This is a genomic window from Pseudorhizobium xiangyangii (assembly GCF_020531965.1).
Classification (GTDB): Bacteria; Pseudomonadota; Alphaproteobacteria; order Rhizobiales; family Rhizobiaceae; genus Neorhizobium; species Neorhizobium xiangyangii.
The window spans coordinates 1-115,343 of record NZ_JAJAWH010000007.1; the positions used below are offsets into that span (position 1 = coordinate 1).

The 115,343-nt window shown below is 59.8% G+C and carries 102 protein-coding genes and 1 pseudogene (1 of these 103 running past the window's edge); 33 read left to right on the plus strand and 70 right to left on the minus strand.

Features of this window, described 5'->3' with window-relative positions:
* Nucleotides 1-56: 56 nt before the first annotated feature.
* From LH464_RS07490 to LH464_RS24800, 6 genes and pseudogenes are all read right to left on the minus strand, one after another.
* Nucleotides 57-1,058: an ABC transporter ATP-binding protein gene (locus LH464_RS07490; RefSeq protein WP_226785757.1), complete on the minus strand. Its 1,002-nt coding sequence runs from the start codon at nt 1,056-1,058 to the stop codon at nt 57-59.
* A gap of 29 nt (nt 1,059-1,087) precedes the next feature.
* Nucleotides 1,088-1,906 (minus strand): carbohydrate ABC transporter permease, encoded by an 819-nt coding sequence (locus LH464_RS07495; RefSeq protein ID WP_226785758.1) that lies wholly within the window; start codon nt 1,904-1,906, stop codon nt 1,088-1,090.
* Nucleotides 1,903-2,748, minus strand: a complete 846-nt coding sequence (locus LH464_RS07500; RefSeq protein ID WP_226785759.1) for a carbohydrate ABC transporter permease — start codon at nt 2,746-2,748, stop codon at nt 1,903-1,905. The genes LH464_RS07495 and LH464_RS07500 overlap by 4 nt, the downstream gene beginning before the upstream one ends.
* 90 nt (nt 2,749-2,838) lie before the next feature.
* Nucleotides 2,839-4,170, minus strand: a complete 1,332-nt coding sequence (locus tag LH464_RS07505; RefSeq protein WP_226785760.1) for an ABC transporter substrate-binding protein — start codon at nt 4,168-4,170, stop codon at nt 2,839-2,841.
* 15 nt (nt 4,171-4,185) lie between these two features.
* A complete protein-coding gene (locus LH464_RS24795) occupies nt 4,186-5,034 on the minus strand; it encodes an ROK family protein (protein WP_390624945.1) in 849 nt (282 codons plus the stop codon).
* Nucleotides 5,035-5,076: 42 nt separating this feature from the next.
* A pseudogene (locus LH464_RS24800) lies at nt 5,077-5,706 on the minus strand (N-acetylmannosamine-6-phosphate 2-epimerase); the annotation flags it as partial.
* 192 nt (nt 5,707-5,898) lie between these two features.
* Between LH464_RS24800 and LH464_RS07515 the strand changes: the two are divergent.
* Nucleotides 5,899-6,693, plus strand: a complete 795-nt coding sequence (locus LH464_RS07515; RefSeq protein WP_226785761.1) for a GntR family transcriptional regulator — start codon at nt 5,899-5,901, stop codon at nt 6,691-6,693.
* Nucleotides 6,694-6,953: 260 nt separating this feature from the next.
* Nucleotides 6,954-8,237 carry a cystathionine gamma-synthase family protein gene (locus LH464_RS07520; RefSeq protein ID WP_226785762.1) on the plus strand — a complete coding sequence of 428 codons (1,284 nt, stop codon included), beginning with the start codon at nt 6,954-6,956 and terminating at the stop codon, nt 8,235-8,237.
* 12 nt (nt 8,238-8,249) lie between these two features.
* On the opposite strand, the gene LH464_RS07525 is transcribed toward LH464_RS07520, so the two are convergent.
* From LH464_RS07525 to LH464_RS07540, 4 genes are all read right to left on the minus strand, one after another.
* Entirely contained in the window at nt 8,250-8,615 is a 366-nt protein-coding gene (locus LH464_RS07525) for a hypothetical protein (RefSeq protein ID WP_226785941.1), read from the minus strand.
* 274 nt (nt 8,616-8,889) lie between these two features.
* A complete protein-coding gene (locus tag LH464_RS07530) occupies nt 8,890-9,456 on the minus strand; it encodes a DUF2076 domain-containing protein (protein WP_226785763.1) in 567 nt (188 codons plus the stop codon).
* Between the two features lie 463 nt (nt 9,457-9,919).
* On the minus strand, nt 9,920-11,131 hold the full coding sequence (locus LH464_RS07535) for an FAD-dependent oxidoreductase (RefSeq protein ID WP_226785764.1): 1,212 nt from the start codon (nt 11,129-11,131) through the stop codon (nt 9,920-9,922).
* Between the two features lie 8 nt (nt 11,132-11,139).
* A complete protein-coding gene (locus LH464_RS07540; RefSeq protein WP_226785765.1) occupies nt 11,140-11,499 on the minus strand; it encodes an MliC family protein in 360 nt (119 codons plus the stop codon).
* 133 nt (nt 11,500-11,632) lie between these two features.
* Here LH464_RS07540 and dxr point away from each other — a divergent pair, with 133 nt between their 5' ends.
* Nucleotides 11,633-12,817 (plus strand): 1-deoxy-D-xylulose-5-phosphate reductoisomerase, encoded by a 1,185-nt coding sequence (gene dxr, locus LH464_RS07545; RefSeq protein ID WP_226785766.1) that lies wholly within the window; start codon nt 11,633-11,635, stop codon nt 12,815-12,817.
* A gap of 38 nt (nt 12,818-12,855) precedes the next feature.
* On the opposite strand, the gene hemA is transcribed toward dxr, so the two are convergent.
* The 4 genes from hemA to LH464_RS07565 form a co-directional block, all read right to left on the minus strand.
* Entirely contained in the window at nt 12,856-14,070 is a 1,215-nt protein-coding gene (gene hemA / locus LH464_RS07550) for a 5-aminolevulinate synthase (RefSeq protein ID WP_226785767.1), read from the minus strand.
* A 196-nt stretch (nt 14,071-14,266) separates the two neighbouring features.
* On the minus strand, nt 14,267-15,064 hold the full coding sequence (locus LH464_RS07555) for an FAD binding domain-containing protein (RefSeq protein ID WP_226785768.1): 798 nt from the start codon (nt 15,062-15,064) through the stop codon (nt 14,267-14,269).
* Nucleotides 15,065-15,076: 12 nt separating this feature from the next.
* A complete protein-coding gene (locus LH464_RS07560) occupies nt 15,077-17,425 on the minus strand; it encodes a xanthine dehydrogenase family protein molybdopterin-binding subunit (RefSeq protein WP_226785769.1) in 2,349 nt (782 codons plus the stop codon).
* 101 nt (nt 17,426-17,526) lie between these two features.
* Nucleotides 17,527-18,015 carry a (2Fe-2S)-binding protein gene (locus LH464_RS07565; RefSeq protein ID WP_226785770.1) on the minus strand — a complete coding sequence of 163 codons (489 nt, stop codon included), beginning with the start codon at nt 18,013-18,015 and terminating at the stop codon, nt 17,527-17,529.
* A gap of 280 nt (nt 18,016-18,295) precedes the next feature.
* Here LH464_RS07565 and LH464_RS07570 point away from each other — a divergent pair, with 280 nt between their 5' ends.
* The 5 genes from LH464_RS07570 to LH464_RS07590 all read left to right on the plus strand — a co-directional run bounded on the left by LH464_RS07570 (nt 18,296) and on the right by LH464_RS07590 (nt 27,773).
* The gene (locus LH464_RS07570; protein ID WP_226785771.1) at nt 18,296-18,556 is read left to right on the plus strand and encodes a YMGG-like glycine zipper-containing protein; all 261 of its coding nucleotides are present in this window, start codon (nt 18,296-18,298) and stop codon (nt 18,554-18,556) included.
* Between the two features lie 169 nt (nt 18,557-18,725).
* Complete coding sequence (locus tag LH464_RS07575; protein WP_226785772.1) at nt 18,726-20,645, plus strand: autotransporter assembly complex protein TamA; 1,920 nt, start codon at nt 18,726-18,728, stop codon at nt 20,643-20,645.
* Between the two features lie 38 nt (nt 20,646-20,683).
* A complete protein-coding gene (locus LH464_RS07580; protein ID WP_226785773.1) occupies nt 20,684-25,180 on the plus strand; it encodes a translocation/assembly module TamB domain-containing protein in 4,497 nt (1,498 codons plus the stop codon).
* A 332-nt stretch (nt 25,181-25,512) separates the two neighbouring features.
* Entirely contained in the window at nt 25,513-27,294 is a 1,782-nt protein-coding gene (locus LH464_RS07585) for a methyl-accepting chemotaxis protein (RefSeq protein WP_226785774.1), read from the plus strand.
* A complete protein-coding gene (locus tag LH464_RS07590; RefSeq protein ID WP_226785775.1) occupies nt 27,294-27,773 on the plus strand; it encodes a chemotaxis protein CheW in 480 nt (159 codons plus the stop codon). The genes LH464_RS07585 and LH464_RS07590 overlap by 1 nt, the downstream gene beginning before the upstream one ends.
* A gap of 105 nt (nt 27,774-27,878) precedes the next feature.
* Here LH464_RS07590 and LH464_RS07595 read toward each other — a convergent pair whose 3' ends face one another.
* From LH464_RS07595 to LH464_RS07665, 15 genes are all read right to left on the minus strand, one after another.
* Nucleotides 27,879-29,534, minus strand: coding sequence for an OFA family MFS transporter (locus tag LH464_RS07595; protein WP_226785776.1), 1,656 nt, complete (start codon nt 29,532-29,534; stop codon nt 27,879-27,881).
* A gap of 69 nt (nt 29,535-29,603) precedes the next feature.
* Nucleotides 29,604-29,948, minus strand: a complete 345-nt coding sequence (locus LH464_RS07600) for a formate dehydrogenase subunit delta (protein WP_226785777.1) — start codon at nt 29,946-29,948, stop codon at nt 29,604-29,606.
* Complete coding sequence (gene fdhD, locus LH464_RS07605; RefSeq protein WP_390624941.1) at nt 29,938-30,765, minus strand: formate dehydrogenase accessory sulfurtransferase FdhD; 828 nt, start codon at nt 30,763-30,765, stop codon at nt 29,938-29,940. The genes LH464_RS07600 and fdhD overlap by 11 nt, the downstream gene beginning before the upstream one ends.
* Nucleotides 30,766-30,774: 9 nt before the next feature.
* Nucleotides 30,775-33,654, minus strand: coding sequence for a formate dehydrogenase subunit alpha (fdhF, locus tag LH464_RS07610; protein WP_226785778.1), 2,880 nt, complete (start codon nt 33,652-33,654; stop codon nt 30,775-30,777).
* Nucleotides 33,655-33,658: 4 nt separating this feature from the next.
* Nucleotides 33,659-35,215 carry a formate dehydrogenase beta subunit gene (locus tag LH464_RS07615; protein WP_226785779.1) on the minus strand — a complete coding sequence of 519 codons (1,557 nt, stop codon included), beginning with the start codon at nt 35,213-35,215 and terminating at the stop codon, nt 33,659-33,661.
* Nucleotides 35,212-35,691 carry a formate dehydrogenase subunit gamma gene (locus tag LH464_RS07620; RefSeq protein WP_226785780.1) on the minus strand — a complete coding sequence of 160 codons (480 nt, stop codon included), beginning with the start codon at nt 35,689-35,691 and terminating at the stop codon, nt 35,212-35,214. The genes LH464_RS07615 and LH464_RS07620 overlap by 4 nt, the downstream gene beginning before the upstream one ends.
* A gap of 133 nt (nt 35,692-35,824) precedes the next feature.
* A complete protein-coding gene (locus tag LH464_RS07625; RefSeq protein WP_226785781.1) occupies nt 35,825-36,718 on the minus strand; it encodes a LysR family transcriptional regulator in 894 nt (297 codons plus the stop codon).
* Between the two features lie 188 nt (nt 36,719-36,906).
* Complete coding sequence (locus tag LH464_RS07630; RefSeq protein ID WP_226785782.1) at nt 36,907-37,314, minus strand: F0F1 ATP synthase subunit epsilon; 408 nt, start codon at nt 37,312-37,314, stop codon at nt 36,907-36,909.
* A 69-nt stretch (nt 37,315-37,383) separates the two neighbouring features.
* Nucleotides 37,384-38,826, minus strand: coding sequence for a F0F1 ATP synthase subunit beta (gene atpD, locus LH464_RS07635; RefSeq protein ID WP_226785783.1), 1,443 nt, complete (start codon nt 38,824-38,826; stop codon nt 37,384-37,386).
* A 23-nt stretch (nt 38,827-38,849) separates the two neighbouring features.
* Nucleotides 38,850-39,731, minus strand: coding sequence for a F0F1 ATP synthase subunit gamma (locus LH464_RS07640; RefSeq protein WP_226785784.1), 882 nt, complete (start codon nt 39,729-39,731; stop codon nt 38,850-38,852).
* A gap of 30 nt (nt 39,732-39,761) precedes the next feature.
* On the minus strand, nt 39,762-41,291 hold the full coding sequence (atpA, locus tag LH464_RS07645) for a F0F1 ATP synthase subunit alpha (RefSeq protein ID WP_226785785.1): 1,530 nt from the start codon (nt 41,289-41,291) through the stop codon (nt 39,762-39,764).
* On the minus strand, nt 41,291-41,857 hold the full coding sequence (locus LH464_RS07650; RefSeq protein WP_226785786.1) for a F0F1 ATP synthase subunit delta: 567 nt from the start codon (nt 41,855-41,857) through the stop codon (nt 41,291-41,293). Before LH464_RS07650 ends, atpA begins: the two co-directional genes overlap by 1 nt.
* 250 nt (nt 41,858-42,107) lie before the next feature.
* Entirely contained in the window at nt 42,108-42,491 is a 384-nt protein-coding gene (locus LH464_RS07655) for an AGROH133_08824 family phage infection protein (protein WP_226785787.1), read from the minus strand.
* A 60-nt stretch (nt 42,492-42,551) separates the two neighbouring features.
* A complete protein-coding gene (locus LH464_RS07660) occupies nt 42,552-44,771 on the minus strand; it encodes a primosomal protein N' (RefSeq protein WP_226785788.1) in 2,220 nt (739 codons plus the stop codon).
* 135 nt (nt 44,772-44,906) lie between these two features.
* Complete coding sequence (locus LH464_RS07665) at nt 44,907-45,812, minus strand: GNAT family N-acetyltransferase (protein WP_226785789.1); 906 nt, start codon at nt 45,810-45,812, stop codon at nt 44,907-44,909.
* Between the two features lie 141 nt (nt 45,813-45,953).
* On the opposite strand from LH464_RS07665, the gene LH464_RS07670 reads away from it, so the two are divergent.
* The 3 genes from LH464_RS07670 to LH464_RS07680 all read left to right on the plus strand — a co-directional run bounded on the left by LH464_RS07670 (nt 45,954) and on the right by LH464_RS07680 (nt 50,163).
* Nucleotides 45,954-46,889: a tyrosine recombinase XerC gene (locus LH464_RS07670; RefSeq protein WP_226785790.1), complete on the plus strand. Its 936-nt coding sequence runs from the start codon at nt 45,954-45,956 to the stop codon at nt 46,887-46,889.
* Nucleotides 46,890-46,992: 103 nt separating this feature from the next.
* Complete coding sequence (locus LH464_RS07675; protein ID WP_390624946.1) at nt 46,993-48,045, plus strand: TraB/GumN family protein; 1,053 nt, start codon at nt 46,993-46,995, stop codon at nt 48,043-48,045.
* 120 nt (nt 48,046-48,165) lie between these two features.
* The gene (locus tag LH464_RS07680) at nt 48,166-50,163 is read left to right on the plus strand and encodes a BCCT family transporter (protein WP_226785792.1); all 1,998 of its coding nucleotides are present in this window, start codon (nt 48,166-48,168) and stop codon (nt 50,161-50,163) included.
* A 77-nt stretch (nt 50,164-50,240) separates the two neighbouring features.
* Here the strand turns inward: LH464_RS07680 and lpdA are convergent, their stop codons facing one another.
* The 13 genes from lpdA to sdhC all read right to left on the minus strand — a co-directional run bounded on the left by lpdA (nt 50,241) and on the right by sdhC (nt 65,208).
* Nucleotides 50,241-51,647: a dihydrolipoyl dehydrogenase gene (gene lpdA / locus LH464_RS07685; protein ID WP_226785793.1), complete on the minus strand. Its 1,407-nt coding sequence runs from the start codon at nt 51,645-51,647 to the stop codon at nt 50,241-50,243.
* A gap of 31 nt (nt 51,648-51,678) precedes the next feature.
* Nucleotides 51,679-52,092 (minus strand): MAPEG family protein, encoded by a 414-nt coding sequence (locus LH464_RS07690; RefSeq protein WP_226785794.1) that lies wholly within the window; start codon nt 52,090-52,092, stop codon nt 51,679-51,681.
* 15 nt (nt 52,093-52,107) lie between these two features.
* Nucleotides 52,108-53,340 carry a 2-oxoglutarate dehydrogenase complex dihydrolipoyllysine-residue succinyltransferase gene (gene odhB / locus LH464_RS07695; protein ID WP_226785795.1) on the minus strand — a complete coding sequence of 411 codons (1,233 nt, stop codon included), beginning with the start codon at nt 53,338-53,340 and terminating at the stop codon, nt 52,108-52,110.
* A 58-nt stretch (nt 53,341-53,398) separates the two neighbouring features.
* Nucleotides 53,399-56,395, minus strand: coding sequence for a 2-oxoglutarate dehydrogenase E1 component (locus LH464_RS07700; RefSeq protein WP_226785796.1), 2,997 nt, complete (start codon nt 56,393-56,395; stop codon nt 53,399-53,401).
* A 205-nt stretch (nt 56,396-56,600) separates the two neighbouring features.
* Nucleotides 56,601-57,503, minus strand: coding sequence for a succinate--CoA ligase subunit alpha (gene sucD / locus LH464_RS07705; RefSeq protein WP_226785797.1), 903 nt, complete (start codon nt 57,501-57,503; stop codon nt 56,601-56,603).
* An 18-nt stretch (nt 57,504-57,521) separates the two neighbouring features.
* The gene (gene sucC / locus LH464_RS07710; RefSeq protein ID WP_226785798.1) at nt 57,522-58,715 is read right to left on the minus strand and encodes an ADP-forming succinate--CoA ligase subunit beta; all 1,194 of its coding nucleotides are present in this window, start codon (nt 58,713-58,715) and stop codon (nt 57,522-57,524) included.
* 37 nt (nt 58,716-58,752) lie between these two features.
* Nucleotides 58,753-59,715: a malate dehydrogenase gene (gene mdh, locus LH464_RS07715; protein ID WP_226785799.1), complete on the minus strand. Its 963-nt coding sequence runs from the start codon at nt 59,713-59,715 to the stop codon at nt 58,753-58,755.
* Between the two features lie 167 nt (nt 59,716-59,882).
* A complete protein-coding gene (zapE, locus tag LH464_RS07720; protein WP_226785800.1) occupies nt 59,883-61,043 on the minus strand; it encodes a cell division protein ZapE in 1,161 nt (386 codons plus the stop codon).
* A gap of 28 nt (nt 61,044-61,071) precedes the next feature.
* Nucleotides 61,072-61,596, minus strand: a complete 525-nt coding sequence (locus tag LH464_RS07725) for a protease inhibitor Inh/omp19 family protein (protein WP_226785801.1) — start codon at nt 61,594-61,596, stop codon at nt 61,072-61,074.
* A 177-nt stretch (nt 61,597-61,773) separates the two neighbouring features.
* The gene (locus LH464_RS07730; RefSeq protein WP_226785802.1) at nt 61,774-62,553 is read right to left on the minus strand and encodes a succinate dehydrogenase iron-sulfur subunit; all 780 of its coding nucleotides are present in this window, start codon (nt 62,551-62,553) and stop codon (nt 61,774-61,776) included.
* An 18-nt stretch (nt 62,554-62,571) separates the two neighbouring features.
* Nucleotides 62,572-64,413, minus strand: a complete 1,842-nt coding sequence (gene sdhA, locus LH464_RS07735; protein WP_226785803.1) for a succinate dehydrogenase flavoprotein subunit — start codon at nt 64,411-64,413, stop codon at nt 62,572-62,574.
* Nucleotides 64,414-64,420: 7 nt separating this feature from the next.
* Entirely contained in the window at nt 64,421-64,801 is a 381-nt protein-coding gene (gene sdhD / locus LH464_RS07740; protein ID WP_226785804.1) for a succinate dehydrogenase, hydrophobic membrane anchor protein, read from the minus strand.
* A gap of 14 nt (nt 64,802-64,815) precedes the next feature.
* On the minus strand, nt 64,816-65,208 hold the full coding sequence (gene sdhC / locus LH464_RS07745) for a succinate dehydrogenase, cytochrome b556 subunit (protein ID WP_226785805.1): 393 nt from the start codon (nt 65,206-65,208) through the stop codon (nt 64,816-64,818).
* 365 nt (nt 65,209-65,573) lie between these two features.
* Between sdhC and LH464_RS07750 the strand changes: the two genes are divergently transcribed.
* Nucleotides 65,574-68,264 carry a bifunctional diguanylate cyclase/phosphodiesterase gene (locus LH464_RS07750; RefSeq protein WP_226785806.1) on the plus strand — a complete coding sequence of 897 codons (2,691 nt, stop codon included), beginning with the start codon at nt 65,574-65,576 and terminating at the stop codon, nt 68,262-68,264.
* Here the strand turns inward: LH464_RS07750 and LH464_RS07755 are convergent.
* The 3 genes from LH464_RS07755 to LH464_RS07765 form a co-directional block, all read right to left on the minus strand.
* On the minus strand, nt 68,261-68,770 hold the full coding sequence (locus LH464_RS07755) for an MgtC/SapB family protein (protein ID WP_226785807.1): 510 nt from the start codon (nt 68,768-68,770) through the stop codon (nt 68,261-68,263). The genes LH464_RS07750 and LH464_RS07755 overlap by 4 nt on opposite strands.
* Before the next feature lie 14 nt (nt 68,771-68,784).
* Complete coding sequence (locus tag LH464_RS07760) at nt 68,785-68,964, minus strand: hypothetical protein (RefSeq protein ID WP_226785808.1); 180 nt, start codon at nt 68,962-68,964, stop codon at nt 68,785-68,787.
* A 109-nt stretch (nt 68,965-69,073) separates the two neighbouring features.
* Entirely contained in the window at nt 69,074-69,316 is a 243-nt protein-coding gene (locus LH464_RS07765) for a DUF6074 family protein (RefSeq protein ID WP_226785809.1), read from the minus strand.
* A 263-nt stretch (nt 69,317-69,579) separates the two neighbouring features.
* On the opposite strand from LH464_RS07765, the gene LH464_RS07770 reads away from it, so the two are divergent.
* The 6 genes from LH464_RS07770 (at nt 69,580) to LH464_RS07795 (ending at nt 74,882) form a co-directional block, all read left to right on the plus strand.
* Nucleotides 69,580-70,350, plus strand: coding sequence for an SDR family NAD(P)-dependent oxidoreductase (locus LH464_RS07770; RefSeq protein ID WP_226785810.1), 771 nt, complete (start codon nt 69,580-69,582; stop codon nt 70,348-70,350).
* Nucleotides 70,347-71,261 carry a 2-dehydro-3-deoxygalactonokinase gene (locus LH464_RS07775; RefSeq protein ID WP_226785811.1) on the plus strand — a complete coding sequence of 305 codons (915 nt, stop codon included), beginning with the start codon at nt 70,347-70,349 and terminating at the stop codon, nt 71,259-71,261. The genes LH464_RS07770 and LH464_RS07775 overlap by 4 nt, the downstream gene beginning before the upstream one ends.
* A gap of 17 nt (nt 71,262-71,278) precedes the next feature.
* The gene (locus LH464_RS07780; protein WP_226785812.1) at nt 71,279-71,911 is read left to right on the plus strand and encodes a 2-dehydro-3-deoxy-6-phosphogalactonate aldolase; all 633 of its coding nucleotides are present in this window, start codon (nt 71,279-71,281) and stop codon (nt 71,909-71,911) included.
* Nucleotides 71,912-72,002: 91 nt separating this feature from the next.
* Nucleotides 72,003-72,716 carry a FadR/GntR family transcriptional regulator gene (locus tag LH464_RS07785; RefSeq protein ID WP_226785813.1) on the plus strand — a complete coding sequence of 238 codons (714 nt, stop codon included), beginning with the start codon at nt 72,003-72,005 and terminating at the stop codon, nt 72,714-72,716.
* A gap of 18 nt (nt 72,717-72,734) precedes the next feature.
* Nucleotides 72,735-73,937 carry a mandelate racemase/muconate lactonizing enzyme family protein gene (locus tag LH464_RS07790; RefSeq protein WP_226785814.1) on the plus strand — a complete coding sequence of 401 codons (1,203 nt, stop codon included), beginning with the start codon at nt 72,735-72,737 and terminating at the stop codon, nt 73,935-73,937.
* Nucleotides 73,938-73,961: 24 nt separating this feature from the next.
* Nucleotides 73,962-74,882, plus strand: coding sequence for a DMT family transporter (locus tag LH464_RS07795; protein WP_255648296.1), 921 nt, complete (start codon nt 73,962-73,964; stop codon nt 74,880-74,882).
* A 193-nt stretch (nt 74,883-75,075) separates the two neighbouring features.
* On the opposite strand, the gene LH464_RS07800 is transcribed toward LH464_RS07795, so the two are convergent.
* The 6 genes from LH464_RS07800 to LH464_RS07825 all read right to left on the minus strand — a co-directional run bounded on the left by LH464_RS07800 (nt 75,076) and on the right by LH464_RS07825 (nt 81,464).
* Nucleotides 75,076-76,080, minus strand: coding sequence for a TRAP transporter substrate-binding protein (locus tag LH464_RS07800; protein WP_226785815.1), 1,005 nt, complete (start codon nt 76,078-76,080; stop codon nt 75,076-75,078).
* A 42-nt stretch (nt 76,081-76,122) separates the two neighbouring features.
* Complete coding sequence (locus tag LH464_RS07805) at nt 76,123-77,400, minus strand: TRAP transporter large permease (RefSeq protein WP_226785816.1); 1,278 nt, start codon at nt 77,398-77,400, stop codon at nt 76,123-76,125.
* A gap of 1 nt (nt 77,401) precedes the next feature.
* On the minus strand, nt 77,402-77,935 hold the full coding sequence (locus LH464_RS07810) for a TRAP transporter small permease (protein ID WP_226785817.1): 534 nt from the start codon (nt 77,933-77,935) through the stop codon (nt 77,402-77,404).
* Between the two features lie 18 nt (nt 77,936-77,953).
* Complete coding sequence (locus tag LH464_RS07815) at nt 77,954-79,114, minus strand: fumarylacetoacetate hydrolase family protein (protein WP_226785818.1); 1,161 nt, start codon at nt 79,112-79,114, stop codon at nt 77,954-77,956.
* A 154-nt stretch (nt 79,115-79,268) separates the two neighbouring features.
* Entirely contained in the window at nt 79,269-79,988 is a 720-nt protein-coding gene (locus LH464_RS07820; protein WP_226785819.1) for a FadR/GntR family transcriptional regulator, read from the minus strand.
* A gap of 30 nt (nt 79,989-80,018) precedes the next feature.
* A complete protein-coding gene (locus LH464_RS07825; protein WP_226785820.1) occupies nt 80,019-81,464 on the minus strand; it encodes an FAD-binding oxidoreductase in 1,446 nt (481 codons plus the stop codon).
* 181 nt (nt 81,465-81,645) lie between these two features.
* Here LH464_RS07825 and denD point away from each other — a divergent pair, with 181 nt between their 5' ends.
* The 3 genes from denD to LH464_RS07840 are packed head-to-tail and all read left to right on the plus strand — an operon-like array spanning nt 81,646 to nt 85,312.
* Nucleotides 81,646-82,632, plus strand: a complete 987-nt coding sequence (gene denD, locus LH464_RS07830; RefSeq protein WP_226785821.1) for a D-erythronate dehydrogenase — start codon at nt 81,646-81,648, stop codon at nt 82,630-82,632.
* Nucleotides 82,629-83,522, plus strand: coding sequence for an NAD(P)-dependent oxidoreductase (locus LH464_RS07835; protein WP_226785822.1), 894 nt, complete (start codon nt 82,629-82,631; stop codon nt 83,520-83,522). Before denD ends, LH464_RS07835 begins: the two co-directional genes overlap by 4 nt.
* 2 nt (nt 83,523-83,524) lie before the next feature.
* Nucleotides 83,525-85,312, plus strand: a complete 1,788-nt coding sequence (locus LH464_RS07840; protein ID WP_226785823.1) for an IlvD/Edd family dehydratase — start codon at nt 83,525-83,527, stop codon at nt 85,310-85,312.
* Between the two features lie 27 nt (nt 85,313-85,339).
* Here LH464_RS07840 and LH464_RS07845 read toward each other — a convergent pair whose 3' ends face one another.
* The gene (locus LH464_RS07845) at nt 85,340-85,915 is read right to left on the minus strand and encodes a TetR/AcrR family transcriptional regulator (RefSeq protein WP_226785944.1); all 576 of its coding nucleotides are present in this window, start codon (nt 85,913-85,915) and stop codon (nt 85,340-85,342) included.
* 272 nt (nt 85,916-86,187) lie between these two features.
* Here LH464_RS07845 and LH464_RS07850 point away from each other — a divergent pair, with 272 nt between their 5' ends.
* Nucleotides 86,188-87,141 carry a homocysteine S-methyltransferase family protein gene (locus LH464_RS07850; protein WP_226785824.1) on the plus strand — a complete coding sequence of 318 codons (954 nt, stop codon included), beginning with the start codon at nt 86,188-86,190 and terminating at the stop codon, nt 87,139-87,141.
* Between the two features lie 39 nt (nt 87,142-87,180).
* Here the strand turns inward: LH464_RS07850 and LH464_RS07855 are convergent, their stop codons facing one another.
* Entirely contained in the window at nt 87,181-87,948 is a 768-nt protein-coding gene (locus LH464_RS07855; protein ID WP_226785825.1) for an SDR family oxidoreductase, read from the minus strand.
* A 179-nt stretch (nt 87,949-88,127) separates the two neighbouring features.
* The gene (locus LH464_RS07860) at nt 88,128-89,168 is read right to left on the minus strand and encodes a glutamine synthetase beta-grasp domain-containing protein (protein ID WP_226785826.1); all 1,041 of its coding nucleotides are present in this window, start codon (nt 89,166-89,168) and stop codon (nt 88,128-88,130) included.
* 385 nt (nt 89,169-89,553) lie between these two features.
* Between LH464_RS07860 and LH464_RS07865 the strand changes: the two genes are divergently transcribed.
* Nucleotides 89,554-89,733, plus strand: a complete 180-nt coding sequence (locus LH464_RS07865; protein ID WP_226785827.1) for a DUF2735 domain-containing protein — start codon at nt 89,554-89,556, stop codon at nt 89,731-89,733.
* Here LH464_RS07865 and LH464_RS07870 read toward each other — a convergent pair.
* From LH464_RS07870 to LH464_RS07885, 4 genes are all read right to left on the minus strand, one after another.
* Entirely contained in the window at nt 89,730-90,152 is a 423-nt protein-coding gene (locus LH464_RS07870) for a (R)-mandelonitrile lyase (RefSeq protein ID WP_226785828.1), read from the minus strand. The genes LH464_RS07865 and LH464_RS07870 overlap by 4 nt on opposite strands.
* Nucleotides 90,153-90,287: 135 nt before the next feature.
* On the minus strand, nt 90,288-90,710 hold the full coding sequence (locus LH464_RS07875; RefSeq protein WP_226785829.1) for a hypothetical protein: 423 nt from the start codon (nt 90,708-90,710) through the stop codon (nt 90,288-90,290).
* Nucleotides 90,711-90,833: 123 nt separating this feature from the next.
* Nucleotides 90,834-92,126: an L-rhamnose catabolism isomerase gene (rhaI, locus tag LH464_RS07880; RefSeq protein WP_226785830.1), complete on the minus strand. Its 1,293-nt coding sequence runs from the start codon at nt 92,124-92,126 to the stop codon at nt 90,834-90,836.
* 23 nt (nt 92,127-92,149) lie between these two features.
* The gene (locus LH464_RS07885) at nt 92,150-94,246 is read right to left on the minus strand and encodes a bifunctional rhamnulose-1-phosphate aldolase/short-chain dehydrogenase (protein WP_226785831.1); all 2,097 of its coding nucleotides are present in this window, start codon (nt 94,244-94,246) and stop codon (nt 92,150-92,152) included.
* Nucleotides 94,247-94,437: 191 nt separating this feature from the next.
* Between LH464_RS07885 and LH464_RS07890 the strand changes: the two genes are divergently transcribed.
* The 8 genes from LH464_RS07890 to LH464_RS07925 all read left to right on the plus strand — a co-directional run bounded on the left by LH464_RS07890 (nt 94,438) and on the right by LH464_RS07925 (nt 103,200).
* Nucleotides 94,438-95,250 carry a DeoR/GlpR family DNA-binding transcription regulator gene (locus LH464_RS07890; protein ID WP_226785832.1) on the plus strand — a complete coding sequence of 271 codons (813 nt, stop codon included), beginning with the start codon at nt 94,438-94,440 and terminating at the stop codon, nt 95,248-95,250.
* 56 nt (nt 95,251-95,306) lie between these two features.
* Nucleotides 95,307-96,311, plus strand: coding sequence for a rhamnose ABC transporter substrate-binding protein (gene rhaS, locus LH464_RS07895; RefSeq protein ID WP_226785833.1), 1,005 nt, complete (start codon nt 95,307-95,309; stop codon nt 96,309-96,311).
* 65 nt (nt 96,312-96,376) lie between these two features.
* A complete protein-coding gene (locus LH464_RS07900; protein ID WP_226785834.1) occupies nt 96,377-97,912 on the plus strand; it encodes a sugar ABC transporter ATP-binding protein in 1,536 nt (511 codons plus the stop codon).
* A 9-nt stretch (nt 97,913-97,921) separates the two neighbouring features.
* Nucleotides 97,922-98,911, plus strand: coding sequence for an ABC transporter permease (locus LH464_RS07905; protein WP_226785835.1), 990 nt, complete (start codon nt 97,922-97,924; stop codon nt 98,909-98,911).
* Entirely contained in the window at nt 98,908-99,921 is a 1,014-nt protein-coding gene (locus tag LH464_RS07910) for an ABC transporter permease (RefSeq protein WP_226785836.1), read from the plus strand. Before LH464_RS07905 ends, LH464_RS07910 begins: the two co-directional genes overlap by 4 nt.
* Nucleotides 99,918-100,238 (plus strand): L-rhamnose mutarotase, encoded by a 321-nt coding sequence (gene rhaM / locus LH464_RS07915; RefSeq protein WP_226785837.1) that lies wholly within the window; start codon nt 99,918-99,920, stop codon nt 100,236-100,238. Before LH464_RS07910 ends, rhaM begins: the two co-directional genes overlap by 4 nt.
* The gene (locus LH464_RS07920; protein WP_226785838.1) at nt 100,235-101,620 is read left to right on the plus strand and encodes an FGGY-family carbohydrate kinase; all 1,386 of its coding nucleotides are present in this window, start codon (nt 100,235-100,237) and stop codon (nt 101,618-101,620) included. Before rhaM ends, LH464_RS07920 begins: the two co-directional genes overlap by 4 nt.
* A gap of 65 nt (nt 101,621-101,685) precedes the next feature.
* Nucleotides 101,686-103,200 carry a S10 family peptidase gene (locus LH464_RS07925; RefSeq protein ID WP_226785839.1) on the plus strand — a complete coding sequence of 505 codons (1,515 nt, stop codon included), beginning with the start codon at nt 101,686-101,688 and terminating at the stop codon, nt 103,198-103,200.
* 38 nt (nt 103,201-103,238) lie between these two features.
* Here the strand turns inward: LH464_RS07925 and pcaF are convergent, their stop codons facing one another.
* The 3 genes from pcaF to LH464_RS07940 are packed head-to-tail and all read right to left on the minus strand — an operon-like array spanning nt 103,239 to nt 105,862.
* Nucleotides 103,239-104,444 carry a 3-oxoadipyl-CoA thiolase gene (gene pcaF / locus LH464_RS07930; protein ID WP_226785840.1) on the minus strand — a complete coding sequence of 402 codons (1,206 nt, stop codon included), beginning with the start codon at nt 104,442-104,444 and terminating at the stop codon, nt 103,239-103,241.
* A gap of 9 nt (nt 104,445-104,453) precedes the next feature.
* Nucleotides 104,454-105,158 carry a 3-oxoacid CoA-transferase subunit B gene (locus LH464_RS07935; RefSeq protein WP_226785841.1) on the minus strand — a complete coding sequence of 235 codons (705 nt, stop codon included), beginning with the start codon at nt 105,156-105,158 and terminating at the stop codon, nt 104,454-104,456.
* Nucleotides 105,155-105,862, minus strand: coding sequence for a 3-oxoacid CoA-transferase subunit A (locus tag LH464_RS07940; RefSeq protein ID WP_226785842.1), 708 nt, complete (start codon nt 105,860-105,862; stop codon nt 105,155-105,157). The genes LH464_RS07935 and LH464_RS07940 overlap by 4 nt, the downstream gene beginning before the upstream one ends.
* Nucleotides 105,863-106,013: 151 nt before the next feature.
* On the opposite strand from LH464_RS07940, the gene LH464_RS07945 reads away from it, so the two are divergent.
* Together LH464_RS07945 and LH464_RS07950 are read left to right on the plus strand one after the other, a co-directional pair.
* Entirely contained in the window at nt 106,014-106,766 is a 753-nt protein-coding gene (locus LH464_RS07945; protein WP_226785843.1) for an IclR family transcriptional regulator, read from the plus strand.
* Nucleotides 106,767-107,002: 236 nt separating this feature from the next.
* Nucleotides 107,003-107,689: a L,D-transpeptidase gene (locus LH464_RS07950; protein WP_390624942.1), complete on the plus strand. Its 687-nt coding sequence runs from the start codon at nt 107,003-107,005 to the stop codon at nt 107,687-107,689.
* A gap of 34 nt (nt 107,690-107,723) precedes the next feature.
* Here LH464_RS07950 and LH464_RS07955 read toward each other — a convergent pair whose 3' ends face one another.
* The 9 genes from LH464_RS07955 to pcaC form a co-directional block, all read right to left on the minus strand.
* The gene (locus LH464_RS07955) at nt 107,724-108,440 is read right to left on the minus strand and encodes an ABC transporter ATP-binding protein (RefSeq protein ID WP_226785844.1); all 717 of its coding nucleotides are present in this window, start codon (nt 108,438-108,440) and stop codon (nt 107,724-107,726) included.
* A complete protein-coding gene (locus LH464_RS07960; protein ID WP_226785845.1) occupies nt 108,421-109,191 on the minus strand; it encodes an ABC transporter ATP-binding protein in 771 nt (256 codons plus the stop codon). Before LH464_RS07960 ends, LH464_RS07955 begins: the two co-directional genes overlap by 20 nt.
* Nucleotides 109,188-110,192: a branched-chain amino acid ABC transporter permease gene (locus tag LH464_RS07965; protein ID WP_390624943.1), complete on the minus strand. Its 1,005-nt coding sequence runs from the start codon at nt 110,190-110,192 to the stop codon at nt 109,188-109,190. The genes LH464_RS07960 and LH464_RS07965 overlap by 4 nt, the downstream gene beginning before the upstream one ends.
* The gene (locus tag LH464_RS07970) at nt 110,192-111,055 is read right to left on the minus strand and encodes a branched-chain amino acid ABC transporter permease (RefSeq protein ID WP_226785847.1); all 864 of its coding nucleotides are present in this window, start codon (nt 111,053-111,055) and stop codon (nt 110,192-110,194) included. The genes LH464_RS07965 and LH464_RS07970 overlap by 1 nt, the downstream gene beginning before the upstream one ends.
* A 79-nt stretch (nt 111,056-111,134) precedes the next feature.
* Nucleotides 111,135-112,307, minus strand: a complete 1,173-nt coding sequence (locus LH464_RS07975; protein ID WP_226785848.1) for an ABC transporter substrate-binding protein — start codon at nt 112,305-112,307, stop codon at nt 111,135-111,137.
* Between the two features lie 485 nt (nt 112,308-112,792).
* A complete protein-coding gene (locus LH464_RS07980; RefSeq protein WP_226785849.1) occupies nt 112,793-113,848 on the minus strand; it encodes a 3-carboxy-cis,cis-muconate cycloisomerase in 1,056 nt (351 codons plus the stop codon).
* A 9-nt stretch (nt 113,849-113,857) separates the two neighbouring features.
* Complete coding sequence (pcaG, locus tag LH464_RS07985) at nt 113,858-114,475, minus strand: protocatechuate 3,4-dioxygenase subunit alpha (RefSeq protein ID WP_226785850.1); 618 nt, start codon at nt 114,473-114,475, stop codon at nt 113,858-113,860.
* Between the two features lies 1 nt (nt 114,476).
* Nucleotides 114,477-115,217, minus strand: coding sequence for a protocatechuate 3,4-dioxygenase subunit beta (pcaH, locus tag LH464_RS07990; protein WP_226785851.1), 741 nt, complete (start codon nt 115,215-115,217; stop codon nt 114,477-114,479).
* On the minus strand, nt 115,214-115,343 hold the end of the coding sequence (pcaC, locus tag LH464_RS07995) for a 4-carboxymuconolactone decarboxylase (RefSeq protein WP_226785852.1). It continues 302 nt past the right edge of the window; 130 of the gene's 432 nt are visible here — the last part of the coding sequence; the start codon falls outside the window, past its right edge; it ends in the stop codon at nt 115,214-115,216. Before pcaC ends, pcaH begins: the two co-directional genes overlap by 4 nt.

Here is a 115,343-nt window from a genome sequence, read left to right on the forward strand (position 1 = left end):
CCATCCAGACATGACATCACCACTCTAAGCTGTCTTGCCAAGGAATTGGGGGGCCTCTAGCGCAAGGCCTGACCCTTGTTATCGAACCTGTGAATCTGGCCCACCTCAGGGGAAATACCAATCTTATCGCCAACCTTCACGGTGGGAGACCCTGCCATACGCACGACAAGAGCCCCGGCTGCTTCCGAGCGCACGTGGACATGCGTCTCCGCACCGAGGTGCTCGATCAGTTCGACACAGCCCGGCCATGCGCCATCACCCTCGACGATGCGAAGATGTTCCGGCCGCACGCCTATCGTCGCCGCGCCATGGGCCGACGCAACCTCGCCTTCAATCCTGTTCATGCGTGGCGCGCCAATGAAATCGGCGACGAACAGATTGGTCGGGCGCTCGTACAGTTCCTGCGGCGTGCCAACCTGTTCGATCCGCCCCTGGTTGAGAACGACAATCCGGTCTGCCATCGTCATCGCTTCCACCTGGTCATGCGTGACGTAGATCATCGTGGCTTTGAGCTGCTGGTGCAGCTTCATGATCTCAAGACGCATGCTTCCTCGCAAAGAAGCATCGAGATTGGAAAGTGGCTCATCGAACAGAAAGGCGGTGGGATGACGTACGATTGCCCGTCCGATCGCCACGCGCTGACGCTGGCCGCCGGAGAGTTGCGACGGTCGGCGCTCAAGGAACTGCGTGAGATCCAGGATCCTCGCGGTGTCCTCTATCTTGCTGTCGATCGACGCCGGCGCCTCGCCTGCCATTTCAAGCGGGAAGGCCATATTCTGCCGCACGGTCATGTGCGGATAGAGCGCGTAGGACTGAAACACCATGGCAAGACCACGCTCGCCGCAGGGCGTCGTCGTCACGTCCTTGCCCTCGATGCCTATACGACCGCCGCTGCTTTCCTCGAGCCCGGCAATAAGCCTCAGGAGGGTGGACTTGCCGCTGCCCGAAGGACCGACGAAGACGATGAACTCGCCCTCGGCGATCTCGAGGTCGAGCGGCGGGATGACCGTGAGCGGGCCGAACTTCTTGGTGATCCCGTCGAGTTTGATGTGAGCCATTGTCACTCCGATTTGGCCTTGCGCCCGGCTCAACCCTTGACCGCACCAGCGGTCATAGATCCGGTCAGTTGTTTGTAGATGAGCATACCGAGCACGGCCGGTGGCAGTGCCCCGAGGATCATCACAGCCGAGGCAACGCCCCATTGCACGCCGCCACCGCTGGCGGAAAAGAAGAAGGATGCGCCGACGGTCACCGGCACGGCCTCGCGCGTGGTCAGCATCAGGCCGAAAAGATACTCATTCCAAGCGGTGATGAAGCCGAAGGTAAAGGCGGTGACCACGGCCGGCCGGATAAGCGGACTCACGATGCGCCGCAGGATCACGAAGGCGCCGGCACGGTCCATACGCGCCGCCTCGTCGATTTCTCCAGGCATATCTGCGATCGCGTTCACCATCATCATCAGGCTGAGCGGCAGGTTAACGATAGTGAGGATCAGACCGAGACCAAGGCGCGTATCGAGCAGGCCGACGAACTGGAACATCATGTAGAGCGGGATAGCGAAGACGACCAGCGGTACAGCGCGCAGGTTCGCAACCAGCGGAAACAGATGCCGGCGGCCCGCGCCGGTGCGCACTATCGCGTAGGCAGCCGGCACCGTCAGGAGGAGCGCCAGGACGGAGCCGATCAAGGCCGCGACGGTACTGTTCAACAGATAGGCATAGATATTGAACCGGCTCGTGTCGGTCAGAACCTTGGCATAGTTCGCGAACGTCGGGGCCTGGATCAAAAGGCCCGGGTTCATAGCGATTTCCCTGGCGCCTTTGAACGAGGTGATCAGGGTAACAATCACCGGGAAATTCATCGCAAAGGCTGCGATGGCGAAGACGATCCAGCGGAGCACGTTCATGCGGCAGCTCTCCGCTGACCCAGCCGGGAGTGCAGCAAGGCGCCACCATAAAGAAGGACGAGCGAGGCAAGGAACAACAGCGCCGAAGCAGCGACCGCCTGGCCAATCTGGCCGCCCTTGAAGAAGGACTGGTAGATATAGATGGACAGCGACATGGTCGAGCCGCCGGCTCCAGCTCCGGTGAGTGCAAAGACGTTGTCGAAGACGCGAAAGCCGTCGATGAAACGAATTCCAAGCGCGATCGCGATCGTCGCCTTCATCATAGGCAGTTCGATCCGCCAAAAGATCTTCCAAGCACTGGCTCGGTCCATCGCGGCCGCCTCGCGAATTTCCGACGGAATGGAAATATATGCGACGTGAAACAGCAGGAACGCAAAGGGTGTCCACTGCAGCACCTCAACCACCACCAGCGTCCAGAAAGCGTTGTTGGCGTCAAGGAAAGCGGGGCTCGTTCCGAACCACAATGTCAGGTAATGGGGCAACGGACCGGCAAACTCATGCAGCACAAGACGGTACATCAGGCCCACCATGGAGGCCGCCACCATCATCGGGAGCATCAGGATCGCCATGGTCCAACCGTGGCGGCTGACGATTGGCGACAGGAATATGGCGAGCGCCAGGCCCAGGCTGCATTCGATGACGGCAGTTAGCACGCCGAAACGCAATGAGAACCAGCTGGCCGCCCAGAACTCGGGATCGATGAGGACCTCACCGAAATTGCGCAAACCCACGATTTCAGGCGCGCGCATAGTTTGGAAGGTCACGTCCGACAGCGAATAGACGATGTTGACCAGGGCAGGAAAACTCAGGAAAACAAGCAAGAAGACGACGAGCGGCGTCAAGAGAAGCCGGCCTTCGCGTTCTGTGGTGTCGTAGGCTTCATGTCTTCCACCAGGCGTTGCCCGGGCGCCTGCACGCCCGGGCGTTGAGTGCTATTTCAGCAGATCGGTCATGCTGGTGGTGGCGGCAGACAGCGCCTCATCGAGGCTCTTCTGACCAGCCCAGTAGGCGGTGAACTCCTTCGCCTGGACTTCGTATATGGAAAGAGCATTGGCCGACGTGGCGCCGTTCATGACGTAGCCATAGCTGCCCGCGAACTCGCCAAGTTTGACGAGATCCGGACGTTCTGCGGCAATCTTCTCAACAACCGACGGTGAAAGCGCCGGCGAACCGCCAGCCTTTGCATAGGCCAGTACCGCATCTTCGGAGGCCAGCCACTTGAGGAAGCGTACCGCACCCTCCTTGTGCTTGGAGTTCTTGTTGAGGCCAAGGCCGAGGCCGTGGATGTGGTCCTTGCGGCCCTCCGGTCCGGCAGGCGGAGCCACCACAGCTGTGTTTTCAGCAACGCCGGGGGCTGTATCAGGGTTCATGAGTTCACCGGCGGCAGCATTCCACTGCAGTGCGGTCGCGACCTGGCCCGAGGTCCAGGCGGCATTGGTCTCCGGATACTCGTAGCTCAGGGAGTCCTTCGGTGTCGCACCCGCGTCATAGAGCTTCTTGTAGAGTTCGAGACCGGCACGGTATGCGGGCGAATCGACCGTCACCTTGCCGGACGCATCCATCCAGTCGGCGCCATAGGCGCGAGGCAGGGACTGAAACACCATCATGTTGAACAGAAGGTTCTTCATCTGCAGCACGGTGCCGTAACGGACCGGGCTGTCCGGGTTCACCGACTTGGTGAAGTAGAGCGCGGTCACGGCCCAGTCATTCCAGGTCCATTCGTCGGGCGCTTTGGGTTCGAGTGCCTCGCCCAGATACTTCTGGGAAATCTCCGCAAACTTCGTCTTGGCGCCCTCGTCGGACATGAGCGCGTCGATCAGATCCTTGCGGTAATACATGAAGTGCAGCGACAGGTCTGTCGGCACGCCGTACTGCTTGCCTTCGAACTGCATGGTCTCAAGGATTGGCTTACCGAAAACCTTTTCGGCATCCGCGCCCAAGTCGACCGGTTCCATAAATGGGGCATAGCGCCCAACGGAATAGGTGGCGATCAGGTTGATATCGAAGGCGTCCGAGCCGGCGGCCAGATCGGCCTGCAGCTTGTCATAGAAGCCGTCGCGATTGAAGAACAGAAGCTCGACCTTGTCGTCATCGGCCACGTCTGGAAGCGCGTTATAGGCTTCCACCGCGGCTCGAAGAGCGGTCTCTTCCGACCCGCCCGGCCAGCCGAGTACGGTCACTTCGGCCGAAGCAATCCCAGGGATCGCGGTGGCCGAGAGGAATGCCGCCAAACCGGCGGCCATCAGGCTGCGCATTTTCGTCATGATACTCCGTCCCTTCTAGAGGTTGATTAGGTTCTTCTTATTGGTTGCTGCCAAATCGGCCATCCCGACGATCCCTGCCTTTGGCCCCAGGGTCGCCGCCTGCAATACCGGCACAGCGGATGGACCGATGGCTGCGATCTCAGCCCGGACCCTATCCATGAATCCGGTGGCGAGGCCTACGCCACCGCCAATGACGATCCGCGCGGGATCGATCGCCAACTGAATGTCGCAGCATAGCCGCGCAAAACGCTGCACAACGCCACCGATGATTTCAAGCGCCCAGCCCTCGCCACCATCGGCCGCAAGAAAGACATCCCTCGGCTCGCAATCATGGCCGAGGCGCTTGGCTTCGGAAGCGATCCACGGCCCACAGATCCGGCTTTCGCGTGGCAACTGACCACCTTCCGGATCGTGCATCTGACCAAAATGGCCGGCGATGCCGCGCAACAACCGCCCCTCTGAGACAATGCCGCCACCGAGGCCGGTGGAGAGTGTTATGAAGACGAGATCGCTGCGGTCGGACGTCGCCTTATACTCACCCCATGCCGCGGCCTGTGCGTCGTTGACGACCACGGCCGGAACGCGGAAGAGTTCGGCAGCCCGAGCTTTCAGAGGGAATTCACCCTCGATGCCGAGGGTAGCTTTATTCATGGCCCGCCAGCGGCCGTCGCGGACCGCTCCGGTCACGGCTATGCCAACAGCCTGGTAGCGGCCGGCCCAGGTCGCTGTCGCCGCGGCAACCGCCTGCAGCCAACTTTCGGGCGATCCATTTCGGTCAGTCGCAAAGACCTTGGTATCGAGAACCTCGTCCGCCTGCACGAGCGACGCCATAATCTTGGTTCCGCCGAGGTCGACGGCGAGCACGACTGGGGCCGCTGTCGGAGCATAAACCTCGTCCAGGGCCTGTTTGAACCATGCGGTAACGTGTTCCGTTCGGGTGATGGCGGAGCCGACAACGACGCAGGTGGCGCCGGCACGCGCCGCAGCCTGGGCCTGTTCCGGAGTGCGTATGCGACCTTCGGCGATCACGTTCGAGGTCAATTCGCGAAGACCTGCGAGAAGATCGATATCGGGATCTGTCGGCTCCGGTCCTCCCGTGTAGCCGGACATGGTGGAGCCGACGAAATCGACGCCCGCGGCAAGGGCGCGACGCGCATCCTCGACACAGCTTCAGTCGGCCATGGAGAGCTTGCCGGCTTTACGAACGGCCTTTGCCAGCTCTTCCACCGTCGCCGGGCGCACCCTGTCGGTTGCATCGAATGCAATGATATCGGCGCCGGCCTGCGCCAGATCCCTGACGTCATCGAGAAAAGGCGTGATACGTACCGGGCTGTCATCGAGGTCGCGCTTGATCAGGCCAATAATCGGCGCATGAGTGGCTGCGCGAACTGCAGAGACATATCGCACCGACTCGATACGAAGCCCTGCAGCACCGGCCGACAGCGCTGCCAATGCAAAACCGACCACATAGGGGCTGTCGTCCATAGCGCCGCCCGGCACGGGCTGGCATGAAACAATAAGGCCGTTCTTGAGCATTTCAGCAAGCACGTTCACACCATACCTTTCGACCGGGCAACGCTAAGCGAAATAATACCAGATGACAACCAGTATTGGATCTTGTGCGCAAACTGGTGCGCAAGCCGCCTCAACAGAATTGAAAGTTCATGCTATTCTTTCGAAAAGCACCCCGCGAACGCCCAACCAAACTCGCACCTTCAACGAGGCCGCATGTCACTGAGCCAGAATCCGTCGCATGAGAACGAAGGCACGGCACATCAGGGTGATCCGCTTCTCGATCGCCTTGCCGCCAGCCTGAGCGAAGCGGAAGACCACTCGCCTATCTACATGCGGCTCGCCATGGCGCTCACAGACGCCATCGATGGCGGGCAACTCAGCCGCGGGCGCAGCCTGCCAAGCGAGCGACTGCTGGCGGAACGGTTGAATATCTCCCGGGTCTCCGTACGCCGTGCGATTGCCGAGCTAGAAAGCGAAGGCCGCGTCAGCCGCCGCCATGGTGCCCGGACCGTCGTACAGACACGCGTGCGCAAGGACCTCCCCAACCTCACGGGTTTCTCCGACGACATACGCGCGCGCGGCATGGAGCCAAGCTTCTCCTGGATCTTCCGCGGCGCGGTCGTCGGCTCCCCGCAGGAAACGATGGCACTTGGCCTGCCGGCGCAGACAGAGGTTATCCGCCTGGTACGGGTACGCCTAGCCGACGGCACACCCATCGCACTGGAACGAGCCGCGGTACCGAAATCCATCCTGCCGGACGCCATGCTGGTCACTGACTCTCTCTACAAGACCCTCGCGTCTCTCAATGCCATGCCGCATCACGGCTTCCAGCGCATTCGCGCCGACGTCATGTCGCCGGCGGAGGCGGAGCTCCTGCAGGCTGCACCCCTGACGCCGATGCTGGTTGCCGACCGACGCTGCTTCCTCGAGGACGGTCGCGCGGTCGAATTCACGGAGACCCGCTATAACGGCAAGGTCTACGATTTCATCTCCGACCTGCACATCTAGTTCCACAGCTCTCTCATTGAACCAGTTTAATACCACATGGCCTTTTGACTTCCAGCCTCACGGCGCCTCGTCCAATTTCACACGCAGGCCAAGCGGAGCCGGAAAGACTTACCGGTGCGAACCACCTCTCACGTGGGCGTCGTCTTTCTCCCGAAATGACGATTGAAGGAAACGTCGGGAGCGACAAATTAGGCAAGACCGCCGCATCTCCTATTGCGGCGCAAGCCTTATGATATCGATATCGTTCAAGGAGACGCCTCATGACCGCGCCGCACCCGCCGAGAACACATATCGGCAATCATGCCCTTCATCCCGAAACGCAGATGCTGAACTATGGCTACGATCCCGAGCTCTCCGAAGGAGCGGTCAAGCCTCCCGTCTTCTTGACCTCAACCTTCGTCTTCAAGTCCGCCGAAGACGGCCGGGACTTCTTCGACTATGTCTCGGGCCGCAAGGAGCCGCCGGATGGCAAGGCTGCCGGCCTCGTTTATTCGCGCTTTAATCACCCAAACAGCGAGATCGTCGAGGACCGTCTGGCCATCTACGAGCGGACGGAAAGCTGCGTGCTGTTTTCCTCAGGCATGTCAGCAATTGCAACCACATTGCTCGCCTTTGTGCGCCCCGGTGACGCCGTGCTGCATTCGCAACCGCTCTACGGCGGTACCGAGACGCTTCTAGCCAGGACGTTCCTCAATCTCGGCGTTTCGGCGGTCGGATTTGCTGATGGCGTCAGTGAGGCATCGATAAAGACTGCCGCAGCGGAAGCCATGGCGAAGGGCCGCGTCTCGGTGATCCTCATTGAGACGCCCGCCAATCCGACCAACAGCCTTGTCGACGTCGCGATGATCCGCCGGATCGCCGATGAGATCGGTGAAAAGCAGGGCCACACGCCCATTATCGCCTGCGACAACACGCTGCTCGGCCCGGTCTTCCAGCGGCCAATCGAACATGGGGCAGATATCTCGCTCTATTCGCTGACGAAATATGTCGGTGGACATTCAGACCTGATCGCCGGCGCAGCACTGGGCCGCAAGGCCGTGATGAAAGCGGTCAAGGCACTACGCGGTGCGATCGGCACGCAGCTCGATCCGCATTCATGCTGGATGCTCGGCCGGTCGCTGGAGACACTGCAGATCCGCATGGAGCGGGCGAACGAGAATGCCAGGGCCGTGGCCGATTTCCTGCGGGACCATCCGAAGGTCGAGAAGATCCACTACCTGCCTTACAACGATCCGGGATCTCCGGCCGGCCGCACCTTCGCAGCCCAGTGCAGCGGCGCCGGCTCGACCTTTTCCTTTGATATCAAGGGCGGCCAACCGGCCTCGTTCCGATTCCTGAACACGTTGAAGATCTTTAAGCTTGCCGTCAGCCTCGGCGGGACCGAGTCACTGGCATCGCATCCGGCAACCATGACGCATTCGGGTGTGCCGGCAGACGTGCGCCAGCGCATCGGCGTGCTTGAATCGACGATCCGGCTCTCCATCGGCATCGAGCATCCCGACGATCTGATCGCCGACCTCACAATGGCGCTGGACGAAGCCTAAGAGCAGGCCACGTCAGACTGCGGCAACCGTCTCCCGCTTGTCATCGAGGAGGAAGTGCACCACGACATATTTCGTCGTGTGCTGCCGGCCACTGTCCGAGGTACTATCGACGGTTCCGCCGTCGGCTGGGTGCCATTTGTGATAGTGGGGATTGTTGGCAATTAGCGTGATTGCCTTGCCGGCAAATTTGCCGTCAAGCTGATAACGCGCCTCCGCCAGCGGCCAGATGCGCTCATAATCCTCCTGCGCCATGCGAACCTTCAGAGCCCGGCGACTGGTCGCTTCCTGCGGCCCATCCTCTTCGGATACGACGGCTGGAACATCCAGCGTCACTTCCTCGGCATCGTCCAGGATGAAGTTGAACTGATCGGGCCACATCCGCTTCATGAATTTGCTCCTCCCAAGCTTTTCGTCGGTTCGTCAGCAAAATGTAACGCGTCTGGCGCGGGAAGCAACGCACAATACTGACGCACCGCACATCGACATGGAACCGCAAGTGCTGGTTTCGATGGTGCGCAGACATTGATCATCAGCGCAAATCGGAGCGCCAGTGCGTTCGTCGGGGCTTTGGGTGGAAAAAGATGTCTCCTCAAGAAAGATGAGCCGCCAGGGCTTGGGAGGGTCGAGGTTCCTGGCGGCTCGGCAGCCGGGCCTAGATGTCCTCGTCGCCGCCAAAATCGAAATCGTCTGCGGGTGCTTCAATCTCGGGTTCAACCGCAGGCTCCGCAGCCTGGGCTTCATCGCCACCCATCATACCCATGATTGCGTTGCCCAGCAGCACGCCACCCGCGACGCCCATGGCCGTCTGCGCGGCACCCGCAAGGAAACCGCCGCCGGCACGTTGTTGCATCGCGGCATTCTGACCCTGGCTCTGGCCACCCCATGGTGACTGGCGACCATTACCGGACGGCTGCTGCATCGACTGCGTCCGCTGCTGTGGAGCAGCGTTGTTGCCGAACACGGACGAGAAGAAGCCCCCGCGCTGCGGCTGTGCATGGGATGTATTTGCTTCCAGTTCCTCGATGCGGCGCTGGGCAGCTTCGAGCGCCTGTTCCTGAACGACAATGGTCTGCGCCATGAAATAGGGAGCGGCTGGCTGCTGGCTGATACGCTCCTGGATGAAGCGTTCGGACTCCGCATCGCGCGGGCCGTTTTGGCCTTCGACATGGGCAAGCTTGGAAAACAGGCCGTCGATGGCCTGCTGGTCATTGCGGTCCATAAGAAAACTCCTTGAGTATGGAAGTGCATTCCTGTTGCGCTGGCCGGCCGGGCGCAGGGCGAGCAACAGCGAAAAGGTGTCGGCGCAAAGCGCAGGCTTCAAGCGCGGCGCTCAATGCGAACCGACCCTGCGCATGCAACGGAGGCAAAACGGTGTTTTGAGGCAAACTGGCTGGACGTCATCAAGCTGATCGTCAACCTGAACCCGGTCGATGCCACCTCCGAAAAGCAAGGTGGTGAGAGAAGTCATTGGCATGCTCATGTCCGTATATACGGAACCGCCCGCAGCTTTATTCCGTCACCGTCGCTTTAATTGATAGATAAATGCCGATCTGCAGGTCGGGCACAGCGACGAAGATCGGCATGAAGCGTTTGGCCGCAATCTTCCGTAGTCATCGACACGAAGTCATTGCTCCAGATTCAATGCCGCCCTGATTGTACCGTCGTGAGATCCCACTCAGGGTTCAACGGAGACGCACGTGTTCCATCCGGAACCCGAGGCCAATCAGGCGACCGGCGAGATGGGAGAGGATGGGCCAACGGGCGATGCCGCGAATGAACGCCGGCGGACCTTTCCGCTTTTCGTCAATACCCTGGTCATTGCGGCGACTGCTTCGCATCATCAATTGCAGCTTCTGCGTTGCCTTGGTCGGAAAGGCTCTCCGCTTTTCCACCGCTGCAAGATCTGCGTCGGAGAGAGTTCCATCCCGGAGCCGAGTGGCAAGGATATTGGCCGTCGCGACCGCATCCTGGATGGCAAGATTGACACCAACGCCCCCGATGGGCGACATCGCATGGGCCGCATCCCCGATGCAGAGAACTCCCGGCCCCCACCAGCGCGTCAGCCTGTCGATGCGAACGGTCAGCAGACTGACATCCTCGAAGCTTTTGATTTCCCGGGTCCGTTCCGGCGGAAGCGGTGATATCTCGTTGACCATCTGGCGGAAGGCTTCGATCCCGGACGCGCGGATCTGGGCATAAGTACCCCGGCGCACCACATAGCCGCATTGCCAGTAGGCGCCGCGATCCAGCAGAACGAGGCCCTGCCGTGGCCCGCCATGCCCCATAGCCTCGGCCGGATCTCCCGGCTGGCGGCCAAGCTTCATCCAGAGTACTTCGCTCGGAACTCCGAAGTTCTCGACGTGAAGGCCGGCCTTTTCCCGCACAATGGAATTGCGGCCATCCGCGCCGATGACCAATTGCGACCGGATCGTCAACGGGCCTTCAGCGGTATCGACAACGAGCCCACCGACGCGCCCGGCTTCCTTGACCAGATCAGTGACTTTGGCCTGCATGACCAGCCGGAAACTCGGATAGTCGCCAGCCTTTCCCGCCAGAAAATTCAGGAAATCCCATTGCGGCATGAAGGCTATGAACCGGCTCTTCACCGGCAGGCGGGAGAAGTCGGCAATCGTGACGCTACGTCCACCGATCTCCGCGGAAAGCTTCGGGGCCTTGGTGTGCGGCAAAGCCAGAAATTCATCCAGAAGGCCAAGTTCATGCACGACCTCCAATGTCGAGGGATGGATCGTGTCACCTCGGAAGTCCCGAAGGAAATCGCCGTGCTTCTCGACCACGACAACGTCAACACCGGCGCGAGCCAGAAGCAGGCCGAGCATCAACCCGGCCGGACCAGCACCAGCGATGACACAACTCGTTTGAAGATCGTCAGGCATGGTTCCGGTCATCCGCTCGGCGTGCAGGAAACGCCGGGATCGGCCTCACCCATTCGAAGGTCATATAGAGTGGCCTCCCGACCTTTCGTCCACCAGACATATCGCCCGCCGTCATATTTCGCGCCCGAAGCGGCCATGACGTTGGCTGCGACGACAACGTCTTCACCCATGGCCAACACCGCAAGCGAGACCGATCCGGCATTTATGTATTGCGCTGAGACCCGTTGGCCGCCGCATTCATACTCGGCGCGGACAGTTTCCACCCTTGTATCGGCGGGGAGCTCGATCCTGATATCCTCTGCGCCAGCGGACAGAGCTAGCCCGAGCACACCGGCAAGGACGGCTCCCGGCAACATCATTCGCATCATGACATTCTCCCTCTCCTGTCTTCAGCTACATGCCGAGTTCTAGATTTAGGGCCCCGGACATGCGAAGGAAACCGGCTCTTGTGAGCCGTCGCTTTCGGTTATAGACCAGCGACACTTCGAAACGAGGAACCTCATGGCCGCCGAAAAACGACGTATCAGCATCCTCGGCTCCACGGGCTCCATCGGCGTCAACACTCTTGACGTCATCAACCAGCTCGGCGGCCGCGACGCGTTCGACGTTCAGGCGATCACCGGTAGCAGCAACATCTCGCTGCTCGCCGAACAGGCGCTCACCTCAGGCGCCCGCCTTGCCGTGACGGCTGACGAAAGCCGATATGGCGAGTTGAAGGAAGCACTTGCCGGCAGCACAACCGAAGTGGCAGCAGGACGCGAAGCACTGATCGAGGCCGCCTCCAGAGAAGCGGATTGGGTGATGGCCGCAATCGTAGGCATCGCAGGGCTTGCCCCGACCCTCGCGGCGGCACGACGCGGGGCCGATATCGCGCTCGCCAATAAGGAATGCCTGGTTTCGGCAGGCGAACTGTTCGTCAATGCGGTCGCAGAGGGCGGAGGTCGGCTGATTCCCGTCGACAGCGAACACAGTGCCATCTTCCAGTCGCTGGAGGACGACCAGCATCACGCGGTGGAGCGGATCGTGTTGACCGCTTCCGGCGGCCCTTTCCGCACCTGGACGCGGGACAAGATGAAGGGCGTCACAGCCGATATCGCTCGTGCCCACCCCAACTGGTCGATGGGATTGAAGATCTCGATCGGCAGCGCCTCGATGTTCAACAAAGCGTTGGAGATGATCGAGGCGAAGCATCTCTTCAACCTACGGCCGGAACAGATCGAAGTAATCGTCCATCCACAGTCCATCATCCACTCGATGGTCGGGTACACGGACGGTTCTGTCCTGGCACAGCTCGGCTGCCCGGACATGCGAACGGCGATCGGCTATGCGCTGACCTATCCGAACCGGCCAAAACTCGATGTGGAGCGGCTGGATTTCGCCAAGCTCGCCCGGCTGGACTTCGAAGCACCCGACGAGGTCCGTTTCCCTGCTTTGAGGCTTGCCCGGGCGGCGCTCCAACGGGGAGGAGCCCAGGGCGCGGTGATGAACGGCGCGGAGGAGACTGCCTTTCAAGCCTTCTGCGAGGGGCGCATCGGTTTCCTCGCGATGGCCGATGTCGTCGAAAGGGTCATGGACGACATGGTGATGTTTCCTGCCGCCACCGACATGGAGGGGGTCTTCGCCGCCGATGCCGAAGCTCGCCGTCTGGCTGCCGAAGTCATCACCAAAACGGAAATGGCCGCATAAAAGCGGCCATTCTTCTGTCAGTCAGCGTTGCCGACCAATCATGCCACGGCGCGAGCGAGCGCACAGCGCGCCCAGAGCTGGTGCAGCGAACCCACCAGATGCTCCAGATCGGCATCCGAATGCAGCGGCGTCGGTGTTATGCGCAAGCGTTCGGTCTTGCGCGGCACCGTCGGGTAGTTGATCGGCTGGACGTAAATGTCGTACGAATCAAGCATGATGTCCGAAATCCATTTGCATTTCGCCGCATCGCCAACCATCACCGGAACGATGTGGCTCGGATTGGGTATGTGCGGGATACCGCAAGCATCGAGCAGCGTGCGAAGCTTCTTGACGCGCTCCTGGTGACGGACACGCTCGAAAGGGCTCGCCTTTAGATGCCGGATCGAGGCGATTGCGCCGGCAGCAAGCGTCGGCGGCAGGGCCGTGGTGAAAATGAAGCCAGAAGCGTACGAGCGGATAAAATCACACAGGGCCGCGGAGGCAGCGATATAGCCGCCCATGACGCCGAATGCTTTGCCGAGCGTACCCTCGATGATGGTCAGCCGATCCATCAAACCTTCGCGTTCGGCGATGCCGCCACCGCGTGGGCCGTACATGCCCACCGCGTGAACCTCGTCCAAATAGGTCATCGCGCCGTATTTGTCGGCAAGATCACAGATCTCCTTGATCGGCGCAATATCGCCATCCATCGAGTAGACGGACTCGAACGCGATCAGCTTCGGTGCATTGGGATCAGCGGCGGCGAGCTTCGCTTCAAGATCGTTCAGATCGTTGTGCTTCCAGATCACCCGCTCGCACTTGGCGTAACGAATACCCTCGATCATCGATGCGTGGTTCAGCGCGTCAGAAAAGATGATGAGGCCGGGTATTTTCTGGCCAAGCGTCCCAAGGGTTGCCCAGTTGGAAATGTAGCCTGACGTAAAGACGAGAGAGGATTCTTTACCGTGAAGATCGGCAAGTTCCTGCTCGAGGCGAACATGATAGTGCGTGGTACCAGAAATATTCCGGGTGCCTCCCGCACCCGCGCCACAGTGATCGATCGCCTCTTTCATGGCATCGATCACTGCCGGATGCTGGCCCATGCCGAGATAGTCGTTGGAACACCAGACCGTAACTTCCTTGGGACCGTCCGGGGTGTGCCGCGTGGCGCGCGGAAAGCTGCCGCGATGCCGTTCGAGATCAGCAAACACACGGTATCGGCCCTCGTTATGAAGACTGTCCAGTTCGCTTTTGAAAAATGCCTCGAAATCCATGTCACACTCCAGAACCGTGGTGGTTTTGGTTTCTCGCTCGCTTTTCGTCAACCCCGTAGATTGGAATTAATCCAGACTGCGGCAATTGGACGTTCTTTCGAACGGTTCCAAGCTTGGAGTAGCCCGTTCGCGAGGCCACGAACTTGATCCACGTCAAGCAGGGAAGGAAAAGAACGCTCCCCCTTCCCTGTCTGTTTTAGCCGGCTGCAATGACTGCGCGTTTTGCCATCACCTTTACGAGGTTGGCGCGATATTCGCCGTTCGCATGCATATCCGTCAGCATGTCTCGTGCATCGACCGCTGCCCCGGCGACGGCATCCGGAGACCAGGATGCTGCCAGCGCCTCCTCCATGCCGGAGTGCCGAAACACGCCATCGGCGCCGGCGCCGGCAACTGCAACCCGAACACCGTCCGCACGCCTGGCAACGAAGACACCGGCCAAGGCATAGCGCGAAGCGGGATTGGCGAACTTTGCATAACCCGCCTTTTCCGGGGCCTCGAACGTGACGCCGGTGACCATCTCTCCCTCTTCGAGTGCTGTTTCGAACAGTCCTGCAAAAAAGTCGTCCGCGGAAAGCCAGCGGCGGTCCGTGATGATCGTCGCTCCAAGGCCAAGCATGGCGGCAGGATAATCGGCGGCGGGATCGTTATTGGCGATCGAGCCTCCAATCGTCCCCATGTGCCGGACATGCGGGTCGCCGATCTTGCCGGCGAGGTCGCAGATCGCGGGACAAATTGCACGCAGCGCAGAAGAGCCAGCAACTTCCGCGTGGGGCGTTGCGGCGCCGATGCGCACGTTTCGACCGTCCACCGAGATCCCGTGCAGATCCGCGATATGCCGCAAGTCGACGAGATCGGTAGGCGCCGCCAGCCTCTGCTTCATCGTGGCGATCAGTGTCATGCCACCGGAAAGGTAGCGTCCTTCGTCGTGCTGACCTTTCAGCTTGACGGCCTCCTCGACCGAGGAAGCGCGATGATAGCCTGTTGCATACATGTCCGTCCCTCCTCAGTGAGCTGTCTGTAATGCCTGCCACACCTTCATCGGCGTCGCGGGCATGGTGAGGCTATTGTCGCCGATCGCGTCGGTGATCGCATTCATCAGCGCCGGTGGGGAACCGATGGCGCCCGCTTCGCCGCAGCCTTTGACGCCCAGAGGATTGCCAGGGCAAGGCGTATTCTGGTGGGACAGCTTGAAGAACGGAAGATCGTCCGCCCGCGGCATTGCATAATCCATGTAACTGGCCGTCAGCAGCTGGCCAGTTTCGCGATCATACTTCACATCCTCGAGAAGCGCCTGGCCGATGCCCTGCGCCAGCCCACCGTGAACCTGTCCTTCGACGATGAGCGGATTAATGATGTTGCCAAAATCATCCGCGGCCACGAACTGGATGATTTCCGTCTTGCCTGTCTCCGGATCGATCTCCACTTCGGCAATGTAGCAGCCCGCCGGAAATGTGAAGTTGGCCGGATCGTAGAAGGCAGTCTCCTTCAGCCCCGGCTCCATGCCCGAGGGCAGGTTATGTGCCGTATAGGCGGCCAACGCCACCTGGAACCACGGCACCGTCTTGTCGGTGCCGGCAACCTTCAGCTCGCCATTCTCGATGACGATATCGCTCTCGTCGGCCTCCATGAGGTGCGCAGCGATTTTCTTTGCCTTTGCCTCGACCTTGTCGAGCGCCTTGACGACGGCCGACATACCAACGGCACCGGAACGAGAACCATAGGTTCCCATGCCCATCTGCACCTTGTCGGTATCGCCGTGGACGATGTTGACGCTGTCTATGGAGACCCCCAGCCGGTCGGCCACAACCTGCGCGAAAGTTGTCTCGTGACCCTGACCATGGCTGTGCGAACCGGTCAGTACCTCGATCGTGCCGACCGCGTTCACACGCACCTCGGCCGATTCCCACAATCCGACGCCGGCACCGAGCGAACCCACCGCCGCCGACGGCGCCAGACCGCAGGCTTCGATATAACAGCTCATGCCGATGCCGCGCTTCTTGCCGCGTGTCTCAGCCTCGGCTCTTCGTGCGGAGAAGCCTTTCCAGTCGACGGCCTCCATGGCCGCATCAAGGGATGCCTCATAGTCACCGGCATCGTAATTCATGATGACCGGCGTCTGGTGCGGGAAGCTGCGGATAAAGTTCTTTCGCCTCAGTTCTGCCGGCGACAGTCCAAGCTCTCGTGCAGCCGTTTCCATCGTGCGCTCGAGAAGATAGGTGGCCTCCGGACGCCCCGCCCCGCGATAGGCATCGACAGGAACGGTGTTCGTATAGACCGTCCTGACATTGGCATGGATGGCCGGGATCGCATATTGCCCGGAAAGCAGCGTCGCATAGAGGTAGGTCGGCACGCAGGACGAGAACAGGGACATGTAGGCGCCGAGATTGGCAATCGTGTCCACCTTCAACCCGATGATCCGATGATCCGCATCGAAGGCCATCTTCACCTTGGACACATGATCACGGCCATGCGCATCCGTGAGGAATGCTTCCGTGCGATCAGACACCCATTTGACCGGGACGCCTGTCTTCCTTGATGCCCAGAGACAGACGATCTCTTCCGGGTAGATGTAGATTTTCGAGCCGAAGCCGCCGCCGACATCCGGGGCAATGACACGCAGCTTGTTTTCCGGCGCAACATTGTAGAAGGCGCTCATCACAAGACGCGCCACATGCGGGTTCTGGCTCGTGGTGTAGCAGGTGTAGTGATCGTCGCCGGTATCGTAGATGCCAAGCGTCGCGCGCGGCTCCATCGGATTGGGTGACAGCCGGTTGTTGTGAATCTCGATCTCGGTGACATGCGCCGCCGAAGCGATCGCCTGATCGGTGGCATCGGGGTCGCCTATCTGCCAGTCAAAGATCAGATTGCCGGGCGCTTCCGGGTGAAGCTGAGGCGCCCCAGCTTCGAGTGCGACCAACGATTCAGTCACGGCTGGAAGCTCTTCATAGTCAACAACCACCGCCTCGGCGGCATCGCGTGCCTCCGCAGAACTGTCGGCGACGACAATTGCAACGGCATCGCCGACATAGCGGACCACCTCATGAGCGAGCGGCCGCCACGCTCCCATCTTCATGGGCGAGCCGTCCTTCGAATGGATCATCCAGCCGCAGATCAGGTTGCCAATGCCGTCTGCCTGGAGTTGCTTGCCATCCAGCACGTCGATGACGCCGGGCATTGCCTTGGCTGCGGAAACATCAATGCTGCGAATTCTCGCATGGGCATGCGGACTGCGGACAAAGAAGGCATGCTTCATGCCCGGTACGGACATATCGTCCGTGTATCGCCCCTTGCCGGTCAGAAAACGCTTGTCCTCCTTGCGAGTGACGCGCGCACCAATTCCTTCAACACCCATTCTCATCTCCTCCCGGGAAACAACTGGATCTTCGTTTGGAGGTGAAGGCAGCAAGCGGCGGACTCTTGGCCACCGGTCAGGTTCTGCCTGTCACCCGTGCATCACTCGGCAGCCTGACGGCCGGCCTGCATTTCGGCATTTGCGGAAAGCACTGCCTTGACGATGTTGTGGTAGCCGGTGCATCGACAGATATTGCCTTCCAGCTCATGGCGCACCGTCGCCTCGTCCAGCTTCCCGCCGTGCCGGTTGATCATGTCAACCGCGGTCATGACCATGCCGGGAGTACAGAACCCGCACTGTAGCCCATGATGCTCCTTGAATGCCGCCTGTACCGGATGAAGCTCGCGTTGCGACGACAACCCCTCGATCGTCGTGACGCTGGAACCGGATGCCTGAACGGCCAGGATGGAACAGCTCTTCACGGATTTGCCGTCCATATGGATGACGCAGGCCCCGCATTGGGTCGTATCGCAACCCACGTGCGTTCCGGTCAGTCCAAGTTTGTCACGTATGAAATGAACCAGCAGCGTGCGCTCCTCGCACTCGCCGCTCACCGTCCGGCCGTTAACCGTCAGCGTCACTTTCGCCATAGCGCTCCTCCTTGTGTCTCCTCCAGACACGAGGACATCATTTTCTTTTTTGCCGATCCAAGCAACTGATTAGTTAAGGGGGGAAATCCGCCCGGTTCCGGGCGATCAGATGGGCTGCGGCATCCTTGATTTTGTCAAGAATCTCGACCGCTTCGCGGGAGCAACATCTGGACATCCCAACAGCGCCGGCTATTGTTTCAATCGATGCGCTGTCCGGAAGCCGTGGGCGAAGGGGTCGCCGCCAGCACTTCAACATGTTGGAAATCCTGGAGAGAAACCCATGAAGAAAGCGCTTGTACTCCTGTTGACGGGCTTGACGCTCGCAAGCTGCACCCAGACGGAACAGGGCGCGACGATTGGAGCAGGGACCGGTGCCCTCATTGGCGGGCTTGCAACCGGCAACGTCCGCGGCGCAGCAGTCGGTGCAGCGATTGGCGGCGTGTCCGGCGCCTTGATCGGCTCCGTCGCCGAGCAGCCCGGCCAGTGCTATTACCGTGACCGCTACGGTCGCCGCTACATCGATGATTGCCCTCGTCGCTAATGGTTGCACCGCGCAGCCATTGTTGCCCCGGAGCCAGCTCCGGGGTTTTTTCCCTTCTCAACAGCTCCTAAAACCTCAAAAAAGATATTCTTATCCGCAGTTTGACGCTACATAGTCGGGCGAGGCTGGCCACAGGATGCTTGCATAGGCGAACGAACCGATAGTGCGAATGCGTAGATCAGGAACAGAGGCAGTCGGCATCAAGATGCCTCGACGCGCTGCGACGCTTGCAGCATCTGCCGTCATTATCGCCCTTGCCTGGGCGCCGCAGGCGCATGCACTGAAGCTCTTCGGGATCAACCTCTTCGGCAGCGAGGAGGAGACAATCGAGGTCATCAATCCTGTCCGCTATGATGCTACGCTCAACACAGGCGATGCGGGCAGTGATCTTGCCAAGCGACTGGAAAATGCCGCCTCGCTGGTCAGCGACGAAAAGCAACCCGCCTCTGGCGATCTTGGCATCGTTATCAAGGCGCGCGAAGACCGTGACCGTCTCATCGCCGTGCTCTACGAAGAGGCCCGATACGGCGGGATCGTCCAAATCAGCATTCAAGGCACCGACCTCGACAATCTCCCCCCAAATCCCACGTTCGATCACTCCCAACCGGTGCCGGTGGCTATCAACATCATACCCGGCCCCGAATTTACGCTCGGCTCCGTCCTGTTCGAGGGCGATGCCGCTGGACGCGACCCGGCTACTTACGATCTTGTCGCAGGCGGTGCGGCGGGTTCTCGCGTCATTATCAAGGCAAGCGAGCAACTCCTCATCGATGTGAAGGGTGAAGGAAAGCCCCTCGCACGGCTGACTGACCGGGAGGTGACTGCCGATCACCGGACACGCACCGTCGATGTCGTTATGGGCGTTGTCAGCGGGCCGGAGGCGGACTTCGGCGAAGTGACGGTTAAAGGATCACGGACGGTAAAGGCTGATTTCATCAGCCGTTACTCCCGGCTGGACAAGGGAGAACGATACTCCCCGGAGCAGCTGAGAAAAGCGTCCGAAAGATTGCGGGAACTTGGTGTCTTCTCGAGCATAACCATCCGCGAGGCTGAGGCTCTTGCTCCGGACGGTAGCTTGCCGCTGACGATCGAGGTGTCGGAAGGGAAGCATCGCTACTTCGGCTTCGGTGCGGAGTATTCCTCCCTCGATGGTGCTGGCGTCCAGGGCTACTGGGGACACCGCAACCTCTTCGGAGAAGCGGAATCGCTACGGATCGAAGGCAAGGTGTCCGGCATCGGCGCCACGACAGACGTAACGACCTTCGACTACTCCGCCGGCATCATCTTCACCAAGCCCGGCGCCTTCGTGCCGGAGGCGACGTTCGAATCACGCCTTGAAGCCAAGAGCGAGACGCCTGATACCTACGAGGCTCAGACCATCATCGGCTCGGCTGGATTATCCTATGAATTGAACGACACCGACACGCTGAAGGGCGGCGGCGAAATCGCCTATATTCGGGCGGACGACGCGTTCGGGGAAAACGAGTACCTGACCTTCAGCATCCCGGTTGCCTTTGAACGCGACGCTCGCGACAACAAGCTCGATCCGACAGAGGGCTATTGGGCAACCGTGAGCGCCAAGCCCAGCTATGAAGCTTTCAACGGCAGCGTTTTCTCGTCATTCGAAGGATCGCTGTCGGGCTATCTCGGCTTGGGCGCGGAAGACAACATCGTACTGGCCGGAAAAGTGGCAGCCGGCACACTGATCGGCGCCGACCAACTGGTGGATGTCCCCGTGACCCGCCGCTTCTTTCTGGGTGGTGGCGGCTCCGTGCGCGGCTATTCCTTCCGGGAGATCTCACCGTATAATGACGAAGATGAAGCACTTGGCGGCCGCTCATACGCGCTCGCTTCCTTTGAGGTGCGCGCTAAATTGACCGATAGTATTGGTATAGTACCCTTTATCGACATCGGGACGGTATCAACCGAAATCGTGCCTGATTTCTCGGATATACGCGCTGGCGCGGGCATTGGCATACGATACGCGACGCCCTTCGGCCCATTGCGCCTGGATGTCGCGTTGCCACTACGGAAGTATGACGGTGGCAGTGATTACGGTATTTATGCGGGCATTGGACAGGCATTCTAGTTGGGTTGAGCAGTCGACCGAGAGGTAAAGACGTAGGTATGACGTTGATGGTTCGCCTGTTGAAATGGGTCGCCCGGTTCGCGTTTGTCGCGATTGCGATCTTGCTCGTCATGGCTTTGGGCGTGCTCCTTTTTGTCGGCTTGACGCCTGTGGGCGGCCGCATCGCAGCCGAGCGCATTGCGAATATCGTCTCTACGCCCGACCGTGCGATCAACTTCTCACGTCCCGAAGGTCTCTTGAGTGGCGACCTTCGCATCGCCTCCCTCACCTTGTCGGATGAAAAAGGCCCGTATGCCGAAATTGGCGACATCCACGTCGACTGGTCGCCATCCGCGCTCCTTCGCGGCGTGTTCCGAGCAGAAAACATATCCGTCGGCAACGTCGATGTTCTGAGGGCTCCGGTTCCATCAGGCACACCCACGCCTTCGACCACCGGATCCAGACCAGGCTTTTCGCTTCCTGTAGGCCTTCGCGTCGCGCAGATTGACATGCCGAACATCAATCTGGCGCCATCGCTCACGGGCCGAGGCTTCTCGCTCGCCCTGAAAGGCTCGGTGGACGCTACCGGCCCGAACATCACACTCGATCTCGAAGCTCATCGCAAGGATGAGCCAAGCGCGCGCGCCGTTGCAGATGTTGTCTACGCTCCGGCGGATAACCAACTGTCGGTGAATGCATCGGTGTCCGAGCCTCAGGGCGGCCTGCTCGCCCGCCTCCTTCATCTCCCCGGCGCGCCGGCTGTGGACCTGGCGCTTGAGGGCTCAGGGGCCCTTTCCAACTGGGGCGGAAAGCTGACCGGTAGCGTCGCTGGCGCTCCAGTCATCGCGGTCGATGGCAAGCACATGATGCTTCCTGATGGCAGCCGCAGCGTTGAAATTATTGGCGGCGGTCAACTCGCTGCGCTCATGCCGCCCTCCCTGCGCCCGCTCTTCGAAGGCACGACCGACATCAATCTGGCAGCAAACGTCAACCCGGCAGGACGAATCGGCATCGACAACGGGAAGATCACGACAGGTGCCGTGAATATTGTCGCCTCGGGTGTTTGGAACCCGGCCGGAGACAATAGCCTTACAGCAAGCCTGAACGTGGCCAACGGCCCGGTCAGCATTGTCTGGCCAATCTCAGGTCACGACAGCCGTTTCACGGTCGAAACCGTCAACTTCACACTGAACGGCGCCGCCACGTCCGCGCGCTTCAATGCAACGGCTGCACTTGCCGCTGCCGAACTCGCCCAGGGCCGGTTCGGGCAGATAAGGCTCCAGGCCGAAAGCGAAGACCTCAACCTGGTGCAGAAATCTGGCAGCGTGCGCACCCGCCTGACGGTCGCAGAAACCGATTTCACCAACGAAGAACTCGATCGTGTGATCCGGGGACCGGTGACCCTCGACGCGCCGTTGCGCCTCGATCTTCCCGCCATCGGCCTCGACGCAGCCACACTCGACAGTGCGCGTATCAGCGGCACCGTCAGTGGAGCCTATAATAGCGCCACGCAGGATGTGAACGGAAACTTCCGGATCACTGCGGCGCCTGAAGCCCTGCCGCCTGCGCTCGCAGCAAAGTTCGAAAAGACGATCATGGCGGAAGGCTATCTTCAGCGAACGGGTGGCAACCACCTGAAGCTCGAAAACCTTGTGCTGAAATCCAGCGCGGTCGAGGCTCACGGAAGTGCCACGCTGGACGAGAACCGGCTGCAGGCTCGTCTGGCAGGCCGCGTTCTGGAACTCCGCCGCTGGATTGCAAACGCCGAGGGCGCCGCCGGTTTCGATGCTTCCGCGGAAGGCCCTGTCGATGCTTTGTCGATCAATGCGGTCATCAATGCAGCAGAGGCCCGCCTCGCAGGAAAGTCTCTCCAGGATCTGCGGCTGACCGTCGAAGGAACTGCCGACCGGCAATCGCCCAGCGGCAAGCTTAGTGCAACCGGAATGATCGAGGGGCAGCCCCTCAAGATCAATGCGGACCTCGTCTCTTCGGAGGGTCGCACTTCCGTACCGGCAATAGATGCCGAGGTTGGACCGAATCGACTGAATGGCGCCCTGACATTTTCACCCGATTTCATGCCCGAGGGCAGTCTGACGTTCGACTTCCCCGATGTCTCTCTGCTCGCCGCGCTGGCCGCGCAGCAGGCCAAGGGTGATCTTCGAGGGAGCGTGACATTTGCAAACGACAACGGGCGCACATCGGCCATGGTCCAAGCTTCCGGCAACGGCCTTGCGCGCGACAACGTTGCGATCGCAGAACCTCGTATCGATCTGACTATTCCTGACATCAAAGCCCTCGCTGCGGACGGAACTGTGAGGGCACGCCGCATTGGAACCGAGACTGCTGCCGTTGAGGCGCTCGCGCTCGACTTCGATTATCAGGAAAACGGTACCCGGCTTGATCTCAACGCGCAGTACGACAATGCGCCGCTTACGGCGGTCGCGACCATTCGTACGGGCGAACAGCTTGCAATTGACCTGGAGAGCTTTAGCGCAAAACCTCGTAACATTCCCGTTCAGCTGGCCGGTCCCACCACTGTCGTTGTCCAAAACGGCAACGCCAGTCTGTCCGACCTCACCCTCAGCACCGGCAATGGTCGAATCCGTGTAACGGGCACAGCAGGTCAGACGCTGGATCTGCGAGCAGAAATTCAATCCCTGCCAGCGAGCCTGATCAACACTTTTGTACCGGCACTCAATGCTGCGGGCGCAATTTCCGGGACGATCGAGGCCGAGGGGTCGCTGGCGGCTCCAGTGGTGCGCTATGATCTCGAGTGGAATGACGCACAGCTCCAACAGACCCGCCAGGCGGGCCTGGCACCGGTGCGGATACAGGTCGCGGGCAGCTATTCCGACAGGACGGTTGCGCTGGACAACACCCGCCTGTCAGGGGCAGACGGCTTAAACCTGACAGCGGCCGGACGAGTCATCCTGAACGAGAACGGCCCCCCGACGCTCGATATCAACGCGGATGCGAAATCTATTCCTGCCAGCCTTGTGAACGCATTTGTCCCGGGTCTCGGCGCCCGTGGAAAAATCACGGGAACGGTAACGGCTGCCGGAACGCCTCAGGCTCCCGCCGTGCGCTATGACCTGACGTGGTCCGATGCGGCCGTCAGCCAGACGGCCTCCGCCGGACTTTCGGCGCTGCAGGTTCGGGCAAGTGGCGAGTATCGTGACAATGCGGTCACGCTCAAGACCAGCCTCTCCGGCCAAAGCAATCTCTCCCTCTCGGGTGGAGGAACGATTTCGCTACAGGGTCCGAAGTCGCTGGATCTCAAATTCGACGGACAAATTCCATTCGCAATCCTGGCCGGGCAACTATCCAGCCAGGGCTTGATCCTCGAAGGTACAGGCACTGTTGACCTTGCCATCGGCGGCACGGCGGCAGCCCCTTCAATCACCGGGAGCGCATCCTCGTCGGCGGCACGACTGATCGACGTCCGGCGAAACCTGGCCATAGAGAACCTCGCCGCCAACGTAACGTTCAACGGCACGCAGGCCACAATCAGCAACCTTTCCGGCAATCTCTCGACCGGTGGCCGGGTTTCCGTAACCGGGACAGTCGGCATCACTCCCGGGTCCGGCTTCCCCGCCGACCTGTCGATTACTCTTGCTGAGGCAACTTATGTCGATGGCACACTATTTGCCGCAACCGCCAATGGCACCCTCACCGTCACGGGGCAACTAACAGGAGGTCCCGTACTCGGTGGCCGCCTGACGCTGACCGAAGCATCGGTCACGGTTCCGGCCAAGCTGCCCACCTCCCTTACGGAGATACAGGTCCGCCACCGAAATCCGCCACCGGATGTCGTTCGGCAGTTAGGTGCAATTACCCCTCAACAGACAAGTGGATCAGCGCGCCCGCTCGCTCTGGACCTGCAGATCAGCGCGCCGAATGGCGTTTTCATCCGCGGCCGTGGCATCGATGCTGAACTTGGCGGCGATCTCGCAATCGCCGGCACCGCAGCCGCTCCGCAGGTGTCCGGCGCCTTCGAGATGCGACGAGGGCGCATTGTGATCCTTACAAAGCGTCTTGACTTCACGTCAGGCGAAATCACCTTCGGCGGAGGTCTTGTTCCGGTTCTTGACCTGGAAGCGACGACGACATCGGCGCAGACAACCATCACAGTGAATGTTACCGGCATCGCTAACGATCCCGACATCACCTTCGCTTCCGCTCCGGCCCTACCCCAGGACGAAGTACTCGCACGCCTGATTTTCGGGCAATCCATGTCTCGGCTGTCACCGCTGCAGATTGCCCAATTGGCCGATGCGGTCGGCCAACTTGCCGGGGGTGGTTCGACTTCCCTTCTCGATACACTTCGCAGCAATCTCGGCGTGGACGATCTCGACATCAACACCGACGAATCCGGACAAACCACAGTCTCCGTCGGCCGTTATATCAATAACCGAACCTACCTGCAGGTCGAGCAAGGCGGCGCTGACGGCGCACGGGCAACAATCAACCTCGACGTGGGTCGTGGAGTGAAGCTCAAGGCGGGCGCCGGCACAGAAGGCGGATCTGCCGGCATCTTCTACGAGCGCGAGTACTGACACCCCTCCAGACGCTGCTCACCAGCACCAACTGAAGACGTGCTCTTACTTGTCTCCCAACATTTCGGGAGGTGATGTTGCATGCCGCATAGGCGGGAAGCGTTTTGCCTCGAACTACGCACCCCCCTATACAGGTAAGTATTATCTTACGGATATAGACGAAAGACGTACGCCGCAGACAAATCTTGACGGTCTATTAAGTTGCATAGGCTATTTCTCGCAACCAGGTTGACACCATCGGCGCAATGATACTTGCGCACCAACTCCATGACGGACGTTGTTGGTCAGCCCTCAGGTATTTTCAGATATTAAAATCATCGTGGAGTATTTCCATGCCTATATTTTCAATTGGCTCGGACAGTCGTGCTGTCCTCGCAGCATTCTCTCGGTCTCAGGCAGTTATAGAATTCGACACCAGCGGAAAAATTCTTACAGCCAACGAAAATTTCTGTCGCGCCGTAGGCTATAGTCTCTCCGAGATCGTTGGCAGACATCACAGCATGTTCTGTGAACCTGCTTACGCGGGCTCACAGGACTACAAGGCCTTCTGGTCTCGTCTGGGTGAAGGCAAATACGATACCAGCGCCTACAAGCGTATCGGCAAGGGCGGGCGGGAAATCTGGATCCAAGCCTCGTATAACCCGGTGATCTCGTACGGAAGGGTTTCCAAGATCGTCAAGATCGCTACGGACATCACCATAGCCAAACTCAAGGCTGCCGAAGACGAGGGCAAGCTCAATGCGATATCCCGGACCCAGGCGGTTATCGAGTTCACGCCGACCGGCGAGATTATTCATGCCAACCGGAATTTCCTTGATTGTCTCGGCTACGAACTGCCAGAGATCGTCGGCGGCCATCACCGCATGTTCTGCGAGCCGGCATTCCGTGAAAGCACCGAATACCATGAATTCTGGCAGGCGCTGGCAAGCGGCCAGCCTGCCGCGGCCGAATTCAAGCGCATCGGCAAGGGCGGCAAGGTCGTCTGGATCCAGGCCTCCTACAACCCGATCCTGGATGCAGACGGAAAGGTCTTCAAAGTCGTCAAGTTTGCGACCGACATTACCGAACGGGTCCGTGCGGTAGATGATATTGCGGCCGCTCTTACCGGCCTGTCTGAAGGTGACCTCACCTACAGCATCGAGCATGCATTCATACCGAGCCTCGAGAAGATCCGGCTCGACTTCAATGTGGCAATCGCGAAACTGCGCGATGCGATGCGAACTGTTGGAGTAAATGCCGAAGGCATCGCGGCCGGCTCCACCGAAATTCAGCAAGCCTCCGACAGCCTGGCGCGGCGCACCGAACAGCAGGCGTCCGCCGTCGAGGAAACGGCCGCCGCACTGGAACAGATCAGCCGGACCGTCGCCGACAGTGCCAAGCGGGCCGAAGAGGCCGGTTCGCTGGTCGAAAAGACACGGAAGGGGGCGGAGCGCTCGGGCGAGGTCGTACGCAATGCGGTCAGTGCCATGGGACAGATCGAGACCTCGTCCAAGGCCATCAGCAGCATCATCGGCGTGATTGACGAGATCGCGTTCCAGACGAACCTCCTGGCGCTGAATGCAGGCGTCGAAGCGGCGCGTGCCGGTGAAGCCGGAAGGGGCTTTGCGGTTGTGGCTCAGGAGGTCCGTGAACTGGCGCAGCGCTCCGCAACCGCGGCGCGGGAAATCAAGACGCTGATCACGACATCAACGGAGCAGGTCTCTCAAGGGGTCTCGCTGGTCGCCCGGACCGGCCAGTCGCTGGAGGAAATCGTCGGGCAGGTGGCCGACATCAACAACAACGTTGCCGCCATCGTGGAAGCCGCGCGCGAGCAGGCCACCGCACTGCGGGAAGTGAGTAACGCCGTCAATACCATGGACCAGAACACGCAGCAGAACGCCGCCATGGTCGAGGAAACGACCGCAGCAAGCCATGGCCTGGCGCGTGAGGCCCAGGTGCTCAGGGATCTGCTGGCTCGGTTTAGATTTGGGCAACGTTCTTCACCTAAGATGCGTGTACCGCATAACGACACGAAGCCGGTTGCCTCTCCTGCGCGCCAGCTTCAGGCCCGGGTTACCCGCGGAACGTCGAGCGCAGCCTTGCTCCAGGCCCCGGAGAGTTGGGAAGAATTTTGATGGCTACGACAACCAGTTCCGCGAACTACAGCGGCGAAACCCTCGAAATCATCGCATTTCGACTTCACGATCAGGAATTCTGCGTCAAGACCACCACGATCCGTGAAATCCGCGGATGGGCACCGTCGACGCCGATTCCGCATGCACCGTCCGACGTGATTGGCGTGATGAACCTTCGCGGTTCGGTGATTCCGATCATCGACCTCGCCCAGAAACTCGGCATGAAGAGTGCCGTGGCAACGGAGCGGAGCGCGATCGTCGTGGCGGAAGTGCACAACATGGTCATCGGCATGCTCGTCGATCAAGTCTCCGACATCCTGACCATACCGAGCAGCCAGGTGCAGCCGGTTCCGGAAGTTTCGGCCTCCTTCGACAAGTCCTTCTCCGAAGGCATCATCGCCAACGAGAACGGCATGATCTGCTTCCTTAACCTCGCCAAGATGTTCAAGGGAACGGAAGCCGACGATCTCGCCGCTTAATCGCGGCCACGACCCGCACAAGAAAGGCCGCCCGTCAGCAACGGGCGGCCTTTCTGTTTTCTGCACCTGAAGAAGACGGCAACACCGCCTTTACAGAATGAGCTCTTATCCGAAGATCGCCAGGCTGCTTTTCAGCGTCACCCAGACGCCCCAAACAAGCGGAATTCCGACGACCGCCCAGGCAGCCATTGCCTTGCCGTCCAAGCCGCCGGTGCCAATCCCGAACGAACCGGTCGGTCCAACGTTGGCGGCAGCGGTTTTCGCCTGCAGCGATGCAACCTCCTTCTCGGACATGAACCATTTTTCGGGCAACGGGCGGACGAACGCATTTGCGATGATGCCCAAGACCAGCATGCCCGCCAGAATGTACATGGTCCCGGTGTAGAGAGCCGGCCCCGCTGGTACGCCGGCCGCAATCTGGGCCTCTCGGATGTAGTTGACGACTACTGGCCCGACAATGCCCGCGGTCGCCCATGCTGTCAGCAAGCGGCCGTGGATCGCACCGACGAATTGTGTCCCGAAGATATCCGCCAGATAGGCCGGAATGGTCGCGAAACCGCCGCCATACATCGACAGGATGATGCCGAAGGCGAGAACGAACATCGCTTTGCTGCCCATGTCGGCCAAGGTTGGTGCAGCAGCGTAGAGAACGATGCCGATGACGAAAAACGCGTAGTAGGTATTCTTGCGGCCAATCTTGTCGGAAAGCGATGCCCAGAAGAAGCGCCCGCCGATATTGAACAGCGAAAGAAGCCCGGCAAAACCTGCTGCAATCGCAGCGATCTGCCCCTTCTGGCCGACATCAAGCTGCGAGAACGTAAGTTCCGGAAGCCCAATCAGCGACCCGGCGAAGATTTCCTGCAGCATTGGGGAAGCCATGCCGATCACGCCGATACCGGCAGACACGTTGAGGCAGAGCACTGCCCAGATGAGCCAGAACTGCTTCGTCTTGTGCGCGTCGCGCAGATGGACGTGCCGCGTGGTGATCATCGTGTTCTTGGAAACCGGCGGGGTCCAGCCCTCGGGACGCCAGCCGGCAGGCGGAATACGATATCCGAAAGCCCCGCCCATCATGAAAACGAAGTAGATGATCGCCATGACGACGAAGGTCTGCCAGACGCCGACCGAAACGTCGGTCTTGAAAGTATTCATCAGGATGTTGGCCAGCGGTGCGCCGATCATCGCGCCGCCCCCAAAGCCCATGATGGCCATGCCTGTCGCCATGCCGCGACGATCGGGGAACCACTTGATAAGCGTCGATACCGGCGAGATGTAGCCGAGACCGAGACCGATGCCGCCGATCACACCTGCACCGACCCACATCAGCCACAACTGGTGGGTCATGACGCCAAGGGCCGCCACCAGCATGCCGCCACACCAGCAGCAGGCCGAAACAAACCCCGCTTTGCGGGGGCCTACACGTTCAAGCCAACCGCCCCATATGGCAGCCGAGCAGCCAAGCAGCACGAAGAACAGCGTATAGATCCAGCCCAAATCGGCGACACGCCAATTACAGGAGGTGGTAAAGAGTGCCGTCAAAAGATTGATATCGGCACACGCTGCCGGTGTCTCGGATCCCAGCGCCCGTGAAAGCGGAAGCCAGAACACGCTGAAGCCATAGGCCATGCCGATGCAAAGATGGATTGCCAGTGCTGCCGGCGGTACGAGCCACCGGTTGAAGCCCGGCTTTGCAATGATGTGTTCTCTATCAAGGATGCCTGGCTCTGCCAGCCTTCCCACTATTGTACCTACGTCTGCCATTCCAATCCTCTCCTCCTGAAAATGGATTTTTAAAAATGGGTACTGCCGCTCCCTCCTGCGGAAGCGACTTCAAGTGGCGCTGTCTGGGATACTCGGTTCCGACAGCGATTCACCCGCCGCTGCACCCTTGCCACCTGGAGCCCCCTCGGCAGCATCCGCCCCCACCCCGACACCGGCACCAACCTTGGCCTCCGGCCTGCGGATCTTCGTCGATGCACTGATCACCAGCGGCAAAAGACCTTCGCCGCCCGCATCGATGTGCTCGAACAGGTGCCGGCGCATGCGCGGCTCCCAGAACTTGTTGATATGCGTCGCCACGCCTTCGACACGCACCTCCTCTGGCTGCGACAGAAAGAACGTCGCGATCTGGTTCGCCATGCGAACCAGCTTCGCGCGGGTCTGATCATGCGACATGGGCAACGGCTCCGGTTTTGATGCGGTCGGCTCTCGTGAAAATCTCGAAGTCCGGCCCACGGGCCAGCGCAACGAGCGTCATCCCGGCTTCTTCAGCCGTCCGGATGGCAAGAGCAGTAGGTGCGGAAATAGCAATAAGGATAGGCGATCCGAGAATGGCTGTTTTCTGCACCATTTCAACGGAAACCCGGCTGGTCACGACCACGGCGCCCTCGTCCCCACGGATGCCTTGCCCGATCACAGCACCAATCAGCTTGTCGAGTGCGTTGTGCCGCCCCACGTCCTCACGGACCGCCACCACACCGCGACCCGGGACAAAAAAGGCTGCGCCGTGCACCGCATGGGTTTCGCGATGAAGCGGTTGCAGGTCGTTGAGCGCAGCGACAGCGGTTGCGACGTCGTTTGCACCCAGTTCAACGGTAGCAGATGAGACCTGCGGTACCGGCCGCACTGCCTGGTCGATCGACTCGATGCCGCAGAGGCCGCAGCCGACCGGTCCTGCCATGTGACGGCGACGGCCCCGAAGCGCTTCTTCCTTGTCCTCGCCCAAGGTAATCTGGATATCGATCCCCCGGCTCTCCTCCACGACGGAGATTGCCTCGATCTCCCGCAATGAGCCGATGATCCCTTCCGTAAGGCTGAAGCCAACGGCAAAGTCTTCGAGATCCGCGGGTGTCCCCATCATCACCGCATGGGTGGAGCCGCCATAGGAGAGCGCGATCGGCATCTCCTCCGGCACGATCCTGGTATCGGAATGCACGCCAGATTTGCGATAGACAAGTTCCCGCGCAGCCGTCTTCGTCTCGAAAACCCCCACTGGACGATCCTATTCCGCTGCTTCCAACTTGCCTGCGATCCGGCGGGACCGGCGCGTCAGCTCCTCATAGTCCTGCTGCCATTCCGTCGGCCCATTGGACGGTGAGACCTGAACCGCCGTTACCTTGTACTCAGGACAATTTGTTGCCCAGTCGGAGAAGTCCGTGGTGATGACGTTCGCCTGGGTGTCGGGATGGTGGAAGGTCGTATAGACGACGCCGGGCGCCACTCGATCGGTGATCAGCGCCCTCAGCGTGGTATCGCCGGAGCGGCTGGCGAGCTTGATCCAGTCGCCCTCCTTGACGCCGCGCTGCTCGGCATCATGCGGATGGATTTCCAACAGGTCTTCCGCATGCCACACGACGTTCTCGGTACGGCGCGTCTGGGCACCGACATTATACTGGCTGAGGATGCGGCCGGTGGTGAGCAGGAGGGGGAAGCGCGGACCGGTGCGTTCGTCGGTCGCCACGTATTCGGTGCGGATGAACTTGCCCTTGCCGCGAACAAACCCGTCGATATGCATGATCGGCGAACCGTCCGGGAATTTCTCGTTGCAGGGCCACTGCACCGAACCCTTCTCCTCCAGATAGGCGTAGGAGACGCCGGCGAAGCTGGGCGTCGTCGCGGCAATCTCGTCCATGACCTGCGACGGATGAGTATAGTTCCAGTTCAGGCCCATCGCCTGCGCCAGCTTTTGCGTCACTTCCCAGTCCGCATAACCGTTCTTCGGGCTCATCACCTTGCGGACACGGTTGATGCGCCGTTCAGCATTGGTGAAGGTTCCGTCCTTCTCGAGGAAGGTCGAGCCCGGAAGGAAGACGTGGGCATAGTTTGCCGTTTCGTTCAGGAAGAGGTCGTGAACGACAACGCATTCCATGGCGGCGAGACCGGCCGAGACATGCTTGGTATCCGGATCCGACTGCAGGATGTCTTCGCCCTGGATGTAGATGCCCTTGAACGTCCCTTCGACGGCGGCATCCAGCATGTTGGGAATGCGCAGCCCCGGTTCGTTGTTGAGCGTAACGCCCCACATCTTCTCGAACGTATCGCGGGCCGCGTCGTCGGAGATATGACGATAGCCCGGCAGCTCGTGCGGGAACGATCCCATGTCGCAGGAGCCCTGCACATTGTTCTGGCCGCGCAGCGGGTTCACGCCGACGCCCGGTCGGCCGAGATTGCCTGTCGCCATTGCGAGATTGGCAATCGCCATGACGGTCGTCGATCCCTGGCTGTGTTCGGTGACGCCGAGCCCGTAATAGATCGCGCCGTTGCCTCCGGTCGCATAGAGACGGGCGGCGCCCCGAACGAGATCTGCCGGAACCGCGGTGAATTTTTCGGTCTCTTCCGGGCTATGCTGCGGCTCGGCGACAAAGGCGGCCCAGTCTTCGAATTCAGACCAGTCGCAGCGCTCGCGGATGAATTTCTCGTCGAACAGGCCTTCCGTGACGATGACGTGCGCCAATGCCGTCAGAACCGCAACGTTGGTCCCGGGCTTCAGCGGCAGGTGGTAGGACGCTTCCACATGCGGCGTGCGGACAAGATCGATGCGGCGCGGATCGATGACGATCAGCTTGGCACCCTGACGCAGCCGCTTCTTCAGACGCGAGCCGAAGACCGGGTGGCCGTCGGTGGGGTTCGCGCCGATAATGATGGCAACATCCGTATGCTCGACGGAATCGAAGTTCTGCGTCCCGGCCGAAGTACCAAAGGCCTGGCCGAGGCCGTAGCCCGTTGGCGAATGGCAGACGCGGGCGCAGGTATCGACGTTATTGTTGCCGAAGCCGGCCCGGATCAGCTTCTGGACAAGGAAGGTTTCCTCGTTGGTGCAGCGGGACGAAGTAATGCCACCGATAGACTCACGGCCATACTGATACTGGATACGGCGGAATTCCGACGCGACATGCGCGTATGCCTCCTCCCAGGTCACTTCGCGCCACGGGTCGGAGATATTCTCGCGGATCATCGGGTTGAGAATACGGTCCTTATGGCTGGCATAACCATAGGCGAAGCGACCCTTGACGCATGAGTGGCCGCGGTTCGCCTGGCCATCCTTCCACGGCACCATGCGGACGATTTCCTCACCGCGCATTTCCGCCTTGAAGGAGCAGCCGACGCCGCAATAGGCGCAGGTGGTAACGGCCGAGTGCTCCGGCTGACCGATTGCGATAATAGACTTTTCCGTGAGCGTGGCGGTCGGACAGGCCTGCACGCAAGCGCCGCAGGAAACGCATTCGGAATCAAGGAAATGCTCGTGCATCCCGGGAGAAACGCGGCTTTCGAAACCACGGCCCTCGATCGTCAGGGCGAACGTGCCTTGCACTTCCTCGCAGGCCCTTACGCAGCGTGAGCAGACGATACATTTTGACGGATCGTACGTGAAGTAGGGGTTTGTTTCGTCCTTCGGCATCCACTTGGCATTGGTCTCGCCATTGGTGCGGGCCTTGACGTGATTGTCTCCCTCATAGCCGTAGCGAACATCCCGCAGGCCAACTGCGCCGGCCATATCCTGCAACTCGCAGTCGCCGTTGGCCGCGCAGGTAAGACAGTCGAGCGGGTGATCGGAAATGTAGAGTTCCATCACGCCGCGGCGGATGTCCTTCAACCGGCCCGTCTGGGTGTGAACCACCATACCGGGCATTACCGGCGTGGTGCAGGACGCAGGCGTGCCGTTGCGGCCCTCGATCTCCACCAGACAAAGGCGGCACGAGCCGAATGCATCGACCATGTCGGTCGCGCAAAGCTTAGGCACCTTGATGCCGGCTTCCATGGAAGCGCGCATGATGGAAGTGCCTTCCGGCACCGTGATCTCGCGACCGTCGATGGTGATCGTAACCTGAGCCTCGGAGTGGGAAGCAGGTGTACCGTAGTCGATTTCATGAACGAGAGACATTGTCTTACTCCGCCGCTTCAACGAGGGGTGTGGGAGCGAAATCTTCAGGAAAGTGGTTCATCGCGCTCATGACCGGATACGGTGTGAAGCCACCGAGGGCGCATAGAGAACCAAACTTCATCGTGTTGCAGAGATCGGCAAGCAGAGCCTTGTTCTTCTCCGGCTCGATGCCCTGGGCAATCTTGTCCGCCGTTTCGACGCCGCGCGTCGAACCGATCCGACAGGGCGTGCACTTGCCACAGCTTTCGATAGCGCAGAACTCCATCGCGAAGCGCGCCTGCTTCAGCATGTCGGCGCTGTCATCGAAGACAGTGATGCCGGCATGGCCGATCAGCCCGTCCTTGGCGGCGAATGCTTCATAATCAAATGGCGTGTCGAACAATGCGCGGGGGAAATACGCGCCGAGGGGACCGCCGACCTGCACGGCCTTGACCGGTCGGCCCGTTGCCGTGCCACCGCCGATATTGTCGACGATCTCGCCGAGTGACAAACCGAACGCAGCCTCGTAAAGGCCTCCGTATTTCACGTTGCCGGCAATCTGGATCGGGATCGTTCCGCGGGACCGGCCCATGCCGAAATCACGGTAGAAGGCGGCGCCCCGGTCCATGATGACCGGTACCGAAGCAAGCGACATGACGTTGTTGACGACCGTCGGGCACCCGAGGAAGCCCTTCAGTGCCGGCAGCGGCGGCTTGGCACGCACGATGCCGCGCTTGCCCTCAAGCGAATTGAGGAGCGAGGTTTCCTCGCCACACACATAGGCGCCCGCGCCGGCACGCACCTCGATATCGAAGGCGTGCGCGGAACCCAGCACCGACGGCCCGACTATGCCCGCATCCCGAGCAATCTCGATAGCCCTTGTCATCGTGGCTATGGCGTGGGGATATTCCGAGCGCGTGTAGATGTAACCTTTCGTCGCTCCCGTCGCGAGGCCGGCAATAGCCATGCCTTCGATCAGCACAAAGGGGTCACCTTCCATGATCATCCGGTCGGCGAATGTGGCACTGTCACCTTCGTCGGCATTGCAGACGATGTACTTCTGCGGTCCGGCCGCATCCATCACCGTCTTCCACTTGATGCCCGTCGGAAAGCCCGCGCCGCCGCGGCCACGCAGGCCGCTGTCCGTCACTTCCTTGACGATATCGGCAGGCGCCATGGCGACCGCCTTCTCAAGCCCCTTCAGGCCTTGATAGCGGCGATAGTCCTCGAGAGAAAGCGGATCGGTTACGCCGCAACGGGCGAAGGTCAGCCGGGTCTGCTGACGAAGGAAGGGAATTTCCTTCGTCAGCCCAAGACAGAGGGGATGTCCATCGCCGGTCATGAAACCAGCATCGAACAGGCTCTTCACATCCGAGACCTTGACCGGCCCATAGGCCATGCGTCCGCGCTCTGTCCGCACTTCAACCAATGGCTCCAGCCAGAACATGCCGCGAGAACCATTGCGCACAACCTTGGCATCCAGCCCACGAGATTCGATCTCCTGGGCAATCGCCTTTGCCACCTTCTCGGCTCCAAGCGCGAGGGCCGCAGCATCGCGCGGCACGAATATAGTCACCGTCATCGGCGTACCTCCGCCACGATTTCGGAAAGACAGTGTTCGTCAACCCGGCCGTAAACCTCGTCGTCCAGCATGGCGGCTGGAGCGCAGGCACAGAGCCCGAGACAGTAGACGGGCTCAAGCGTGACCGAACCGTCCGGCGCGGTTTGGTGGAAGTCGATGCCAAGAAGCTGCTGTGCGCGATCAGCGATACGGTCGCCGCCCATCGCCTGGCAGGCTTCGGCACGACAGAGCTTCAGCACATGCCGGCCCGCAGGCGCATCCCGGAAGTCGTGGTAAAAGGTAACGACTCCATGCACCTCGGCGCGCGACAGATTGAGTTCCCTGGCGATCACCGGCTTCACCTCTTCCGGGATGAAGCCGAACTCATTCTGTATGGCATGCAGGATCGGAAGCATTGGACCTTCCAAATGCTTCAACTCCTGGATGATCGATAGCGATCGCTCGGCGTAAACGCCGCTCGTCACATGCACATTCATTCCTTGACCTCCCACAAGAGAATGCCGTGGCATGCTCTCTGTAACGCACCCCTGCGTCTAGTGTGTACACAGTGTCGCTCTCGGCTCGGAGAGGGTCAATATCGATGTTTTGTCACTCGATAGGTAAAAGCTATCAAAGCGCCGCTTGAGCAGCCAGGCTTCGTGCTTGGTGCAGCAATGCGGAAACCAGTGGCGTAAATGGCTCGCGATGCGTCGCGACCAAGCCGACGATATGGCTGGCTTCCGGTTCCACGATCGGGATCATCTTGATTTGTTTGGCAAATCCGAACGACCGGGCCACATTACGCGGCATGATGCTGGCCCACTGCCCTGTCCCTACATGGGAGAGAAGCACAACCATCGAGTTCGACTCAAGTGTCGGATGCACGGTAACATTCGCATTTGCGAGATGCTGATTGATGATTCTGCGGTTCTGCATGTCCGATGTTAATAGACAAAGCCGAAGGCCATCGAGCTCCTTCCAGGTAATCTGCTCGCGTTCCGCGTAAGGCGTGCCCTCCGCCGTGACCAGCGTATATCGCTCCGCATATAGCGGTACGCTCGTCACTCGCCCCAGCGGTTCGTTGTCCAGATACGTAATTCCGGCATCAATTTCGAAATTATCCAGCTGGCTCAGCACCTGGAGCGAGTTTCGCGAGACGACGGAGAACGTCACCTCCGGATGCTTTGCCTGAAATGGTTCCGTCAGTCGGTGAATCATTGCGAGCGCGGTCGGGATAGCCGCGAGGCGAATATGCCCGGAAAGACCCGTCTTCGCTGCACGCATCTCCTCCCGCATGGTACGGGCGTCTCCGACAATCCGCCTCGCCCACTCGAGGACACGCTGACCCTCCGGGGTCAGGCCCTGAAAGCGCGAACCACGTACAACCAGGATAACGCCAAGCTGATCTTCAAGCTGGCGAATGGCCGCCGACAGTGAAGGTTGCGATATTCCGCAATCTTCTGCCGCCCGCCCGAAATGGCCTTCGCGCGCCAACGCTATGAAGAACTCAAGCTTGTCGATCACAGATGTTCCCTCCATCCCCGCAACTACCGCACTTCGCAGGAAGCATGCTCAGACCGCAAGGATACTGGCAATCGGTCCACCAGGATACGGTACAACCTCCATCACTCCCGCGACGAACTGAGGCACCCCGCCGAAAACAAAAAAGCGGCTCATGGAGCCGCTTAAGAAATGCAAAGCTGTTTGGTGGTTCAGGCCGCGACAAGCACGCCGTTCAGGTGCGTGAGTTCCGCAAGGAACTGCTCCAGCTTGGTCTTATGTTCATCGCTCTGGGCATTGTTGATCTCAAGCTGGGCCGCTTCGATACGCTGCTGAAGCGTGTCGCGCGTCAACTCATTGGCCGGAACGGCGGATTCTGCGAGCAACGTGCAGCCGGTCGGCAGGATATCCGCAAAGCCACCGAATACGACGTACTTGGTGACCTGGCCGGAGGCAAGCTTCACCGAAACGACACCGGGCTTGATCGTGGTCATGGTCGGGGCGTGGTTCGCCATAACCGTCATCTCACCCATCGTAGCCGGGATCACGACTTCAGTTACCTTTTCGGACACGAGAAGACGCGCCGGAGAAACGAGCTCGAAATTGAAGGCGTCAGCCATGGCGGTTCACTTCTTAACGTGTTGCATGCAAGGGCGCGCGGCGTCGGCTGCGCGCCCTCATTTGAATGCTTAGGCAGCGCCGGCCAGCTTCTTGGCCTTTTCGATCGCTTCTTCGATCGAGCCGACCATGTAGAAGGCAGCTTCCGGCAGGTGATCGTACTCGCCGTTGACGAGGCCCTTGAAGCCCTTGATCGTATCTTCGAGCGCGACGAGCTTGCCCGGCGAACCGGTGAAGACTTCGGCGACGAAGAACGGCTGCGACAAGAAGCGCTCGATCTTGCGGGCGCGCGCGACAGCGATACGGTCTTCTTCGGAAAGTTCGTCCATGCCGAGAATGGCGATGATGTCCTGGAGCGACTTGTAGCGCTGCAGGGTCGTCTGCACCTTACGAGCCACTTCATAGTGCTCTTCACCGACAACCATCGGGTCGAGCATGCGCGAGGTGGAGTCAAGCGGGTCAACGGCCGGGTAGATACCCTTTTCGGCGATCGAACGCGACAGAACAGTCGTTGCGTCCAAGTGGGCGAACGAGGTTGCCGGTGCCGGGTCGGTCAAGTCGTCGGCGGGAACGTAAATGGCCTGAACCGAGGTGATCGAGCCCTTGGTCGTGGTGGTGATGCGTTCCTGCATCTGACCCATGTCCGTTGCCAATGTAGGCTGATAGCCCACAGCCGACGGAATACGGCCGAGCAGAGCTGACACTTCGGAACCTGCCTGTGTGAAGCGGAAGATGTTGTCGACGAAGAACAGAACGTCCTGGCCCTTGTCGCGGAAGTCTTCAGCGATCGTCAGACCGGTGAGAGCAACGCGAGCACGGGCGCCCGGAGGCTCGTTCATCTGGCCGTAAACGAGAGCAGCCTTGGAGCCTTCGCCACCGCCGTGCTTGTTAACGCCCGACTCGATCATCTCGTGGTAAAGGTCGTTGCCTTCGCGGGTACGTTCACCCACGCCTGCGAACACGGAGTAACCGCCGTGCGCCTTTGCGACGTTGTTGATGAGTTCCATGATCAGAACGGTCTTGCCGACGCCTGCGCCGCCGAAGAGACCGATCTTACCACCACGAGCATACGGCGCGAGAAGGTCGACGACCTTGATGCCCGTAACAAGGATCTGGGCTTCGGTCGACTGATCGACGTAAGGCGGAGCATCCTGGTGAATGCCGCGCCGGGTAGCGGTCTTGAGCGGGCCTGCTTCGTCGACCGGCTCGCCGATGACGTTCATGATGCGGCCAAGCGTTTCCGGACCAACCGGAACGGAGATCGGAGCGCCCGTATCGGAAACCTTCTGGCCGCGGACGAGACCTTCGGTCGAATCCATGGCGATGGTGCGAACGGAGTTTTCACCCAGGTGCTGAGCAACTTCGAGAACGAGGCGGCTGCCGTTGTTCTCGGTCTCGAGCGCGTTGAGGATCGACGGCAGTTCGCCGTCGAATGCAACGTCGACAACGGCGCCAATCACCTGCGTTACTTTACCGACGGAGGTGCCGGCGTCCAGGGTAGCTGCGATAGCCATAATTATTACCCTCTTTCCTTACTTCAGAGCGCTTCCGCGCCCGAAATGATTTCAATGAGTTCCTTGGTGATCTGCGCCTGACGCTGACGGTTGTAGGACAGCGTCAGCTTATTGATCATATCACCGGCATTGCGCGTCGCGTTGTCCATTGCGGACATCTGAGCGCCATAGAAGGATGCGTTGTTCTCGAGGAGAGCGCGGAATATCTGCATCGCAACGTTGCGCGGCAGCAGTTCCTCGAGGATTTCCTCTTCACTCGGCTCGTATTCGTAGAGGGCGGCTGAATCGGCAGCTGCCTTTTCGCTGGCCTCGAACTTCGCCGGGATGATCTGCTGGGCGGTTGCCACCTGCGAGATTACCGACTGGAAACGTGCATAGAACAACGTCGCGACGTCGAACTCGCCCTTGTTGAAAAGATCGAGAACCCTGCGAGCCACATCATCCGCGTTGGCAAAGCTCAACTGCTTCACTTCGCGGAAGGTGACGTAGTCGACGATGTTCTCCCGGAACGCCCGCCGCAGGATGTCATTTCCCTTGCGGCCGACGGTCAGAATCTTCACCGTCTTGCCTTCAGACAGCAACTTCAGGGCGTGATCGCGTGCCAATCGGATGATGGACGAATTGAAGCCACCGGCCAATCCGCGTTCACCCGTGGCAACCACCAGAAGATGCACCTGCTCGCGGCCAGTACCTGCAAGCAGCAGAGGCGCTTCGGCACTACCGGCCGAAGCGGCGCTAAGACTGGCAAGCACCTTGTTCATGCGTTCCGCGTAGGGGCGAGCGGCCTCGGCCGCTTCCTGGGCACGGCGCAGCTTCGCCGCGGCGACCATCTTCATCGCCTTGGTGATCTTCTGCGTCGCCTTGACGGAGGCGATCCGGCTTTTCAGATCCTTAAGTGAAGGCATCCGTTATCGGTCCTCGATCTTGATCCGTTTTCAGGCGAAAGACTTGGCGAACGTATCGAGTGCAGCCTTCAGCTTGCCCTTGGTGTCGTCGCTGATGGCCTTTTCGACGCGAATGGTGTCGAGAACGGCCTTGCCTTCGGAGCGCATGTAGCTCAACAGGCCCTGCTCGAACTTACCGACATCGCTGACGGAAATCTTGTCGAGGTAGCCGTTGACGCCCGCGAAGATCACCGCGACCTGCTCTTCCGTCTTGAGCGGAGAGAACTGCGGCTGCTTGAGGAGTTCCGTCAGGCGTGCACCACGGTTCAGAAGGCGCTGCGTGGAAGCATCGAGGTCCGAACCGAACTGGGCGAAGGCGGCCATTTCGCGATACTGGGCGAGTTCACCCTTGATCGAGCCGGCAACCTGCTTCATCGCCTTGACCTGCGCGGCAGAGCCGACGCGGGAAACCGACAGACCGACGTTAACGGCCGGGCGGATACCCTGGTAGAACAGATCCGTTTCAAGGAAGATCTGACCGTCGGTGATCGAGATCACGTTCGTCGGAATGAACGCCGAAACGTCGTTACCCTGAGTTTCGATGACGGGCAGAGCCGTCAGCGAACCGGCACCGCGCTCGTCGGAGAGCTTTGCAGCGCGCTCGAGGAGACGCGAGTGGAGATAGAAAACGTCGCCCGGATAGGCTTCGCGGCCCGGCGGGCGGCGCAGCAGAAGCGACATCTGGCGATAGGCAACAGCCTGCTTGGAAAGGTCGTCGTAACCGATCAGGGCGTGCTGGCCGTTGTCACGGAAGTACTCGCCCATAGCAGCGCCAGCAAATGGTGCCAGATACTGCATTGGAGCAGGATCAGATGCAGTCGCAGCAACAATGATCGAATACTGAAGAGCGCCACGCTCTTCTAGAACCTTAACGAACTGAGCAACAGTCGAGCGCTTCTGACCGATAGCAACATAAACGCAGAACAGCTTGTCGCCGTCTGGACCGTTATCGTGAATTGCCTTCTGGTTCAGGATCGTATCGAGAATGATCGCAGTCTTACCAGTCTGACGGTCACCGATAACCAATTCGCGCTGGCCACGGCCAACCGGGATCAGGGCGTCGATAGCCTTGAGGCCGGTCGACATCGGCTCATGAACCGACTTGCGCGGGATAATGCCCGGAGCCTTTACGTCAACGCGCGAACGGCGCGTTGCGTTGATCGGGCCCTTGCCGTCAATCGGATTACCGAGCGCGTCAACAACGCGGCCGAGAAGCTCCGGACCAACAGGAACGTCAACGATAGCGCCCGTCCGCTTGACGGTGTCGCCTTCCTTGATCGCACGGTCGGAACCGAAGATAACCACGCCGACATTGTCGGCTTCAAGGTTGAGCGCCATACCGCGGACGCCGCCCGGAAACTCGACCATCTCACCGGCCTGGACATTGTCCAAGCCGTAGACGCGAGCAATACCGTCGCCAACGGAGAGAACCTGGCCGACCTCGGAGACCTCAGCCTCCTGACCGAAGTTCTTGATTTGATCTTTCAGAATTGCGGAAATTTCCGCGGCGCGGATATCCATCAGCCAACCTCTTTCAGTGCAAGCTTAAGGGTGGAAAGTTTGGTGCGAAGGGAAGTGTCAATCTGGCGCGACCCGATCTTGACTATCAGACCGCCAAGGAGCGTGGGATCAACGGTGACGTTGACATCCACATTCTTGCCAGTGACGCCCTTCAGCGCCGACTTGAGTTCTTTTTCCTGAGCCGCCGTCAGCGCATGCGCAGACGTGACCTCGGCAGTTACTTCGCCACGATGCTCTGCAGCGATCTGGCGGAAAGCACGGATCATGCCCGGAAGGGCAAAGAGGCGGCGATTTGACGCAACGACTTTCAGGAAGTTACCGACGACGCCGGCGATACCTGCCTTGGCGGCAACCGCGGAGATGGCACGCTGCTGTTCTTCCGCAGAGAAAACCGGGCTCGCGACGAGGCGCTTAAGATCGTCGCTCTCATCCAGCAGCGCCTGAAACCGATCTAGATCCGCGCTGACCGCATCGATCGACCCAGCTTCGCGGGCAAGCTCGAAAAGCGAGGATGCATAGCGTTCTGCTACACCGGAAATCATCTGGGACGTGTCAGCCACGGGCACAGTTTCCCTGAATTGTCATCAAGCGCCAGACCTCCTCGCGGGAGATTTATAAGCCCTTGAGATTATTTGCTATTTATTTGAAAACAGCCAGCTTTTATGCTGACCTCTTCAGACTTTCGCGGTTCGTCTAGCATAGGATGTATGGACTCGCAACACGGGAGGCCCGCTAAAACGCCCCTGCCCCAAGGGCTTGAACCGATTTTATCGAGTCAAGGCGTCGAATCCTTCTCCGTCGCGGCCAGACATCTCGTCAAAAATAACCGAACACATAGCCAAGCGGCATGGCGGAGAGCATCAGTTGCAACAGCAGTATGAAGACGTTGCGAGCTGTCCGGCCACGATCAAGAAACAGGGACAGGACACGCCCCAAGGCAGCAAATGCCAATGCGCTGCCCAGCATCAGGTAGGTAAAGTCCTGTGCCAATGCCACGGACGCCAATCCGAGGCCGAGATATAGCCCGCCAGTGGAGCGCGTGGCACCGAAGCCCTCCGCTCCGACGTCGCCGATGCTGAAGCCACCCCATCTGAGGAGTGTGGCCGGAAACAACAGGGTCAGAAGACCGATGAGAGCGATTGCCGTCGCAGCGGCGAAGGCCAGTTGCTCGGGAAGTTCGCTCGGGAAATAGAGCTCCAATATTCTCTCCTGCGACATTCATAAAGCCGAGGTTCGGCAATACCAGTCGGCCGATGATTCTTAAAGGAAGCTTTGAGGATCGATGTCGATCTGCACCTGCACAGAGCCACGGATCTTTGGGCCGTTGGCCATCATTGCCTGCATAAAGGCTTGCATGTCAGAGTTTCGACGGCCGTGCACCAACAACCGGAACCGGTGGCGCCCTCGTACCAGTGCCAGGGGAGCTTCGGCCGGTCCCAGGACGGATATGCCAGAGACATGCGGCGAAGCCGCCCGAAGACCGCGCGCGTGTATTTCCGCATCGGCCCGGGAATCGGCGGAGACGATGATAGAGGCCAACCGGCCGAACGGCGGCAGCACCGCCTTCTCACGTTCGGTTATCTCTCGCTCATAGAACGCACCCGGATCGCCAGACACGATGGCCTGCATGACCGGATGCTGAGGCTGATACGTCTGCAGCAGGCCATGACTTTTCAGCCCGGTACGGCCTGCGCGACCGGTAACCTGGCTGAGAAGCTGGAAGGTCCGCTCCGCTGCACGCGGATCTCCGTTGGCAAGCCCGAGGTCCGCATCGACAATTCCCACAAGGGTCATCAGGGGGAAGTTATGGCCCTTGGCTACCAGCTGCGTACCGATGACGATATCCGCTTCACCCTTGGTGATCGCCTCAAGCTCCAGGCGGAGCCGCTTTACCCCGCCGAGCATATCGGAAGACATCACGATCGTGCGTGCGTCCGGAAAATGCTTTTCTACTTCTTCGGCAATGCGCTCAACGCCGGGGCCACAGGCCACCAGGTGATCCAGTGTCCCGCATTCCGGGCAGGCTTCCGGCGTCGGCTCCGAATAGCCGCACTGATGGCACTGGATTTGATTGCGGAAGCGGTGCTCGACCAGCCAGCTCGAACATTGAGGGCATTGGAAGCGATGACCGCAGACCCGGCACAACGTGAGGGGTGCATACCCCCTTCGGTTGAGGAACAACAGTGCCTGCTCGCCACGTTCGACCGTCTTGCCGATCGCCCGCACCAGTATGGGAGACAGGAAGCCACCCCGCTCGGGCGGATGCCGACGCAAGTCGATCAGATGAAGGTCCGGCAAGGCGGCGTCACCGAAACGCGTCGGCAGATGCACGAGATGATAGCGTGCAGCCTGCGCGTTAACCTGGCTCTCCACGGATGGTGTCGCCGACACCAGGACAATGGGAAAATCACCGATCCGCGCGCGCACGACGGCCATGTCGCGAGCGTTGTAAAAGACGCGATCTTCCTGCTTGTAGGCAGGATCATGCTCCTCGTCGACGATGATGAGGCCAAGATTTTCGAACGGCAGGAAAAGAGCCGACCGGGCACCGGCCACCACCTGAACATCACCGGTGACAATCCCCCGCCAAACCTTTTCGCGCATCCGCGGGGCGAGGTCGGAATGCCACTCTCCTGGTCTTGCGCCGAACCGATCATGGAAGCGATCAAGAAAACTCGCAGTAAGGGCAATTTCCGGCAAGAGGATCAGAACCTGCTTGCCGCGCCGAAGCGTCTCGGCAATCGCTTCGAAGTAGACTTCCGTCTTCCCGGAGCCCGTGACGCCGTCTATCAGCGAGGCCGAATAGCCTCCCTTTCGCACAAGTTCGAGGATTTCGGCGGCGGCCTCCTTTTGCGGGCCCTCGATGCGAGGGGGGGAATAGTCCGGGTCTGGCTTTGCCACCACCGGTGGCGGCGGGAGGAAAACAGTCTCGAACAGTCCTTGCCGTATCAACCCATCGATGACGCTGGTGGACACACCGGCCGCATGGGCAAGCCCCGCCTTTGTCCAGGGAATGTCCCCATCGACAATATCCAGAACTTTGGCCCGCGCCGGGGTGCGTCGTTCCGGCTCGCCGCCAAGATACCGCAGCCCTTCCACCATGGGTTCGGGATCGAGTGCCGCCGGCGCGCGGATTGCCATGCGCGCCACCAGACCGGGAGGCGACAGCGTATAGCCGGCGACCCATTCGATAAAGCGGCGCATCTCCTTCGACAGCGGTGGGCAATCGAACGCCGACGTGATCGGCCGCAGCTTCTTGGGATCGAGTTTCCCGTCGTTCTCGCCGTCCCAGACGACACCGATGACCTGTCGCGGACCAAGCGGCACCTGCACAACGGCACCCGGCTCGACATGCATCCCTTCCGGAACGGCATAGCTATAGGGTCCCGGCGCCGGCAAGGGGACGAGAACGGGTACAACGTGTCTTGCCGGCAGCGTTTCGAAAAGCGCGCCGAAGAGGGTGGAGGAATCTGTGCCCATGCGGCGGGACCATGCCCCGAAGCAGAACAAAAGTGAACCCTAAAGCAGCCTAATCGTCATCGATGGCGCCGGCAAGCCGCATACCGTCGATTGGAGTTTGGCTGCACGCCCGGAACCTGTCCCATATCGACGAGCTTAGAACCGCGACATGAACCTTGCATCGCCGTCGGCAGCAAGTTCGAGAACCGTGTGATTTTCTAAAGCTTTGGTTACCTCGCCAACATCGCCCTCCAGCTCGTCAGGCTGGATCATCTGCCCGATGGTGAAGTCAAAGCGATTGCCCTTCTTGTTGAGGAGTTCGTAGAACACCGTCATGTCACGAAGCTCCGTCGACCACTTGGCGAGCCAGTAGAAAAGGCCCGAGTTCCGCGCCTTCATGTGGATCGGCAGGATCGGCAGATTGTATTTTCTGGCGAGCGCGACCGCAGACGTTTTCCATGGACGCTCATTGAGCTGCCCGTCACCCCAATAGGCGATCCGGCCGGACGGAAAGAGCACCATCACCTTGTCGTCTTCGACCGACTGGTTGGTAAGCACCAGCGTTTCGCGTGTCTTTAGCTTGCTCTTGAACTCATCCCGCCATTCGACGGGAATGATCATCTCCGCAAATCGCGGGTTGACACGCACTGCGTCACGGTTGGCGAATACCATCATGTCGGGGCGTCGTTCCTTGAGAAGATCGAACACCGCGACGCCATCGGCAATACCGGTCGGATGATTGCTGACGAGGATGAAGCCACCCTTCTCCGGAACCCGCTCCGCATTCGTGGCGCGTACATCGAGCTTCAAGAGGTTGCTCATGTACTCGAAACACTGAAAGCCGGATAGCGGCGCTATATCGCCTGCAAACTCGATCGCCCGATCATAACGCAACAGTGTGTAGAGAAACGGCCGCATCAGCGGCCAGAATGGATGTTTCACTATGCGCTGGCCGCGTTCGGCAATCAGCGTATCGACGATGTGGCCAGGCCTTCCTTGGGAAACCAGAGAAACTGCTTCGGCAAAATGTCCCAAGGGGGACATCGAATCGCGGCGCGCCATACAAACTCCTGCAGACAGGATAGGGGATATATCGCAGTCCGGCATGATCGAACAATGACAACGTTGCGCCCTCTTCAGTGAATCGTAACGTCACACGATGCAATCTGGGTCGATTATCTGACCAATTCAATAGGCGCCCCTTTGAGCGATCTGCTGATCATCGCCGCACCCGACCTGCTGGACAAGAGAAGAGAGTGGCTCGAAAGCCTCGAGCGCGAACGGCGGCTTTCTGCCAATACACTGGAAGCCTATGAACGTGACACGCGTCAGTTCCTCGCCTTCCTGACGGGCCACCTGGGCGGCCCAGCACGGGTAGCTGACGTGCATACGCTGCGTCCAGCCGATCTCCGCGCCTTTCTCGCCGCTCGTCGTCGACAGGGCTCCGGCGCTCGATCCCTTGGCCGCCATCTCGCGGGCCTGCGCTCCCTTCTGCGCTACCTTGAGCGCCAGGGATTGGTGAACGCCGCTGCGGCCGGAGCCATCCGCGCACCGAAACAGCCGAAGTCCCTACCCAAACCGCTGTCGGATCGACAGGCAGTGGCAGTCGTAGCCGCCGATGCACAGCTTCATGACGAACCCTGGATCGCAGCCAGGGATGCGGCAGTCCTTACGCTACTGTATGGCTGCGGCCTGCGCATCTCGGAAGCACTGGGACTACTGCCAGACGACCTTACGCGGGAAGCGCATACGCTCCGCGTTACCGGAAAAGGTGGAAAGACCCGCCTCGTACCGCTGTTGCCTGTCATCGTCGAAACAGTCGAAAGCTATAAGAAGCTGTGTCCCTACGTATTGGCGCCCGACCAGCCGATGTTCCGCGGTGCACGAGGAGGTCCGCTACAGCCGGCCATCATCCAACGAGGCATGCAAAAACTGCGCGGTGCCTTCGGTCTTCCGGAGACGGCGACGCCGCATGCCCTGCGTCATTCCTTTGCCACCCATCTCCTCGCCGGCGGCGGGGACTTGCGCACGATCCAGGAACTGCTGGGGCATGCGAGCCTGTCCACCACCCAGGTCTATACCGGCGTGGACACGGCCCGCCTGCTGGAGGTCTACGATCGAGCGCATCCACGGGCATAACATCGCCTTAACCATGCGCCTTAATCACTTGTCGAGTACGACGCGCTAAGGTCTGCGGACATTTTGGACGGATGACATGACGACGACCGCCTTCCCCCTGCTCATGCCCAGACTAGTCAAAAAACTGCCTTCGCTGTCGCTGTGGTTCCTGGCTGCAGTACACGTCCTGGTGCTGGCTTCCTTCTTTCTGGTGCTGCTGACGGTCTCGCCGGCGCGGGCTCAGGAGTGTCACGGAGAGAACCTGCTCAAGGCACTCGAACGTGACGACCCGCAGCGCTATGACGCGGTCATCAATGAAGGCATCAAGGTCGTCAACGGCAAGGGCCTGTTCTGGAAAATCGAGGGTAAAGGCTCTGCTCCGTCCTATCTTCTCGGAACAATGCATGTCAGCGATCCAAGAGTTCTCGATATGCCGGCCGGCGCAGCCGAGGCACACGCAGAAGCGCGCACGATCGTCATCGAGTCTGATGAAATCCTTGACGATAAGAAAGCAATGGCAGCCATTCTTGCCAAGCCAGAGCTCACCATGTTCACGGACGGCCGGTCCATCGAAAGTCTCCTGTCACCGGATGACCTTGCCATCCTCGAGGCAGGCCTGAAGCGGCGCGGCCTCGTGCTTTCTGCCGTTTCCCGCATGAAGCCGTGGATGCTCGCCAGCTTCGTGGCACTACCCGCCTGCGAACTTGCCCGCAAGGCACAGAACGCAGCGTTTCTGGACAAGAAGATCGCCCTTGATGCCGTCGCAGCTGGAAAGCCCGTCAAAGGGCTCGAAACGCTCGACGAACAGCTGACCGCGATGGCGGAACTGCCGCTCGAGTTTCATCTCAAGTCTTTGGTCGAGACCGTGAAGCTCGGTGATCGGATGGAAGATGTCGTGGAAACCATGACGGAGCTTTATCTGCAAGGCGAAACCGGATTGACCATACCCGCACTGAAGGCGGTTACCCCATCCGGGGCAGGAGATGATGAGAGCGCCTATGTGGCGTTTGAAAGCACGATCATCTCCCAGCGGAACCACAAGATGGCCGAGCGAGCCAAACCTCTGCTCATCGACGGGGGGGTCTTCATGGCCGTGGGGGCGCTGCATTTGCCGGGTGAAGATGGCTTGGTGGAGCTTCTTAGAAAGCAGGGCTTTGCGGTAACTTTGGTGCGCTAAAGCTCTCGAAACTCTTCTGTATTAGCTCTTGGCGAATGGTTGTCCGGCTCCATATCCCCTGAAGGCTGCCCGCGTGAGAACCCTGGCAAAGCCCGAGGCTGACAAAAGCAGGGGCGATCCATGACTGAACCCAGCGAAACACCACCTTCCCATCGCGTCGGACTGACGGAGGGTGTCAATCGCCCAGTGTTTTTCTGGTCGGCCGGCATCACGCTGCTCTTCGTCATTACAGGCGTTCTGGCACCCGAATCCTCCGCTGCAACGTTCAGTGCCGTACAGGGTTGGATCGTCGCAGAATTCGGCTGGATTTATCTGCTTTCTGTCGCGATCTTCTTGATCCTGATGCTTTTTCTCGGCGTATCGAGCTACGGCAGCATCAAGCTGGGACCAAACCACTCGGAGCCCGACTTCAGCTACTCGGCGTGGTTCTCCATGTTGTTTGCCGCTGGCATGGGCATCGGGCTCGTCTTCTTCGGTGTCGCGGAGCCCGTGAAGCATTTTACGGCACCGCCTGTCGGAGACGCTGAGACCATCGCCGCAGCCCGCACTGCCATGGAGATCAGCTATTTCCACTGGGGGCTGCATGCGTGGGCCGTCTATGCGGTGATCGGCCTTTCGCTTGCCTACTTCTCGTTCCGCCACGGGCTTCCGCTGACGATGCGCTCGGCGCTCTATCCGATCATCGGCGACCGGATCTATGGCCCGATAGGTGATGCCGTCGACACCTTCGCCGTCATCGGTACGCTGTTCGGCGTGGCAACGTCGCTGGGCCTGGGCGTACTGCAGGTCAATGCAGGCTTGGCGCATGTTCTGGGTTGGCCAATAGACTTCTGGGTGCAACTGCCCCTGATCGTCGTCATCACGGGCATGGCAACGATTTCGGTGGCGACAGGCCTGGAGAAGGGCATCAAGTTTCTTTCCAACCTCAACATGTTCATGGCCGTCGCGCTAATGGCCTTTGTCTTCGTGATGGGACCGACAACTTTCCTGCTCCGCACCTTCGTCCAGAATTTCGGTGCCTATCTCGACCAGTTCGTTCTGCGTACCTTCTACATGTACGCCTATGCGCCGAATGATCAGCCGGGCGAATGGCTGGGCGACTGGACACTGTTTTATTGGGGCTGGTGGATTGCCTGGTCGCCCTTCGTCGGGATGTTCATCGCCCGCATTTCGCGCGGCAGGACGATCCGTCAGTTCATTTTCGGCGTTCTTCTCGTGCCTTCCGGCTTCAGCTTCGCCTGGATGACGGTGTTTGGCGATACCGCCTTGTCGCTCCATCTGACCGGCACAACAACTGCGGTCTCGGAAGCGGTCGCGCAGGACGTTACACTGGCCCTTTTCGTCTTCCTCGAACAGTTCCCGTTGGGAACCTATGTCTCCTGGTTTGCAATGGTCCTGATCGTCTTCTTCTTCGTTACCGGCGCGGATTCTTCGGCACTTGTCATCGATACGCTGACCTCCGGCGGCCGGGAGGATGGACCAGTCGCACGCCGCGTATTCTGGGCCATCACATCGGGGGTCATCGGGGCTGTTCTCCTGTCCTCGGGTGGCCTGGATGCACTACAGACGGCCTCGATCGCAGGCGCCCTGCCCTTCACCTTCGTGATGCTCTTGATGTGCTGGGGCCTTATTCAGGGCCTGCGTCGCGAAGGCCTGCGCCAGAACGCCCTGGTACAGAGCCTTCGACCCCGCCAGGCCATCAACTGGCAGCGGCAGTTGCACGGTATCATCACCTATCCGCGCAAGGCGGAAGTCACCCGGTTCCTGCAGGATCTTGCAGGTCCTGCACTGGACGATGTGGCCGAGGAGTTGCGCAGGCGCTCCCTTGAGGCGGAGGTGATCCAGGAAGATAACCGGCTGAAACTGATCGTCACCCCCGGTGGCGAGGAGGAGTTCGTCTATGGGATCAGAATGCGGTCCTACGACATGCCGAGCTACAGCTTCATCGAAAGTCAGCTGAACCGCCAGCACAACGACAAATACTACCGCGCCGAGGTTTATCTCTCGGATGGGGGACAGGACTACGACGTCATGGGTCTAACCCGCGACGAACTGATCCAGGACGTGCTGGGCCAATACGATCGTCACTTCCAGTATCTGCACGCCGTCAGGGCCTGAGGGGCATCCAGCTAAAAGAAAAGCCCGGCCTGCAGGAATGCAGGCCGGGCTTTTCTTTGGCAGATGAGTGCCATCGATCACATGTGGATGGGCTTGAAGAAGGTGCCCAGCGCCGCTTCCTTCACCGCTTCCGACATGGTCGGGTGCGCATGGCAGGTGCGGCCGAGGTCTTCCGACGAACCACCGAACTCCATCAGAACCGCGATCTCGTGGATCATCTCGCCGGCGCCAAAGCCGACGATATGGCCGCCGAGGACGCGGTCGGTTTCCTTATCGGCGAGGATCTTCACGAATCCGTCTGTCGCCAGCATCGCACGAGCGCGACCGTTTGCCGTGAACGGGAACTTACCGACCTTGTAGGCGATACCCGCCGCTTTCAGCTCCTCTTCCGTCTTGCCGACGGAAGCGACTTCCGGCTGCGTGTAGACCACGCCCGGGATGATGTCATAGTTCACATGACCGTGCTGACCGGCGAGAATTTCTGCCAGTGCAACACCTTCGTCTTCTGCCTTGTGCGCCAGCATCGGACCCTTGACCACATCGCCGATCGCATAGATGCCGGGAACATTGGTCTTGTAGTGATCGTCGATCTCGACGCGACCACGGTTGTCGAGCGCGACACCTGCCTCTTCTAACCCAAGGCCCTTCGTGTAGGGCATGCGACCCGTGGAAATCAGCACGACGTCGGCTTCAGCTGTCTGCGCTTCGCCGCCCTTGACGGGCTCGTATGTGACCTTCGCGCCGGTGGCCGTCTTCTCGACGCCGGTGACCTTGGCTTCAGTCTTGATGTCCATGCCCTGCTTGGCCATCATCCGCTGGAACTGCTTGGAAACGTCGCCATCCATCGCGCCGAGCAGCTTGTCGAGATATTCGATGACAGTGACCTTGGCGCCGAGGCGCAGCCAGACGGAGCCAAGCTCCATGCCGATGACACCGCCGCCAACGACGATCAGGTGCTGCGGCACTTTGTCGAGCGCAATCGCGCCGGTAGAAGAGACGATGACCTTTTCGTCGATCTCGACGTTGACGCCCGGAATGCCCGCAACGTCTGAGCCAGTAGCGATGACGATGTTCTTCGTCTCCAGCTCCTGCACCTTGCCGTCTTCCGCCGTCACGGAAACCTTACCGGCCGAGACAACCTTGCCGATGCCGGTGAAGCCGTCGATCTTGTTCTTCTTGAACAGGAAAGAGACGCCGTCGACGTTGGACTTCACCGTCGCATCCTTGTGCGCCATCATCTTTCCAAGGTTCAGCTTCGGAGCCGACACCTCGACACCGAGCGCATCCATGCCGTGGCCCGCGTGGTGGAACATTTCGGATGCGTGCAACAGGGCCTTGGAGGGAATGCAGCCCACATTGAGGCATGTACCGCCGTAGGTGGCGCGCTTTTCGACAACCGCGACCTTCAGGCCGAGCTGGGCTGCCTTCACCGCACAGACATACCCACCGGGGCCGCTTCCGATTACGACGAGATCATAAGCCATTACAGATTCCTTTCAGTGAGACGCCGGCCAGTCAGGCAAACAGAGCAAACATCATCAGCAGTAAGCCAAGAACGCTGATCAGCCAGACAAGCGAGCGGATGTACGGTATTCCTGCTAGATAAAGCGGGATGTAGATAATTCGGGCCACGAGCCAGACAGTGGCTCCGAGAAGCCCCAGCCCGGACGTATCCCCGGTGAAACTGAGGCCCAGCAGAAGGCCGACAAAAGCTGGATAGGTTTCCCGGAAGTTCGCTGACGCGCGAGCCGCGCGACCGGCCAAGACGCCCTTCGGCACCCTGCCCTCGTCCCTAGGCCCCGCGTTCCACGCGGAGCCGAGTTCCTTCGTCGCAAACATCCCTTGCAGGCCGATATGGAAAAGCAGCAGGAAGACGCTCAGGGCAAGCAGCGTCAAGAGATACGTTGCGTCTGCCGAAGCGAGCTCCATGCCGCTCCTCCTTGATTAGAGGTCGAGGACCAGACGCTCCGGATCTTCCAGGCTTTCCTTGACGCGGACCAGGAAGGTTACGGCCTCCTTGCCGTCGACGATCCGGTGATCATAGGACAGCGCCAGATACATCATCGGGCGGATGACAACCTGACCGCCGATGGCGACCGGACGCTCCTGGATCTTGTGCATGCCGAGGATACCGGACTGCGGAGCGTTGAGGATCGGCGACGACATCAGCGAACCATATACGCCACCATTGGTAATGGTGAACGTGCCGCCCTGCATGTCGGCCATCGACAGCGTACCGTCGCGGGCTGCCTTGGCGAGACGCCCAAGTTCCTTCTCGACTTCGGCAATCGACATCTGGTCGGCGTCGCGGATAACCGGAACGACCAGTCCCTTGTCCGTGCCGACGGCCATGCCGACGTGGCAATAGTTCTTGTAGATGATGTCAGTGCCGTCGATCTCGGCGTTGACGGCAGGCAGTTCCTTCAGGGCGTGCGTGATGGCCTTGGTGAAGAAGCCCATGAAGCCAAGCTTTACGCCGTGCTTCTTCTCGAACACGTCCTTGTACTTCGTGCGCAGGTCCATGACCGCCTTCATGTCCACCTCGTTATAGGTGGTCAGCATGGCGGCAGTGTTCTGGGCGTCCTTCAGACGACGGGCAATCGTCTGGCGAAGACGCGTCATTTTAACGCGTTCTTCGCGACCGGCGTCTTCGGTTGTCGATGGAGCGCGTGCAGCCTTCGGGGCCTCCGCGGCCGCGGCAGGGGTCGAGATCCCCTTCGCAACAGCTGCGATGACATCACCCTTCAAGACCTGGCCACGCTTGCCGGAACCTTCGACCTGATCGGCCGACAGATTGTTCTCGGAGAGCATCTTGGCAGCGGCAGGCGCTGCCGGCATGTCGGACGCAGCCGGCTTGGCCGCAGCTGCCGGTTCGGCAACCTTGGCCGGCGCAGCTTCGGCGGGCTTTGCAGCGGGAGCGGACGGGGCAGCGCCAGCAGCACCTTCCGCAATCTGGCCGAGAAGCGCATCGAGACCGACCGTCTCACCGTTCTGAGCGACGATCTCGGTCAGCACACCCGAGGCAGGGGCCGGAACTTCGACCGTGACCTTGTCGGTTTCCAATTCAACCAGCGGCTCGTCTGCCTTGACGGTGTCGCCGACTTTCTTGAACCAGGTGCCTACTGTCGCCTCGCTGACGGATTCGCCGAGGGTGGGAACGCGGATTTCGGTTGCCATGGTCTGTTTCCGTTTTCTCTACAATGCCGATGTTGGGTGTCGCTTCTACAGCTGAGGTTCAGCCGCCGAGTGCGTCTTCGAGGAATGCTTCTAGCTGGGCGAGATGCTTGGACATCAGGCCTGTAGCCGGCGATGCCGCAGCCGGACGACCCGTGTAGCGGACACGCTGATACTTCGCGTCGATGTGCGCAAGCACCCATTCCAGATACGGATCGATGAACGACCAGGAGCCCATGTTCTTCGGCTCTTCCTGGCACCACACCATTTCCGCATTGCGGAAGCGGCTGAGTTCGTTGATCAGCGCCTTTGCCGGGAACGGGTAGAGCTGCTCGATACGGAGAAGATAGACGTCGTCGACGCCCCGCTTTTCGCGCTCTTCCAGAAGGTCGTAATAGACCTTGCCGGTGCACATCACGACGCGGCGGATCTTGTTGTCCTTCTGCAGCTTGATCGGGCCATCCTTGATGACCTCCGCATCATCCCAAAGCAGTCGGTGGAAGGCCGACTCTCCGGCAAATTCTGCCAGCGTCGAGGTAGCGCGCTTGTGGCGCAGCAACGACTTCGGCGTCATCAGGATCAGCGGCTTGCGGAAGTCGCGCTTTACCTGACGGCGCAGGATGTGGAAGTAGTTAGCCGGCGTCGAGCAGTTTGCGACCTGCATGTTGTCTTCCGCGCACATCTGCAGCCAACGCTCGAGGCGCGCCGACGAATGCTCAGGACCCTGACCTTCATAGCCGTGCGGCAGAAGGCAGACCAGACCCGACATGCGCAGCCACTTGCGTTCGCCCGACGAGATGAACTGGTCGAACACGACCTGGGCACCGTTGGCGAAGTCGCCGAACTGGGCTTCCCACAGGGTCAGCGCGTTGGGGCGAGCAAGCGAATAACCGTACTCGAAGCCCAGTACCGCCTCTTCCGAAAGCATCGAATTGATGACTTCGTAGCGTGCCTGGCTCGCCGACAGGTTGGCAAGCGGGATATAGCGATCTTCCGACTCCTGATCGTACAGCACAGAGTGACGCTGCGAGAACGTGCCGCGCTCGCAATCCTGACCGGAAAGGCGGATCTTTGTACCTTCGACGGCGAGCGAACCGAAGGCCAGTGCCTCGGCCATTGCCCAGTCGATCCCCTCACCGGTGTCGATCATCTGCGCCCGGTTGTCCATGAAGCGCTTGATGGTGCGATGCGCGTTGAAGCCTTCGGGAATGGTCGACAGCTTGCGACCGATCTCCTTGAGCTGCTTCATCGGTACGGCGGTCTTGCCGCGGCGCTGCTCATCCGCGTTGTCGGCGGAGCGCAGACCGGACCAGACGCCGTCCAGCCAATCGGCCTTGTTCGGCTTGTATGCCTGCCCAGCATCGAACTCCTGTTCGAGATGAGCACGCCAGTCGGCCTTCATCTTCTCGTATTCGCCGTCGGTGATCACGCTCTCAGCGGCAAGACGATCAGCATAGAGCTGGGCCACCGTCTTGTGGGCGCGGATAACCTTGTACATCTTCGGCTGCGTGAACGCAGGCTCGTCGCCTTCGTTGTGGCCGAAGCGCCGATAGCAGAACATGTCGATGACGACCGGCTTGTGGAACTTCATCCGGTATTCGGTCGCGATCTTGGCCGCGTAAGTCACAGCTTCCGGATCGTCGCCGTTCACGTGGAAGATCGGAGCCTCGATCATCTTCGCGACGTCTGACGGATAAGGTGACGAGCGCGAGAAGGCCGGGTTGGTCGTGAAGCCGATCTGGTTGTTGATGATGACATGCATGGTACCCGCAACGCGGTGGCCACGCAGACCGGAAAGGCCGAGAATTTCAGCAACAACGCCCTGGCCTGCAAAGGCTGCATCGCCATGCAGTAGCAGCGGCAGAACCTTGGCCCGTTCCTTGAGCGGTATGACGTCGCCTTCCCAGGACTTGGCCAGCATGTCCTGCTTGGCGCGGGCCTTGCCCATCACCACCGGGTTGACGATTTCGAGGTGCGACGGGTTTGCCGTCAGCGACAGGTGAACCTTGTTGCCATCGAACTCACGGTCCGACGATGCACCGAGGTGGTACTTGACGTCACCCGAGCCTTCGACATCGTCGGGCTTGAACGAACCGCCCTTGAACTCGTGGAAGACCGCACGATGCGGCTTGCCCATTACGTTGGTGAGCACGTTCAGTCGGCCGCGGTGAGCCATGCCGAGCACGACCTCTTCAAGGCCATCCTGGCCACCACGCTTGATGATCTGCTCCAGCGCCGGGATCAGCGACTCGCCGCCATCCAGGCCGAAGCGCTTGGTGCCCTTGAACCTGACGTCGAGGAACTGCTCGTAGCCTTCCGCCTCGACCAGCTTCTGCAGGATTGCCTTCTTGCCTTCCTGAGTAAACGCGACGCCCTTGTCCGGACCTTCGATACGTTCCTGGATCCAGGCCTTCTCTTCCGGGTTGGAGATGTGCATGAACTCGACGCCGATGGTCGAACAGTAGGTGCGCTCGAGAATTTCGATCATCTCGCGGACCGACGCGTATTCAAGGCCCAGCACGTTATCGATAAAGATCTTGCGATCGTAATCCGCTTCAGTGAAGCCGTAGGCGGTCGGCGAAAGCTCGTTATAATCCTCCACCGGCCCAGCCAGGCCGAGCGGGTCGAGCTTGGCATGCAGATGGCCGCGCATCCGGTAGGCACGGATCATCATGATCGCGCGGACGGAATCGCGGGTGGCCTGCATCACGTCAGCTTCATTGACCTGCGCACCGGTCGCAACCGCCGTGGCTTCGGCTTTCGCCTTGACCTTGCTTTCGATTGCCTTTTCCACGACAGGCCAGTTGCCGTCGAGCGCGGAGATCAGTTCGCCGCCGGGCGTGAGTGGCCAGTTCTTGCGCTGCCAGGAGGCACCCTTGGCCGCCTTCTTCACATCTTCCGGATTGTCGGCCAATGCCTTGAAGAAGGACTGCCATTCCGGGCCGACCGAGTTGGGATCATCCTCATACCGAGCATAGAGCTGCTCGATGTAGGAGGCATTCGCCCCGTCGAGGAAGGAAGTGATGAGAAACTGCTCGTTAGCTTCTTGCCGTGCCATGGTCTTTTGCGGACGCCGCGCCCGCCTCCTGACGTAACTGAAGGCCGGGATTAAGCGCCGGCCGCTTCATATCTTCTCAAACTCATTGCCGCCTGAAGCGACCTGCCAGCGTCCCTTGACGCTGAACCCGGGCAGACGAAACATGTTCCGTTTCGCCTGCCCGAAGCTTTCTAGCATGCGAGCGTCAAGCAAACGCTATGTGGCGTCAGCCCTTGAGGACTTCAACCAGCGTTGTGCCGAGGCGAGCTGGTGATGGCGACACGCGAATGCCTGCCGATTCCATCGCTGCGATCTTCGATTCCGCATCGCCCTTGCCACCGGACACCACGGCGCCCGCGTGACCCATGGTGCGACCCTTTGGAGCCGTACGACCGGCGATGAAGCCTGCCATCGGCTTCTTGCGGCCCTTCTTGGCTTCATCGATCAGGAACTGGGCTGCGTCTTCTTCAGCCGAGCCGCCGATTTCGCCGATCATGATGATCGAGGTCGTGGCCTCGTCGGCGAGGAACATTTCAAGCACGTCGATGAATTCGGTGCCCTTGACCGGATCGCCGCCGATACCGACAGCGGTCGTCTGGCCAAGACCTTCGTTGGACGTCTGGAACACGGCCTCGTAGGTGAGCGTGCCGGAGCGCGAAACGATACCGACCGAACCCTTGCGGAAGATCGAGCCCGGCATGATGCCGATCTTGCACTCTTCCGGCGTCAGGATGCCCGGGCAGTTCGGGCCTAGCAGGCGCGACTTGGAGCGGTCGAGGCGGGCCTTGACGCGGACCATGTCCATGACCGGGATGCCTTCGGTGATGCAGGTGATGAACGGGATCTCGGCGTCGATCGCTTCGATGATCGCGTCGGCAGCGCCGGCCGGCGGAACGTAGATGACCGATGCGTCAGCGCCGGTGCGTTCCTTGGCTTCGGCGACGGTCGCAAAGATCGGCAGGCTTTCGCCCTTCGAGCCAGTCCAGGTTTCGCCACCCTTCTTCGGGTGGATACCGCCGACCATCTGCGTGCCGTAGTAGGCGAGCGCCTGTTCGGTGTGGAAGGTACCGGTCTTGCCGGTCAGGCCCTGAACAAGGACCTTCGTATTCTTATTGACGAGAATCGACATTGATAAAGGTCCTTCAGATTAGGCTTTGATCGCCGCGACGATCTTCTTGGCAGCATCGTCGAGATCGTCAGCAGCCGTGATCGCAAGACCCGATTCGTTGAGGATCTTCTTGCCGAGTTCGACATTGGTGCCTTCGAGGCGCACGACGAGAGGAACCTTGAGACCGACTTCCTGCACGGCAGCAACGACGCCCTCGGCAATGACATCGCATTTCATGATGCCACCGAAGATGTTGACGAGAATACCTTCGACCTTCGGGTCGGCCGTGATGATCTTGAAGGCTGCAGCGACCTTCTCCTTGCCAGCGCCACCGCCGACGTCGCAGAAGTTAGCCGGCTCCTTGCCGTACAGCTTGATGATGTCCATCGTCGCCATGGCGAGACCGGCGCCGTTGACCATGCAGCCGATGTTGCCGTCGAGCGCCACGTAGGCAAGGTCCCACTTGGAAGCTTCGATTTCCTTGGCATCTTCTTCGGTTTCGTCGCGCAGCAACTTCACATCGTCATGGCGGAAAATCGCATTGCCATCGAAGGACATCTTGGCGTCGAGAACGCGCAGGTGGCCGTCTGTCATGACGATCAGCGGATTAACCTCGAGGAGCGCCATGTCCTTTTCGACGAAAGCCTTGTAGAGCGCCGGGAACAGCGCCTTGGCGTCTTCGGCAGCAGCGCCCGAAAGCTCGAGAGCCTTGGAGATTGCAGCGACGTCCGCAACGGTCACACCGGCTTCCGGAGCGATGGCGATCGTATGGATCTTCTCAGGCGTGTCGTGAGCAACAGCCTCGATGTCCATGCCGCCTTCCGTGGAAACCACGAATGCGACCTGGCCAACGGAACGATCGACCAGAAGCGAGCAATACAGTTCGCGATCGATGTCGGCGCCGTCTTCGATGTAGAGGCGATTGACCTGCTTGCCGGCGTCGCCCGTCTGCGCCGTTACCAGCGTGTTGCCGAGCATGTCCTTGGCGTGAGCAACGACCTCTTCGATCGACTTCGCCAGACGAACACCGCCCTTGGCGTCGGGGCCGAGTTCCTTGAACTTGCCCTTGCCGCGGCCGCCAGCATGGATCTGGCTCTTGACCACGTAGAGCGGGCCAGGCAGCGACCTGGCGGCGGCTTCAGCTTCCTCAACCTTGAGGATTGCGACACCTTCGGCCACCGGAGCGCCGAAGCCCTTCAGGAGAGCCTTGGCCTGATATTCATGAATGTTCATGGGGGTTGATCCCTATTTGAATGACTTGAGCGCCGAATTACTTCAGCGAGGGCGCAATGTTGATGCAGGCTTCACAAAGGCCGGCGACAGCGCCAACCGACTTCTGGAAGGCAGCCTCTTCGTCCTTGGTGAATTCGACTTCGATGATGCGCTCGATGCCACCGGCACCGATGATCGTGGGAACGCCCACATACATGTCCTTCACGCCATACTGGCCCGACAGATAGGCAGCGGCCGGCAGAACGCGCTTCTTGTCCTTGAGGAAGGATTCGGCCATTTCGATCGCGGATGCGGCCGGAGCGTAGTAGGCAGAACCGGTCTTCAGAAGGCCAACGATCTCGGCGCCGCCGTCACGGGTGCGCTGGATGATTTCCTCGAGACGCTCCTTGGTGACCCAGCCCATCTTCACGAGGTCGGTCAACGGAACGCCGCCGACGGTCGAATAGCGGGCGAGCGGAACCATGGTATCGCCGTGGCCGCCGAGTACGAATGCAGTAACGTCCTGGACGGAAACGTTGAATTCCTCGGAGAGGAAGAGACGGAAACGAGCAGAGTCGAGAACGCCGGCCATTCCGACGACCATGTTCTTCGGCAGGCCCGAGAACTTCTGGAGAGCCCAGACCATCGCGTCAAGCGGATTGGTGATGCAGATGACGAAGGCGTTCGGGGCATACTTCTTGATGCCCGCGCCAACCTGCTCCATGACCTTGAGGTTGATGCCGAGCAGATCGTCGCGGCTCATGCCGGGCTTGCGAGCGACACCAGCCGTCACGATGCAGACGTCGGCACCTTCGATCGCAGCGTAATCGCTGGCACCGGTCAGCTTCGCATTGAACCCTTCAACCGGTGAAGATTGGGCAATATCCAAACCTTTACCCTGCGGAATGCCGTCAGCGATGTCGAACAGGACGATGTCGCCCAGTTCCTTCAGGCTGGCGAGATGTGCCAGCGTGCCACCAATCATGCCAGAACCAATAAGTGCGATCTTCTTGCGCGCCATTGAAGCTTCCTCTCAAGACCATAATCCCTGGCGGACACGGCAAGCCGCCCGTCAATGTGACCTCGCCATAGCTGGAACCGCCTAAAATAGCAATCGGTTCTTTTAGAGCTAGCATTTTCAATCGGTTAAATGGTGATATTCTTACGTAAACGTAAGATTTTAACGCTCTAGTTTTCGTGCCGCCGCTGGTGGAGGTCAGCGTAATCAGCGCTTCTCATCTCATACAGCCGGGAAATAGTGCGGTCGAATTCAAAGCCTTCCGTTCCACGCCGCTCGGTCAGCAACGCATCGGGCGCAGCGGCTGCCGAGACATACAACCGGACGGCATTGTCGTAGAGTGTGTCGACAAGGTTGATAAAACGTTTCGTCTCATTCCGCTTGTCGGGACCAAGCAGCGGGACATGCTCGACGAACATGGAATTATAGCGCTCGGCAATGGCCAGATAGTCCGCAGCCCCAAGCGGTCGCTCACAAAGATCCGCGAATTCGAACCGCGCTACGTGCCCCACTGCGGCTGGAACATGGATGGCACGACCTAACCTGAGCACTTCTGACGGCGCACTTTTCTCCCCGTCAGTAACCTGATGCCAGGTGGCCTCCATCAGAGCGTCAGCATGAGGCCCAAGCGGAGTAAGATATACGGGAAGGTTCGCCAGCTTCATCATGCGATAGTCTGTGGGAGAATCCAGCGTCACAACGTCCACGTGGCGACGCAGCATGGCTATGAATGGCAGAAAAAGACCACGATTGAGGCCGTCCCTGTAGAGATTGTCGGGCTCGACATTCGAAGTTGCCACAAGGACGCAGCCCAACGCGAAGAGTTCGGTAAACAACCGAGCAAGGATCATCGCGTCAGTTATGTCCGTCACGGAAAACTCATCGAAGCAGAGCAGTTCCGCTTCAGCAAACAGGGCTGCAGCCACCGGCGGGATCGGATCCGCCTCGCGTGTTTCACCCCGTTTCAACTTCAGTCGATGCTCGTGGACGCGAGAATGCACGTCCGCCATGAATTCGTGGAAGTGAGCGCGCCGCTTCTTGTCCGTCGCAGCCTTCTTGAAGAACATCTCCATCAGCATGGTCTTGCCGCGACCGACGCTGCCGTGAACGTAGAGACCTCTTGTCGGAGCAGGCCGGCTACCCCCTTTGGCAAAGAGCCAGCCGAGTGCGCTTTTCTTCTTGGCCGGACGAGCTTCGCGCAGATCCGCCAGCACCCGGTCGAGCTTCGCGGCCACCTCCAATTGCGCCTTGTCCGCCGTGAGCGTACCCGCGGCGGCAAGAGCCTTCAGTTCTTCTACGACGCTATGCGTGTAGTCGGGGATGGCTTCCATGGGAGAAGAGCAGCGCTCCGCTAAACCGTTATCGGCTCAGGCTGAGCGGCTGGCCAGAATTGGTCGTCCCGTCGAAGCGATTGTCAGCCGTCCTGTAGACGCGACCGATGGTGTTGCCGGAACGGTCCTTGAACTGCACCATCTTGCTCGAAACTTCCCAGGAGCCCATCGTCGTTAGTTCGCCGGCGCAGCCACGGGTGCCACCGCGCGAACCGCTGCCAAGGTTGGTAAGCGTCAGGAACATGTCACAGGAAGAACCGGCGTAGGCGACGCGCCAGTTGCCAACCATCTGCTCCTTGGTGACGTCCATTGCAGCCGCAGGAGCAGCCGAAGCGCTCGGATCAAGCGCCGCTGTCTGCTGTGACGGCGCAGTCGGAAACTGGCCGGCGCCTCCGGGCGGCGGCAACTGGTTAGACTGCACCGAAGGAACGGGCTGCGCCTGCAGCGGAGCCGGCTGGGATGGGAGATCATTGTAGGGGCTGTAGGAGGTGCGCTGGCAACCGGCCAGAGAAACAACAACCATCAAGCCGGCGGCGACATACCTGAACTGCATTATTTGACTCCGATCTTTGCCTGCACCCGGTGCTAGTGAGGAAACACGGCGGAATTATCGCGAAGAGTTGTATCAAATCAACCCAACACTGACATCCGCGGTTCCGTCAGGCATTTGTGGCCTCAAGATGGAACAACCGGCGCGAACATCAAGTGACGTACGCGCCGGAATTGTCCGCTATACGCGACGCTCGACCATCATCTTCTTGATTTCGGCGATTGCCTTCGCGGGATTAAGACCCTTCGGGCAGGTCTGCGCGCAATTCATGATCGTGTGGCAGCGATAGAGCCGGAAAGGATCCTCGAGATTGTCGAGGCGCTCACCCTTGGCTTCATCACGGCTGTCGATCAGCCAGCGGTAGGCCTGAAGAAGCACGGCCGGGCCGAGGTAGCGGTCGCCGTTCCACCAGTAGCTGGGACAGGACGTCGAGCAGCAAGCACAGAGAATGCACTCATAGAGCCCATCCAGCTTCAGCCGGTCCTCGTGGCTCTGCTTCCATTCCTTTGCCGGCGGAGGAGAGACCGTTTTCAGCCAGGGCTCGATCGAGCGGTGCTGGGCATAGAAATTGGTGAGATCCGGCACCAGATCCTTCACCACGGGCAGGTGCGGCAATGGATAGACCTTAACGGTTCCAGTGATGTCATCCATGCCCTTGGTGCAGGCAAGCGTGTTCGTCCCGTCGATGTTCATCGCGCAGGAACCGCAGATGCCCTCTCGACAGGACCGCCGTAGCGTCAGTGTCGGATCGATACTGTTCTTGATGTAAAGAAGACCATCGAGCACCATCGGCCCGCAGTCATCGATATCGATGTAGTAGGTATCGATACGCGGGTTCTGGCCGTCGTCCGGGTTCCAGCGGTAGATGCGGTACTCGCGAATGTTCTTCGCGCCTTCCGGCTTCGGCCACACCTTGCCTTCAGAGATCTGAGAGTTCTTGGGGAGAGCGAGTTCAACCATGTCCAGTTCCTCTCGGGATCAGTAGACGCGGGCCTTGGGCTCGATCTTGGCAGGATCGATACCCTCGGCGATAAGGTCCGTGTGGACGGGGCGATAGTCGAGCTTCACATCACCCGCCTCGTTGACCCAGGCGAGACTGTGCTTGCGCCAGTTCTCATCGTCGCGGCCGGCGAACGGGCCGTCCGTGTAGTCTTCACGAGCATGGCTGCCGCGGCTTTCCTTGCGCGCTTCCGCGCCGTAGACCGTGGTAATGGCGTTCGCCATCAGGTTTTCCAGTTCCAGCGTCTCGACGAGATCCGAGTTCCAGATCATCGAGCGATCCGTGAGCTTGACATCCTTCAGCTCACTCCAGATGCTCGACATCCGGCGGCAGCCGGATTCCAGCGATTCCTGAGTCCGGAAAACAGCGGCGTCGTCCTGCATGGTCCGCTGCATCTTATCCCGAAGTACCGCGGTGGGCGTGCCACCACTGGCGTTCCGCAGGCGGTCGAAGCGATCCATGATCTTGTCGCAGGCCGCCGTATTGAGAGCAGGCACCGGTTCTGCCTTATCGATCACCTGCCCTGCGCGGATCGCAGCAGCACGACCGAAGACCACAAGGTCGATCAGCGAATTGGAGCCAAGGCGGTTCGCGCCGTGTACGGACGCACAGCCGGCTTCGCCGACCGCCATCAGGCCGGGCGACAGGCGCTCCGGATTGGCGCTGTCGGCATTCAGAACCTCACCCCAGAAATTGGTCGGGATGCCGCCCATATTATAGTGGACGGTCGGCAGTACCGGGATCGGCTCGCGGGTCACGTCTACGCCGGCAAAGATCTTGGCGCTCTCGGAAATGCCCGGCAGGCGCTCATGAAGGACAGCCGGATCCAAGTGGTCGAGATGCAGGTAGATGTGGTCCTTGTTCTTGCCAACGCCACGGCCTTCGCGGATTTCGAGCGTCATGCAACGGGAAACCACATCTCGCGATGCCAGGTCCTTTGCGGACGGTGCATAGCGCTCCATGAAGCGCTCGCCCTCGGAATTGACGAGATAACCGCCTTCGCCGCGTGCACCTTCCGTGATCAGGCAACCGGAGCCGTAGATGCCGGTCGGATGGAATTGCACGAACTCCATGTCCTGGAGCGGCAGTCCGGCGCGGGCAACCATGCCGCCACCGTCACCCGTGCAGGTGTGGGCCGAGGTGGCCGAGAAATAGGCACGGCCGTAACCGCCCGTCGCCAGCACCACCATCTTCGCCGCGAAGCGGTGGATAGTGCCGTCGTCAAGGTTCCAGGCGACAACGCCGGTGCAACGGCCGTCGTCGGACATGATCAGGTCGAGCGCGAAGTACTCGATGAAGAACTCCGCGTTGTTGCGCAACGACTGGCCATAGAGCGTATGCAAGATGGCATGGCCGGTACGGTCGGCAGCGGCGCAGGTCCGCTGCACCGGCGGACCGGCACCGTAGTTCTGCATGTGGCCGCCGAATGGGCGCTGGTAGATCTTGCCTTCAGCATTACGCGAGAAGGGAACACCGTAGTGCTCAAGCTCGTAGACGGCCTTCGGCGCTTCCATGGCGAGATACTGCATGGCATCGACGTCGCCGAGCCAGTCGGAGCCCTTGACGGTGTCGTAGAGATGCCACTGCCAGCTATCCGGCGTCATGTTCTGCAGCGAGGCGGCAATACCACCCTGGGCTGCCACGGTATGCGAGCGCGTTGGGAACACCTTGGTGATGCAGGCGGTCTTGAAGCCTTGTTCGGCCATGCCAAGCGTCGCACGCAGCCCGGCCCCACCAGCCCCGACGACAATGACGTCGTAGGAGTGGTCGACATAGGTGTAGGCCTTGCCGGTCTGCGCAATGGGAGTGATCGATGCCATGGCGGGATTATCCTGCAAATGCGATTTTCAGGACGGCGATAAGACAGAGACCACCGACCAAAAGGGAGAATGAAGCATTGACGATGAGAAGCGCGAGCTTCGCCGTCTCGGAATGGATGTAGTCCTGGATGACTTCTTCCATACCCAGACGCATGTGAACGATACTGGCGATAACCGTCAGGGCGTTGATCGTGGCCACGAAGGGATTGGCGAGCGCATCAACGACTTCGGCATAAGGCCGCCCGGCATACATCACCAAAAAGCCGATATAGAAAAGCATCAAAGGCACGAGCACGACCGATGTCGTCCGCACCTTCCAGAAATGATCGGTTCCGGTCTTTGCCGAACCGAGGCCGCGAACTTTGCCGAGAGGCGTGCGCATGTCCATGATCTATCCTCTCCTCAGCGGACCAGCAGGACCACGGCCCACACCAGAACGGTGAGCGCGATCGATGCAACAAGGTTAGCCTTGGCGAGCATGGTCGAGAACTCCTTCTCAAATCCATAACCAAGGTCCCACATGATGTGGCGAAGCCCGCCGACAAGGTGGTGGATCAGCGCCCAGGTATACCCGAACAGTATGACTTGGCCGAGGAACGACCCGAAAAGGTCATTGACCTGATTGAAATAGTCCTCACCCGAGGCAGCGGCAATCAACCACGCCGCCACCAGAATAGTGCCAACGTAGAGTGCCACACCTGTAATACGGTGCATGATCGACATGGCCATGGTGGGAATAAATTTATAAACCTGCAGGTGCGGCGACAGGGGCCGGTTTTTAGTCACATTCGCCATCAGGACCTCGCGGCGTTGAAGCGTCTCCGGGCGTTGCACCCGCCAATACACCTTGCTGAACAAATGTGCATTGCATCAATCCAGCGTGGTTTACTGCCCGATATACCCAACGACAAGCGATTTCAAACGGATTTCAAATTTAAATCGATTGGCGTCTTTTACTAAAGATCTTCGGGATGTTCCCTGCCGCCAGACTGCGAACCTATTTGCCACCATTCCGCGATCACAAGCTTCCCGAGTTCGTGAGGTAGAAGCCTTGGTTGACTGATTGTTTTCAGCAAACCAGCACCGCTTGCCGGAAGGGCCAGGATCAGAATTTTAAGGTTTATGGGGAATAGATGACATGGCCCACCATGGATTAATCGATGCCCTACCTCCCAGACCCGCGCAGAGCCGATCGCACCCCTTCGCGAGGATGGAGTGCGGCGTATTTTCTTCCGGCTCTGCTGGCAATTACTGCGGTACTTGTCGCACTCGTCGTCAGTGATGGGGAACGAAGAACACAGCATCATCTGGCGCAGAGAACCAAGGCAGCGGAACAGCTTGCCGATGTTGCAGCACGGTTGGAAACCAACATTCGCGGCAACGTCAATCTGGTTCATGGTCTCGTCACGGTCGTCGCCAACGAGCCGAAGCTTACGCAGCCCCGCTTTTCGGCGATCGCGCAACGAATTTTCGCAGTACCCTCACAGCTCCGCAATGTAGCGACAGCTCCTGATTTCGTCGTGCAGATGGTGTACCCCGAGGAGGTGAACCGCGCGACTATTGGACTGGACTACATGAAGACCCCCGGACAGCGGGAGGCAGTCCTTCAGGTCGTGGAGCGACGAAAAGTCATCATCACGGGCCCTGTCAATCTCGTTCAGGGCGGACAGGGACTGGTCGCCCGCTACCCCGTCTTTTCCATCAGCTCGGGCCGTTTCTCAGGCATCGTGTCCGCCGTGATAGATCTCGAACGGCTCTATCGCGACAGCAACGTCACCACGCCATCGCAGACACTCGACATTGCGATTGCGCGGCGCCCGACGCCACATGCGGGTGACGTATTTCTCGGTTCCGAAGGCGTCTTCTGGAACGAACCGGTAACCCTCTCCATCGATCTGGGATACGACACATGGTATCTCGCAGCGACGCCGAAAGGGGGATGGCTCACCGAATCTCCAGGCCTGACACGGTTCCGGCTGCTTGGATTAGCAATCGCCTGCTGCATTGCCGCTCCACTGGCATGGGCAGGCTTCCTTATGAAGCAGCGCCATCGCAGCATCATTATGCTGCAGGAGCGCGAAGAGCGGCTCGATACATTGTCGCAACGTTTGCAGCTCGCACTTGAAGCATCGAAGATCGGCGTTTGGGAATACGATCCGGAAACAAACCGCTTTTTCTGGGACAGCCGGATGTGCGATCTCTACGGTGCAACACTCGAAAAAGGCGAATGCCAATTCGAGGACTGGCTAGGTGCGATCCATCCTGAAGACCTGCAAGATGCCGAAGCCGCATTTGGCAGAGCCCTGCAGCAGGAAGACGACTACCTTCAAGACTTCCGGATCATTCTTCCGACGGGCGACATTCGGCATATCCGTGCACATGGCGCGGTTCACAAAACGTCCACTGGCGCGATCCGTCTTGTCGGTGCGAACTGGGACGTTTCCGATGACGTCACGCTGCAAACCGAGCTTAGGTCTGCGAGAGCAGAAACTGAAGAGCAGAACCGGCAGTTGCGGACGACACGACGTATCCTTGAGCATCAATCCCTGCACGACGCGCTGACGGGATTACCCAACCGCCGCTTCCTCGACCAGTTCATGGTCACTGCGGACACGTCCGACGTCTCGCAGAAGCTAGCGTTCATCCATATCGATCTCGATCGCTTCAAACACGTCAACGACACACTCGGACACGGCGCGGGTGATGAAGTGCTCAAGACTGTAACCGCTCGACTGCGGGATATCGTCGGCCCGGAAGAGGTAATCTCACGCATTGGCGGTGATGAGTTCGTAATCGTAACCTGTGGCGCAGACCCCGCGTCGCGCGCGCAGGATGTGGCGCAGGCTGTTGTCGCCACCCTTTCCCGTCCTATCCACCTCGATGGTCAGGAATGTCGTATCGGCTGCAGCGCCGGCATAGCCCTCCAGGCCACGGCGGCGGAAACGCCGCAACAATTGCTGATCAATGCCGACATAGCGCTTTATGAAGCCAAGAAGAGAGGCCGCAACAGATTTGAGTTCTTCTCCGATGAGTTGCGCTCTGCAACCGTCGAAACGAAACGGACGGCAGACGAGTTTCTGAAGGCGTTGGAGTGCGACGAATTCGTGCCCTTCTTTCAACCGCAGTTCGACGCCCACAGCTTTGCAATCACCGGCGTGGAGGCTTTGGCGCGATGGGATCATCCACACCGCGGCATCCTCACGCCCGACAAGTTTCTCAACGTTGCCGAGGGATTGGGAAGGGTCGCCGAAATCGATGCGCTGGTCCTCGAAAAATCTCTATTCCAGATGACACGCTGGCGTATCGGTGGTGTCTCCATTCCAAAGCTGTCGGTCAATATCTCGGCGCAACGGCTTAAGGATCCCGAATTGATGGCAGTGCTTGAAACGCTGCCATTCGGTGCACACAGGATTGCATTTGAGCTTCTCGAATCGATCTCGTTCGAGGATCAGGACGAGGAATTGAAGGCCGCTATCCGGGAGTTGAAGGAACGGGGAATCGAGGTGGAGATCGATGACTTCGGGTCAGGACATGCCTCGATCGTCAGCCTTCTGCAACTCGCGCCAAAGCGCCTCAAGATCGACCGGCAGCTCGTGGCCCCAATGGATGTATCGGAATCCCAGCGACGCCTGGTTGCGTCCATCATCGAGATCGGGCGGTCCCTCGGCATCGGCATTGTCGCCGAAGGCGTTGAGACCATGGCTCATGCGGAAATCCTCCGCGACCTGGGCTGCCATACCCTTCAGGGCTATGCCTTTGCAAACCCGATGCCTGCCGGAGAGCTGATGGCATTTGCCAGCGAATGGCAGGAACGCTACCCGATGGCTGCGACAAACCTCAGGGCAGGCTAACGCGAGCGACGATCCTCCTCACTGCCTGGTTCAGCCTGTTTGCGTCCCTTGTCGATTGAACCTTCGTCTGGCTCCGGCTTTAGATTGGTCATCAGGCGCAAAGTCAGGAAGGTGACGATGGAAAGGACGATGGCAATATCAAAGGCTCCAAGCCCGACCGCGGTCCCGATTGCGCCGGTAGCCCAGAGACTGGCAGCCGTGGCGGTTCCCCTGACCGAATTTTTGCCGACCAGGATCGCGCCGCCGCCGATGAAACCCATGCCGGTTATGAGACCCTCCACAATACGGGCCGTGGCTTCGGCATTGCCAGCAATAACGGTCTCAGCCGCCTGGACAAATCCGCAGGCGGCGATTGCCACCAGGGGGAACGTCCTCAAGCCGGCGCTCCGTTCGCTCTTTTCGCGATCCCAGCCGATCGGCAAGGCAAGCACGTAGGCTGTCATCAGGGCTACAATGTGCGGAACGAAGTGAAAGTCCGCAGCGAGGGAAGACAGGTGGTCCTGCATGTGAGCAACGGCTCCTATCGCTGGTGTTTACGATCGCCCTTGTCTCCATCTCCGGGCTTCGCCACATACCTGGCCTCCCAGCAGGCGGCGAACAGGGAACGACCCACAGCGACGCTTTGCTTGAAGCGACCCTCGTCATCACGCCGCATACAGGGCTTGTCGGTTCCGGTATCGATCAGCTCTCTCTTCGGCATCGTCATCTCCAGCATCGTTTCCGCTGCGATAACGTGCGTCCCGAAGAAAAGATGCGTTCAGCACCAATTGCCGACATCAGTGGCAGGACAGCCGGAACTTTTGCCGTCGTCAGCCTGCTGATTTGTTGGCGAAGGCCAATTGCAACTCAACCTGGACAGCATCCATGAAGGTGCGGACCTGCAGGGAGACCTCCTCCTCACAAGTGCCGATGCGGCGCAGGGCAGCAACCAATGCCGACATCTCTGCCCGCCAGAACTGATTGGCTTCCTCGCCGTGCAGATCGCGCAAGATCATGGCACAGCGGCGAACATCGGCGGTGCGTCGATGTGAGGGGAACTGGACAAGGGTCATGGCAACTCGCGAACCTGAAATCGAATCGTTACTGATGCGGACAGCTTCGTCTGCCTTCCTTCACAAAACCCTAAATCGCGTAAAAGAACCGAACTTGAAGCGAATTAGGGCGCGAGATCGTGCAGGACGCGGGGCTGAACTGGCTCCACATGAAGTCGGCTGGACGGCAGAAACGGCCGACATGTCAGTCTTGTTTTTCCTCCGACGGCTGCGTAGAACCACCGCAAGTCACCTGCAGCTCTTGCGCCTAAGAAGGGATAACCATGGCCGATGTTGTTGCTCAGCATCCGGACCTCTTCGGCAAGGGCGTGCTGATTACGGGAGGCGGGACCGGCATTGGGGCTGCGTTGACGGCAGCCTTCGCAGCGCAGGGCGCCAAGGTCGCCTTCATCGACATCTGCGAACAGGAAAGTAGCGCGCTTGCCGAACGCCTGTCGCAGACGGCACGACATCCGGTAACCTTCATCCCCGCGGACCTTCGCGACGTTGATGTCGCCAAAGCGGCGGTAAATGCGGCTATAGGCACCCTTGGATCGCTATCGGTTCTTGTCAACAATGCCGCATGGGACGATCGTCACGATATAGATACCGTGACGGAGGAGTATTGGGACGACAATCAGGCGGTAAACCTCAAGCAGCTTTTCTTCGTCACGCAGACGGCGCTGCCGCATCTCCGTGCGGCAGGCAGTGCTGCTATCGTCAACTTTTCGTCGATTTCGTATCTTCTCAACATGGGCGATCTTCCTTCCTACGCCGCCGCAAAGGCCGGCATCATCGGGCTGACCAAGAGCATGGCAGGTCGCCTGGGCCCGGAAGGTATCCGGGTTAATGCCCTATTACCCGGCATGATCGTCACGGAACGCCAGAAGCGCTTGTGGCTGAGCGAAGACAGCATTAACTCCACAGTTTCTCGGCAATGCCTGAGACGCCCTCTGACGGCAGACGACGTCGTTGGACCCTGCCTTTTTCTTGCCTCGTCGGCCTCGGCCGGCATGACTGCCCAAACCATGATCATTGATGGAGGATTGCTTTGAACAGACCCGCCTATGCTGCCGTGGACTGGGGCACTAGCAGCTTTCGGCTTTGGCTGATGGATGACAAGGACACGGTTCTTGCTGAACGGCGCAGCGGGGAAGGCATGACGTCTGCAGCCAAGACAGGTTTTGCAGATGTTCTGGCTTCGCATCTGCAGGCTGTCGAGGCTCCTGCGGATATGCCGGTGATCGTTTGTGGCATGGCCGGCGCGCGGCAGGGCTGGGTCGAGGCGGGTTATGTGGATGTTCCGGCATCACTGCCTTCGGTCCTGAAGGGCGCAGTTCGCGTCGAGGGTGTTGGCCGGGATGTTCGAATCCTTCCCGGGCTTGCCCAACGGGATGCAAATGCCCCCGACGTCATGCGCGGCGAGGAAACGCAGCTCCTCGGCGCGCTCCGTTCCGGGACGGGTCAGCAGCTTGTCTGCATGCCGGGAACACATTCGAAATGGGTCCATGTCTCAGGCGAGAGTGTTACGAGCTTCGCGACGTACATGACTGGCGAACTCTTCGACGTCATCTCGAAACATTCCGTGCTTTCCCATTCACTCGCCGGGGCGGAGGCGTTCGACGCGGATCGGCCGGCATTCGTGGAGGCCCTGCAAGCCGCGTTTCGCGCGCCACAGCAGATAAGTAACCTCCTTTTCACTGTCCGTTCCGGAACCTTGCTCCACGGGCTGAACCCCACCGATGCTGCCGCGCGACTGTCGGGCACATTACTCGGGATTGAGATTGCAGGAGGCCTGTCCTCGCTGCAGGACATACCGTCCGTCATCCTTGTGGCTTCGGGTAAACTGCGCAATCTCTATGAAGGTGCATTCTCCGCCCTTTCACTCACCTACGAAGGCATCGACGCCGACGACGCGGTGCGGCAGGGACTTTCCGCTGCCGCACATAAAACCGTGCTTGCTTAAGCCTTAAGGAAATCGAAATGACCCGCATCCCCTTCCCCGACATGACCTATCCGCTGGTCGCCATTCTGCGCGGCCTGAAGCCGGAGGAGACCGAAGGGGTGGTCGGAGCCCTGATCGAGGCGGGATTCTCGGCAATCGAAATTCCTCTCAACTCGCCCGACCCTTTCCGTTCGATCGAGATCGCAGCGAAGATGGCGCCGGCGCATTGCCTCATCGGCGCAGGGACCGTTCTGACCGTTGACAACGTGGCCAGCCTCGACGCCGCTGGTGGCAAGCTGATGGTTAGCCCGAACGTGGTACCGGACGTCATCAAGGCGGCAGCGGCTCTAGGAATGGTAACAATGCCGGGTGTCTTCACGCCGACGGAAGCGCTTGCGGCAGCGGCGGCCGGCGCAACGGGGCTGAAATTCTTCCCCGCAAGCGTCCTCGGACCCTCGGGCATCAATGCCATGCTGGCAATCTTGCCGAAAGACCTGCTGATCGCCGCTGTCGGCGGCGTGTCGGAGAAGAATTTCTCCGACTATATCGCTGCGGGCATCAATGCCTTCGGCCTGGGGTCGAGCCTCTACAAGCCTGGCATGACTGCCGGTGAGGTCTCTGCGCGCGCCAAGGTGACGATTGCCGCCTACGACGCCGCGAAAGCAGGCTGACGCCTTTTACCCAATTCGGGGGACGGCACTTGTCGTCTGAATAAAGATACTCTAATGAACCTGTAATACAGGTTTGACGGAGTAATCCTACATGCTCATTCCAGCAGCCGCCCCGAAGAGCGTCGATTTCGTGAGCGCAGCAGTAACCGCGATCACGGACCTGATCCGTGATCGCGACTTGAAGCCGGGAGATCGTCTCCCGGCGGAAGCCACCCTCTCGAAAGATCTTCACGTATCGAGGACAGTGGTCCGGGAAGCTCTACGCTCCCTTGCCGCGCTGCGGCTGGTGGAATTGGGAGCCGGCAAAAGACCGACCGTCGCCGAACTTGATGACGACGCTTTTGCGCTGATGTTCCAGCACGGTGTCTGCACGGACCAGATCGATATCCAGCAGATTTATGACGCGCGCCGGACGATCGAGGCGCGCACCGCAACTCTGGCCGCATTGCGCCGGACAGAGGCTGAGGCGCGCGCCATTATCATGCACGCGAAAGCGATGGAGCAGGACTTCGATGTGCCGGCGAAGGTGATGGAGCATGACCTGGCGCTCCATCTCGCCATCGCTCGCGCGTCTCGAAATCCTGTCTTCGCGCTGATCATCGGCGCTTTCCATGGCGTCACACGCCAGACATGGCCTGTTGGCTGGAAAAGCCGCTCCAGCGATGACGAGCGACACGCCATGAATGAACTGCACCTGCAGCTTGCCGAAGCCATCGCAGCTGGCGACCCGAAGGTCGCCGCCGCACTTATGGACCGGCACTTCGACGTCAGCCTCAAGGCTCTGACCAGAGCCGGCATCATCTGATCCCAGAAAGGACTTCCCATGAAGATCACCAAGCTTGAAACCGTGCGGGTCTCGGAGCGCTCCAACCTCCTTTGGGTGCTGGTTCACACCGACGAGGGCATCACGGGCCTCGGCGAAACATTTTTCGGCGCCGAGACCGTTGAGAGCTATATCCATGAGTACGTGGCACCGCGCGTCATCGGTCGCGACCCGCTGCAGATCGACCTCCTGGCAAGCGACCTGGTCGGCTACGTCGGCTTCCGCTCTTCCGGTGCTGAAATGCGTGGCAACTCCGCCTTCGACATCGCTCTCTGGGACATCTTCGGCAAGGTTACGAACCAGCCGATCGCCCAGCTCCTCGGAGGCTTCAGCCGCCAAGAAATCCGCACATACAATACCTGCGCAGGCACCGAATACATCAAGAAGGCCACCGGCCAGACGACAGCCAATTACGGGCTTGGCGGCGGCGCTGATTATGACGACCTGAATGGCTTCCTGCACCGTGCCGACGAGCTGGCGGAATCACTTCTCGCCGACGGCATCACAGCCATGAAAATCTGGCCGTTCGACGCCGCTGCGGAAAAGACCCGCGGTCAGTATATCTCCATGCCCGATCTCAAGCAGGCGCTTGAGCCCTTCGAGAAGATCCGCAAGGCAGTGGGCGACAAGATCGACATCATGGTCGAATTCCACTCCATGTGGCAGCTTCTGCCCGCCATGCAAATCGCCAAGGCCTTGGAACCCTACAAGACCTTCTGGCACGAAGACCCGATCAAAATGGACAGCCTCTCGAGCTTGAAGCGCTATGCCGAGGTATCGCCTGCACCAATCTCCGCTTCGGAAACTCTTGCCACCCGCTGGGGCTTCCGAGACTATCTGGAAACTGAATCGGCCGGCATCGTGATGCTGGATATTTCTTGGTGCGGCGGCCTTTCCGAGGCGCGCAAGATCGCCTCGATGGCGGAGGCTTGGCATTTGCCGGTGGCGCCGCATGACTGCACCGGCCCCGTCGTCCTTTGCGCTTCGACCCACCTGTCGCTGAACGCGCCGAATGCCCTGGTGCAGGAAAGCGTACGCGCCTTCTACAACACCTGGTATCGCGATCTGGTAACGGCACTTCCCGAAGTAAAAAATGGGATGATTACGGTTCCGCCCGGTCCTGGCCTTGGCATGGAGCTCCATCCGGAGCTAGAGAGAACTTTTACCGTCAGCAGGCGATTCTCGGACGCCACTTCGATCTGACGGTCCGGATTCCTGGGAGGAAGAATGACCAAAATCGCTTCGGCTGCGGCCGCTTTGGGGGCCTCGTCTGCTTTGGGGCCCCTCATCATGCTGCTCGGCATGCTGATGTTCGCGCTCAATGACGCGATGGGAAAATGGCTGGTGTCCTCCTATGGGCTGGGCCAGGTCATTCTTCTTCGCAGCATTGCCGCGCTTGTCATCCTGTCGCCGCTCTTGTGGAAGGCAGGAATGGCACCCATCCTCGGCGCCGAACGAAAAGGCATGCAGCTCGCGCGCGTCATCTTTTCGACGGCCGAGGTTTTCTGCTTTTACTATGCCGTCATGTATCTGCCGCTTGCGGACGTCATGACCTATTGGTTGGCAGCCCCTATCTATGTCGCGGCCACCTCGCCCTTCCTGTTGGGCGAGAAGGTCGGCTGGCGCCGTTGGAGCGCCATCGCAGTCGGCTTTGTCGGCGTCATCATCACGCTGGAACCATCAGCCAAGATGTTCACGATGCCGGCCATAATCTCGATTATCGGCAGCGCTGCCTTTGCATTCATGATGATCTCCGGTCGCTTCCTGCGGGCAACTCCTGACAGCACGCTCGTGCTGTTCCAGACGGCTGCTGCCGGTCTCGCAGGACTGGTCTTTGCACCATTCGATTGGTCACCCATCCAATCCGGCGGGGATCTCATGCTGCTCGGCCTGCTTGGTGTTGTAGCGATGTCCGCGCATATGCTCGTCAATAGAGCCCTGAAGATATCGGATGCCGCGACGGTGGCGCCACTGCAGTACACGCTGCTGCTCTACGCCGTAATCTTCGGCTGGATGTTCTTTGGCGACGTGCCGCGTCTTACCATGATGATCGGTGCGGCTTTGATCGTCGCGTCCGGTCTGTTCATATTTATTCGCGAACAGACCCTGAAGAAGCGTCATGAGGACAAGCCACTCGAAGTGCCGTAAGGCACGTATCGGTCGAGCAAAAGTCTGATTGGGCCGCATCTTTGATGACGGCCCTTTTTCTTGAGCAGCAGAAGCCCACACTTCAGCACCGCTCTCTCGACTAGGCGAAGCAACAAAAAAAGCCCATGGTCGGTGTGACCATGGGCTTCTGTTTATTGGTGAGCCGGGCAAGTGCACGGCTCACTTCGCAAGATTACTTGCGGACTTCTGCCAGCGTGGAGAGAATGCCGTCGACCACATCGGCGCCGATCTGGGCCTTGTGCTTTTCGTAGACGACCATGGACTTTTCGCGAATGCGGGTCTGCTCTTCAGGCGAAAGCTGGTTCACTTCGAGACCGGCTTCCTTGATCTTCGCAAGCGACTGCTTGTTCAGCTCCTGGATGACCTTGCGCTCTTCGTCACGGCCAACGACTGCACACTCACGCAGCGCAGCCTGCTCTTCAGGCGTGTAGGTGTCGAAGATCGCCTTGGAGAAGAGGAAGAGGAACGGCGTGTAGGCGTGGTTCGTCTCGGTGATGTACTTCTGAACTTCGAAGAACTTCGAAGTGTCGATCGTCACATAGGGATTTTCCTGGGCGTCGATCGCGTTGGTTTCCAGAGCCGAGTAGATTTCGCCGAAAGCCATCGGAGTAGCGTTGGCACCGAGGTTCTGGAAGGTGTCGAGGAAGATGTTGTTCTGCATGACGCGAACCTTCATCCCCGAGAAATCTTCCCACTTGGTGACCGGACGCTTGGAGTTCGACAGGTTACGGAAGCCGTTTTCCCAGTAGGCAAGGTTGACGACGCCAGATGCTTCCAGCTTCTCGTTCATCATGTTGCCGAAGTCACCGTCGAGCACCTTGTAGGCTTCGTCCGGGTTCTGGAACAGGAACGGCAGGTCGAACACGCCGAGCGCAGGCACGATGCCGACCAATGGCGAGGACGACGTTACAACGGCTTCCTGGACGCCCGAACGAAGCGCCTGGGTTGCCTGAAGGTCACCGCCGAGCGCGCCGCCCCAGAATGCCGTCAGCTTCAGCTTGCCGCCCGACTTCTCGTCGAGGCAGGCCTGCATGGCCTTGATACCGTTGCCGACCGGATGGTCTTCGTTGATGCCGTTCGAAACGCGGATGTTGCGGTCGTTGAACTCGGCGAACGCCGGAGCAGCGGCCGACATACCGAATGCGATGGCAGTCGTGGCAAGAAGCAGTTTCCTCATAGTGTATCCTCCCTGGGATTGGTTGTTGAGGGTTGAACGAAGTTAGTAGAGCCAACGTGCGGGCACGAGGACGAGGTCCGGGAACAGGACCAGAAGGAAGAGCACGATCGTCTGGGCCAGCAGGAATGGCCACACCCCGACCGTTACCTTTCCGAGCGGAATGCGTCCCACGCCGCTGACGACGTTGAGAACGATACCAACCGGCGGCGTGATGAGGCCTATCGAGTTGTTGATGATAAACATGACCCCAAAGTACACCGGATCGATACCGGCCTGCTTGACGATAGGCATAAGCACCGGCGTCAGGATCAGGATCGTCGGTGTCAGGTCGAGGGCCGTGCCCACGACAAGAACCAGGATCATGATCACGAACATCAGCAGCATCGGACGGTCGATCAGCGGCTCGATGTAGCCGGCAATTTCGGCAGGGATGTTTGCGGCCGTGATAAGCCAGGCGGAAACAAGCGCGGCGCAGACCAGGAACATGATGACGGACGTGGTCTTGGCAGCTTGCAGGATGACACGCGGCAGGTCACGCGGCTTCAGTTCGCGGTAGATAAACATACCAACGAAGAGTGCATAGGCGGCAGCGATGACCGCAGCTTCGGTCGGGGTCACGACACCGGCCTTGATACCGCCAAGGATGATCACCGGCATTCCGAGTGCCCACAAGGCACGACCGGTTGCCTTGACGCGATCCGCCATGGGCGCTCGCGGCAGCGGCTGGATGTTGTCCTTACGGGCGACAATAAGCCATGCGATGACCAGCGACAGCGCCATCAGGATACCCGGGAAGATACCGGCCATGAAGAGCTGCGTGATGGAGACGTTCGCGGCAACACCGAAGACGATGAAAGCCATCGACGGCGGGATCACGGGAGCAATGATGCCGCCTGCCGCAATCAGACCGCCCGAACGCGGAATGTTGTAGCCGGCCTTGGCCATCATCGGAATAAGGATTGCTGCGAGAGCCGCCGTATCCGCCGCAGCCGAACCGGAGATACTCGCCATGATCAATGCGGCAACGATAGCGACGATCCCGAGGCCGCCGCGAATATGGCCGACGCAGGAGACGGCGAATTCGATAATGCGCTTCGAAAGGCCGCCGGAGTTCATAAGTTCACCGGCGAGGATGAAGAAGGGGATGGCAAGAAGCGTGAACGTATCAGCTCCCGCAATCATGTTCTGGGCGATGATCTGACTGTTGAACATCCCCATGTACATCATGAGGACTACGCCGCAGAACATCAGAGAGAAGGCGACGGGAACACCGATCGCCATCGCGCCAAGCAGCGAGCCTACAAAGACTAAAAGGGTCATATCAGGTGCGCTCCGCCATCTGTTCGATTGTCAGGTTCTCGCCGGCGAAGGCAGCGATTTCATCGTCGGTTACCCGACCGGTCACCAGGCGGATGAGGCGCTCAAGCGCGATGATCACACAGCCGCCACCGGTGAAGAATCCGACGCCGTAAACCCAGGCCATGGAAATCTCGGTGACCGGTGCCGTCATACTGGCGTTGATCGGCAACTGGACCCAGGTCCCCCAGAAAAAGATGGCGGAACACAGGATGATCACGAGGTTCGACATGACCATGCAGACAATACGGCCTTTACGGCCGAACAGCATGACCAGCGTCTCCACGCCTAGATGGGCATGCTCCCGGAACGTCACGACCGCGCCGATGAATGTGACCCACACAAAGAAATACCGCGACATTTCATCGGAAACGTTGAGACCGGAGTTGAAACCGTAGCGAAGCACGACGTTCAGGAACACCATGATAGCCATGCCAGCGAGCAGCAGGATCAGTATCAGCTCGAGGAATTTGTAGAAGATGTCGATCGCTCGTTGCATCTGATCCTCCCTTTAAATTTACAGAAGCCCACGTTGGGCAAGGTTCTTCATGAATGCGCCAAGGCCGAAGTCCCATTTCGGGCAACGATCGCTTCGCTCAACCCAGTTTATAAGACGCCCGAGGCGCGGCGTCGATATTTCTACCCTGTCACCGATCTCGTGCGTGAATCCGAGACCTACGCCGCGGCGATCCTTGACGGGCGCAAACATCGTGCCGAGGAAGAAAACGACGCCATCCGGGTACTGGTGATTGTCGTTGAGGAGCTGGGAGACCAGATCTTCCGGGCTACGGCTGATAGCCGCCATGGCGCTGACGCCGGTCATGGTGAACCCGTCGACACCCTCGACCGAGAGGGCGATCTCCGATTTCTTCACGTCTTCCAGACTGAACCGCTCGTCAAACAGGCGGATGAAAGGCCCGAGCGAACAGGATGCATTGTTGTCTTTCGCCTTACTGAGAAGCAAGGCGGAACGACCTTCGAAATCGCGCAGATTGACGTCGTTGCCGAGCGTGGCACCAATAATCTCACCCTTCGACGTGACCGCAAGCACGACTTCAGGCTCTGGATTGTTCCAATCGGATTTCGGATGAATGCCGACGGCAGCACCACAGCCGACCGAAGACATTGGCTGCGCCTTCGTGAAAATCTCGGCGTCCGGCCCGATCCCAACTTCCAGATACTGTGACCAGAGGCCAAGTTCCTGGAGCAGTTTCTTGACCTCGGCGGCCTTTTCAGAGCCGGCAACCAGCCCTTTCAGGTTGTCGCCCAGCACAGGAGCCAGCCGTCCACGAATTTCCTGCGCCCGGAGAGGATCGCCTTTGGCCTGTTCTTCGATCACGCGCTCGAGCATGCTGTCAGCGAAAGTTACACCGGCAGCCTTAACGGCCTGCAGATCGGTAGGAGCAAGGAGTTCCCCTGCTTCGCCATTCAGGAATTGATCAAGAGATCCAAGCTTGGTGAACTTTGCCTCGTCCTTGAGCTGATCGACAAGACCATCAAGTTCAAGAATGTCCGAGAGAGTTGGCGACAGCGACGACAGGTCGAGGATCTGCCCCTTCAGAAGCAGGACAGGACACGGGCCTCCAGCCGCCTTCGACCATACGCGGCCGACCAGCACGGCGTCATTCACGTCTTGCGGCAGGATCAGCTGCGCGCTCAACAACTTCTCAACACTCACCAATTTTCCTCCCTTGGGCGGCAAAAACCACCCTGATTGTCAGGGTGTCTGACAACAAATTGGCGTGGTTCTAGTATGACTTTTCAGCCCTGTCCAGCCACCCTGTCCCGATGTGGGAAAAACTTAGTGAACTGCGGCTGGTGATTTCTTGCTCTCAAAAAGATTCCAGCGGCAGATCGAGGCGCTCCGCGGAATGGGTCAGGTGGCACCGCATGGCTTGCCGTGCCTTGGCCGGGTCACCGCTGAACACCGCGTCCCGGATCGCCGCATGCTCGGCGATGGTAACCTCGACAATCTCCTCCAGCACGGCTTTGGCGCGCGCTGCATTGATCGCAACGCTGATGCGTTCGGCTATGAAGCCGATGAAGAGTGTAAAGTACTCGTTCTGCGTGGCGGCCGCGAGCGCCCGATGGAAGGCAAGGTCGGCAACGATGCCCTGCTCCGTCCACTTCTCAGCGCCGGTCATCTGTTCCAACGCCTCATCAAGACGCGCCAGATCTTCCGCGGTGTGATGCTTGGCCGCCAGCCCCGCCGCCTCTATCTCCAGCGGTATGCGAAGCTGGTAGAGATTTTGGAAAGCCTGCCGATCGTTCAGGTCTCCATGTTCGATGCGAAGTGACTGGCGCCGTTCCAGCTCGGTCGCAAACGCGCCAACCCCTTGGCGCGTCTCCACCAACTCCTCATTGCGAAGCTGAGCAATTGCCTCCCGCACGACCGACCGGCTTACACCAAACGTCTTGGCAAGCAGATGCTCGGTCGGAAGCTTCTCCCCAGGACCTATCCGGCCCTCAAGAATTTCCCGACCTATCTGCGCAGCAATCCGCGCAGGCAGGTGCTCGCTTCGTCTGATCTGATTGAAATCCGCAACTGCCACGTTCGCCCCTCCCCTTGGACAGCCCTACTTCTATGAGTTTGCAGAGAAATTCAATTGGCAGCCAGGATTCATGACAAGATCAGGGTCGATTGCATGCTTCAAGGAGGTCAGCAACTGGCGCCGCACCGGCGAAAGCCTCGCTTCGAAGTCGGCGCGCTTCAAGCGGCCGATACCGTGCTCGGCACTGATGCTGCCCTGATAACGGTCGAGTACGCCGTTGATTGCCACCTTGGCCTTGTAGATCTGCTCGATCCGCTCATCCGCCGTTGCACCTTCGGCGGGCAGAACGTTCAGGTGAACGTTTCCATCACCAACATGCCCATAGGAGACACAAATTGCACCCGTCACGGCGGCTTCGACCGCAGCTTCTGCATCGGCCACGAACGCCGCAAGCTCTGACAGCTTCACCGACACGTCCGTCCTCAAATGCATGCCGCGCTTGGCCTGCCCTTCATTCATGCCTTCGCGGATAAGCCACAGATTGCGCGCCTGGGACTGCGACGCAGCGATCGTTCCATCGAGAACCAGGCCGTCTTCCATGACGCTTTCAAGGAAACGTCCCATCAGATCGTCGATATCGACAAGCCCGCAGCCCGAAATCTCCATCAACACATATGCGGGATAATCTGCAGCGATCGGAATAGGCAGATCGGGCATCGCCTCTTTGGCCAGCGTAAAGGCTAGTGGCGGCATGAACTCGAACGCGGACATCAGGTCACAGCAATCCCTGCGGGCCCGGCGGAAGAGCTTGATGGCATCATCCAATGACGCCAGCCCCAGAAGCGCCGTCGCCACCTGGTCAGGATAGGGCGTAAGCTTGAGCGAGACGGCAGTGATGATACCGAGCGTGCCCTCGGCACCGATGAACAGCTGCTTCAGGTCAATGCCACGATTATCCTTGCGCAGTGTCGACAGGCCATCGAAAATGCTGCCGTCTGGCAGAACAACCTCCAACCCGAAGATCAGCTCGCGCGTCATGCCGTAGCGCAAGACATTGATGCCGCCGGCATTGGTGGAAACGTTGCCGCCAATCCGGCAGGTCCCCTGCGCACCGAGGGCAAGCGGGAAGAACATGCCTTTTTCAGCAATCGCATCCTTCAGCTCCGACAGGATGCATCCGGCATCGACCACCGCAGAGAAATCATCGCTGTCGATCTGCCGGATCTTGTTCATCCGCTCGAGGCTCAGCACCACCTGGCTCTGCTCTTCATCCGGGATGCCGCCGAGGACAAGGCCGGTATTGCCACCCTGCGGTACGATCGAAAGGCCGAGTTCCCGGCACAACCTCACCGCTTGCGCCACCTGCTCGGTGGAACGTGGCCGAAGTACCGCAACCGCACCGCTGGTGACGTCACCGTGCCAGTCACGGCAGTAGCGAACCAATTCTTCCGCATCGCTGAGAACGATGTCTTCGCCCAGCTGGGTACGCAATGCTGCTTGCCGCTCGGCGACCAATGCGGAACTCTCGGATGTCATGACGATGCCCTTCCCGTACGGCAGGCAAGCCGACAGGGTCTCCCCGGCATTTTCGACCTGCGCTGAAATAAAAGTTTTCAAGCCGAGCATATAGAGTTATCAGACAACCTTACAAGATAGTTTTTTGGCGTATTCCGGACGTCTTGTATCGGAGGATGCCGTATCAGGAGGACGGGTTCCAATGCACATTCTTATTATCGGCGCAGCAGGCATGGTTGGCCGAAAGCTTACGCAGCGGTTGGTCGCCGATAAGACACTCGGCGGGAAAATTGTTGAAAAGCTGACGCTGGTCGACGTGGTGAAGCCGGAAGCCCCTGCTGGTTTTGGCGGCACGGTCGATGCCCGCGAGAGCGATCTCTCGGCTCCAGGCGAAGCAGAAAAGCTCGTGGCCACGCGGCCCGACGCCATCTTCCACTTGGCGGCCATCGTTTCCGGCGAAGCTGAGCTGGATTTCGATAAAGGCTACCGCATCAACCTGGATGGCACCCGATACCTTTTCGACGCCATCCGTCTCGCCCATAACGAGGATGGCTACAAGCCACGCGTCGTCTTCACCTCTTCCATTGCAGTGGTTGGCGCTCCCCTTCCCTTCCCGATCCCGGACGAATTCCACCTGACACCGCTGACGAGCTACGGAACGCAGAAGGCAATCTGCGAACTGTTGCTCTCCGACTACAGCCGCCGCGGCTTCTTCGACGGTATCGGCATCCGCTTGCCAACGATCTGCATTCGTCCGGGCAAGCCGAACAAGGCGGCGTCGGGCTTCTTTTCCAACATCCTGCGTGAGCCGCTGGTCGGCAAGGAAGCTGTTCTTCCGGTTTCCGACGACGTCCGCCACTGGCACACCTCGCCACGTTCGGCCGTCGGCTTCCTCATCCATGGCGCCACCATCGATCTGGAAAAGGTCGGCGCCCGTCGCAACCTCTCGATGCCGGGTCTGAGCGCCACTGTTGGTGAACAGATCGAAGCATTGCGTCGCGTTGCTGGCGACAAGGCAGCCAACCTCATCCGGCGCGAACCCGATGAAATGATCATGAAGATGGTTGCAGGCTGGGCTCCCGGTTTCGAGGCCAAGCGTGCCACTGAGCTTGGCTTTACAGCCGAAGCATCGTTCGATGACATCATCCGAGCCCATATCGAAGACGAACTGGGAGGCAAGCTGGCATGACCGAGACACAGAAGAAGGCCATTGCCTTTCTCGGCACCGGGCTCATGGGCGCGCCGATGGTGCGGTGCCTGCTGAAGGCCGGCTTCCCGGTCACCGTCTGGAACCGCGACCCGGCAAAGGCGGAGCCGCTCGTTGCCGACGGCGCACGACAGGCGCAGTCCCCCAATGAAGCTGTCGTCGGCGCCGACATCGTCTTCACCATGCTCACCAATGGTGCAGCCGTATCCGAAGTCCTCTTTGACAAGGGTGTCGTCGGTGCAATGGAGCGAGGAACGATCGTCGTCGACTGCAGCTCGATTGCTCCGCCGGTTGCACGCGAGAACGCTCGCAGGCTGGCTGAACACGGCATACGCAACCTCGATGCGCCGGTCTCCGGCGGCACTGCCGGCGCATCGGCAGGTACGCTGGCGATCATGGCCGGTGGCGGCGAGACGGATGTCGAGGAACTCGAAGACGTATTCGCGGCACTCGGGCGTGTCACCTATGTCGGCCCAAGCGGCGCAGGACAGATTTGCAAACTCGCCAACCAGCAGATCGTGGCGATCACCATCGGGGCCGTGGCCGAGGCAATGATCCTCGTCGAGGCCGGCGGCGCATCACGCGGTGCTTTCCGCGACGCCATCCGGGGAGGTTTTGCAGAAAGCCGCATCCTGGAACTGCATGGCGGACGGATGGTCAACCGCGACTTCGTTCCGGGCGGCGCCTCATCGAACCAACTCAAGGATCTCGAGGCCGTCATGGCCATGGCTGGCGAACTGTCACTCTCGCTGCCCCTGACAAAAGAAGTTCGCCAGGAGTTCTATGATTTCGTCCAGCAGGGCGGCGCGGAACAGGATCACAGCGGCCTTCTGCTGCACCTCGAAAAGCTCAACTCAAAACATCAGGCATAGACATGAGCGCAGACACCAACTCCAAACGCCGTCTGCGATCGCAGGACTGGTTCGACAACCCCGACCACATCGACATGACTGCGCTCTATCTCGAGCGGTTCATGAACTACGGTGTGACGCCGGAGGAATTGCGCTCCGGCAAGCCGATCATCGGCATTGCCCAGAGCGGAAGCGACCTTACTCCCTGCAATCGCGTTCATGTGGAACTCGTCAAGCGCGTTCGCGATGGCATCCGCGACGCCGGTGGCATCCCCATCGAATTCCCCACCCACCCGATCTTCGAAAACTGCAAGCGTCCGACAGCAGCGCTCGACCGCAACCTTGCCTATCTCAGCCTCGTCGAAATCCTGTACGGCTATCCGCTCGACGGTGTGGTCCTGACCACCGGCTGCGACAAGACCACGCCTTCAGCGCTGATGGCCGCCTCCACAGTCGATATTCCGGCCATTGTGCTTTCAGGCGGTCCGATGCTGGACGGCTGGCACGAAGGCGACCTGGTCGGATCGGGAACTGTGATCTGGCGGATGCGCCGCAAGTTCGCGGCCGGCGAAATTGACCGCGAAGAGTTTCTACAGGCCGCGCTTGATTCCGCTCCCTCCGTCGGCCACTGCAACACGATGGGCACCGCCTCGACGATGAACGCCCTGGCCGAAGCATTGGGCATGTCGCTCACCGGCTGCGGCGCTATCCCGGCAGCATATCGCGAACGAGGGCAGATGGCCTACCGCACCGGTCGTCGGGCAGTAGAACTCGTCTGGGAAGACCTGAAACCCTCCGACATCCTGACGCGCGAAGCTTTCCTCAATGCCGTCAGGGTCAACTCGGCCATCGGCGGATCGACGAATGCACAGCCGCATCTGGCGGCTATGGCCAAGCATGCCGGCGTCGAGCTCTATCCGGACGACTGGCAGGTCCATGGCTTCGACATTCCGCTGCTCGCCAACGTACAGCCTGCGGGCGAGTATCTCGGCGAACGCTATCACCGGGCCGGTGGCACGCCCGCAATCATGTGGGAACTGCTGCAAGTTGGGAAGCTCGACGGGAACTGTCGCACGGTCACCGGCAAGAGCATGACCGAAAACCTCGAAGGCCGAGAAGCCAGCGACCGCGAGGTCATTCTTCCCTTTAACCGACCGCTGAAGGAAAAGGCCGGCTTTGCCGTCCTGAAAGGCAATCTCTTCGACTTTGCCATCATGAAGACAAGCGTCATCTCCGAAGGCTTCCGGGAGCGCTATCTTCAGGAACCTGGCCGGGAAAACGTTTTCGAGGGCAAGGCTGTGGTGTTCGATGGTTCGGAAGACTATCACCATCGCATCAACGACCCGGCGCTCGACATCGATGAAAACACCATCCTGGTGATCCGTGGCGCTGGCCCGCTTGGTTGGCCGGGTTCTGCGGAAGTCGTGAACATGCAACCGCCGGATCACCTTATCAAGAAGGGTATCACCAGCCTTCCAACGATTGGTGACGGCCGACAGTCCGGTACCGCAGACAGTCCATCCATTCTCAATGCCTCACCGGAAAGTGCGGCGGGCGGCGGACTTGCATGGATCAGAACCGGCGATATCGTCCGCATCGACCTCAACCAGGGGCGCTGCGACATGTTGGTGGAGCCTGCAGAGATCGAGAAGCGAAAGGCTGACGGCATTCCGGCCGTGCCGGCCGACGCAACGCCCTGGCAGCGCATCTATCGCAAGTCGGTGACCCAGCTTTCAGATGGTGCGGTGCTGGAAGGTGCCGCTGACTTCCGTCAGATCGCCGCCAAGATGCCACCGCGTCACAATCACTGAACTTGATTGCCGAACAGGTGCGGCAGATCAACGGCTGAACAGGATCTTTACATAGGTCCGATAGGCCAGGATCTGCCGCTCCAGCTGGCTGGGGTCCTTCAATGCCTTGGCCATGATGATGGCGCCGTCAAACGTGCAGGATAGCATGGCCGCGACGTCGTACAGATGGACCGGCTCGCGCGGGGGATACATGGCCGCGATCTCGGTCAGGTGGCCCAGGAAGCGTTCGTTCCACCGCCGCACCGAGTTGGTGTTCAGTGCGTGAACCTCGGAATCGAAAAGTCGTTCCTGATAGCAGATGGAAGCGATGAGGCAGCCCGGATGGCCGCCCGGCAGATCGCGTGTCAGCTCGGCCAGAAGCTTCAGGCCCAGCAGAAAGGCCTGCAGCGGATCGTCGGTGAGCTCTTTGGCGCGCCCAAAGATGTCATCGAAGATTTCGTCGTTCTCGGCGACGTAGCGGCGCAACATCTCCCGCGCCAGTTCATTCTTGTCCCTGAAATGATAGAAGAAGCCACTTTTCGTGATCCCGGCTTCAGCGATCACCTCCTCGATCGAGGTCGCCGCAAAACCTTTCTCAAGCACGGATGCCTGGGCAATCTCCATGATCCGCTCGCGCGTCGCTGCACCTTTCGGGCGTTTTCGCGCAGCCGGCAACTGGACCTCGGGTACAGTTGCGAACTGCCCTGCCTGATCATCGCTTGACACTTCCGTCGTCGCCTGCACGCCAACCTCCGGAAAATGCTTTACTTTTCCGCGAGCGGCGAAAGCTCTACCACAAGCTCGCTAGATCATATGCCCGATCTTCTGGGAAAAGTGTGCTGTCGATCAGCACGCAATGCCGCCAGCATCTGGCGATATTATCACAGGAGGAACCCATGACCAAACACACGGCACGCCTACTGCATTTAACCGATCAGACCTTCCTTACCGACGGTGGACTTGAGACTACGCTGGTCTTTCACCGCGGCCTTGACCTGCCCTTCTTTGCATCCTTTCCGCTGCTTGATGACGAGCGCGGCCGGAAGGAACTGACGGAGTACTATGAGACCTATCTGGCGATCGCGCGCGAAAGAGGGCTGGGCTTCATCCTCGATACGCCGACCTGGAGGGCCAGTGCCGATTGGGGGCCAAAACTTGGCTACGATCTCGCGGCGCTTCTCGATCTGAACAAGCGCTCGATTGCCTATCTCGCTGAGTTGCGCTCGGTATGGGAGCAGCCCGGCCAATCCATCATCCTGAATGGCGCGATCGGGCCAAGGGGGGATGGCTACAAGGCCGGACACATGAACGCCGACGAGGCGGAGGATTACCATGCATTTCAGATCGGTGCCTTCGCCCAAACGGAAGCCGACATGGTCACTGCCTTCACGATGAACAATGTCGAAGAGGCCATCGGCATTGCCCGCGCGGCCAAGGCAGCAAGTGTTCCATGCGTGATATCGTTCACCGTCGAAACCGACGGCAGGCTTGCAAGTGGAGCATCGCTGCAAGACGCGATAGAAGGAACGGATGCGGCGACAGGAGCAAGCCCGATCTACTACATGATCAACTGCGCACACCCCTCACATTTTGACGGCGCATTATCGCGCGGCGAGAAATGGGTGAGCCGCATCGGCGGAATCCGCGCCAATGCATCGACCAAAAGCCATGCGGAATTGGACGAGTCGAGCGAACTGGATATTGGTGACCCGATCGATCTTGCCCGGCGGTACGACGGGCTCCGCGGTACCTATCCATCGATGCGGGTGATCGGAGGCTGCTGCGGAACCGACCACCGGCATCTTCTGGCAATCTGCGCTGCTTGCCTTCCTTTGGCTGCAGCGGAGTAAGACCCTTCCGGGGAATTTACGTCCCCGGAAGATCGTCCTTTAGATAACGGCGCTCATACCGCCGTCGACATAGATGATCTGGCCGTTCACATAGGCGGACGCGTCAGACGAGAGGAAGACGGCAGCCCCAACCAGTTCTTCCGGCTTGCCCCAACGGCGCGAAGGCGTGCGACCCTTCACCCAGCTGTCAAACTCCGGATTGTCGATCAAAGCCTGATTCATGTCCGTCAACATGTAGCCGGGACCGATGGCATTCGCCTGGATCCCGTGTTCGGCCCACTCCGCCGCCATAGCCTGCGTCAGCGTCTTGATACCCCCCTTTGCGGCCGTATACGGCGCAACCGTCGCGCGCCCGAGACCACTCATCAGGGAGCCTATATTGATAACCTTGCCGCGCTTGCGAGGAAGCATCCGCTTGGCGGCCTCGCGCGATACGAGAAAGGCGCTGGTAAGGTTGGTATCGATGACGCGATGCCAGTTGGCGCTGTCCAGTTCGACGATCGGCTTGCGATACTGGATTCCTGCGTTGTTGACGAGGATGTCGATCTCCACGCCGTCAGAATCGAAGGACTCGAAAGCCGCGACAACAGCTGCTTCATCCGTAACGTCGAAAGCGGCACCCGTCACGGAAAAGCCTTTGGCCTGAAGCGCGGCGACGCTCTCTTGCAGCCGGTCTGAATTGACGCCATTAAGAATGAGTGAGGCACCGGCCTCGGCAAGGCCGGTTGCGATGGCGAGGCCCAGGCCACGCGAGGAGCCGGTAACGAGCGCCGAGCGGCCTTTCAGACTGAATAGCGGATTGGACAAATCATTCTCCTGAAGATGCTAATGCTGGGATCAGGCATACGTGCCGGACTTGGCCGCTGTCCAGCCCTTCGGGAGCGTTTTAGAGCTTGCAACGGTTCGCCCGCGATCCACCCAGGTCGCCAAGCAAAATGGGCGGCGCCGGATGTCGGCGCCGCCCATTTCTGTTCACGTATTTTCGATCAGGCAGCGGCCGAAACGAAGCCTGCGGTCGGCACTTCCGAAATCGTCGTCAGGACCTGCGAAGCGATCTGATAAGGGCAACCCTGCGAGTTCGGGCGACGGTCTTCGAGATAGCCCTTGTAGCCGTTGTTGACGAAGGAGTGCGGAACGCGGATCGACGCGCCACGGTCTGCAACGCCGTAGGAGAATTCGTTCCACGGAGCCGTTTCGTGCTTGCCGGTCAAGCGCATATGGTTGTCCGGGCCGTAAACAGCGATGTGATCGTCGATGTTCTTCTTGAACTGTTCCATGAGTGCTTCGAAGTAGGCCTTTCCGCCAATTTCGCGCATGAACTTGGTCGAGAAGTTGCAATGCATGCCCGAGCCGTTCCAATCCGTGTCGCCGAGCGGCTTGCAGTGGAACTCGATGTCGATGCCGTACTTTTCGCAGAGGCGCACGAGCAGGTAGCGCGCGATCCAGATCTGGTCGGCAGCCCTCTTGGAGCCCTTGCCGAAGATCTGGAATTCCCACTGGCCCTTGGCCACTTCGGCATTGATGCCTTCATGGTTGATACCGGCAGCCAGGCAGAGGTCGAGGTGTTCCTCGACGATCTCGCGAGCGATCGAACCGACATTCTTGTAGCCAACGCCAGTGTAGTACGGACCCTGCGGAGCGGGATAGCCCGTTTCCGGGAAGCCGAGCGGGCGGCCGTTCTCGTAGAAGAAGTACTCCTGCTCGAAGCCGAACCATGCATCTTCGTCGTCGAGGATGGTTGCACGGCTGTTGGAAGCGTGCGGCGTGACACCATCGGGCATCATGACTTCGCACATGACGAGCGCACCATTGGTGCGAGCCGGATCAGGGTAGATGGCGACCGGCTTCAGCACGCAATCGGAGCTGCGGCCTTCAGCCTGCATCGTCGAGGAGCCGTCAAAACCCCAGAGCGGGAGCTGGTCCAGTGTCGGGAACGCGTCGAACTCCTTGACCTGCGTCTTGCCGCGCAGATTCGGAACCGGGGTATAGCCGTCAAGCCAAATGTACTCGAGCTTGTATTTCGTCATGGGACTCTCTCTTCGATGATGTCGTCGCGATGGTTCACACCGCCCGGCTCTAAGGCGCCTCATGCACCCGTCGCCGGTGGATAGACAAGTGAATGCATCTTCCGTGCCAGATTGACGTGCAAAGCGGCGACGCGCGAAAAAATGCGGCATTTCAGCAAGTGCGCAGGTCCCGCAACACGGACTCTCGAGGGATCCGGCTGAATCTGCCAATGAGTCACGTACAGACTGGCGAGCCCGATGTGGAACCCCGTGAGGCGACTGACGTTTCGTTGAGATCAATCAAGGACCGATGACCGAAGAGTCGGCATCCTGTGATCAATATGGATGCAACTGCGCAAAAACTGTGCTAATTCTCTATTCCGAATACGCTACAAGGAAGACAGTCATGACTCCGAGTACCGAGCGTGTATCAGCCAAGATCTATCAGTTCCCCGTAAAGACGGTGCGGTCCGGTATGCCGCAAACTTCGCCCACGGATTCGGCCCGCTTTTCAGATCTTGCCTACGATTCCTGCTGGTACCATGAAGAAGCCGTCCGCGACGCCGAGAAGCGCCCCCAGGACTAGCTGTTTCTTTGATCCAATTCCCGCGGCGTGAGGTACTGCTCATCCGAGACGTGCTCCAGCCAATCAGCGGCTCGACCCTCTTCGGCTTCCTGGATGGCAATATGCGTCATGCCGCTTTCCGGTCTGGCGCCATGCCAATGCTTCTCTCCGGGAGCGAACCACACCACATCGCCCGTTCGAATTTCGAGGACAGGCCCGCCCCAACTCTGAGCCAGCCCAGCCCCTTCGGTCACAATCAGCGTCTGCCCTAGCGGATGCGTATGCCATGCCGTTCGTGCGCCAGGATCAAATGTCACTGCAGCAATCCGGACGCGCGCCGGTGCCGGCGGCTCAAGGATCGGATCCAGCCGCACGGCGCCGGTGAAATAGTCTGGTGAAGGCGTAGATGAGGGTCGTGAACCGTTTCGCTTGATATCCATGGGAAAGTCCCTCCTGAAATTCTTCGCCGTAGAATAGAGCGGGAAGCGCGGATAACCAGTAATGCCCGCCCACCAGAACACACACAAAATGTGCCAACGCGAACGACGTACAAGCTTTGGCTCGCTTGCTGATCGCTATCGAGAGGCGTCCACCGCCAGCCAATCCCGCAGGCTGGCGATGACGGCCAGGCGAAGGCTGGCTCCCTTGGCCAGCGCACGGGTGAGAACCGGCCCCTCGCCATCGAAGCCAAGTTCGGTCATCACCGTGTCGGGCCGGATATTGCGCCGAACCATGATTTGCTCAATCCGCACCACCGTAGCTGGAAGCAGGTACCGTCCGTTGGCGATCAGCCGATCATCGGACTGGTTCGTCGCGTCCGCGTCCTGCCGCTTGATCCCAAGACCGGCGAGAAACTCGGCGCGTTCAGCTATTGAGGCTTTCTGCCACGCCTTGTTCAGCTTCTTGAGTGGGTCGCGCTTTACCTTCGGGGTCTGCACCTCGTCGAGCAAGGGCGGAGCCGTTCGCCGGGTCGCGTCATCCTTGCTTTTTTTCGACATCTCGCCCTTCACGTCCGGCATCACCCGGCGGCCTGAGAGCCGACGGCAAGTGAAGCCAGACGCTACTAACAGCCGGCTTCCGGAGCCGCAACCACCTGCACCTGATCCGCCGTAAGCCAGGGACTATACGATCCCGCCGGAGCCGCCTTTCACCGCCGGCCGCTCGGCCGCAACCTTGGCGCGATAGCCACTGGCCCTGAAAGCCGCGATCGGATCGATGGCACCACCGGTACGTCGGCGCGCTTCGGCCAGGATCGGCTCCACATCGGTGCGATAGGCGCGCTTCAGCGTTTCCGTCGCCATCAGCGCGTCATTGCCATCCTGATGACCTTCAAGCGCCTTGCGATCGACCAACAGCGCCTGCGTATAGGCGCGCCGAATCTCATTGGCGCTCGAGATCAGGCTTTCGATCGGGTCCGTGATGTTGTGGCTCTGGTCGATCATATGGGCCGGGTGGAAGCCTTTAACGCCGCGGTGCTCCGCATCCACCAGCTCGTTGAACACGAGGAAGAGGCGGTAGGGTTCAATCGCGCCGGCATCGAGATCGTCGTCACCGTATTTCGAATCGTTGAAGTGAAAACCGCCGAGCTTGCCGAACTGGATGAGGCGGGCGACGATCATCTCGATATTGGTGTTCGGCGCGTGATGGCCGAGATCCACGAGGCAGAAGGCCTTTGGGCCTAGCGTGTTGGCGATCAGGTAGTTCGTGCCCCAGTCCTGCACCACCGTCGAATAGAAGGCCGGCTCATACATCTTGTGTTCGGAAAACAGCCGCCAGTCGTCCGGCAGCGCCTTGTAGATGTCGGCCATCGCGCCGAGATAGCGCTCAAACTGGCGCGTGAAGCTGCTCTGGCCGGGAAAGTTGGAGCCGTCGCCAATCCAAACCGTCAGCGCCTTGGAGCCGATCGCATTGCCAATCTCGATACACCCGAGATTGTGTTCGATGGCTTGTTGGCGCGTAGCCGCATCCACATGGCTGAGGGAGCCATATTTGTAGGAGTGCATCTGATCCGGCCGATCGGAGAATGTATTGGAGTTTATGGCGTCGAAGCCCAACCCCAAAGACGCCGCTTTCGCATTCAGTTCCTTGGGGTCCGCCTTATCCCAGGGAATGTGCAGCGACACGGTGGGGGTTGCCCTCGCCAACTGCTGGATGACCGCGCAGTCGTCCAATTTATCGAAGATATTGCGCGGCTCACCCTGACCGGGGAAACGGGCGAAGCGCGTGCCGCCCGTACCGACACCCCAGGAGGGAACGGCAACAAAGAAATCCGCCACCTTGGCGGTGATCGCGTCGATATCAATACCACGACGCGACAGGACCTCACCTAGCGCCGCATAGTCGGATGTCAGCGCCGATGCGCGCTTGTCATTATCGGCGGCGATCATATCTGCCGCAATCTTCAACTCAGCCATTGTTCCTCCTCCCTCGACCGGTTTCAGCGCGTAAAGCTCTGGGCGTTGCCGGCGTCGACATTGATGATGTTGCCCGTCGACTTGGCCGACGCATCGGAGGCGAGGAAGTAGATCGCCTCCGCAATGTCTTCCGGAAAGACATTGAGCTTTAACATCGATCGCTTGCGGTAATGCTCTTCGAGTTCATCCACCTCAATTTTGGAGGAGGACGCACGCTGTTCACGCCACTCGCCGCTCCAGATCTTCGAGCCGCGAAGCACCGCATCGGGATTGACCGTGTTGACGCGAATGCCTGCTTCGGCGCCTTCGAGCGCCAGGCAGCGTGCAAGATGGATCTCGGCGGCCTTGGCAGTGCAGTAGGCCGACGCATTGGGAGAGGAGGCAAGCCCGTTCTTCGATGCAACGAAGACGACGTTGCCGCCTAGCTTCTGGCGACGGAACAGGCGGAACGCTTCACGGGATACGAGGAAATAGCCGGTGGCGAGAATGTCGATATTCTTGTTCCACATGGCAAGCGTCGTGTCTTCCACCGGGGCGGAAGAGGCTATGCCGGCGTTGGAAACGAGGAGATCGATCCCACCTAATTCGACGCAGGCGGCCGCGAAAGCCTCGACAACGGCACTTTCCTTCGTAACGTCTAGCGTGACGGCACGAACGGCATCATTTCCGAAGGATTTTTCAAAGCCCGCCTTGGTTTCCTCAAGCGTCGCAGCATCGATATCGGCGAGCACCACGCACGCACCTTCAGCCATCAGACGCTCCGCCGTCGCCCGGCCGATGCCGCCGGCACCGCCGGTAACGAAGGCGACCCGTCCGGCAAGGCTCTTCGGCTTCGGCATGCGCTGAAGTTTCGCTTCTTCCAGGAGCCAGTATTCGATATCGAAGGCCTCCTGCTCAGGCAGACCCTGATATTCGGAAACCGTGGAAGCGCCGCGCATGACATTGATGGCGTTGACGTAAAATTCTCCGGCAATGCGGGCCGTCGCCTTGTCCTTGGCAAAGGAGAGCATGCCGACCCCCGGCACCAGGAAGATCACCGGATTGGGGTCGCGCATCTTCGGCGAATTGTCGTGCTTGCAGGTCTCGTAATAGCGGCTGTAATCAGCGCGGTACTCTTCGAGAGCTTTGTCGAGGCCCGCAATCACGGCATCGACATCCGGCTTTGCCGGATTGAAATCGAGGATCAGCGGGCGGATCTTGGTACGCAGGAAGTGATCCGGGCAGCTTGTACCGAGCGCGCCGAGCGGTTTCAGATCCGTAGAATTGACGAATTCGAGCACGGCACCCTGATCATCGAAATGACCAAGCTTGCGTTCCATCTTGCCGATGCATCCGCGGATTTCAGGCATCAACCTGGCAGCGATAGCGCGACGCTCCTCGGCGTCTAGACTTTGGAAAACCGCGCCTCCGAAGATTGCTTTGCCGTCCGTCATCCTGGCGAACCACTCGATCGCCTTGTTGATGATCTCGAGCGTCAGGAGATAGCAATCCCTGGCATCGTTCGCCCAGGTGAAAAGACCATGGCTCTCCAGCACGACGCCCTTGGCATCCGGGTTCGCCTTGACGAAAGCTTCGAGATCGAGGCCGAGCTGGAAGCCGGGGCGGCGCCACGGCAGCCAGCCGATTTCGTCGCCGAAGATCTGCTGAGTCAATTCCCTGGAGTTCTTCGCTGCGGCAATTGCGATGATCGCATCCGGATGCATGTGATCCACATGCGTGAAGGGCACTAAACCATGCAGTGGTGTGTCGATCGAGGCGGCGCGTGGGTTGAGGTTGAACGTGCAATGCGGCAGGAAGCCGACCATGCGATCCTCATCCTGGACACCCTTGTAGATGCCCTTCAGTGCCTCCAGCTTCTCTTGATAAAGGGTCGCAAAACCGTCGAGCTTGATGGTGCCGACATCGCCGCCCGAGCCCTTCACCCAAAGTACCTTCACGAGCTCTCCCGTGAGCGGATCCGTTTCCATGACCTTGGCGGACGTATTGCCGCCGCCATAGTTGGTGATGCGCTTGTCGGCACCCAACAGATTGGAGCGATAAAGCAGCTTGCCGGGCTCATCGAGCTTGGCGGCGTACGCTTGATCCCAACGGCTTTCGAGAAGGCGAGGTGTGCCCGACATCGATGATCCTCCCATGATCGTAGCGCGGATGGCGGCATCCCGCGTCTTCGCCGTCGTTATTCCGCATCGTTTTGGTCGTTGTCAATCAAAAACAATCATAAATGATCGTATTGCGGTGCAGCATTATCGAATTTGACTGTTCATGATTGACACGGTTTGCGCATTACGCCTAGATAGCCTCAGGAGGACCCATGCACGAACGTGAACGCCATCGCATCATCTTGAGCGCCATCCAGGAGAAACCTGTGGTGACCGTGCAGGATATTGCCGAGCTGACCGAGGCTTCTGAAGCCACGATCCGCCGGGACATTGCGGCGCTTCATGTGCAGGGCAAGCTGCGGCGCGTGCGTGGCGGAGCGGAGGCAGTGCATCCCCCGCAACTCGCCAATCTGGCTGCACGCCCGTTTCGCGTTTCGGAATCGGTCAACATCGACAAGAAACGCGCAATCGCGCGTGCAGCACTCGAACTCTGCGAGGAAGGCGATTCCATCATCATCAACGGCGGCACCACGACATTCCAGATGGTGCACTACATGTCCGCGCGCCGCCTGCAGGTTATGACCAATTCTTTCGCGATCGCCGAGCATCTGGTGAAGCACTCCAAATGCACCGTGACGGTTCCCGGCGGTGCCATCTATCGCGACCAGAGCTTGATCCTGTCGCCCTTCGAGAACGACGCGATCCGAAATTTCTATGCACGGCGCATGTTCATTGGCGCACAGGGCATTTCGGCGCTTGGGGTCATGGAGCCCGACGCCCTGGTGATCCAGAGCGAACAGCGGCTCATGCGCCAGGCCGAGGAACTGGTGGTGATGGTGGACTCCAGCAAATTCAGCAGGCGCTCCAGCATGATTCTATGTCCGCTGGACAATGTTTCGACAATAATCACCGATGACGGGGTGCCGGACGACGCTGCCGCCATGGTGGAAGCCGCCGGGATCAGGCTGGTCACGGTCAGGCCGGCTATGTCGGTCGAGAAGCAGGATACCCCTTCGGTCGCGTGAGGAGACGACCGACCGAAGAGGGGGAGTTTAACAGTCTTATTTGGGAGGATGAGAACATGAAATTTTCGAGAAGACAGTTCGGTGCAGCAACACTGGCGCTGGCCGCTTCCGTGTCCATGGCGGGCATGGCGTCAGCCGCCGACATGAAGATCGCACTCGTCGTAAAGTCACTCGGCAACGGCTTCTTCGAAGCGGCCAACAGGGGTGCGCAGGAAGCAGCAAAGGAACTGGGCGGCGTCGAGATCATCTATACTGGCCCGACGACCACGACGGCCGAGGGCCAGATCGAGGTGATCAATTCGCTGATCGCCCAGGGCGTGGACGCCATCGCAGTCTCGGCAAACGATCCGGATGCGGTCGTCCCGGCGTTGAAGAAGGCGATGCAGCGCGGCATCAAGGTCATCTCCTGGGATTCTGGCGTAGCCCCAGAAGGTCGCATCATGCACCTCAACCCGTCGTCCAATGAGCTGATCGGCAAGATGTGCCTGCAGCTTGCCGCCAACCATCTCGAAGGTGGAAAGGGCGATTTTGCCATCCTGTCGGCAACGACGACCTCGACGAACCAGAACATCTGGATCGAAGAAATGAAGAAGCAGCTCAAGGACTTCCCCGGGCTTAACCTCGTCACCACCGTCTATGGCGACGACCTTGCCGACAAGTCCTACCGCGAGGCGCAGGGCCTTCTGACGTCGCAGCCGAATGTGAAGGTCATCGTCGCGCCGACTACTGTTGGCGTGCTTGCCGCATCCCAGGCCGTCAAGGACGCTGGAAAGATCGGTGAAGTCTACGTAACCGGTCTCGGCCTGCCGTCCGAAATGGCTGGCGCAATCAAATCCGGTGCGACGAAGGAATTCGCCATCTGGAACCCGGTCGATCTCGGCTATTCCGCCGCCCAGATCGCCTATCGCCTTGCAAAGGGCGAAAGCGACGGCGCTCCGGGCTCGGAAGTCGAAGCGGGCCGCATGGGCAAGATCAAGATCGGCGACAACGGCGAAGCCGCCATGGCCGACCCCTTCGTCTACAACGAATCCAACATCGACGAATTCTCGAAGATCTTCTGATCATCGACATCGCTCGAATGCCCGGCGGCTCAGGTCGCCGGGCGAGATTCTCCGTTTGGTGATTGATGATGGCTATGCAGGCTTCCAAGATCGACGTTGATGTCGTGCCGGACGTAAAGCCGATCCTCGAAATGCGCGGCATTTCGCAGATCTTTCCCGGCGTGAAGGCGCTCGATCAGGTATCCGTTGCATTGTTCCCGGGCCAGGTCACGGCATTGATCGGAGAAAACGGCGCCGGCAAGTCCACCCTGGTCAAGATCCTCACCGGCATCTACCAGCCGAACGACGGCGAAATCCTGATCGACGGCGAGGCCATCAGCTTCTCAAGCGCTCAATCTGCCATCGACGCCGGCGTTACCGCCATCCATCAGGAAACGGTGCTGTTCGACGAACTGACGGTCGGCGAGAACATTTTTCTTGGACATGCGCCGCGGACCCGCTTCGGAACGATAGACTGGCGGACGATCCATGCGCGGTCTCGCGAACTGCTGGAACAGCTGGAAAGCCAGATCGACCCGACGATCCGCCTGAAGGATCTGTCGATCGCCCAGCGCCACCTTGTGGCGATCGCCCGCGCACTTTCGGTCGAGGCGCGCATCGTCATCATGGACGAACCGACGGCGGCACTTTCCCGCAAGGAGATCGACGATCTGTTTCGGATCGTCGAGGGACTGAAGCGTCAGGGTAAGGCTATCCTTTTCATCAGCCACAAGTTCGACGAGCTTTACGAGATCGCAGAGAACTTCGTTGTCTTCCGGGACGGACGGGCTGTCGGGGAAGGCCGCTTGAAAGAAACGCCGCAGGCAGAAATCGTGCGGCTGATGGTTGGCCGCGACATCGAGGACGTGTTTCCAAAGACAAAAGTCGAAATCGGCCCGGTTGTGTTCTCCGTCGACGGCTACAGCCACCCCACGGAATTCCACGATATTTCCTTCGAGCTTCGCCGCGGCGAAATCCTCGGAGTTTACGGCCTGATCGGGGCGGGTCGCTCCGAACTCTGCCAATCATTGTTCGGCATCACGAGGCCGTCCACGGGACGCATATCTCTGGAAGGCCAGCCGCTGAGTTTCCGTTCCTCGGGGGACGCGATCGCGGCAGGGGTCGTGTACGTACCGGAAGAGCGGGGGCGTCATGGTCTGGCATTACCCATGCCGATCTTCCAGAACATGTCGCTGCCATCGCTTGGCAAGACATCGCGAGCCGGCTTCCTCAAGGCTGCCAATGAACTTGCACTGGCAAGAAAATATGCCGAGCGGCTGGATCTGCGCGCAGCGGCATTTTCGGTTCCTGTCGGCACCCTGTCCGGCGGCAATCAGCAGAAGGTCGTCATCGGCAAGTGGCTGGCCACCAGGCCGAAGGTCATCATTCTCGATGAGCCGACCAAGGGCATCGACATCGGCTCCAAGGCCGCCGTGCACGGGTTCATCAGCGAACTAGCCTCCCAGGGCCTGTCCATCATCATGGTCTCGTCCGAACTGCCGGAGATACTCGGCATGTCCGACCGAGTGATGGTGATGCGCGAGGGGTTGCAGGCGGGCATTTTCGATCGCTCAGAAGCAACCGCCGAAGTGCTGGTTCGCGCCGCCACCGGGAACGCTTGAGGATATCGTATGAAGCAGCTCCTGAAGAATCGCGAACTTCTACTCACCGGCATCATCATCCTGATGATCGCGGGGTTCTCGACGCGTGCCGCCGGCTTCGCCGCGCCGAACAATCTCGTCAACATCTTCAACGATACTTCGATCCTCATCATTCTGGCCCTTGCACAGATGACAGTGATCCTGACGAAGTCGATCGATCTGTCGGTGGCGGCCAATCTGGCCTTCACTGGCATGGCAGTGGCGATGACCAATGCGGCTTATCCCGATCTACCGCTCGCGGTGCTGATACTGATGGCGGTCAGTATCGGCGCCTTCCTCGGCAGCATCAACGGCTTTCTCGTCTGGATACTGCAGATCCCGCCCATCGTCGTGACGCTCGGCACCCTCACCATCTACCGCGGCATGGCCTTCGTCCTCTCCGGCGGCGGCTGGGTGAACGCCCACCAGATGACGCCGACCTTCCTGAACGTGCCGCGCACGCTACTCCTCGGTCTGCCGGTGCTTTCCTGGGTAGCCATCAGCGTCGTACTTATGATGTGGTTCGTGCTGTCACGCACGCCGTTCGGGCGCTCGGCCTACGCGTCCGGGGGCAATCCGACCGCTGCTGTCTACGCCGGGATTGATATCGGCCGTGCACGCTTCTTTGCCTTCGTACTATCAGGCGCCATGGCCGGCCTGTGCGGCTATCTCTGGGTATCCCGTTACGCAGTGGCCTACGTCGATATCGCCAACGGGTTTGAACTGGACAGCGTAGCGGCCTGTGTGATCGGCGGCATTTCCATTGCCGGCGGCATAGGCTCCGTGGCTGGCGCCGTGCTCGGCGCCCTGTTCCTCGGCGTCATCAAGAACGCATTGCCGGTGATCGGCATCTCCCCGTTCGCGCAGATGGCGATCTCCGGTGTCGTTATCGTGTTGGCCGTTGTCTTCAACGCACGTGCAGAACGCAAGAAGGGCCGCATCATCCTGCGCAATCGTGGAGCCTCGGAGGTAAAAGCATGACCGATGTCTCCCATACCACCACACAGCGCCGTGCGATTCCTGATCAACTGGGGACTTCGCTATCGCGAGTGCTCACCAGCTGGGAAGTTCTGCTGCTGGGCGTGGCGGTGGCGATATTCATCGCCAATTCCTTCGCTTCGCCCTACTTCCTGAACGCGTGGAACCTCTCGGACGCCACGTTCAACTTCACGGAAAAGGCGATGATCGCCTTCGCCATGGCGATGCTGATCATCGCCGGTGAAATCGATCTCTCCGTGGCTGCGATCATCGCGCTCGCGTCCACGGCCATGGGAGCTGCCGCGGCTGCCGGCGTGGATACGCCGGGCCTGGTAGCGATCGGAACCGGCACCGGGCTTGCCTGTGGCGCATTCAACGGCCTTCTGGTTTCGGCTCTGCGCCTGCCATCCATCGTCGTTACAATCGGCACGATGAGCCTCTTCCGCGGCATTTCCTATATCGTGCTCGGCGACAAAGCCTATGGCGGCTATCCCGACAGCTTTGCCTATTTCGGCCAGGGCTATCTCTTCTGGGTTTTCTCGTTCGAGTTTGGGCTGTTTCTCCTGTTTGCGGCCTTGTTCGCCATACTTCTGCACGCCACGAATTTTGGCCGACGGGTTTTCGTTATCGGTAACAACGAGTTCGCCGCCCGCTTCTCCGGCATCCCAGTAGAACGAGTGAAATTCATCCTTTTCCTGCTGACAGGCCTGATGAGCGGCATCGCTGCCGTCTGCCTCACCTCGCGGCTCGGCTCCACGCGCCCCTCTATCGCCCAAGGCTGGGAGCTGGAAATCGTCACCATGGTCGTGCTCGGTGGCGTTTCCATCCTCGGCGGCGCAGGAACAATCGCCGGCGTAGTTATCGCCGCATTCGTCATGGGTCTTGTAACCTTCGGTCTCGGACTCCTGAACGTGCCGGGCATCGTGATGTCGATCTTCGTCGGCCTTCTTCTCATCGTGACGATCGCGCTGCCCATCCTCGCCCGTCGCATCCGCGAGGCGAGCCGCTCATGACACTGGAAAAACACGCCTTCAAGATGAGACTCAATGCCGGCATGGAGGCCGAGTACCGAAAGCGGCATGACGAGATCTGGCCGGAGCTTCAGGCTCTGCTGCGTGACGCGGGCGTCACCGACTACTCGATCCATCTCGACCGCGAAACGAACACTCTCTTCGGTGTGCTGACCCGGCCAACTGATCATGGCATGGCGGAACTGCCCGACCACCCGGTGATGAAGCGCTGGTGGGCGCATATGGCCGACATCATGGAGACGAACCCGGACAATTCGCCTGTCTCCAAAGATCTCGAGACGGTCTTCCACCTGCCATGAGAAAACCCAGACGGATCGCTGTTCTCGACATCGGCAAGACGAATGCCAAAGTTGTAATCGTCGACTGCGACAACGGCGAGGAGGTGGCGGGAAAGCGCCGGTCGAACGAAGTGCTCCGAGGACCTCCCTATCCGCACTATGACATAGACAGCCTCTGGACATTTATCTGCGAGGCGCTGGCGACATTTGCCGAGCAGCCCGGCTATGACGCCATATCGATCACTGCGCATGGAGCCTCCGCCGCGCTCGTTGATGCACAAGGATCTCTCGCGCTCCCCGTGCTTGATTATGAACATCGCTACACCGAGGAGATCGAGCGAGCCTATGCTGACCTCCGCCCGCCTTTCGCGGAAACATTCTCGCCCTCTCTGGCAGGCGGATTGAACCTGGGCGCCCAACTCTACTACCAGAAGACCGTCTACCCGGACGATTTCGCCCGCACTCGCGCCATCGTCACCTACCCGCAGTACTGGGCTTTCCGTCTCTGCGGGGTGATCGCCAACGAGGTAACCTCGCTTGGCTGCCATACGGATCTCTGGAGACCGCGAGAAGGATGCTACTCCTCTCTCATCGGAAAGCTGGGCATCAACGAGTTGATGCCTCCCGTCCGCTCTGCCTTCGATACCCTTGGCGAGACTAAGGCAGAGGTCACCACCATCCTTGGCCTTCCCAAGCCCGTTCCGGTCTTCTGCGGCATTCATGATTCCAACGCATCGCTTTTGCCCCATCTCGTTGGGCATGAACCTCCCTTCTCGGTCGTTTCAACCGGCACTTGGGTCATATGTTTCGCAGTCGGCGGCAATTTCGAAAAGTTGGATCCCGCCCGCGATTGCCTTGCCAATGTCGATGCCTTCGGCCGCGCGGTCCCATCGAGCCGCTTCATGGGTGGCCGTGAGTTCGAAATGCTGACCGCGGAACTAGGCCCCTTCGATCCGCAGGCGGCACTTGCAGCCATACCGGACGTCATCACAAGGAAGATGATGCTACTGCCGAATTTGGCAGATGGAACGGGACCTTTCCCCGGGCACCGGCACCAGTGGGTCAATAGCGCAGCCGCCTCCGCTCACGAGCGATGGGCCGCCGCCTGCCTCTATCTTTCCCTGATGTCGGGCACGTGTCTGGAGCTGATTGGCGCCCGCGGGCCTGTTCTTGTCGAAGGACCCTTCGCAGCCAACCCGGCCTACTTGTCGCTCCTGCGGTCAATTGTCGGGCGGGATATTTTTGCAGTGGCCAGCACGACAGGAACGACGCAGGGCGCCGCCCTTCTCGCGGGCGTCAATACCGCGCGCAGCGAACACGCCGCGATGCCCCTGCCAGACGGGCGGGACATCGAAAGCTATCGCGATGACTGGTTGCATCGAGCAAAAGGCTCCTCAATTTGATTTGAAGTGCGCAAGCAGCCGGGATCGCCCTACATTGTCACATGATCCCCGCTTCAGGAGTCCGAATGACCTTCGCCCGCCTCCAGATTTACCTCGCCGTCGTAGCCGTGCTGTTTGCAGCCCCGGTTGCCGCCCAACAGCAGAAGGAAGAGGCTGCTGCGCCCGAACGCGGGCAGAGCGCCGGAATCTTCAGTCTCCTGCCTGCCGATTCCATTACGGACCATGTGCTGGGCACAGCCTCCGGCGAGATTGGCTACACCGCGACAGCGGGCACGCTAAATCTCTTCGGTCAGGACGGTGATCCGACCGCGAAGATCTTCTACACCGCCTATGTCGGCAAGGATCGCAAGCCCGGACGGCCGATCACCTTCGCCTTCAACGGCGGGCCAGGAGCGGCCTCGGCATTTCTCCATTTGGGGCTGGTCGGTCCGAAAGTTCTGGAGTTCGGGCCTACGGGTGACGACGGGACGACACCGACACTGAAGGATAATCCTGACAGCTGGCTCCGTTTCACGGATCTCGTGCTGATCGATCCGGTAGGAACCGGCTGGAGCCGAGCTGCGAACAACGATATCGCCGGCAAATTCTACGGGATCGATCAGGATGCCGACAGCCTCGCCAAGGCCATCGCGCTCTACGTCCAGAAGAACGACAGGATCGCCTCTCCGAAGTACCTGCTGGGAGAAAGCTACGGCGGGTTTCGCGCCGCCAAGGTCGCGACTGCGCTCAAGGACAATCAGGGCATTCTGGCATCCGGCATCATCATGCTGTCGCCCCTAATCGAAGGAAGGTTCCTGTTCGGCGCTGATGACGATCCGCTGAGTGCTGCACTACGGCTGCCAACACTTGCGGCGGCAGAGCTTGAACGCCGGGCCGCATTCACGCCGCAGTCGATTTCCGATGCGGAACAATTCGCCATGAACGAATATCTGGTGAGGCTTGCCGGCCCTGCACCCTCCCGCGAAGAGGGCGAAGCGTTCTACAGCCGTGTCGCAAGCCTGACGGGAATTCCCGTCGATGTTGTCACGAAGACGCGCGGCTTCGTGGGAGACGTCTATGCCAAACAGTCCGTTCGGGGCGAGCATGTCGTCAGTCAGTACGATGCGTCCTACAGCCGGCCGGACCCCTATCCCGAGTCCGCTTATTCCCGCAACGACGATGCCATCCTGGACGGATACACCCGGGCCTATGGCGGAGCATTCGCAGCCTATGCCGCAAGTGACCTCGGCTATGCCAGCGAGATGACCTACACCTTGCTGAACGAGGACGTGAACCGCCGATGGGAATGGAACAGCGGCCATGGCGGCTCGCGTCAAAGCGCCAGCGCCTCCACCGACATCCGGGACCTGCTTTCGGTGATCCCTACGTTTCGCCTGATGGTCGTACACGGATACAGCGACCCGATCACACCCTATGGAATGAGCCGGTATGTGCTCGATCACCTGCCTCCGGCGCTGGCCGAAGACCGGACAGCGCTAAAGCTCTACCGCGGTGGTCACATGTTCTACAGCGACCCTGCATCACGCAGGGCATTCGCTGAAGACGCTGCCGCGTTCTACGAGGACGCCGTCACCGAGTGATCGATCGGCAGCGCGCGCCCTGGCGATGAACGGATCTTTCAGACCCGTTCAAGCGCCACTGCGATGCCCTGACCGACACCGATGCACATGGTCGCCAAGGCCCGCTTCGCCTGTCGAACGGAAAGCTCCAGTGCGGCCGTGCCGGTGATACGTGCACCGGACATGCCGAGCGGATGACCGAGGGCAATCGCGCCACCATTGGGATTGACGTGCTCCGCGTCCTCCGCGATCCCCAGCTCGCGCAAAACGGCAATCCCTTGCGACGCGAACGCCTCATTGAGTTCGATAATATCGAAGTCCTTGGGCGACAGCCCGAGGCGCGCGCAGAGCTTCTGTGTCGCCGGCGCCGGACCGATGCCCATGACGCGGGGAGGAACGCCCGCGGCGGCCCCACCCAGAACACGGGCCATGGGCGTCAATCCGTATTTTTTCACGGCCGCCTCCGAAGCGATGATCAGGGCCGCTGCGCCGTCGTTGACGCCGGAGGCATTGCCCGCCGTGACGGTACCCCCCTCCTTCTTGAAGGGTGTGCCGAGCTTGGCAAGTGCTTCGATCGTCGTTGCGCGAGGATGTTCATCATGAGCAACGATGATTGCATCACCTTTGCGCTGGGGAATCGTCACCGGAACGATCTCCTGCGCCAGCCGCCCATTTGCCTGCGCGGCTGACGCCTTGTTTTGTGAGCGCAGCGCAAAGGCATCCTGATCCTGACGGGAAACCTTGTAATCCTCGGCAACATTCTCGCCGGTTTCCGGCATGGAATCGACGCCATATTGCTTCTTCATCAGCGGGTTGATGAAGCGCCAGCCAATCGTCGTGTCGTAGATCTCGGCATTGCGCGAGAAGGCCGTTTCGGCCTTGGGCATGACGAAGGGCGCACGGCTCATGCTCTCGACACCGCCCGCGATCATCAGTTCCGCTTCACCCGCCTTGATGGCGCGGGCAGCTGCGATGACCGCATCCATGCCGGATCCGCAGAGCCTGTTGATGGTGGTGCCGGTGACCGATGCAGGCAACCCGGCCAGCAGGAGCGACATCCGTGCTACGTTGCGATTGTCTTCGCCGGCCTGATTGGCGCAGCCGAAGATCACATCGTCCACCGCCTCCCAATCGATAGCGGCATTCCGCTCCATGAGCGCCTTCAGGGGAACGGCGCCGAGATCGTCGGCCCGGACGGAGGAGAGTGCACCCCCGAAACGGCCGATAGGAGTGCGGATATAGTCGCAGATATAGGCTTCAGTCATCGATCTCTCTCACAGTTCCGGAACGACGAGATCGCCAACCGGGCCATCGACATGCAGGCGAGCACCAGTCATTGCCTGCAATTCCTCCAGCGACATATCGGCAAGCTTTTCGCGCAGTACGAAATGCCCTTCGACAATGTCGACCACCGCATGGCTGGTATAGACACGCGTGATGCATCCAACACCGGTCAGCGGAAAACTACAAGCTTCAACTAATTTCGGTTCACCGTTCTTCGTTACGTGCTCAGTGATAACGCAGACCTGTTTGGCACCATGCACCAGATCCATGGCACCTCCGACAGCCGGCACGCCCTTGGCGCCCACCCGCCAATTCGCGAGGTCACCGCTCTGCGCAACCTGGTAGGCACCGAGGATAGCCACGTCGAGATGACCGCCACGAACCATCGCAAAACTGTCTGCGTGGTGGAAGAACGATGCGCCGGGGTTCAACGTCACCGCTTTCTTACCGGCGTTGATCAGGTCCCAGTCCTCCTCGCCTTCCGGCGGAGCCTTGCCGAAGTTCAGGATGCCGTTTTCAGTGTGGAAGATCGCCTGACGTCCCGCAGGTTGATAGCGGGCAACCATTTCCGGAAAACCTATACCGAGGTTCACATAGGCGCCGTCAGTTATGTCCTGTGCCGCGCGCCAGGCAATCTGTGCATTGGAAAGCTTGATGTCTTCGCGCGTATTGATGGGGCGGGTGTCGATGGTCATACGTAAGCCACTCCAGCTCTAATAAGCTCTTCTTCCTGGCTCGGGTTCGCCACCTCGACGACCCGGTCGACGAAGATCCCCGGCGTCACGACATGCTCGGGGTTGATCTCGCCGGCTGGGACGATCATCGAGACCTGGGCGATGGTCTTTGCCGCCGCCATGCACATCAGCGGATTAAAGTTCCGACCCGCCTTGGTATAGGTGAGGTTGCCGTGAGTGTCGCCAGCCTGCGCCTTGACGATGGCGAAATCCGCTTTCAGCCATCGTTCCTGAACGAAATGCCTGCCCTCGAACTCGGCAACAGGTTTTCCTTCGGCCAGTTCTGTGCCGTAGGCGGTTGGCGTATAGAAGGCGGGGATGCCGGCGCCACCAGCACGAATGCGCTCAGCCAACGTCCCTTGCGGCACCAGTTCCAGTTCGATTTCCCCGGCCAGATATCTGTCGGTGAAGGCTCGCGGATCCGATGAACGTGGAAACGAGCAGATCATTTTCCTGACCATGCCGGCGTCGATCATCGCTGCGATCCCGATCCGTCCATTGCCGGCATTATTGTTGATCACGGTGAGGTTCTTCGGCCCTTTGTCGATCAAGGCATGGATGAGCTCGATCGGAGCCCCCGAACCACCGAAGCCGCCGATCATGACTGTAGCGCCATCTCCAATCTCGGAGACGGCGGCTGCCGTGCTCGCTATTGTCTTGTCCATACGGAATTTCTCCCTTCACCAGACGCGGCAAACAGCCTTCCGTCGTCTCTCAGGCAGTAGTCATAGATCGTGCGTCATCCATTCGGCAATGCAGATGTGCGATATTTGACATTTGTTCATATATCGCACATTATCGCATGAGGAGATTTTGATGCGCGATACGGACTTCATCGGCGGCTTCGCCAAAGGCTTGAGGGTCATCGAAGCCTTCGGCGAAGCAACGCCACGGCTTGCGATCGCTGACGTCGCAAGAACCACTGGGCTGGACCGGGCGACTGCCAGACGCTGCCTGCTGACGCTATCGGAACTCGGATATGCGGAATATGATGGAAAATTCTTCGCCCTGACGCCCAAAATCCTGCGGCTCGGCCATGCCTATCTCTCTGCCACCCCTCTCCCCAAAATCGTGCAACCCTTCCTGGACCGTCTGTCCGAAGAGGTCGGCCAGAGTGCCTCGGCAAGCGTTCTGGACGGGACGGAGGTCGTCTACATCGCCCGCGCTTCGCACCGACGGGTGATGTCGATAAACCTGATGCCGGGAAGCCGCTTGCCGGCCTATTGCGCCTCGATGGGGCGCATACTGCTTGCGGCTCTCCCCGAGGAGGAGGCGCGCCAGATTTTGGAGCGAACCGCGATCAGGGCCTTCACGCCCTTTACCCGCACGGACCCTGACGAGCTTTTGGGCGAGCTGGCACGGGTTCGGGCCCAAGGCTATGCTGTCATAGACCAGGAACTGGAGCTCGGTCTCTGCTCGATCGCGGTTCCGCTCATCGGCGAGCGTGGCCGCATCGTTGCAGCGCTCAATGTGGGCGCATCGGCCGCGCAAATTCCGGCAGGCGAGCTGGCCAAGCGGTTTTTGCCCGCCTTGCAGACGATAGCGCAGGACCTTCGACTACTACGGTGACAAATGGCAATGGGAGTGAGGCCGTTCGCCCCCGCCTGATAACGGAGACGAGACTTCGCAGACCGGCGATGGCAGTGTAATCACAGTTTGGTGAGCGGCCGTGAGTTGCTTTGGCGCCATACCTCCGGCTATCAGCAGTAACAATCCTCGTCTTGAAAACCTCACGGCTCGACTCACTCCTGCGAGCGGTTGGCTTACGCTTGCCGCGCCTACCAGCATTCTGGAACTCTGCCTTGATGAAATTCACCCGCCGAAGCCTCCTGATCGCAACTCCTTTGCTAATGACGGGGTGTGCCACCTCAACTCCCCGAACCACTGCGGTGAAACCGGTGATCTCGAGCGAGTATCTCGCCATGTATTCGGCAGTGGAGGGTGAGCCTTACCCGGTCGGGGCAGCAGATCTCAAGCGTGTTGATCCCGCGTTCTATCGTCGCGAGGTCGCCTACCCCACAGTCGAGCCGACGGGCACGATCGTGGTCGATACGAAGGCTCGCTATATCTATCTCGTGGGTGAGAACGGACGGGCACTACGCTACGGCATCGGCGTCGGCAAGGCAGGCTTGGAGTTCGCCGGCAACGCGGTCGTTCAGTACAAGCGGGAATGGCCGCGCTGGACGCCCACGCAGGATATGATTGCCCGTGAACCGGAACGCTATGGTCCATTGGCTTCAGGCATGGAACCGGGCGTTCTCAATCCTCTTGGACCACGCGCCCTTTATCTGTTCAAGGATGGCAGGGATACGCTCTACCGCATCCACGGCACGACGGAAGACTGGACTATCGGCAAGGCGGTCTCCAGTGGCTGCATTCGCCTGCTCAACCAGGATATCATCGATCTTTACCGACGGGTCCCCAATGGAAGCCGCGTCGTTGTCCTGCAGGACAATTCTCCGGTCGTTCAACCCTCTCAACTGGCCGTCTGATGAGAAGAAGCGGCTTATGCCGTTCCTTTCGGGATTAGTGCAGCCCACCGACACCAAGCAGCCGATCGACCGTTTCATGGTCCGCAGCAAGTTCTGCGGGCGTGCCGGACCACGCGATGCGGCCACGTTCCATGATCAAGACATTGTCCGCAAAATCGAGGGCGCTTTGAATGCGCTGCTCGACCAGAAGGATCGTCATGTCGCCGGACTGGGCCAGCCGCGAAAAAGCCGCCATCAGCTCCTCGCAGATGACAGGCGCCAGGCCTTCAAGCGGTTCATCAAGAAGAAGCACGCTCGGCTGCCCGAGAATGCTTCGTGCCGTCGAGAGCATTTGCTGCTCACCGCCAGAAAGCTGGCTGCCGAGATTGCGCCACCGCTCCTTTAGTCGGGGAAACATGTCGTAGGCTTCCTCGACATCACTCCTCGGGCGGCCCTTCAGGCCGACGAAGAGGTTCTCCTCGACTGTCAGCGTTGGAAACACGTCACGGGTCTGTGGAACGTAGCCAAGACCAAGCCGCGCCCGCGCTGCACTCGGCTCGCGTGAAATCTCACGATCACCGAGACGGATCTCCCCGCCATAGCGCCGCGTTTGACCGGCCAGCGTGGCAAAGAGGCTGGTCTTGCCCATGCCGTTGCGGCCAAGCACAGCCAGACGGGCACCGGCAGGCACGGAAAACGACACGTCCTCGATCACCCTTGTCGGCCCATAACCTGCCGACAAACCGTTGATCTCAAGCGGCGCTGCTGGCATTGGCATAGCTCCCCAGGTAGGCTTCCCGCACGCGGGCATCTTGAGTGACGTCCTGCGGCGAGCCGTCGAAGATCACCGTTCCCGCAGCCAGCACGATGACGCGTTTGGCAAAGCGGAAGACCAGATCCATATCGTGCTCGATCATCATCACCGCGAGATCTGCAGGTAGCTTGTCGAGCGCATGCTCGATGCGCGCCGTCTCGCTTTGCGGCACACCGGCTGCGGGCTCGTCGAGCAGCAGGACCTTGGGGCGGAGCGCCATCGCCAATGCGATCTCCAGAAGCCGCTGCTGCCCATAGGCGATTTCACGCACCTTGAACTGCGACAGCTCCAGAAGCCCAAGCAGGTGGAGGATTTCGCGGGCCTCGTCCATGACCGTCGGCATTGATCGAAATTGGCCGATCATTCGCCCGGAACGCCCCTCTCGCTGCAAGACGGCGAGGGCTACATGCTCTTCCGGCGTCATGTCATAAAAGAGACGCGTCACCTGAAAAGACCGCACCAGACCGAGCCGAACCCGCTGCATGGCGCTCGATCGCGTGACATCCTGCCCGGCCAGGTGAACACTGCCGGAATTCGGAGCGAGGTTACCGGTAACGAGATTGACGAACGTCGTCTTGCCGGCTCCGTTCGGTCCAATCAGTGCCAGTCGGTCACCCGGCACCAGCGACAGCGACACATTGTCGGTGACGGACAGCCCTCCGAAATTTTTCTGGAGGTTCTTGACCTCGAACAGCGGACCGTCGTTCATCGGCGCTCTCCTCCTATACGGCCGAGCAGATGCGCCGCCGTGCCATAGAGCCCCTTCGGTGCAAAAAGCACGACGGCGATCAGCAACGCGCCGACCATTGTAAGCCAATGGAAGGGATTGGCGGCGGACACGACATCCTCGAACCACAGAAAGGTGACGGTGCCGACAAGGGCGCCGTAAAGGCTGCCCGTTCCACCCAGAACAAGCATGACCAGCGCTTCCGCCGATAGTGTAAACGACAGACTGTCGAGGCCCACAACCTGCGTCGAGATTGCGTTCAATGCACCGCCGATACCCGCGACGACGCCGGAGATCACGTACATCCGGATCAGCACAGATTTGACCGAGGCACCCATGGCCGAGATCCGAAGCGGATCCTCACGAACGCCACGCGCCAGCATGCCGAATGGCGAACGTACCAGAACCTGCAGGAGGATGACGACAACAACGAGCAGGAAGAGCCCGTAGACATAGGCAGTCCGCCCCCACAGATCGAACTCGAACAAGCCTAGCAAGGCATCCGGCGCAATGCCGGACAAACCATCGCTGCCGCCTGTCCAGGACGAGGCCTTGTTGGCAGCCTCGTGAAAGAGATGGATGACCGCGATAGATAGGACGAGCTGCGGCAAACCATGGGCGCGCAGGATGATGAGACCCGAAACCAGACCTGCAAGGGCACCGGCGAGCGCACCGATCAGCGTCATCAGCACAGGATCTGTAATCCCGTAATGCGCGGCGGCGATGCCGGCAGCATAGGCGCCGGCACCGAACAGCGCCGCATGCCCAAGCGTTGCAACACCGCAATAGCCGGTGACGAGATCGATCGACAACACCAGCAGGGCGATCGCGATAATTCGGGTCAGAAGCGCGAGATTGTTCGGAAACAGGAAGTAACCGATCACACCGACGATGATGATCGCGGCAATGCCGATCAAGCTGCCGGTGATAGTCCTGCGCCGCGTTTTGTCCGCAGTCATCGGGTCATGCATGGTAACCGCCATTATTTGAACCGCCCCGCCAGACCGCGTGGAAAGAGGATCACGATCACGATTACCGCGAGGTAGAAGAAGAATTCGCCGTATTCCGGAGCCAGATACCGGCCAGTCGTATCGATTGCTCCAAGTAGCAGACACGCCATCAATGCGCCCGGGATGGAACCCGCGCCGCCGACCGAGACGACCACAAGGAAGGTTACCATGTAGCGGAGCGCATAGTAGGGCTCTACGGGGAGCAGCTCTGCACCCACGACGCCGCCAAACGCGGCAAGCCCAATCGCTACGGCGAAGCTGACGGCATAGATGATCTCGGTCCGCACACCAAGCGCGGCCGCCATTGCAGCATTATCGACCGCAGCCCTCAGCTTGATGCCAAAGGCCGTGCGTTCGATGAGAACCCACAGAGCGGCGGCAACCACCAGACCACAGACGATGGCGAACAGTCTGTGGGTCGCAATGGACCGGAAGCCGAGATCAACAGACCCCCGCAGCGCCTCCGGCAATGGAATGGTCTTCAACGTCGGTCCGAAGGCGAAGTTGGCGATACCGATGATGCAGAAAGTGATGCCGATCGTCATCAGAACCTGGGTGAGTTCCGGAGCACCATAGATGCGCCGGTACAGGAAGCGCTCGACCGGTATCGCGATCAACACCGTACCGACGACGGCAAGAAGAACCGCGACAGCATATCCGAGACCGAGGTCGCGCGCCGCGTAGGAAGCTATGTATCCGCCGATCATTGCAAAGGCGCCGTGCGCGAGATTGACGACGCGCATCAGGCCCATGGTGACTGAGAGGCCTATCGAGATGACGAACAGCACCATCCCGTAGGCCAGTGCGTCGACGGCTATGGAGAACACAGTCTGCATCGGTGCCCCATTCTTCCTTATATAAAGACAGGCGCGGGATCACGTTCCGGTCCCGCGCCTGTCGATGGATCAATCAGAGTTACTTGGCAGCTGCGAGGCCTGGGTCACCCTGGTTCTCGAACGTCTGAATTTCCTTGTTGTAGTATGTGCCGTCATCCGCCTTGGCGACCTCGCGCAGGTAGATATTCTGCGTAATGTGACGGCTTTCAGGATCGATCGTCACCGGTCCCCGCGGGCTCGTCCAGGACAGACCCTTGACCGCCTCGACCGCCTTCGCGGCATCCTGCTCACCACCGGTCGCCTCGATCATCTTTGATATGACATACATACCATCGAATGCTCCGACAGACGGGAACGACAATTCCGCCGGATTGCCGATCGCTTTCTGTGCAGCTTCGACGAAGCTCTTGTTTTCCGGGGAGTCATGCGAGACGGCGTAGTGGAAGGTCGTCTGCACACCCAAGGCAGCATCACCTAGAGCCGGCAGATCGGATTCCTGCGTCAGATCGCCCGGAGCAAACAGCTTGATACCGCCGTCCTTGAGACCGTTCTCGTTGAACGCCTTGACGAAACCCAACGTGGTCGGGCCTGACGGCAGGAAGGCAAACACGCCCTCGGCGCCGGAATCCTTCACGCGCTGCATGATGGGTGAAAAGTCATTCGTGGACAGCGGCATGCGGATAGCCTCGACAACCTGTCCGCCTACCTTCTCGAAGGCTGCCTTGAATGCATTTTCGGCATCCACACCTGGACCGTAGTCACTGACCAGCGAGATCACCTTGGTGACACCGGCATCCTTGGCTACCTTGGCGATGGGGGTCGATGTCTGCCAGGTGGTGAAGGACGTACGCACGACGTAAGGGCTCTTGGTGACGATCGCCGAGGTTGCGGCGTTCATCACCACCATCGGCACATTGCCCTGCTCAAGGATCGGCGTAGCCGCCATCGCATCCGGCGTGAAGTAGAAGCCGGCGAGATACTGGACGCCTTCCTTGACGACCAGCTCCTGCGCGAGAGCCTTGGACTGCGCCGGATCGGCCTGCGGTACGTCGCGATAGATTACTTCTATCGTATCGTCGCCTACGGTGTTGCCGTTGAGCGCAAAAAACGCGTCGATGCCTGCCTTGAAATTCTTGCCCTGAAGCGCAAAAGGCCCGGAGAACGGGCCGACGACGCCGACCTTGATCGTATCCGCGTAGGCTGCGCTTGAGAAAATGACGGCCGCAATAGTGGCGGTAACAAGCTTCTTCATGAGTTCCTCCCCTTGGCTGGCGGCCCGTTTACGGACTTCCTCTTACCAGCCGTTGATGGCTGCACATTGCCAGACCAAACGGTGATGTAAAATGAAATACGCATCACAAATCATAGCCCATCGGTTATGATTGCTAGCGCAATTATGGATGTGATGCACTAGGGCCAATCCATATTCAGATCTCGGCAGCGGCACGAGCCGGATTTTATGGGTGGCAAGGAAAAGCGACAGACATGGAGCCCAACTCCACGAAGGAGCTTCGACTGTGAGGTCTCGTTTCGGCGTGGCCACGACAAAAGGTTCAATGGACCTTTTGAGAGCCGAACGCCCGAAGGGCAGAGCTAAAAAATCTGCCGCGTCCTGGAGGGGTATGGGAAGCAATCGCTAATTTCCGCGCTCCAAAACCTGGAAGTCGATTGGTCTCAGGCCCACGGTTTGGACACAGGTTCAATATTTTTGCAGCGCCCTTGCAGACAGCGGCGCTTTTATTTCGCTCCCAACGAACGGATGTTGCCACCGAGCTCAAGCGCCAGCCGAAGGGCAGCGCCCGTGGCCGCGACCATCGGCGGCACAATTATCCACTCAAGGGTCCAGGCCGAACCTGAGCGTTCCTGTTCATGCACCATCGACAGATGCAGCCCCGACAGCTGCACAGCATTGAAGCGCGCCAGCGAAACCAGCACTTCCGCTGCGACAGGATTCTGTTTGTGAGCCATCGCCGATGATCCACCGCCACCCGCCAGCTCGATTTCCCCACCCAGCTGTGCGAGCAGCGCAACGTCCTGGCCAAATTTGCCAAGGCTCCCTGTCACCATAGACAACAGGCTCCCCAGATCGGCGATCCTGTCGCGCTGGCTCTGCCATTGAGGCTCGTCTGCAAGTTCAAGTTCGGTCGCGACAGCCAGCCGAATCGCCGGTCCTTTACCGGCAAGCTTGTCGAGCGTGCCAGCTGCACCTCCCAACTGGATTGCCAACCCCGAGGTTTGCAACTGCAGCAGCTTTTGGCGATAGCGATCGAGCGGTTCGCGCCAGGCACGAATACGGTCTTTCACATTGATCGGGATTGCAGCTTGCATCCGCGTACGCGCCATCAACGGGCGGTCGCCTAACTCGGCCTCAAGGCGCCTGAACGTTCTGTCCAGCTCATTCAATCGGGACAGGAAAAGATTGCAAACCTGCTTCAGTCGCAGCATCAGCGCTGTATCGATCACGTCTTGGCTGGTGGCACCCAGATGGACGTGCTTCCCTGCGTCCGCGCCAACGGCGTGCCGCAACTGCGTGACCAGCTCCGGCACCACCACGCCATCCCTTGCAGTACCGACACGCAAGGCCGCCATATCCGGCCGGAACGTCCGGCAAGCCTCAGCGATTCGCTCGGCAGACGCGACTGGAATAAGCCCCTCGGCCGCTTGCGCATTGGCAAGTGCCCGCTCGAAAGCGAGCATGGCAGAAATTTCGGCCTCAACGGCAAAATAGCCATTGGTTTCATCGTCCCCCAAGAGGCCGCCGAGATAAGGGTGATTGAAGGCGCAGATGTCCATGATGCTCGATCAGATGTCGAAGAAGATCGTTTCGTTCTCGCCCTGAAGGTAGATGTCGAATGTGACCGTGTCACCTTCGCGTTTTCCAATCAGCGTGGGAATGCGCATCTTGTGCTCGACACGGGCGAGGATCGGATCTTCGGCATTGGCCTGCTCTTCGTCGGAGAAGTACATGCGGGTGTTGAGACCGATGTTGATACCCCGTGCGACGATCCAGAAATTGACATGCGGTGCCATCAGCCTGCCGTCACGAAAAGGAGCGCGACCGGGCTTGACCGTTTCGAAGACGAATTCGCCGGTATCCATGTCACCCGGGCAACGGGCCCAGCCGAAGAAGTTGGTATCGGCCTTGCCGCGCGTTTCCGACGGACTGTTGTAGAACCCGTCGGCATCTGCCTGCCAGATTTCGACCAACGCATCCTTGAGCGGAGTACCGGCCCCATCGAAAACCCGGCCACGGATGGTAATCCGCTCGCCGCGCGTCTGATCGTTCACCATCGATCCGGAGCCGAGGTCAGCATCGAAGACACCGTGGATTCCGGTGAAATTCGGAGTACAGCCGATGTGGACGTAAGGGCCAGCAGTCTGCGATGCGGTTTCCTTCAGATAACCAAGCGGCTGAACCATGTCAGTTACCCTCCATGCGGTTCTCGAACAGCGTCGAGCGGCGACCGCGCAAAATGATGTCGAACTTGTAAGCCCCCATGTCGTGGGGAATGGTGGCGTTCATATCGAGCGGGGCGATGAGCCGCTCGATTGCGTCCTTGTCAGGAATCGTCTTCACGATCGGACAAATCCAGATCAGCGGATCGCCTTCAAAATACATCTGCGTTATCAGGCGCTGTGCAAAACCATGGCCGAACACTGAGAAGTGGATATGCGCCGGGCGCCAGTCGTTCACGCCATTGGGCCATGGATACGGCCCGGGCTTGATCGTCTTGAACCAGTAGAAACCGTTCTCATCGGTGATCGTGCGACCGACCCCGCCGAAATTCGGATCGAGCGGCGCAAGGTAGGTTTCCTTCTTGTGGCGATAGCGCCCACCGGCATTGGCCTGCCAGAACTCCACCAGCGCACCGGCGACGCCAATGCCACGTTCGTCCAACACACGACCATGCACCAGGATACGTTGGCCTATCGGCCCCTCGCCTGGCTTCGCGTAGTTGACGATCAGGTCGTTGTCGAATTCATTGATGATGCCGTGGCCGAAGACAGGCCCGGTGATCTCGCTCTTCGTGCCTTCCAGTGAAATCAGTGCACGTTGAGGTGAGCGCAACACGCTGGTCTTGTACCAGGGCGTATAAGCCGGCGGATGTACGTCGCGGTCACGCGCAAAGAACGGCGTCGTTTCAGGCGGTGCGTTTTTCATTTCTGTGTCCCCCCATTTTCATTGCCGGCCCCTTGCTCCGTGTCCATCTCTTCGAATGCCGCCTTGGCGATCTTGAAGGCCCGGTTCGCAGCCGGCACACCCGCATAGACTGCCACGTGCATCAGC

What these genes read in the sequence shown, in the direction of transcription:
- LH464_RS07925 (WP_226785839.1), top strand. Translation starts at nt 101,686, where the DNA reads ATGACCTTCGCCCGCCTCCAGATTTACCTCGCCGTCGTAGCCGTGCTG.
- LH464_RS07780 (WP_226785812.1), top strand. Translation starts at nt 71,279, where the DNA reads ATGACCCGCATCCCCTTCCCCGACATGACCTATCCGCTGGTCGCCATT.
- LH464_RS07725 (WP_226785801.1), bottom strand. Translation starts at nt 61,596, where the DNA reads ATGCAGTTCAGGTATGTCGCCGCCGGCTTGATGGTTGTTGTTTCTCTG.
- rhaS (WP_226785833.1), top strand. Translation starts at nt 95,307, where the DNA reads ATGAAATTTTCGAGAAGACAGTTCGGTGCAGCAACACTGGCGCTGGCC.
- LH464_RS07690 (WP_226785794.1), bottom strand. Translation starts at nt 52,092, where the DNA reads ATGGAGCTCGCTTCGGCAGACGCAACGTATCTCTTGACGCTGCTTGCC.
- LH464_RS07700 (WP_226785796.1), bottom strand. Translation starts at nt 56,395, where the DNA reads ATGGCACGGCAAGAAGCTAACGAGCAGTTTCTCATCACTTCCTTCCTC.
- LH464_RS07770 (WP_226785810.1), top strand. Translation starts at nt 69,580, where the DNA reads ATGGCCGATGTTGTTGCTCAGCATCCGGACCTCTTCGGCAAGGGCGTG.
- LH464_RS07665 (WP_226785789.1), bottom strand. Translation starts at nt 45,812, where the DNA reads ATGGCGCGCCGCGATTCGATGTCCCCCTTGGGACATTTTGCCGAAGCA.
- LH464_RS07580 (WP_226785773.1), top strand. Translation starts at nt 20,684, where the DNA reads ATGACGTTGATGGTTCGCCTGTTGAAATGGGTCGCCCGGTTCGCGTTT.
- LH464_RS07620 (WP_226785780.1), bottom strand. Translation starts at nt 35,691, where the DNA reads ATGAATGTGCATGTGACGAGCGGCGTTTACGCCGAGCGATCGCTATCG.
- mdh (WP_226785799.1), bottom strand. Translation starts at nt 59,715, where the DNA reads ATGGCGCGCAAGAAGATCGCACTTATTGGTTCTGGCATGATTGGTGGC.
- LH464_RS07955 (WP_226785844.1), bottom strand. Translation starts at nt 108,440, where the DNA reads ATGCCAGCAGCGCCGCTTGAGATCAACGGTTTGTCGGCAGGTTATGGG.
- LH464_RS07910 (WP_226785836.1), top strand. Translation starts at nt 98,908, where the DNA reads ATGACCGATGTCTCCCATACCACCACACAGCGCCGTGCGATTCCTGAT.
- LH464_RS07940 (WP_226785842.1), bottom strand. Translation starts at nt 105,862, where the DNA reads ATGGACAAGACAATAGCGAGCACGGCAGCCGCCGTCTCCGAGATTGGA.
- pcaH (WP_226785851.1), bottom strand. Translation starts at nt 115,217, where the DNA reads ATGAAAAACGCACCGCCTGAAACGACGCCGTTCTTTGCGCGTGACCGC.
- LH464_RS07520 (WP_226785762.1), top strand. Translation starts at nt 6,954, where the DNA reads ATGACCGCGCCGCACCCGCCGAGAACACATATCGGCAATCATGCCCTT.
- rhaM (WP_226785837.1), top strand. Translation starts at nt 99,918, where the DNA reads ATGACACTGGAAAAACACGCCTTCAAGATGAGACTCAATGCCGGCATG.
- zapE (WP_226785800.1), bottom strand. Translation starts at nt 61,043, where the DNA reads ATGGAAGCCATCCCCGACTACACGCATAGCGTCGTAGAAGAACTGAAG.
- LH464_RS07755 (WP_226785807.1), bottom strand. Translation starts at nt 68,770, where the DNA reads ATGCAGGACCACCTGTCTTCCCTCGCTGCGGACTTTCACTTCGTTCCG.
- LH464_RS07565 (WP_226785770.1), bottom strand. Translation starts at nt 18,015, where the DNA reads ATGGCGAAAGTGACGCTGACGGTTAACGGCCGGACGGTGAGCGGCGAG.
- LH464_RS07900 (WP_226785834.1), top strand. Translation starts at nt 96,377, where the DNA reads ATGATGGCTATGCAGGCTTCCAAGATCGACGTTGATGTCGTGCCGGAC.
- LH464_RS07870 (WP_226785828.1), bottom strand. Translation starts at nt 90,152, where the DNA reads ATGGATATCAAGCGAAACGGTTCACGACCCTCATCTACGCCTTCACCA.
- LH464_RS07905 (WP_226785835.1), top strand. Translation starts at nt 97,922, where the DNA reads ATGAAGCAGCTCCTGAAGAATCGCGAACTTCTACTCACCGGCATCATC.
- LH464_RS07680 (WP_226785792.1), top strand. Translation starts at nt 48,166, where the DNA reads ATGACTGAACCCAGCGAAACACCACCTTCCCATCGCGTCGGACTGACG.
- LH464_RS07795 (WP_255648296.1), top strand. Translation starts at nt 73,962, where the DNA reads ATGACCAAAATCGCTTCGGCTGCGGCCGCTTTGGGGGCCTCGTCTGCT.
- LH464_RS07935 (WP_226785841.1), bottom strand. Translation starts at nt 105,158, where the DNA reads ATGACCATCGACACCCGCCCCATCAATACGCGCGAAGACATCAAGCTT.
- LH464_RS07595 (WP_226785776.1), bottom strand. Translation starts at nt 29,534, where the DNA reads ATGGCAGACGTAGGTACAATAGTGGGAAGGCTGGCAGAGCCAGGCATC.
- hemA (WP_226785767.1), bottom strand. Translation starts at nt 14,070, where the DNA reads ATGGATTTCGAGGCATTTTTCAAAAGCGAACTGGACAGTCTTCATAAC.
- LH464_RS07515 (WP_226785761.1), top strand. Translation starts at nt 5,899, where the DNA reads ATGTCACTGAGCCAGAATCCGTCGCATGAGAACGAAGGCACGGCACAT.
- sdhC (WP_226785805.1), bottom strand. Translation starts at nt 65,208, where the DNA reads ATGGCGAATGTGACTAAAAACCGGCCCCTGTCGCCGCACCTGCAGGTT.
- LH464_RS07850 (WP_226785824.1), top strand. Translation starts at nt 86,188, where the DNA reads ATGACCAAACACACGGCACGCCTACTGCATTTAACCGATCAGACCTTC.
- LH464_RS07960 (WP_226785845.1), bottom strand. Translation starts at nt 109,191, where the DNA reads ATGAACGACGGTCCGCTGTTCGAGGTCAAGAACCTCCAGAAAAATTTC.
- LH464_RS07810 (WP_226785817.1), bottom strand. Translation starts at nt 77,935, where the DNA reads ATGCAACGAGCGATCGACATCTTCTACAAATTCCTCGAGCTGATACTG.
- LH464_RS07590 (WP_226785775.1), top strand. Translation starts at nt 27,294, where the DNA reads ATGGCTACGACAACCAGTTCCGCGAACTACAGCGGCGAAACCCTCGAA.
- sdhD (WP_226785804.1), bottom strand. Translation starts at nt 64,801, where the DNA reads ATGGACATGCGCACGCCTCTCGGCAAAGTTCGCGGCCTCGGTTCGGCA.
- fdhF (WP_226785778.1), bottom strand. Translation starts at nt 33,654, where the DNA reads ATGTCTCTCGTTCATGAAATCGACTACGGTACACCTGCTTCCCACTCC.
- LH464_RS07535 (WP_226785764.1), bottom strand. Translation starts at nt 11,131, where the DNA reads ATGCCTGACGATCTTCAAACGAGTTGTGTCATCGCTGGTGCTGGTCCG.
- LH464_RS07530 (WP_226785763.1), bottom strand. Translation starts at nt 9,456, where the DNA reads ATGGACCGCAATGACCAGCAGGCCATCGACGGCCTGTTTTCCAAGCTT.
- LH464_RS07875 (WP_226785829.1), bottom strand. Translation starts at nt 90,710, where the DNA reads ATGTCGAAAAAAAGCAAGGATGACGCGACCCGGCGAACGGCTCCGCCC.
- LH464_RS07805 (WP_226785816.1), bottom strand. Translation starts at nt 77,400, where the DNA reads ATGACCCTTTTAGTCTTTGTAGGCTCGCTGCTTGGCGCGATGGCGATC.
- LH464_RS07675 (WP_390624946.1), top strand. Translation starts at nt 46,993, where the DNA reads ATGCCCAGACTAGTCAAAAAACTGCCTTCGCTGTCGCTGTGGTTCCTG.
- LH464_RS07950 (WP_390624942.1), top strand. Translation starts at nt 107,003, where the DNA reads ATGAAATTCACCCGCCGAAGCCTCCTGATCGCAACTCCTTTGCTAATG.
- LH464_RS07785 (WP_226785813.1), top strand. Translation starts at nt 72,003, where the DNA reads ATGCTCATTCCAGCAGCCGCCCCGAAGAGCGTCGATTTCGTGAGCGCA.
- LH464_RS07600 (WP_226785777.1), bottom strand. Translation starts at nt 29,948, where the DNA reads ATGTCGCATGATCAGACCCGCGCGAAGCTGGTTCGCATGGCGAACCAG.
- LH464_RS07965 (WP_390624943.1), bottom strand. Translation starts at nt 110,192, where the DNA reads ATGGCGGTTACCATGCATGACCCGATGACTGCGGACAAAACGCGGCGC.
- LH464_RS07800 (WP_226785815.1), bottom strand. Translation starts at nt 76,080, where the DNA reads ATGAGGAAACTGCTTCTTGCCACGACTGCCATCGCATTCGGTATGTCG.
- LH464_RS07885 (WP_226785831.1), bottom strand. Translation starts at nt 94,246, where the DNA reads ATGTCGGGCACACCTCGCCTTCTCGAAAGCCGTTGGGATCAAGCGTAC.
- LH464_RS07845 (WP_226785944.1), bottom strand. Translation starts at nt 85,915, where the DNA reads ATGGAGATTGCCCAGGCATCCGTGCTTGAGAAAGGTTTTGCGGCGACC.
- LH464_RS07865 (WP_226785827.1), top strand. Translation starts at nt 89,554, where the DNA reads ATGACTCCGAGTACCGAGCGTGTATCAGCCAAGATCTATCAGTTCCCC.
- LH464_RS07730 (WP_226785802.1), bottom strand. Translation starts at nt 62,553, where the DNA reads ATGGTTGAACTCGCTCTCCCCAAGAACTCTCAGATCTCTGAAGGCAAG.
- odhB (WP_226785795.1), bottom strand. Translation starts at nt 53,340, where the DNA reads ATGGCAACCGAAATCCGCGTTCCCACCCTCGGCGAATCCGTCAGCGAG.
- LH464_RS07920 (WP_226785838.1), top strand. Translation starts at nt 100,235, where the DNA reads ATGAGAAAACCCAGACGGATCGCTGTTCTCGACATCGGCAAGACGAAT.
- pcaF (WP_226785840.1), bottom strand. Translation starts at nt 104,444, where the DNA reads ATGACTGAAGCCTATATCTGCGACTATATCCGCACTCCTATCGGCCGT.
- LH464_RS07560 (WP_226785769.1), bottom strand. Translation starts at nt 17,425, where the DNA reads ATGGGTGTTGAAGGAATTGGTGCGCGCGTCACTCGCAAGGAGGACAAG.
- denD (WP_226785821.1), top strand. Translation starts at nt 81,646, where the DNA reads ATGCACATTCTTATTATCGGCGCAGCAGGCATGGTTGGCCGAAAGCTT.
- LH464_RS07750 (WP_226785806.1), top strand. Translation starts at nt 65,574, where the DNA reads ATGCCCTACCTCCCAGACCCGCGCAGAGCCGATCGCACCCCTTCGCGA.
- LH464_RS07760 (WP_226785808.1), bottom strand. Translation starts at nt 68,964, where the DNA reads ATGCCGAAGAGAGAGCTGATCGATACCGGAACCGACAAGCCCTGTATG.
- LH464_RS07505 (WP_226785760.1), bottom strand. Translation starts at nt 4,170, where the DNA reads ATGACGAAAATGCGCAGCCTGATGGCCGCCGGTTTGGCGGCATTCCTC.
- LH464_RS07860 (WP_226785826.1), bottom strand. Translation starts at nt 89,168, where the DNA reads ATGACGAAATACAAGCTCGAGTACATTTGGCTTGACGGCTATACCCCG.
- LH464_RS07840 (WP_226785823.1), top strand. Translation starts at nt 83,525, where the DNA reads ATGAGCGCAGACACCAACTCCAAACGCCGTCTGCGATCGCAGGACTGG.
- LH464_RS07660 (WP_226785788.1), bottom strand. Translation starts at nt 44,771, where the DNA reads ATGGGCACAGATTCCTCCACCCTCTTCGGCGCGCTTTTCGAAACGCTG.
- LH464_RS07490 (WP_226785757.1), bottom strand. Translation starts at nt 1,058, where the DNA reads ATGGCTCACATCAAACTCGACGGGATCACCAAGAAGTTCGGCCCGCTC.
- LH464_RS07525 (WP_226785941.1), bottom strand. Translation starts at nt 8,615, where the DNA reads ATGTGGCCCGATCAGTTCAACTTCATCCTGGACGATGCCGAGGAAGTG.
- LH464_RS07970 (WP_226785847.1), bottom strand. Translation starts at nt 111,055, where the DNA reads ATGCAGACTGTGTTCTCCATAGCCGTCGACGCACTGGCCTACGGGATG.
- LH464_RS07630 (WP_226785782.1), bottom strand. Translation starts at nt 37,314, where the DNA reads ATGGCTGACGCCTTCAATTTCGAGCTCGTTTCTCCGGCGCGTCTTCTC.
- sdhA (WP_226785803.1), bottom strand. Translation starts at nt 64,413, where the DNA reads ATGGCATCGATCACTCCCATTGCGCAGACCGGCAAGGCCTACACCTAT.
- sucD (WP_226785797.1), bottom strand. Translation starts at nt 57,503, where the DNA reads ATGTCGATTCTCGTCAATAAGAATACGAAGGTCCTTGTTCAGGGCCTG.
- atpD (WP_226785783.1), bottom strand. Translation starts at nt 38,826, where the DNA reads ATGGCTATCGCAGCTACCCTGGACGCCGGCACCTCCGTCGGTAAAGTA.
- pcaG (WP_226785850.1), bottom strand. Translation starts at nt 114,475, where the DNA reads ATGGTTCAGCCGCTTGGTTATCTGAAGGAAACCGCATCGCAGACTGCT.
- LH464_RS07585 (WP_226785774.1), top strand. Translation starts at nt 25,513, where the DNA reads ATGCCTATATTTTCAATTGGCTCGGACAGTCGTGCTGTCCTCGCAGCA.
- LH464_RS07835 (WP_226785822.1), top strand. Translation starts at nt 82,629, where the DNA reads ATGACCGAGACACAGAAGAAGGCCATTGCCTTTCTCGGCACCGGGCTC.
- LH464_RS07890 (WP_226785832.1), top strand. Translation starts at nt 94,438, where the DNA reads ATGCACGAACGTGAACGCCATCGCATCATCTTGAGCGCCATCCAGGAG.
- LH464_RS07790 (WP_226785814.1), top strand. Translation starts at nt 72,735, where the DNA reads ATGAAGATCACCAAGCTTGAAACCGTGCGGGTCTCGGAGCGCTCCAAC.
- atpA (WP_226785785.1), bottom strand. Translation starts at nt 41,291, where the DNA reads ATGGATATCCGCGCCGCGGAAATTTCCGCAATTCTGAAAGATCAAATC.
- lpdA (WP_226785793.1), bottom strand. Translation starts at nt 51,647, where the DNA reads ATGGCTTATGATCTCGTCGTAATCGGAAGCGGCCCCGGTGGGTATGTC.
- LH464_RS07765 (WP_226785809.1), bottom strand. Translation starts at nt 69,316, where the DNA reads ATGACCCTTGTCCAGTTCCCCTCACATCGACGCACCGCCGATGTTCGC.
- LH464_RS07540 (WP_226785765.1), bottom strand. Translation starts at nt 11,499, where the DNA reads ATGATGCGAATGATGTTGCCGGGAGCCGTCCTTGCCGGTGTGCTCGGG.
- sucC (WP_226785798.1), bottom strand. Translation starts at nt 58,715, where the DNA reads ATGAACATTCATGAATATCAGGCCAAGGCTCTCCTGAAGGGCTTCGGC.
- dxr (WP_226785766.1), top strand. Translation starts at nt 11,633, where the DNA reads ATGGCCGCCGAAAAACGACGTATCAGCATCCTCGGCTCCACGGGCTCC.
- LH464_RS07825 (WP_226785820.1), bottom strand. Translation starts at nt 81,464, where the DNA reads ATGACATCCGAGAGTTCCGCATTGGTCGCCGAGCGGCAAGCAGCATTG.
- LH464_RS07575 (WP_226785772.1), top strand. Translation starts at nt 18,726, where the DNA reads ATGCGTAGATCAGGAACAGAGGCAGTCGGCATCAAGATGCCTCGACGC.
- LH464_RS07945 (WP_226785843.1), top strand. Translation starts at nt 106,014, where the DNA reads ATGCGCGATACGGACTTCATCGGCGGCTTCGCCAAAGGCTTGAGGGTC.
- LH464_RS07495 (WP_226785758.1), bottom strand. Translation starts at nt 1,906, where the DNA reads ATGAACGTGCTCCGCTGGATCGTCTTCGCCATCGCAGCCTTTGCGATG.
- LH464_RS07615 (WP_226785779.1), bottom strand. Translation starts at nt 35,215, where the DNA reads ATGACGGTGACTATATTCGTGCCGCGCGATGCTGCGGCCCTCGCGCTT.
- LH464_RS07570 (WP_226785771.1), top strand. Translation starts at nt 18,296, where the DNA reads ATGAAGAAAGCGCTTGTACTCCTGTTGACGGGCTTGACGCTCGCAAGC.
- LH464_RS07640 (WP_226785784.1), bottom strand. Translation starts at nt 39,731, where the DNA reads ATGCCTTCACTTAAGGATCTGAAAAGCCGGATCGCCTCCGTCAAGGCG.
- rhaI (WP_226785830.1), bottom strand. Translation starts at nt 92,126, where the DNA reads ATGGCTGAGTTGAAGATTGCGGCAGATATGATCGCCGCCGATAATGAC.
- LH464_RS07980 (WP_226785849.1), bottom strand. Translation starts at nt 113,848, where the DNA reads ATGGACATCTGCGCCTTCAATCACCCTTATCTCGGCGGCCTCTTGGGG.
- LH464_RS07555 (WP_226785768.1), bottom strand. Translation starts at nt 15,064, where the DNA reads ATGTATGCAACAGGCTATCATCGCGCTTCCTCGGTCGAGGAGGCCGTC.
- LH464_RS07975 (WP_226785848.1), bottom strand. Translation starts at nt 112,307, where the DNA reads ATGAAGAAGCTTGTTACCGCCACTATTGCGGCCGTCATTTTCTCAAGC.